Origin of the sequence: Xenorhabdus poinarii G6 (genome assembly GCF_000968175.1) — a bacterium.
GTDB lineage: Bacteria > Pseudomonadota > Gammaproteobacteria > Enterobacterales > Enterobacteriaceae > Xenorhabdus > Xenorhabdus poinarii.
In genome coordinates, this window is record NZ_FO704551.1 from 3,056,019 (window position 1) to 3,171,361 (window position 115,343).

Genomic DNA, 115,343 nt, shown 5'->3' on the forward strand with positions numbered 1-115,343 from the left:
GGAGGAATGGGCGCCTACTCTCCAGCACCGGTCGTCACGGATGAGATCCACCAACGTGTGATGGCGGAAATTATTTATCCCACGGTGGAAGGGATGGCAGCCGAAGGCCATTCCTATGTTGGTTTCCTCTATGCCGGGTTGATGATTGATCAACAGGGAAAACCGAAAGTGATCGAATTTAACTGTCGATTTGGGGATCCTGAAACACAACCTATCATGATGCGTCTACGTTCTGATTTAATCGAATTGTGTCTCGCCGGAGCCAAAGGACAGTTAAGCGGGAAAACATCGGCATGGGACGAACGTCCCGCTTTAGGTGTCGTACTGGCAGCGGGAGGTTATCCTGCCAATTATACCAAAGGTGACATTATCCGTGGATTAGAACAAAACACCGGGAACGATGAGTCAGATATCAATGAAAAAGTCTTTCATGCGGGAACCGCATTGAAAGATCAAAATGTGGTTACTGCGGGCGGGCGCGTTTTATGTGTAACGGCTTTAGGCTGCGATATTGCGGACGCTCAGCAAAAAGCGTATCTCAGAGCCGGGAACATTCACTGGAAAGGTTGTTTTTATCGTAAGGATATTGGATACCGGGCAATTGCTCGTTTGAAATAAATCCATTCAAGCCGACGGAAGTCACAGCATCACAGCTTATCTTGCGTCGGCTCCCAACGACAAAAATCATCATTAGCAACCAACAATAACTGGTTTTCTTTCGGCGAATCCAGCCATGCAATTGTCAGCAAACTTGAGTTGCTACCTTTCCTCTCTTCAAGCCATTTCTGTGAATCAGGCCCAAACGCAACAAATAACGACTTCCCTGAACAGAGCGTCACTTTTCCATCCTGCCAGTGTCCTTGCAATAACCTAACCTTATCTGCAATTAACACGTGACTCATGTTCTCGATTTGACTGGCAGTGGATTTCAGACGAGCCACATCATCACCGGATAGCTGTTCATTATGCCTTTGCAATTGCCGCTGCTTAAAAATGACCGTGCTATTTTGATCGAGACGCAATGTTTCTTCGAGTGGAGGATTACCAAGCACATTGCGACGGATCTGCCACAAATGGCCATGACGATATTCATAGAAAGTGACAGTCGTGTCTTTAGCATGATAAGGGCTGTAAACGCTCATGATAATCTGAGGCTGACTGTTTTGATCATTCAAACGCCACAAGCGGATAACACCGTCAGCGGTAACAAAACCACTGGCGCTGAAAAGCGGGATTTTGGGTTGAATCGAACAGGCGCTGAGCAAAGAGATGATCCCTAGTGCTAACAGCCCCTGTAAAGTCAACAAAAGGGGTTGAATTCCCCCTCTTATTTTTTTTCGCAATGCAATTACTTAACTGCGTCTTTCAGTGCTTTACCCGCGGAGAAAGCAGGTACATTTGCTGCTGCAATTTTGATTTCTTTACCTGTTTGTGGGTTACGACCAGTACGTTCTGCACGATGGTTAACTTTGAAAGTGCCAAAGCCGACCAATTGCACTGCATCGCCATTTTTCAGGGATTCAGTGATTGCATTCAGAGTTGATTCCAGAGCAGCTTTAGCCTGAGTTTTCGTCAGATCTGCGCCTGCTGCAATTGCATCAACTAATTCGGTTTTATTCATAGATTATCCTTACAGTGTGTTTATCGTTTGCAAAGCATCGAGTGCGACGGATATGCCGATTTGACAGCACCCCTGCATACACGCACCGATAGCCACTTCTTTTCGCCCTCCCAATGTAGAACAGAGTGAGGGCAAATGTGAAGCCTTTATTTAAATACGGCAATCCAAGTACAAGACCCTATTTTATGGGTTATTGCTGCAAAGCTATGCCGATATTACTGACCCCTGTTTCACAGAGATCAGCCTTTAATCCTTTAATTAATTCTATATCCCGTTCTTCGCAATTTGCCAATAAACGGTAAATCTCCCATTGAATATCCCACTCTTCCTCAATGGCAGGTAATACTTTCAGCTCATCTTCTGTCATTTCCCTGCCGGCCTGTGTCATTTCTAACATGGCAACAGTACGAATGGAGATTTCACTGACGGCTATCGCATGTTCTAACGTCGAGCCACTCAGACGAGAATGAATGACTTCACCCAGTGCAATGCACGCGTCAATCGCTGGATACACACCATAAATATCATAATGTTCTGATGATGGAATAATAGCTTCCAATTTTTCCAGCTGATTATCAAAATTCACTTTTGCATCTTTAACGACCAATATTTCCCACACTAGATCTAAAATGCGGCGATATTGTACCGGATCGGCAAATTCGCTTTGAAGACAAAATACCTGATAATTTGGGTACATCCGCTCACATAGACTAGCCATAAAAGTCAAATGTTGCCAACTTTCAAGTTTCTCCAACCTCAGGTGGATCGGGTTTCTTAACATTGGTCGTTACTCATCATGCCTATTTGCGTCGAAGTTTACCTGAAAATCAAGAAGATCCACAATTTTCTGTAATAATTATGGGATTGAACGAATTTTTCGACTAAAAAACAACCTATTTGAGGCAATCCCATCCGCCCAACGGGTTGGTTCAGGCAGCTTATATCCCCTTATACACTGTTCAACCCAAAACACGGCACGATCAATACTGATCTTATGGCCGGGGGAAATGTAGAGCGGATTACATCTTCTTTTGCTCCTCAATACGACACCAATCTGTTCACCCTGATCCATTAATGGTTGTCGGCTTCCCTGAACGTCACCGATCGGTTCATGTTCCCCACACAACCGGCTTTTCGCTACCCCGATGGTTGGCACATCCACCAATACCCCGAAATGGCTGGCGATGCCAAAACGCCGGGGATGGGCAATACCCTGACCATCCACCATAACCAAATCAGGCTGCAAGCTTAATTTTTGCCATGCAGCCATCAGTGCAGGGTATTCACGAAAGGAGAGTAAACCGGGAATATAGGGAAGGACAGTATCAATACAGGCAATTTGGTATTCGACCAACGCCAGTGACGGATATTGTAAGATGGCAATGGCGGCACGCGTCACCGTACCGTTTTTTTCAAATCCAACGTCAGCCCCTGCGATAAACTTTGGCGTAAAAGAGGCAGAAAAAACTTCATGGCGGATAACCTGCCGTGATTTTTCTATCTGTTCCTGACGTAATGCTTTCGTATCAATCATAACATTATTGATGGTATTTTACTGAAAGCCTATGCACTGCTTCGACGAACGCCCCTGCATGCTCCGGTGGAACATCCTGATGAATGCCATGCCCCAAATTGAAAACATGCCCGCTGCCTACGCCAAAATCTTGTAAAATTGTCGACACTTCTTCTTCAATACGTGCTGGCGGCGCATACAGCATGGACGGATCCATATTGCCCTGCAAGGCCACTTTATCACCAACCCGCCGCCGAGCATCCGCAATACTCGTCGTCCAGTCTAAGCCAAGCGCATCACAGCCCGTTGCTGCCATCGCTTCAAGCCATTGTCCTCCCCCTTTCGTAAACAGGGTAACTGGCACACGACGTCCTTCATGTTCACGGACCAACCCATCGACAATTTTATGCATATATTGCAGAGAGAATTCCAGATAATCAGCCTGGGACAAAACGCCACCCCAGGTATCGAAAATCATGACAGATTGAGCGCCCGCTTTTATTTGTGCATTCAGGTATAAGATAACGCTGTTTGCCAATTTATCCAGTAAACTATGCAAGGTGGCCGGCGTCACATACATCATGGACTTGATCTTAGTGAACGCTTTGCTGCTTCCACCCTCAACCATATACGTTGCCAATGTCCACGGACTCCCCGAAAAACCAATCAGCGGGATCTGTCCCGCCAACGCTTTGCGAATAGCACGTACAGCATCCATCACGTAGCCTAACTCCAACTCTGGATCAGGCACCGGTAATTTTGCGACATCGGCATGATTCAGGATAGGAGAGTGAAAACGTGGCCCTTCGCCCGCTTCAAAATAAAGCCCCAGCCCCATAGCATCGGGGATCGTTAAAATATCCGAAAACAAGATAGCCGCATCCAGAGGAAAACGACGCAACGGTTGGAGAGTGACTTCACAAGCTAATTCCGTGTTTTTGCATAACGAGATGAAATCTCCCGCTGCCTGACGCGTTGCTTTATATTCGGGTAAATACCGGCCGGCCTGACGCATCATCCATACCGGTGTAATATCGACGGGCTGACGCAGTAAGGCACGCAGATAGCGATCGTTTTTCAACTCATTCATGACAGGCTCCCTTGATTAACTGGTCACAGCACTTTATCTACAGCACCGTTACGCTGCAATATGCACTATAAATCGGCATAGCAACCTAAAATTGGCACACGAAAAAATGGACGCAGTTTAACATGCTTGAAACTGAACTTCCGACCTAACCTCCAATAACGTGATTTGCTTACCGATTACTCAATGACTGATGGCGGCATAACGCAACCGTCTCTTCAATTAAACGACGAGCAATGGTATCAGGGGGCGGGATAAGCGGAAGATTATCATAGCGATGCCACGCTGCACTGATCAGTTCGACAGGGTCAATATTGATTTCGCCACTTTCATAATCGGCCAGAAAACCGACCATTAATGAATTTGGGAAAGGCCAAGGTTGGGAATCGACATAACGTAAATTACGGATCTTAATTCCACTCTCTTCCATCACTTCACGATGAACCGCCTCTTCCAACGTTTCGCCTACTTCAACAAAACCAGCAAGTACGGTATGAATGCCATGACGGTGACGCTGATGTTGTGCCAAAAGAAGATGATCATCACGCCGAATACCGACAATAATGCTGGGCGCAATTTGTGGGTAATAACGTTCATGGCAGTGATGACACAAACAGGCCCACTCATGCAGACTGGGCCGCATCTTATGACCACAGTAACCACAATAGCGATGTGAACGATAAAACTCAGCCAATTGGACACCACGTCCGACCAATTGAAATAATTTGTCATCCCGGTCAGAAATTAACCGGGGAGAAGACATATCTGAAACCATTTTCCGGCGGATTAACCAAACCTTCTCTCCCTGCCACTCGCCGATGGGGATCGCCATTTGATCTTGCAATGTCCATTGTTCAGCCGTCCCCAAAGGTAATTCCCCCTGTGGCAACCAGACCCGATTCTCAAGACTCACAATCCACCAACCCCGTTCTCTACCTGTCAGTTTTTGTTGCATCATCTGTCTCTATTCCATCATTGATTATGTGACCACGTCCAACACAGTTTGCTGCAAATCAACACAAACCAAGCATACTCCTTTTTATTGTCTTTCGCCTCGACGCTGGCAAGTACTCACAAGCCTAGTTAGCAACTGATTGAAGAAAGTGTGATGTTTTAAGTTGTAGTTTTTATCATCCCCTTTATACTCTGGAGTGTTTTTTCTTGTCGGAGTGCCTAACGTTCACCGTCTTATCACGATGAACACAGGCTGAGACCGTTAATTCGGGATCCGCAGAACCTGATCGGGCTAGTACCCGCGAAGGGAACAAGAGTAATCACCCCGCTGCCCGTATTGTGTACACCCTCGGTCAATATCGTGTACACCTACTGTTTGGCATCAACTATTACTCCCTGCGAGCTCCAGACAAGCAATTTTCTCAACGTAAGCCCGCTCAGCAATGAGACAGGCAACAACACAGTCAGGAATTTGCTATGTCTAAGTCCAATGAGACCGTTATTTCAAATAACATGGTTTCCAATACCATTATTCCAACGGCTGATCTTTCGCCAGAAGTTCATCCAACAAGACCGCGTAAGGCGCAACGCGATGCAGCACAAGCGTTTATCAATTCCGTTCAAGGCGTAACCTTCCCCAATTCAACGCGTATTTACCTTGCAGGCTCGCGCCACGATATTCAAGTTCCGATGCGAGAAATCCAACTCTCACCCACCCTTATCGGGGGCACGAAAGAGGAACCTCAATTTGAAGAAAACGAGTCTGTTCCCGTTTATGATACTTCTGGCGCTTATGGTGATCCTGATACCGTCCTGAATGTACAGATTGGTCTATGTAAAATCCGCCAGCCGTGGATTGATGAACGTCATGATACCGAACCCGTTCCCGTCCTCAGTTCCGATTTTACCCAACAACGCCTCGCCGATGCGGGATTGGATCATTTACGCTTTCACCATCGACCACATCCCCTGAAAGCGAAACCGGGTAAACGTGTCACCCAATTGCACTATGCACGCCGCGGCATTATCACACCAGAAATGGAGTTTATCGCCCTGCGCGAAAACATGGGACGCGAGCGTATTCGCAGCGAAGTCTTACGCCAGCAACATCCAGGACAGCGTTTCGGTGCTAACTTACCGGAAAACATTACGCCGGAATTTGTCCTACAGGAAGTCGCGGCGGGTCGTGCGATTATCCCCGCCAATATTAACCACCCGGAATCCGAACCCATGATTATTGGTCGCAATTTCCTGGTAAAAATCAATGCGAATATCGGCAACTCCTCCGTCACATCATCCATTGAAGAAGAGGTGGAAAAACTGATTTGGTCTACCCGTTGGGGAGCCGATACGGTGATGGATCTCTCTACCGGACGCTACATTCACGAAACCCGTGAATGGATACTGCGAAATAGTCCGGTTCCCATCGGGACAGTACCGATTTACCAGGCACTGGAAAAAGTCAACGGTATAGCAGAAAACCTGACATGGGAAATGTTCCGCGATACCTTGCTGGAACAGGCGGAACAAGGGGTGGATTATTTCACGATTCACGCCGGCGTATTACTGCGTTACGTACCAATGACCGCCAAACGCCTGACAGGCATTGTTTCCCGTGGCGGCTCCATTATGGCGAAGTGGTGCCTTTCTCATCACCAGGAAAATTTTCTTTACACCCATTTCCGCGAAATCTGTGAAATTTGTGCTGCCTATGATGTCTCTCTCTCTTTGGGAGATGGCTTGCGTCCCGGTTCAATTCAGGATGCTAATGATGAAGCCCAATTTTCCGAACTGCATACACTCGGTGAACTGACCAAAATCGCATGGGAGTACGATGTTCAAGTGATGATCGAAGGGCCGGGGCATATCCCAATGCAACTTATCCGCCGCAATATGACGGAAGAACTGGAACATTGCCACGAGGCACCCTTTTATACATTAGGGCCATTAACGACCGATATCGCGCCAGGTTATGACCATTTCACCTCAGGCATCGGCGCTGCCATGATTGGCTGGTTTGGCTGTGCCATGCTGTGTTATGTCACCCCCAAAGAGCATCTCGGCTTGCCCAACAAGGACGATGTCAAACAGGGGCTGATTACTTACAAAATTGCCGCCCATGCCGCGGATCTTGCCAAAGGTCATCCGGGTGCTCAAATCCGTGACAATGCCATGTCAAAAGCACGTTTTGAATTCCGTTGGGAAGATCAATTTAATCTGGCCATTGATCCCGATACCGCCCGTGCCTATCACGATGAAACGCTGCCACAAGCATCAGGCAAAGTTGCCCATTTCTGTTCCATGTGCGGGCCGAAGTTCTGCTCAATGAAAATCACGCAGGACGTGCGCGACTATGCCGCAAAACTGGAACAGGAAGCCGGAATGGAACAGATGTCCGCAGAATTTCATGCCCGTGGCAGCGAGCTCTATCACAGCGCAGAAAGAGGTAGCTCATGAAAAACCAGCTCATAATAAAAGAACAGCCTGAGATGCCCGCGATCAATACAAATCCAACCGGCACGCTGCCACAAGCCCCTTTTGTCCCAACCGTGCACCGATTAGGGCTGTATCCTGTTGTGGATTCTCTGATCTGGATTGAGCGATTACTGGAAACGGGGGTCAAAACCCTGCAATTGCGCATCAAAGATCAACCCGAAGAACAGGTGGAAAAAGAGATTCAAACCGCCATTGCACTGGGTCATCACTATCACGCCCGTCTATTTATCAATGATTATTGGCGTCTGGCGATCAAACACCAGGCCTATGGCGTTCATTTGGGACAGGAAGATCTTGAAATTGCCGATCTTAATGCCATCCAGCAAGCCGGATTGCGGCTGGGTATTTCTACCCACAATGAACAAGAACTGACGCGGGCGAAATCCCTGCGTCCCTCTTATATTGCCCTCGGACACATTTTTCCCACTGCCACGAAAGCGATGCCTTCGCTACCACAGGGGCTTGAAGCGCTTAAATATCAAGTTGATATAACGCCAGAGTACCCCACCGTTGCCATTGGCGGGATCTCATTAGCGCGAGTACCGGATGTCGTGGCAACCGGAGTCGGTGGGGTGGCACTGGTCAGTGCGATCACGCAAACAAAAGATTGGCAACAAGCAACAGCCAGATTACTTCATTTAATTGAAGGCAAAACGGCTGGGGGACAAAACGGGAGGCTTTTATGTTAAGCGATCAAGAATTCATGCGTTACAGTCGCCAATTGCTGCTGGAAGACATTGGCCCGGAAGGACAAGCGAAGTTAAAAATCAGCAAGGTGCTGATTGTCGGCCTTGGTGGCTTAGGCGCCCCGGCGGCGCTCTATCTCGCTGCGGCAGGCGTGGGACACCTTTATCTGGCAGATGATGACCAGTTAGAGATTTCAAATTTACAACGCCAGATTCTCTACCGTACAGCAGATATTCCGGCCAATAAAGCCCAATTAGCGGCAAAACAGCTGGCTGAGCTAAATCCCTTGATCACCATCACTGATCTCACCGAGCGCCAAAAGGGTAACTCATTGATGAATGCGGTCAGACAGGTTGATCTGGTACTGGATTGTTGTGATAACATGGCAACCCGTCATGCCATCAATGCAGCCTGCATGGCAGAAAACAAGTCTCTCATCAGTGGCAGCGCTGTCGGTTTTAGTGGACAATTGCTGGTATTGACCCCGCCTTACCTGCACGGCTGCTATGCCTGCCTTTATCCTGATCAAGAAGAGCCTCACAGAAATTGCCGAACAGCGGGTGTCTTAGGTCCCATTGTTGGTGTGATCGGCACATTGCAATCGTTAGAAGCCATCAAAATGCTGGCAGGGCTTCCTTCTCCTCTAAACGGAAAACTCCGGCTGTTTGATGGCAAACAACAAAGCTGGAGCACACTACAGCTTACGCGCTCATCACAATGCCCCATTTGCAACACAGTCAGTAAAAAAACGCTGACGCTCGAAACCAATCGTGATGAAACACAGCCAGGAAAAGCAGTCGCATGAATATTATCGTCAATGATCAAACCATCACATTAAATGCACCCATGACAGTGCAACAATTACTGGAACATATCAAGCGCACTCAAACCGGTACAGCGTTGGCTATCAACCAAGCGATTATTCCACGTTCAGAATGGCGTACCCATCAGATTAATGACGGCGACAATATCTTGCTGTTTCAGGCTATTGCGGGTGGCTAAAATTGCTGGAGGCTAACTTTATGTTAAAAATTGCAGATACAACCTTTCACTCCCGCTTATTGACGGGAACGGGCAAGTTTTCCCATGCTGAAGTGATGATCGAGGCGATCCGTGCCTCGGGTAGCCAATTGGTCACGATGGCAATGAAACGCATTGATCTCCACGGTAATGATGATGGCATACTCGCGCCCCTGCAACAGTTGGGCGTCAAACTGCTGCCAAATACCTCCGGGGCAAAAACGGCCGAAGAAGCCGTATTTGCCGCTCGTCTTGCACGAGAAGCATTAGGAACTCACTGGATTAAATTAGAAATCCACCCCGATGTAAAATATTTGCTGCCCGATCCCATTGAAACGCTGAAAGGGGCAGAACAACTGGTAAAAGAGGGATTTATCGTCCTGCCTTACTGTGGTGCAGATCCTGTCCTGTGTCGTCGGCTGGAAGACGTCGGCTGTGCGGCGGTTATGCCATTGGGTGCCCCCATCGGATCAAATAAGGGATTACTGACTCGTGATTTTCTACAGATCATCATCGAACAGGCCAATGTGCCTGTTATCGTGGATGCGGGGATCGGCGCACCAAGCCATGCATTGGCCGCGATCGAAATGGGCGCGGATGCCGTGCTGGTCAATACCGCTATTGCTGTTGCCCGCGATCCAGTCAAAATGGCGCAAGCCTTTAAAACGGCCATTGAAGCCGGCGAACTATCACATCAGGCCGGTGTTGCGAGTCAGAAATCCCATGCTGAGGCTTCCAGTCCGCTGACCGATTTTCTGGGGGTATTATGACAGCACACACTTTCAGCCAATATTGGCAACGACTGGACTGGGATGACATTACGCTACACATTAACAGCAAAACATCAGAGGATGTTGAACATGCGCTAAGCTGCGAACGTTTGACGTTGGATGATTTTATGGCGTTGCTCTCCCCTGCGGCACAACCTTATCTTGAACCGCTCGCTCAACGTGCCCAACAACTCACTCGGCAGCGTTTTGGAAACACCGTGGGATTTTTTATCCCACTCTATCTTTCCAATCTGTGCGCCAACGACTGTACTTATTGTGGTTTTTCCATGAGTAATCACATTAAGCGTAAGACGCTCAATGAACAGGAGATTGAAGCGGAATGCCTCGCACTGAAAAAGCGGGGATTTGAACATATCCTGCTGGTCACCGGGGAACACCAGAACAAAGTTGGCATGGATTATTTTCGTCGCTACCTTCCCGTGATCCACCGCCATTTTAGTGCTGTTTCAATGGAAGTACAGCCTCTAGCGCAGGAGGAATATGCGGAACTGAAAGCACTGGGATTAGACGGTGTTATGGTCTATCAGGAAACCTACCATCAACCCAGTTACCAATTGCACCATTTGAAAGGCAAAAAGCAGGATTTCCACTGGCGTCTGGAAACGCCCGAACGCCTTGGACGCGCGGGCATAGACAAGATTGGGTTAGGTGCCCTCATCGGGCTGTCCCCCAATTGGCGGACAGACTGTTATATGGTGGCGGAACACCTGCTTTTCCTGCAAAAACAGTATTGGAAAAGTCGTTACTCCATCTCTTTTCCACGCTTGCGCCCCTGTGCGGGCGGCATGAAACCGGCCTCTTCAATGAGTGAAGCCGAACTCGTACAACTGATTTGTGCATTCCGCCTGCTGGCACCAGAGGTGGAGCTATCCCTTTCTACCCGTGAATCCCCGTTCTTCCGTGATCACGTTGTCCCTCTTGCTATCAACAATATTAGTGCGGGTTCAAAAACACAGCCGGGCGGCTATGCTGACGGGCATCATGAGCTGGAACAATTCGCTCCTCACGATAATCGTCCTGTTTTTCAAGTAGCCGAAGCCTTGATCAAATCAGGTTTACAACCTGTTTGGAAGGATTGGGATAATTATTTAGGTCGATAGTTTTAGAACGATAGTTTTGATCCTTCATTTAGGGTGTTAGATAAGCGTTTAACTTAAATCATGCAGGTGTTTTTTCAACGATGAGGTTAGCCTGAAATCGGAAAACTTCACCTGTAATCCTTCACGCTCTGGCGAGCAGCACATCGCACCGATAAAAATACGCTGATTATTGCCAATCGTAAAAGGAGACAGCCTCAGTAACGGCCATGTCTCGCCATCAGTGGAGTACTGCAACCTGATCGCCCCATCACTGTAAGTGATGCGCAACCAGAACTTATCGGGATTACCGGGAAAAATTCCCATCGCCCAGTCAGAACACCCATTCGTCAATACACTGCCAATGGTTGCCTGACCATCAGAATGCTCAATACCTGCTTTTAACCAATGTTGCTCATCCGCCAGCAACATAACGCCCGCCTGATCATATAATTGTTCAAACTGACCTTCGATGCAAAATTGGAAAGTAAACCCACCTTCAAGTTTAAAATCATTCACATAGCCACCAAATACATGGCCACTATGACGCTGAAAGCCATACCAGGTATCACGCCAGAAATCGGTTTTATTGTCTGTCGTAACATGAAGCTCATCATCCTGGCACCGCCACAAAGCAGGTTCATTCAACCAATGACATTGCTGCAAATTCATCACTATTTACCCTGTTATCTTTTGGTAGGATTAATCAAACCATATCCCGCTAACAATGAAAGGGAAAGTACTGCAATACAGGCAAAGGCACCATGCAACGTGACCTGTTGCGCCAAACCACCAATAATGGCAGGCCCAAGCAAAATCCCGGAATACCCCATCGTCGAAACAGCAGATACAGCCAATGCATCAGGCATCACTTTTTGCTGACCTGAAGCCGTAAAAAACATCGGTGCCAAATTGGATAACCCCGCCCCTATCATCAGGAAAGAAATACCCAGCAGAATGATGCTGGATGCCAGATAGATCAACACAAAACCTAACGTCGCCAACATTGCGCTGCCTAAAAACATACGCCGATATCCACACACCGCAATGATCTTATCACCCAAAAAGCGCCCCGCAGTCATGGTAATGGCAAAAAGTGTATAGCCAAAACCCGCCTGATGACTGCTCATATTATGCACGCTACTCAATAAAATTCCGCTCCAATCCAGCATAGAACCTTCCATCAAGTAAACGACAAAACAGAGCGTGCCAATCAGAATAACAATACCACGAGGTAAGGCAAAAAATTGGGTTTCCTCCATTTCAGTATGATCCAACATGCCATTCCACGTGGGTAACAATAGCAAGATAACAAATATGGCGACAGCCAGGGTGACCAGAAAAGACGGTACGTTCAGGAACAACAATAGACTGACAGTACCTGCCCCTGCAATTCCGCCTAAGCTGAACAAGGCATGAAAGCCCGACATAACCGGTTGATGCTCTCTTTTCTCAATATTAACCGCATGGATATTGATAACGACATCTGTCGCGCCAATGCCCATACCGAACACGAATAAAGCACAAGCCATTGTTAATGGCGTCGAAAATACACTTAAACCCGGTAATATCAAAACAGCCAACAAGGCAAAAAAGGTAAAAACCTTGCGACAACCAAAGCGGGTCGCCAACATGCCTGCAACAGGCATCATCACGAAAGATCCAATACCAAACACCAGAATCAAAAACCCCATAGAGCCATCACTCAACCCCAATCTTTCTTTTACTAACGGGATCAATGGCGCCCAACTTGCAATACTGAATCCCGCAATAAAAAACGAAATTCGCGTTGCCATGATCGGCTGTTTTCTTGAAGAGACTGCATATTCTTCAGACAATGTCATTCCTCCAGACACTATTTTTTTAACCATATCTTCCAAACAATATTTTCCAAACAATATCCTCTCAACAACACCTTCCGCCAAAATTGGTGGAAGGTGTCCTATATTGGTGCTGAATAAGCATGACGCAGATATTATTCGTGTCGATTTATTACTCTTATCGCTGAAAACTGGGGAATTTCCGTTAGTGTCTCAATCACACAGGAAGCCTGTTCATATTGCTCGGTTCCCGACAAAGCATGAGGCCAAGCATATATCCACGGAATACCCGCCTGTTTCGCAGCCGAAATGCCCAAATCCGTATCTTCAATTACCAACGTTTGTCGCACATCCATCTCTTTCAATTTCAGCATAGCCAAATAAGGATCAGGAAAAGGCTTTGTTCTTTCCACATCGTCACCAGAAATCAAAGCGGGCGGATCTTTCAATGCCAACAAACCAAGATTGGCCAGACACACATGGCGCGGCGCAGTGGAAACAAACCCAAAGTTCGTGCCATTGCGTTGCAAGGCAGCAATCACATCAGTGACGCCCGGACGCAAGTAATGCACGGACAATTTTTCCTGATAATGCGAAATAATTTTTTCTGTCATGCTTTGATGCATTGATAAAGGAACACCAACCTTATTCAACGTTTCCGTTAAACTTAATCCAATCAATTGCTGAGGCTGGATTGCACTGATTTGAGTCACATCCTGTTTTGCTAATGCATCAGTAACGACATCAATCAATACATCAAAATGTAGCTGCTCACTATCGACTATGACGCCATCGATATCAAAAATGACATTGCATTTATTCATCGAATTACATCCTGTTATCGAAAATAGCCCTTCAAAAGGATCAATGATGCAGAAAATCGATCACGTTAAGTCAGATATGCGAATCAACACCTTACAGTTTGGCGTACTGAGAGGGACTTGAGATTTCGACGCAATATCACAGCCAACAGTAAGAAAAGCTTGCTGGTAATCCTTGAAATCAACGATCTGGCTAATAAAACGTTTCACAGGGATGATGCCATCCCGGATCATGGCGTAAGCACGCGCAAAACTGTTATTTAGGGAATCAATGGAACCTATCACTGAAAGACTTTTATCCGCGATTTTCATCATATCCAGATTGGCATGTTTGTCTTTCAAGGCCACATTCAGCAATTTCCCCCCCGGAGCCAAGTGATCAAAAATATATTCGGTCAACTGCCCCGTCGTATCCACACATAAATCAATCAGTGCCGATGTCTCGCCATATTCCTGCGCCAGTGCTTCATCAAAGCCAGAATACACCTGGCACTCGGGAGGTACATGTGATCTTGCATACTGAATTCGGTGCTCATTTTTTTCGACCATAAAGGCCCTTACACCCCGCTCATACAGCGCCCAAATGTACAACATCCCCATAGGGCCAGCGCCTGCGACAGCGGCACGAATATCGGTATGCGTGATCGCCAGTTTATCCACGCCGGTTAAGGTACAGCTCAGAGGTTCAGTCAGTGAAGCTTCTTCCATGCTGACATGATCATCCAGCTTGATAAGTAGGTTTTCTTTTGCCAAATATTGTTCAGCAAATGCGCCATCATAGGAAACACCGGCTTCTGTTCCTTGTTTTCTCTCACAATGATTGGGACTGCCGATCCGACACAGCCGACAATGCCCACAACTGTAAGTCGGGTTGATGACAACGCGGTCTCCCACCTGAAACTGAGTCACACCACTGCCAATTTGGGATACGACTCCCGTCGTTTCATGACCTAATGTTGTTCCCGGTATTGCGACAGGGTAATCATCAGTGATAATCCCCACATCCGTGCCACAAATACCACACACTGCAATATCAACAACAACATCATCGGGTTCAATACAAGACAAAGATGCAACCTGCTGAATTTCAACATCCCAAGCTTGATGATATTTAAGCGCTAGCATGGGAAACCTCCTTACGGCTCTGTGCCATAGCCGTTAATTCTGCAAAAGTGAGATCCAATTTATGCAGGATTTCCGCCAAATGCGCCTGTGTACAAATTAGCGGCGGACGAACTTTGATTGTTCTACCCTTACCATAACGGGAACCCCGCAAGATCAGGTGATGACGGCTGGCTGTTGCTATCACCTGTGCTGCAAAACTTGGGCTTGGCGTGTCAAAACCATACATATACCCCACACCTCTCACCCCCGTGATCGCTGGGTATTGCTGTTGTAATGTCAACAAACCATCACGCAAATAAGCTTCATTTTGTTGCACATTTTCCAGAATGTTCTCATCTTCAATAATGTCGATAATTTCGTTGAGGGCAACCAAAGAGAGCGGGTTAGCACCTGAAGTGCTGGAGTGTTCGAATGTTTCCAATACATCCAGTGAATGACGCATTAATACGCCCCCGGTTGGAATACCAATACCACCAGCGCCTTTGGCAAAAACAATAATATCCGGCTCTAACGCCTTGGCATAACCCGTCGAAGCAAAGAATGTCCCTGTGCGACCAAAACCAGTCTGGACTTCATCCGCGATAATGATGATGCCATGTTGATGACAAATTTCCCTGATTTTCCGGTAGAAAGCCACAGGAAAAACCGTATTTCCACCGTTCCCCTGAATCGGTTCAATAATCAGACATGCGATATTGTCGTTAGAACCTAATTGAATAAATTGCTCTAAATCGACAAATTGTGCTTCATTTGGCTGTAATTGTGTTCCTGCAAGAACACTCTCTGGTGCCGGAATTTTAATCGAACCATCGATATTGATATGGAAGTCTTTAATTCTGAATGCATTACCAGAAATCTGTGCGGTTGCAAGAGATTGGCCGTGGTGAGCCAGAAAAAATGAAATAACGCCTGAACGCCCCGTTGCTTTCTGCGCAATACGGATAGCGCATTCAACTGCACCCGATCCAGAAACATCTCGCAGCCAAATCCGATCGACGCCCTCAGGCGTATATTTCAGTAATTTACTTAAAATATATTGTGACATTTCATGTGTATAAGCCGAACTCAAATGCGTACATCGATCAATCTGCTGTTTGAGTTTTTCTGCTATGCGCTTATTTGTATAACCCAGCGGCAAATTAAAAGTACCTGATGCTGCGTCAATCTGTTTTTCACCATCAATGATCAAATAAGGGCCCTGACCAACAAAGCGAGAAAGCATACTCTCAAGATGGTTTGTGTTTTCCATAATTACTCACCACGACTAGTTTGTATTAAACAATTACCTGAATAAAACAATTAACCGAATAAAATAATTAAATGTATTAAACAGAGACAAAACATACTTACTGCGATGAGATTAGATTAAGCGCATTTAAATTTTATTTCGATCACAAAAAGGCCACAAAAAATATTAAATAAATTTTAAAATTCAATTTAAATTTGAAAAATCATATAATTACTCATTAACAATAATTAATTATATTAAAATTAATAGAAATGATATTGAGGGCTAATTGCTAAACGCCTAACCCTATCATTCGCATCAATTTCTGCGCCTGCTGAATAGCTTCCTGTCGGTGAGTAATCCCCATTTTCTGATATAAATTACGTATATGCGTTTTTATCGTAGTTGCTGCTACATCCAGCTCTGCGGCGATCTGCTCGTTACTGTAACCAGAATAAATCAACCCCAATACCTGCCATTCACGCTGAGTCAGTGGACTATTGCGAATAAGCTCAGGGACGTCAGGATGGGTGAGTAACTGTTCTACAAATGTTTCATCAAAATGAGCAAATTTATGTCGGTGCTGTCGGTTAATTTCTCGAAGAATACGCTGAGCCCTATGTTGTTCCATCTCAGGCAATATATTCAATTGAATAAGCTGGCGTAATTGTAAAGCCATCAGCTCACCTTCAATCACAAAATGGCTGATAAACCCCGTGCGATTGGCCAAATTCAGGGCTTCCATTAAAACATCCTGAGCTTCAGCCTTGCGGCCAAGTTGCCAGTAAAGCAAATTACACAGTAGAAGATTACGATTTAAATCACTGACTAATTGTAACTTTCTTGCATGGGCATTCAGCTTCCCTAAAATAGAACCCGCTTCCTCATACTGGCCCAGTAAAATTTTAGCTCGCGCAATATTCCGCCATTGATTTTGATTGAAATGGTTACAAAAACTGTCGGGGCGTTCTGCCTGCGCCAGCCATTGGGTCAACGAATGGCTATCTTCCAAATTCTGCCAAATAATGACACGTAATTTATCGGTATTTGTCCGCCAATCTTGGTGGTATCGCCCATTACTCAGTAAATTTTCACAACGCGTCAAGTAGCGGCGGGCGTTATCAATATCTCCTCGAACCAAAGAGCACTTTGCCAATTGGGTAAAGCATTGCAATTGCTGTTGTGGCTGGTAATTCGCCAACACGTCCAACCCCTGACGAGCGGCCGCTTCTGATTCATCAATACGAGCCCAACACCACAAAAGTTGTGAGCGGATCCTGAGCAAAAACTCATGCATGGGCAATTGCTCCAGATGCTGCTCACGGATTAAATCAAAAGCATGAGTCTGAGTATCATAAGCCGCCTGCAAATAACCTTGTGCCAGTAAAATTTCGCTTTGTTGTAACAGCGCCCATAAAGCGTAGTGATAAACATGACAAAAACGCGCAAGTTGTTCTGTTTGCTTCATTAATGCCAGGGCATCCACCAGGTGACCATTGCAGTGCAATACTTCCCCTTTCACTGACATCGCCACAATACGACCATACTGATTATCCGGCCGTAACGTTGCCAGTGCCTTTTCCGCCAAAACATCAGCCTCATCCGGCCGCCCATCGTTAATCGCTACCTGGGCTCTCAGAGCATCAAACTCTGCCAGTAATTCCGGCTCAATCGTGATTTGTTTCTGCTTTAGTGATTGTTCTGCCTGATTCAATAACGCATTGACCTGATAATGACGATGCTGACTCTGTGCCAACCACGCCTGTAACAAGACCAGACGAGGGCTTTCCAACCGCTGTTCATATGGCAGTGCATTCATACACTCTTCTAATAGGGAAAGTTTACTGTGGTTAAATAATTCCCAGGCATGTTCCAGCAAAATATCCCGCAGCAAAATCATATCTCCTGCGGCCAAAGCATGATGAATGGCTTCCCCCGGATATCCCTGCATCAACCATCCTTTCACAGCAACTCGGTGTAATTCAGGTAATTTTGCCGCCATTTCCCATTGACAGCGCTGACGCAAAAATGAGGCAAACAAGGGATGAAAACAGAACCACTCACCAGAATCATCCATTCGTTGAATAAACAAGCCCTGACGTTCAATATCTTCCAAACGTTGCTGACCATTTTCCTCTCCCGTCAGACAAACAATCAGGCCATCATTCATAGAACGTAAGATAGAGCTATACAACAAGAAATCCCGCGTCGTCTGATCCACTCGATTTAGCACCTCGTCCACCAAATAATCGGCAAGATGGCTGGCATTAATTCCTGAAAGTCGCTTTACTGATAATTCGGCTACGCGACCTGATTGACGGGCAGAAAGTGCAATCAATTGCAAGGCTGTTGCCCACCCTGCAACATCATTGCATAACTGTTTACACTGTTCGTGTTCCAATGGATAGCCTAACCGCTTAGCGAAAAATTGCTGTGTTTCCTGATAATCAAAAGCCAGCTGCTGACTATCAATCTCCAATAACTGCTCCCGGACACGTAAGTTAGCAATGCCCAAAGAAGGCAAATGGCGTGATAAAACCACTAACGTGAGGTTTTCTGGCTGGTGACGAAGAAAAAAACGCATTGCATCATGAATAACCTCATTCACGATCAGATGATAGTCATCGATCACCAGAAAAATCGAGTGCTGCCATTCGCTAAGATCAATAAATAATTGTGCAAACAATGCAGGCAAATTGGCATATTGATGTTTCTGGGCCAGTATTTCACTTTTTACACAGTGCCCCTGTGTTGCCTGTTGAATCGCAGCGATTAAATAGCTAGCGAAACGCTCCGGTTGATTATCTCTGTCATCAAGAGAATACCAGCCAAGATATTCCTGTCCCGCAGCCCATTGTGACATTAGGGTGGTTTTACCATACCCAGCAGGACTGGTTATCAATACCAACCGATTATTCTGAATTTCATTAAACTTTTCTAACAGGCGCTCCCGCATAACCATATTATTAAGCCGAAGAGGGCGACTGAGTTTCGATGGGATAAGCATTAATTTCTCCCCTCACACGCAATGTACAAAACGGATACCTGAATTCTGTCTGATACGATTAAGTCAATGACAACATTAACACCACCAACGCCCAACAAATGTAGAGAAACCCACATCTTTTGCAAACAAGTTGATTAATTTCATTGTGTTAAATTGCACCTTGTCACATTCTTTGATGATAACCTTGCTATTTCCCGATCAAATTGCGGAAAAGTTCGCAAAAAATAGCTACGCCCTTGCACTCCTCCCTGCGAATATTTTTACGGGATGATGTTTCCCGTGCCACTAACCTTCAGCATATCACCTAAATAATTTCTCAAATTTTCTTCATTCAGTGACAGGATGACGACACCATGCAACTATCGACATTAAATGAAAAAACCGCCTTGGCATCCGGTAAAGGCCCGAAGCTCGATAAAACCGTCTTTCAGGCAGCACTCGCGCGCAAATGGCAAGGTTTCGGCCTCAATTCAGCCCAGGAAATGACACCACATCAGTGGTGGCAAGCTATTAGTGCAGCGGTTTCTGAACTACTTCCTCTTTCCAGTCAACCGTCCTCTGTCAATCCATCTTCTGACAGTCAACGTCATGTGAACTACATCTCGATGGAGTTTCTGATAGGCCGGCTGACTGCCAATAATTTATTAAACCTTGATTGGTATGACGATATTCAGTCTTATCTGGCAGAAGATGGCGTCATGTTGAGTGACATACTGGAAGAAGAAACCGATCCGGCCTTAGGCAATGGTGGATTGGGGAGACTGGCAGCCTGTTTTCTCGATGCCATGGCGACGCTTAATCAACCTGCTACAGGCTATGGCCTCAATTATCAATATGGTCTCTTCCGCCAATCGTTTAAAAATGGCCAACAAATTGAAACCCCCGATGATTGGGAGCGCGAGTCCTATCCCTGGTTTCACCATAACACACAGTTAAAAGTTGACGTCAGCTTTGGCGGTGAAATGGTGACAACTGCCGATGGCCACGAAAATTGGCTCCCCGCATTTACCTTGATCGGTGAAGCATGGGATTTACCCGTCATTGGGTATCACAACGGGGTCATACAACCTCTTCGCCTGTGGCAAGCAACATGCGACAACCCGTTTGACTTATCCCTTTTCAATGATGGGCAGTTCCTGCAAGCTGAGCAACAGGGCATTGATGCCGCCAGCCTGACCAAAGTGCTCTACCCGAATGATAATCACCATACCGGTAAGCGGTTGCGCCTGATGCAACAATATTTTCAGTGTGCTTGTGCCGTAGCCGATATCCTGCACCGTCATCAACAGGCAGGACGAAAAATAGAAGAATTGTCGCGATACGAAGTGATTCAGCTTAACGATACACATCCAACAATTGCCATTCCTGAAATGATGCGTCTGTTGCTTGATGAGTATCAATTAAGTTGGGAAGCCGCATGGGAAATCACAGGGAAAACGTTCGCCTATACTAACCATACCTTGCTGCCAGAGGGCTTGGAGCGCTGGGATGAGCAACTGATGAGTGAACTCCTGCCACGCCATCACCGTATCATCCACGAAATTAACCGGCACTTTAAAAAAAGAGTGGAGCAAATCTGGCCTGGTAATCAGCAAGTCTGGGAAAAGTTAGCGGTTATCCACGACAATCAAGTCAGGATGGCTAACCTTTGTGTTGTCGCCTGCTTTGCTATCAATGGTGTCGCAGCGCTGCACTCATCCTTGATTGTGACCGATCTGTTTCCCGAATATCATCAATTGTGGCCAACTAAATTCCACAACGTCACTAATGGTGTCACACCACGCCGTTGGTTAAAACAGTGTAACCCCGCACTCTCTTCACTGATTAACCAAACATTAGGTCATGAATGGAGTGATGATCTTACCGCTTTGAAGCAGCTCGAACCTTATGCTGACGATGCAAATTTCCGTGAAAATTATCGAAACATTAAGCAAAACAACAAAATTCGCCTGTCTAACTATGTCAATAAGGTTATGGGACTCAAAATTGATCCCCAGGCTATTTTCGATATACAGATCAAACGTCTGCATGAATACAAACGTCAACATCTGAACTTGCTCCATATCTTGTCCCTGTACCGGCAGATTCAGGAAAATCCTGCTCTGGATATCCATCCCCGTGTTTTCTTATTCGGTGCCAAAGCCGCTCCCGGCTACTATCTGGCAAAAAACATTATTTCGGCCATCAATCATGCCGCCGACATCATCAATCATGATCCGATCGTCCGAGATCGCATCAAAATTGCCTTTATTCCTGATTACAATGTTTCTGTAGCAGAACTGATGATCCCAGCAGCCGATGTATCAGAACAAATTTCCACCGCTGGTAAAGAAGCGTCTGGGACAGGCAATATGAAATTAGCGTTAAACGGTGCACTCACTATCGGAACGCTGGATGGTGCGAATGTCGAAATCGCCGAACAGGTAGGAAATGAGCATATTTTTATTTTCGGAAACACCGTGGAAGAAGCAAAAGCCTTACTGAACAGCCATTACAACCCTCAAATGATACTCCTGCAAGATCAACATCTGAAAGATATTCTTGATTCCCTCGCCAAGGGTGAATTCAGCCACGGAGATACTCATGCATTTGATCTCATGTTACATAGCTTGACTGATGGCGGTGACCCATATTTAGTACTGGCTGATTTTGCCTCTTACTGCCGCGCTCATCAGCAAATTGATATTCGCTACCGTGATACTCAAGGTTGGACACACAGTACTGTGCTCAATACCGCTCGCATGGGTAAATTTAGTTCTGACCGTGCTATCCAGGATTATCAACAACGTATCTGGAAAATCAAATAGGGATTTAGTATGGAAAACAAACGCCTCAATGAATTGGCAACTGAGGCAGGCATTGCCAGAGAATATATTAATGCCTATGGAAAACCCCAGGCAATCCCTGCTGAAACCAGGTATCGAATACTGGAAGCCATGAATACAAATATACCGGTCGAGAGACCGGTTTTTCCGTTACACACGTCTTCCTTTCCAGAAGTTAAGGTGATTATCCAGGGACAGACAACGCTTTCTCTGGAAGAAGCTCACCATTACCAGTGGCAGATCCATACGGAACAAGGGGAAATATTTCATGGGCACTGCCAGTTTCAACTGACATTGCCGATTGAACTCGCCTTGGGGTATCACACACTGAACCTAATACCGAAGGCGGGATCAGAAACGCATGCTCAGCAACGTGCTATACAACTGATTGTTGCGCCCGAGCGTTGTTACGAACCCGATGCCATAACGCAAGGTAAAAAATTATGGGGAGCTTGTGTCCAGCTTTATACCCTGCGTTCAGAAAATAACTGGGGTATCGGCGATTTTGGTGATCTGAAACAGATGCTGCAAGAACTGGCATTGCGGGGTGGTGCTTTTATTGGCCTAAATCCCCTTCATGCTATCTATCCTGCAATGCCTGAAAATGCCAGCCCTTATAGCCCATCTTCCCGTCACTGGCTGAATATCATTTATATTGCCGTAGATCAGGTGGAAGATTTTAATCTCAGCGCCTCAGCACAAAAGTGGTGGCACTCAACGGAAACACAGCTCAAACTCCAGCAAGCTCGTCAAGTGGAGTGGGTCGATTACACTACTGTCATGACACTAAAAATGGCTGCGTTGCGTCTGGCTTATCCGCAATTTAAGTTACGCTCTGATGATGATCCCCAACAAATCGCTTTCCAACAGTTTGTGACAAAAGGTGGCAAAAATCTTTATTTTCAAGCAGCTTATGATGCTCTGCATCATCAACTATATGAGGAAAATAATATTTATTGGGGTTGGCCGGTATGGCCGGAAGAATACCGTGAACCGGAGAGCGATGCGGTAAAGGCATTTTGTCATTCACACCCACAAGAAATAGCGTTTTTTCTTTGGCTACAATGGCTAGCGGATATCCAGCTTGCCGAATGTTTCACTCTCAGCCAGGCCACTCACATGCCGATAGGTATTTATCGTGATCTCGCCGTCGGTGTAGCTCAAGGTGGTTCCGAAACCTGGTGTAACCGAAACATCTATTGCACTAAAGCATCGGTGGGTGCTCCGCCCGATATTCTAGGGCCATTGGGGCAAAATTGGGGGCTTCCACCAATGAATCCCCATGTATTAAAAGCTCAAGCCTATCAACCTTTCATCGAATTGTTACGTAGCAACATGCGTCATTGCGGGGCATTGCGTATTGATCATGTCATGTCTCTACTCAGACTCTGGTGGATACCACAGGGAGAAACCGCCGATAAAGGCGTCTATGTCCACTATCCGGTTGATGATTTATTAGCCATATTAGCATTGGAAAGTCAGCGTAATCATTGCCTGGTAATAGGCGAAGATTTGGGGATTGTGCCGGAAGAAATTGTCGATAAGCTACGGGATAGAGGCGTTTACTCCTACAAGGTATTTTATTTTGAACGCAACGAGCAAGGTGAATACCGTTCTCCCAATGAATATCCCACACAAGCAATGGCAACCATTACTACCCATGACTTGCCAACCTTGCGCGGGTTCTGGCAAAACGGTGATTTAACCTTAGGAGAAGCTATCGGCTTATACCCTGACAAAACCCTTCTGGCCGATTTATATTCTGAACGTAAACGCAGCAAACAGGCACTGTTGAGCGGCCTAAATCGTCACGGTTATTTATCAGACACCCGATCTTCATTGCAGGGATCATCATCTCTAACACACACTGAGTATCCAATGTCAGACGCGATAAATCACAGCATACATCGCTATATCGCTCATAGTGCTTGCGCCTTATTGGGATTACAACCGGAAGACTGGCTGGATATGGAACGTCCGGTGAATATTCCCGGCACAACAGAGGAATATCCTAACTGGCGACGTAAGCTCACCACCACTTTGGAAGCCATGTTTGCAGATGCGCATATCAACCAGTTGTTACAAGCAATCGAAGAGTGCCGAAAACAGGATTCACCATTCGTTGCATCCTCTGTTACATAACCAATAAATTTTAGGTCATAGTACGGCGGCAGCAAAGAAAAATCCCCAATCACATATAAATCAATGTGATTGGGGGAAAAGCAAAACCAAAAACAAAGAACCAAACCGAAAAAACAAAAAACGTTGACTGACAGCAAGTAAACCGAGTATCAACCTTTCACACTTCCCGATGTTAATCCACCAACCAACCAACGTTGAGCCAGTAAGAAAACCGTCGTGATAGGAATAGCAGACAGCACAGCAGCAGCGGCAAAATCGCCCCAAAGGTAGTTCTGTGGATGCAGATATTGCTGCATTCCCACTGCTAACGTGTAATTGTCTACATCACGTAATAACAGGGAGGCTACGGGTACTTCGGTAATGACGCCAATAAACGACAAAATAAATACCACCGCCAATATAGGTACAGACAACGGCAGCAATATCAAACGGAAAATTTGCCATGATGTTGCGCCATCCAACATAGCGGCTTCTTCTAAAGAGCGATCTATCGTTTCGAAATAGCCTTTAATTGTCCAAACATGCAAAGCAATGCCACCCATATAGGCAAAAATCACACCACCATGGGTATTGAGTCCAAGGAAAGGAATATATTCTCCTAGTCGATCAAACAAGGCATAAAGTGCCACCAAAGAAAGTACCGGAGGGAACATTTGAAAAATCAGCATTCCTTTGAGTAAGGGACTTTTTCCCCGAAAACGCATGCGGGCAAAAGCATAAGCACATGTCGTTGATAATGCCACAATACCAGTGGCAGTAATGAATGCGACTTTTACCGAATTCCAAAGCCACTGTATAACCGGGAATGGGGGTCGTATGACATGTCCATCAGAAGACTCTGCACTGTAACCAAATACCAATTTCCAATGTTCCCATGAGATAGTGTCTGGGATCAGGTTTCCCGTAGCAAAATTACCCGGTCGTAAAGAAATGGCAATTACCATTAACAAAGGGAACAAAATAAGGGCAATAAAAGCCAGCATAATAATCTGTGTTCCCCATACCCGCCATCGTTGCGTTTTGGGTTGTACCATCGCCATCTTCTCTCCTCCTTAATCAAATTTAATGCGGGTGGTTTTCAAATTGATGATGGCTAATGCGCCGACTAATAAAAAGATTAATGTTGCAATGGCTGCTGCCAAACCAAAATCCTGCCCACCCCCACCTTCAAAAGCGATACGGTAGGTATAGTTCACCAAAAGATCGGTATGACCCGCAGGTGTCGTTGTTCCAATATGGTCCGGTTTCCCATTGGTTAACAATTGAACTAGCACAAAGTTATTAAAGTTAAAAGCAAAGCTGGCAATCATCAACGGTGTTAATGGCTTAATTAATAATGGAAACGTAATTTTAGTAAAATTTCGCCATGGCCCGGCACCATCAAGTGCCGACGCTTCATAAAGATCATCAGGGATAGATTTCAGCAATCCCATGCAAAGAATCATCATATAGGGATAACCCAACCATGTATTGACGATAATCAACATTGTTCGGGCTAATGCTGGATCTGTAAACCAGTCCGGTTTCAGACCAAACAACCCATTCAAAACTAAATTAATTTCACCAAAACTCTGGTTAAACAACCCCTTGAAAATCAGAATGGAAATAAACGAGGGAACCGCATAAGGCAAAATAAGCAGTACACGATAAATTGCCCGCCCCTTAATCGCCTCCCATTGCACAATGCAGGCGAGAACCATACCCAGGGCAACTGTCAGCACAACCGTCAGTAGGGAGAAAACCATTGTCCAGATAAAAATGGATAAAAAAGGCTTTTGGATACCTTCATCCTGTACCACTCTTAGAAAATTTTTCCAACCAATAGAAACGGTGAACCCAGGGCTTAAGGTTTCCTTAGCCCATTCTCCCTCGGCATTAATGGATTGGTAGAACCCTGTATCCATATTTGGTCGGTATGTTGTGCCCGTTTGCTTATCTGTCAGCGTCATTCCCTCTTTATCAAGGGAGTAAAGAGGGTTGATCGCAGAAAACTGGCGCAGAGAACTCATTCTCAGCGTCCTGCCATCAGGAAGAATGGCGGCCAATTGCCCCAATGCCTGCCGATACTGAGTAATGGTACGTAATGTCGCTGCATCACCAGTGAATTCGCTCTTCTGTTCATGAAGAGGTAGGGTAATTTCTTCCGATCCGGTCAGAACAAAAGGTTCAGATATTAATGAATTTTCGCTATCCGCTGCGTTCAGTGCTAATACCCACTGTCCCGACACAGGATAAAGTTTGAAATTAAATGGCTCCCCCGTCTGATAGTGGCGACTCATTAATACAGCCTGAGCACGTTCAAAGGTCAATTGATTGGTACTGCTATAGTTAGTAAACGCGATGGCAATCGTGCAGATAAGTGGAAACAGTATAAACAGCCCTATTCCAGCAATTCCGGGGTAAGTATAGCGCCATACATAAGTCTTCCGATTGGAGAAAACATAGATACCACTTCCCAGTAATACCAGTGTTAACATTGCAAACAGGTACTCTCCCTGCGCATACATCAATACAACCAGATACCCTGTAAAAAGCAGGCATAGCCCTACAGAAAACCATTTTAAGGCAGAATGCTTCCACCATACCGTTTTTTCTAATGTCTCCGACATTTTGCACTTCCTGTTACCAATAATTGTGATGGCTCAGATCCCATCACAATAGGATGCTAAAGCTCCTCAAAATCAGGAGCCTGTTATTCGTTTTATTTTGTTATTCTCGCTTTAGCATCATCAAGAGCAGCATCTACCGCCTGACGTCCGCTGATCGCGTTAAGAACGGCGCTACGCATTGCGTACCAGAAACTGCTCATTTGGGAGATATTCGGCATAATTTCGCCTTTTCGAGCATTTTCCATCGTTGCAGCAATACGCGGATCTTTTTCAAGGATCGTCTGATAAGATTTCAAAGCCACCGCTCCCAACGGCTTATCTTTGTCCATCATTGCCAACCCTTCATTAGTCAGCAGGTAATTTTCCAGAAATTCCTGTGCTAACTCTTTATTCGGACTGGCCGCATTAATTCCCGCCGTTAAAATGCCAACAAAAGGTTTAGAGGCGTTTCCTTTAAACGTGGGTAATAAGGCGACTCCATAATTGATCTTGCTTTTATCGATATTGGACCAGGCCCAAGGGCCGTTAATCGTCATTGCTGTTTTGCCTTGATTGAAGGTAGCTTCGGCAATGGAATAATCAATATCCGCATTGATATGTTTATTTTTGACTAAATCGATCAGAAATTGCATTCCCGCTTTAGAACCTGCATTATTTACGCCACTGTCTTTTACATTGTAACGGCCATTTTCGGCTTTAAAGGCATAACCACCATCAGCAGCAATTAGCGGCCAAGTGAAATACGGTTCCTGTAAATTGAACATGATTGCACTTTTATTTTGCTTTTTCAGTTCATTATCCAAGGCGGGGATTTCTTCCCAAGTTTGGGGAGGCGATTGAATTAAATCTTTATTATAGATAAGAGAAAGCGCTTCAACAGCAATAGGGTATCCTACCAATTTTCCATCATATCGAACGGCATCCCATGTAAAGGGGTATAACTTATCGATAAACGATTTATCAGGGTTAATTTCAGCGACAACCCCTGATTGGGCATAACCCCCAAAGCGATCGTGCGCCCAGAAAATAATATCAGGTCCATCTCCATTGGCCGCAATCTGGGTATATTTTTCTTCCAGTTTATCGGGGTGTTCAACCGTAACAGGAATGCCTGTTTCTTTGGCAAATTTTTCGCCGACCTGTGCCAGCCCGTCATAACCTTTATCACCATTGATCCAAATTACCAACTTGCCTTCTTCCGGCTTCGCGAAAGCTGAAGCTGTCAATACACATGTTGTTAAAACGGAAAGCATCAGGGTACGAGTTCCCATCTTTACCATTTTCTTAGTCATCATTCCGCCTTTTTCATTTGTTAGTTCAAGATGAAGATCTTTATTACATCGCGATAAAACTGACGTCAGTGTGCGATCAATGTAAAAAAGACTCATCCTCCTCAGTTCTACGCCTTATGCTGCACGAATGTGAACCAGCCTACAAAAACAATTAAAATCAGAACGTTAACACCAAAATAACCTCGTTTTTTGAGACTTAAATCACATCTTATCTGACAATTTTCTTCTTCCTTTATTAATCACATTAAGCTCGTCCTCCTGGCTTCTCCACCAGCAAAAATTCTGAGATGGAGGATTCTTGTACCTGTTATTTTATACACAATTCAATCATCAGTTTTTCATTCAGTTTCTCACGATGGCAAAGAAGCGAAGACGAATAAGAAACGAACAAAAAACTGAGGTGGCAAATCCGAGGGAGAGAACAAATGTCTAGCATCACATTCTGCAATGTATCTAAATCATATGGTGACACTGTCATCTCTAAAGATCTTAATCTTGAGATTCAGGAAGGGGAATTCGTCGTATTTGTCGGCCCATCAGGATGTGGAAAATCGACGTTATTGAGAATGATAGCAGGATTGGAAGATATCACTTCCGGTGACTTGTTAATAGACGGAAAGCGAATGAATGATGTGCCACCAGCCAAACGCAGCGTCGGCATGGTTTTTCAATCTTATGCGCTATATCCCCATTTCTCCGTTGCAGACAATATGTCATTTGGCATGAAGTTAGCTGGTGTCAATAAAAACGATACCCAAAAACGAGTGCAACAAGTGGCAGAAACACTCCAGCTAGCTCATCTACTGGATCGCCGTCCTAAGGCACTGTCCGGTGGTCAACGTCAGAGAGTTGCTATTGGTCGGACTCTCGTGACTGAACCGAATATCTTCCTGCTAGATGAACCCCTTTCCAATCTGGATGCTGCTTTACGTGTTCAGATGAGAATTGAGATTTCACGTTTACATAAACGGCTGCAACGTACAATGGTCTATGTCACCCATGATCAAACTGAAGCCATGACGCTGGCAGATAAAATTGTTGTTCTGGATGGCGGTAATATTGCTCAGGTTGGTAAGCCCCTTGAAATTTATCACTATCCAGCCAACCGATTTGTCGCGGGTTTTATTGGTTCACCGAAAATGAACTTCCTACCAGTCAAAGTTTCAGCGATCGCAGTCGATCAGGTGCAAATCATTTTGCCTAACGGTCAGTCTGTTTGGTTGCCCGTTGACAGTAAAGGATTAGCTGTCGGTAGTAATGTCTCTTTGGGAATTCGCCCTGAACACCTTTTACCGAACGATGTCGCCGATGTTACGCTCGAGGGGACAGTACAGATCGCAGAACAGCTGGGGAATGAAACCCAGATTCACATTCGCATACCTGCCATTCATCAAAATCTGGTGTACCGCCAGCCTGATATTGTTCTCGTGAAAGAAGGCGCTGATTTCACGATCGGATTAGCCCCTCACCGATGTCATCTTTTCCGCGAAGATGGAACCGCATGTCAACGTTTACATAAAGAACCCGGAGTTTAGATCCGCGGCATTCAAAAATAACAGGAGAATCATGATGCGTATATTGTCTCTCTCATTGGCTATGCTAACTGGTTTATTATCCATGCAAGCTATTGCTGTCGACTTCCACGGTTATGCCCGCTCAGGTATTGGCTGGACAGGAAGTGGTGGTGATCAAAAATGCGCGACCGCCACTGGTGCACCAAGTAAATACCGTCTCGGTAATGAATGTGAAACCTACGCCGAACTTAAGCTAGGACAAGAATTATGGAAAGAAGGTAACAAGCGTTTCTATTTTGATACTAATTTAGCCTATTCAGTCAGCCAGGAAAAAGACTGGGAAGCCACCAACCCCGCGTTACGGGAAGCAAATGTAAAAGCAACCAACATCATTGACTGGCTACCGAACTCAACACTGTGGGTCGGTAAACGCTTCTACCAACGCCATGACATACATATGATCGATTTCTATTATTGGGATATTTCCGGCCCCGGTGCAGGCTTAGAAGATATTGATCTCGGTTTTGGCAAACTGTCTCTCGCTGTGAGCCGCAATACTGAATCCGGGGGTTCTCAGGGTTGGGTCGCCGGCAAAGATGGTGAAATCTCAACCTCTAATGATGTTTTCGATATCCGGCTGGCCAACTTACCTGTCAATGCTGGCGGTACATTGGAATTGGGTATTGATTATGGACGTGCCAATGCACGCAAGGGATATAAGCTTGATAACAAGGCACCCAAAGATGGTGTGATGTTGACCGCTGAGCATACTCAAAGCTTGTTAGGCGGTTTTAACAAATTTGCCGTGCAGTACGCCACTGACGCAATGACCTCTAACAACAATGGGCGTGCCGAAGGTGCCAATGTGAACAACAATGGGCATATGGTGCGGGTGATGGATCATGGTGCAATCAGTCTCTCACAAAAATGGGATTTGATGTATGTCGCGATGTACCAAGATATTGACCGCGATAATCACAACGGCAACACATGGTACACCGTGGGTATTCGCCCAATGTACAAATGGACACCGATAATGAGTACCCTGATGGAAGTGGGTTATGACAATGTCAAATCTCAACACACTAAGCAAAGCAACAATCAGTACAAAATCACCCTGGCTCAACAATGGCAAGCGGGTGACAGCATTTGGTCACGGCCTGCTATACGGTTATTCACGACTTACACCAAATGGAATGAGAAATGGGGCTATGCGGATGTCAAGCCCGATGAAAACTCACCTTATATTAATGGCGTAGCTTATCGTGATACCCCTGCCCATCGATTCAGTCGTGGGAACAGCGATGAATTTACGTTTGGTGTCCAGTTTGAGGCTTGGTGGTAATGAAAAAGAAATTACTTTCATTGTGTCTCTGTGCCGTGCTCTGCAATGTGACTCCTGCTGTGAGTCACGCCGCCTCAGGTATCGTATTGTCTGATACAACAGCATCCGATACCGTCATGACGGGAGAAGCAAATCCTGACATAGCAACAAGCAATGCTCTCGTGCCAACGTTACCTCTGCCAATTTTGCAAAAATTACATTGGCAGCCGATTAATATTCATAGCACACAGACCATCATTCTTAATGATTCGTCACAACAGCTAAATGATGGAGATATTCGTGGAGCAATAGCTGCTTTTGCTTTACCTGCTAATCAAGGTTCATTGGAAATTACCCTGAATAGCTTGATAAAAGATAAACAAGCCTATTCCCCGAATGTTTTAGTGCTTGATGAACAACTTCGCCCCGCGGCCTTTTATCCAAGCCACTATTTTCGTTATCAACAACCGGGCATGATGTCCACGGATAGGCTTGAGGGCACGTTAAAGCTGACACCAACGTTAGGTCAACAGCAAATTTATTTACTGATTTATACCACTCTGGCTGATTTGAAAAACGCGACACACATGGTCGCTCCTGCGAAGGCGTATGCAAAAGGCGTTGGTAATTCAGTACCGGACATTCCAGATCCAATTGCTCGTCATACAGAGACAGGCACATTGACGCTCAAAGTGAAAACAGAGCGTGATGCAGGCAATATTATGGTTGGTCAGATATTTTCGACATCAACCGCTACACCAAAACCTGTCACCGTTGGTTCTACGCAGGCAACATCGACACATTCTAAGCCCGTCCTGAACGATACTGAACAGTATTTCAATGAGGCCATCAAGAGCGCTATTAGCCATGGAAATATCGATAAGGCATTGAAATTATTGAATGAAGCAGAGCATCTTGGCTCACCAACTGCACGGGAAACGTTTATCAACACGATAAAAAGTGGGAAATAATACTGGTTCTATACATGAAATACACAAACTAATACATTGTTATTTAAACAAAAAATAATTTTTCAGATTTATATTATCCTCATCAACAAAAAGATTTTCCTTCCCATAAAAAAATGCCCTCTACAAGAGAGGGCATTTCACAATTAGCGATACATATGCAGTACGCTATTACTCGTTATCGCTGTTGCCAAAACCTGCATTCAACAACTCTGCCAGGTTTGCAGTCGCTTCATCAACGCTAACTTGTGGTGCTTCAACCACTTCGTTTTCGTGGCGACGACGCATACGATCCTGATGGTAAGCATAACCTGTACCCGCAGGGATCAAACGACCAACGATGACGTTCTCTTTCAGACCACGCAGTTCATCACGTTTACCTGCAACGGCAGCTTCGGTCAATACGCGAGTTGTTTCCTGGAACGACGCCGCAGAGATGAAGGATTCTGTTGCCAGTGATGCTTTGGTGATACCCAACAAGTCACGATGGAAGGATGCCGCGACTTTACCATCCTGTTCCAGTTTACGGTTCGCCACTTTAACGCGTGCGTATTCCACCTGCTCGCCTTCAAGGAATTCAGAGCTACCTGAGTTCGCAATCGTCGCTTTACGCAGCATCTGACGAACGATAACTTCAATGTGTTTATCGTTAATCTTAACGCCTTGCAGACGGTAAACTTCCTGCACTTCGTTGGTAATGTAACGCGCAACTGCGTGAACACCACGCAAACGCAAGATGTCATGTGGCGATTCTGGACCATCGGAGATCACATCACCACGTTCAACCACCTCACCTTCGAACACGTTGAGCTGACGCCATTTAGGGATCATCTCTTCGTAAGCATCGCTACCATCTAATGGACTGATGACCAGACGGCGCTTACCTTTGGTTTCTTTACCAAAGGAAACGATACCGCTGATTTCTGCCAGGATAGCCGGTTCTTTTGGACGACGAGCTTCGAACAGATCCGCAACGCGTGGCAGACCACCGGTGATATCTTTAGTACCGCCAGATTCCTGAGGAATACGCGCTAATGTATCACCCGCAGAGATGGACGCGCCATCTTCTAACTGAACAATCGCTTTACCCGGCAGGAAGTACTGAGCCGGCATATCGGTACCCGGGATCAGCACATCATTACCCTGAGCATCTACGATTTTCAGCGCTGGACGCAGGTCTTTACCGCTACCGGTACGCTCCGCACTGTCCAGAACCACCAGTGAAGACAGGCCGGTCAGTTCATCCGTCTGACGGGTAATGGTTTGACCATCAACCATATCGTAGAACTGGATAATACCGGAGACTTCACTCACGACTGGCATGGTATGTGGATCCCAGTTTGCGACGGTTTCGCCACCGGTAACTGTTTCACCATCACCTTTTGCCAATACGGAACCGTAAGGCACTTTATAGCTTTCTTTGGTACGACCGAAATCGTCAATCAGGCGCAATTCGGTATTACGAGAAGTAATAACCAATTTACCTGATGAATTTGTCACGAATTTCGCATTGGTCAGTTTCAGATGACCTTTGTTACGCACCTGAATGCTGGATTCTGCTGCCGCACGAGATGCCGCACCACCGATGTGGAAGGTACGCATCGTCAACTGTGTACCTGGTTCACCGATTGACTGTGCCGCAATAACACCAACCGCTTCACCTTTGTTGATCAGGTGGCCACGTGCAAGGTCACGACCGTAACAATTAGCACAAACACCAAAGTCAGTTTCACAGCTAACTACGGAACGTACTTTCACGCTGTCAACGGAGTTTTCTTCTAACAGATCACACCATTTTTCGTTCAGCAAGGTGTTACGTTGAACCAAAATGTCTGCTGTACCTGGTTTCAGAACGTCTTCAGCCGTTACACGACCCAATACACGTTCACGCAGTGGTTCTTTAACATCACCACCTTCGATAACCGGGGTCATCAGAATACCGTCGTGAGTACCACAGTCATCTTCAGTCACCACCAGATCCTGAGCAACGTCAACCAGACGACGGGTCAGATAACCGGAGTTCGCGGTTTTCAATGCGGTATCCGCAAGACCTTTACGCGCACCGTGGGTTGAGATGAAGTACTGGAGTACGTTCAAACCTTCACGGAAGTTCGCGGTAATTGGGGTTTCGATGATGGAGCCATCTGGTGTTGCCATCAGGCCACGCATCCCCGCCAACTGACGGATCTGAGCAGCAGAACCACGCGCACCGGAGTCGGCCATCATAAAGATGTTGTTGAAAGAAACCTGTTGCTCTTCTTCACCATCACGGTTAATCACCGTTTCAGTAGACAGGTTTTCCATCATCGCTTTAGCAACACGTTCGTTGGCCGCAGCCCAGATATCGATAACCTTGTTATAGCGTTCGCCAGCCGTTACCAGACCTGACTGGAACTGTTCCTGAATTTCGGCCACTTCTGCTTCTGCTTCCGCGATAATACCTTCTTTCTTCTCAGGAATAACCATGTCGTCGATACCGACGGAGACCCCGGAACGCGCAGCGTAAGCAAAACCGGTATACATGGTCTGGTCAGCTAAGATAACCGTTGGTTTCAAGCCCAGGATGCGGTAACAGGTGTTCAGCATTCTGGAGATAGCTTTTTTACCCAATGGCTGGTTAATCAGTGAGTATGGCAGACCTCTCGGTACGATCATCCACAGGATGGCACGGCCGATGGTGGTATCAACCAGACCCGTGTTGACGGTCACATTGCCTTCGCCATCTCTCACTTCTTCAGTGATGCGAACTTTGACACGTGCGTGCAAAGAAGCCAGACCTGCGCGATAAACACGCTCTGCTTCTTTAGAACCGCTCAGCACCATGCCTTCGCCTTTCGCGTTAACACAGTCACGGGTCATGTAGTACAGACCCAATACAACGTCCTGAGATGGAACGATGATGGGTTCACCACTCGCTGGTGACAGGATGTTGTTGGTAGACATCATCAACGCACGCGCTTCCAACTGAGCTTCCAGTGTCAACGGTACGTGAACAGCCATCTGGTCACCATCGAAGTCGGCGTTATACGCAGCACACACCAATGGGTGCAGCTGGATCGCTTTACCTTCGATCAGAACGGGTTCAAATGCCTGAATACCCAAACGGTGAAGAGTTGGTGCACGGTTCAGCAGCACTGGGTGCTCACGGATGACTTCATCCAGGATATCCCAGACAACGGCCTCTTCACGCTCAACCATTTTCTTGGCTGCTTTGATGGTCGTTGCCAGACCACGCAATTCCAGCTTGCCGTAAATGAATGGCTTGAACAGTTCCAAAGCCATCTTCTTAGGCAGACCACACTGATGCAGACGCAAGTATGGACCAACGGTAATAACAGAACGGCCTGAGTAATCAACACGTTTACCCAACAGGTTCTGACGGAAACGACCCTGTTTACCCTTGATCATATCTGCCAAGGATTTCAGAGGACGTTTATTGGAACCGGTAATCGCACGACCGCGACGGCCGTTGTCCAGCAATGCATCAACCGCTTCCTGCAACATCCGTTTTTCGTTACGTACGATGATATCTGGCGCAGCCAAATCCAGCAGGCGCTTCAAACGGTTGTTACGGTTGATGACGCGACGATACAGATCATTCAGGTCTGACGTTGCAAAACGGCCACCATCCAGTGGAACCAGCGGACGCAGATCCGGTGGCAGAACTGGCAGTACAGTCAACACCATCCACTCTGGTTTGTTACCAGACTGAATGAAAGCTTCCAGCAATTTAATACGTTTGGTCAGCTTCTTACGCTTGGTTTCAGAGTTCGTTTCATTTAACTCTTCGCGCAAGACTTCACATTCGTTTTCCAAGTCGAGGTTTTTCAGCAAAGCCTGGATCGCTTCTGCGCCCATTTTTGCATCAAATTCATCCCCAAACTCTTCCAGTGCATCCAGATACTGTTCTTCAGTCAGGATTTGACTACGCTCGAGGCTCGTCATCCCGCCTTCGACAACAACATAGGATTCGAAGTACAGTACACGCTCGATGTCACGCAGAGGCATGTCCAACAACAAGCCGATGCGGGATGGCAGCGATTTCAGGAACCAGATGTGAGCAGTCGGAGATGCCAGTTCGATGTGCCCCATACGTTCACGACGAACTTTGGTTTGGGTCACTTCAACACCACATTTCTCACAAATCACACCACGGTGCTTTAATCGCTTGTATTTACCACACAAACATTCGTAATCTTTTACTGGCCCGAAAATACGCGCACAGAAAAGGCCGTCACGCTCAGGCTTGAACGTACGGTAGTTAATCGTTTCTGGCTTTTTTACTTCGCCGAATGACCACGAACGGATCATATCTGGAGAGGCCAGAGCAATTTTGATCGCATCAAACTCTTCGGTCTTAGTTTGCGCTTTCAGAAACTTCAATAAGTCTTTCACGAAATGGCTCCTGTCGGAGTTAGACCTGTTAGGTGAGTGGCCCATGCCACTCCCCTCTATAACCAGTATAACCACTGGGACCAGTGCAACCACTGGCTGGTAAACTGTCCGACATTTTCATGCCGGAGAGTTTACCAGCAGAAAAACGATTTATTCGTCTTCCAGCTCGATGTTGATACCCAACGAACGGATTTCTTTCAGCAATACGTTGAAAGATTCCGGCATGCCAGGTTCCATCTGGTGGCTACCATCCACGATGTTTTTATACATCTTGGTTCGACCGTTAACATCGTCGGATTTAACGGTGAGCATTTCTTGCAGGGTGTACGCAGCACCATATGCTTCCAATGCCCACACTTCCATCTCACCGAAGCGCTGTCCACCGAACTGTGCCTTACCACCCAACGGCTGCTGAGTAACCAGACTATAAGAGCCGGTAGAACGGGCGTGCATCTTGTCATCAACCAAGTGGTTCAATTTCAGCATGTACATGTAACCAACGGTTACCTGACGCTCGAATTGTTCACCTGTACGGCCGTCGAACAGTGTGATCTGGCCGGAAGTTGGCAAGCCACCCAGTTTCAACAACTCTTTGATTTCGGTTTCTTTTGCACCATCAAAGACAGGCGTTGCGATAGGCATCCCTTTTCTCAGGTTTTCTGCCAGACGCATAACTTCTTCATCGCTGAAGGTGTTCAGGTCAACTTTCTGACTCGTATCGTCACCCAGATCATAAGCTTTCTGGATAAATTCACGCAGCTTGGCAACTTCTTGCTGCTGTTTCAGCATAGCATTAATCTTGTCACCAATGCCTTTCGCTGCCATACCTAAGTGCGTTTCCAGAATCTGACCGATGTTCATACGTGATGGTACGCCCAGCGGGTTCAGTACGATGTCAACAGGTGTACCGTTTTCATCGTAAGGCATGTCTTCGATCGGGTTGATTTTAGAGATAACCCCTTTGTTACCGTGACGACCTGCCATCTTGTCACCAGGCTGGATCTGACGTTTCACAGCCAGATACACTTTGACAATTTTCAGCACGCCTGGTGCCAGATCGTCACCCTGGGTAATCTTACGGCGTTTAGCATCCAGTTTTTTCTCGAACTCAGCCTTCAGTTCGTCATACTGTTCTGCCAACTGTTCTAACTGATTTTGTTTTTCTTCATCAGCCAGACCCAGTTCCAACCAACGTCCACGAGGAAGTTTGCTGAGTTTTTCCGCTTCAACACCACCGGCAACCAGTACAGAGTGAATACGAGCAAACAAGCCAGCTTCGAAAATTTGCAGTTCTTCTGTCAGGTCTTTCTTAGCCTCACGCAACTGCATCTCTTCAATTTCCAACGCACGTTTGTCTTTTTCCACGCCATCACGGGTAAAGACTTGTACGTCGATAACTGTACCAGAAACACCATTCGGTACGCGCAGTGAGGAATCTTTCACATCAGACGCTTTCTCACCGAAGATCGCACGCAGCAGTTTTTCTTCTGGCGTCAGCTGAGTTTCCCCTTTCGGGGTCACTTTACCAACCAGAATATCGCCGCCTTTCACTTCAGCACCGATATAAACGATCCCGGATTCATCCAGCTTAGACAGCGCCGCTTCACCCACGTTAGGGATGTCAGCCGTTATCTCTTCCGGCCCCAGTTTCGTATCACGAGAGACACAAGCCAGTTCTTGAATGTGAATCGTGGTGAAACGGTCTTCCTGAACAACACGCTCAGAGACGAGGATGGAGTCTTCGAAGTTATAACCATTCCATGGCATAAATGCCACGCGCATATTCTGACCCAGAGCCAGTTCACCCAAATCGGTGGATGGACCATCAGCCAGAACGTCACCACGCTCTACCAGCTCACCCAAAGAAACACATGGCATCTGGTTGATACACGTATTTTGGTTTGAACGGGTATATTTAGTCAGGTTATAGATATCAATGCCCGCTTCACCCGCGTACATTTCATCTTCGTTGACCTTGATGACGATACGAGATGCGTCAACGTACTGAACCACACCGCCACGTTTAGCAACGGAAGTGACACCGGAGTCAACTGCAACTGCACGCTCCATGCCTGTTCCGACCAACGGCTTATCAGCACGCAGTGTTGGTACCGCCTGACGTTGCATGTTCGCACCCATCAATGCACGGTTGGCGTCATCGTGTTCAAGGAATGGGATCAGAGAAGCACCGACGGACACGATCTGTTGTGTCGAAACGTCCATGTACTGAACCTGATCACGGTTGAACAAGCTGGATTCATCGTAATGACGGCAAGTGACCAATTCTTCAACAAAGTGGCCTTCTTCATCCAATACGGTGTTCGCCTGAGCAATAACGTAGTTACCTTCTTCGATCGCAGACAGGTAATGAATTTCATCAGTGACTACGCCATCACGCACTAAGCGGTAAGGTGTCTCCAGGAAACCATACTCATTGGTACGCGCATAGACGGATAATGAGTTAATCAGACCGATGTTTGGCCCTTCAGGCGTTTCGATTGGACATACACGACCGTAATGAGTTGGGTGTACGTCTCGAACTTCAAAGCCTGCACGCTCACGAGTCAGACCACCTGGGCCTAACGCAGAAATACGACGTTTATGCGTAATTTCAGACAGTGGGTTGTTCTGGTCCATGAATTGGGACAACTGGCTGGAACCAAAGAACTCTTTCACCGCCGCAGAAATTGGTTTAGCGTTAATCATGTCCTGAGGCATCAGAGTATCCAGATCACCCAGCGACAAACGCTCTTTCACTGCACGTTCTACACGAACCAGACCAACGCGGAACTGGTTTTCAGCCATTTCACCAACGGAACGGATACGACGGTTGCCCAAGTGGTCAATATCATCGACTTCACCTTTACCGTTACGGATATCAATGAGCTTTTTCATCACATCAATGATGTCTTCTTTGCTCAGGATACCGGAACCTTCAACCGCTTCACGATCCAGCGAACGGTTGAACTTCATACGGCCAACCGCAGACAGATCATAGCGATCTTCAGAGAAGAACAGGTTCTCAAATAGATTTTCTGCGGCTTCACGCGTTGGTGGTTCACCCGGACGCATCATGCGGTAGATTTCAACCAACGCGCTCAGACGATCGTTAGTTGGGTCAACACGCAAGGTTTCGGAAATATAAGCACCATGATCCAGATCATTGGTAAACAGAGTCTCAATAGATTTATGACCAGACTGACTCAAACGTGCCAGCAGATCTAAAGAGAGTTCCATGTTAGCAGCACAGATGATTTCACCGGTGTTCTGGTCGATGTAATCTTTTGCGACAACTTTACCCGCGATATATTCGACAGGTACCTCAATACGGTCTACCTGATCTTTTTCCAATTGGCGAATATGACGAGCGGTGATACGGCGGCCTTTCTCAACATAGACTTTGCCGTTAGCTTCAATATCAAATGAAGCCGTCTCGCCACGCAGACGTTCTGGAACCAGCGTCATCCGCAATTTATTATCGCGAATTTCGAAAACGGTTTTGTTGAAGAACAGATTCAGAATGTCTTCAGTAGAATAATTCATCGCGCGCAGAATAATCGAAGCCGGCAGTTTACGGCGGCGGTCGATACGCACAAACAGGTTATCTTTTGGATCAAATTCGAAATCTAACCATGAACCACGGTAAGGGATGATACGTGCATTATACAGTACCTTACCGGATGAATGGGTTTTACCCTTATCGCTGTCAAAGAAAACGCCTGGGCTACGATGCAACTGAGATACGATAACACGCTCAGTACCGTTAATAACGAAAGTTCCGTTATCGGTCATGCGTGGAATTTCACCCATGTAGACTTCTTGCTCTTTGATGTCTTTAACTGTGCCTTCTGGCGCTTCGCGCTCATAGATCACCAAACGCAGTTTAACGCGCAGTGGTGAAGAATAAGTCACGCCACGGATCTGACACTCTTTAACATCAAAGACAGGTTCACCAAGACGGTAGCTTACATATTGCAGCTCTGCATTGCCACTGTAGCTCTGAATTGGAAACACTGAACGGAAGGCCGCTTCCAGTCCATTTTGGCCTTCAGGATCTTGCTCGATAAATTTCTGGAACGAGTCAAGTTGGATAGAAAGAAGATATGGAACATCCAAAACTTGTGGACGTTTACCAAAATCCTTACGAATACGTTTTTTCTCGGTATAGGAGTAAACCATAGGGTTCCTCAGCTCGCTGATAAGTGACCCACTCTGTCCGCCCTTAAGGACAGCACTCTGCAACACTATTTCTTTCGAACAGAAAACAGAATATTTTCCGTAATACTCATTACTATTACTCTTAAATCATTTCATTGCGTTACCTTACTACCGAGCTACCCGAGTGGATCGTAGCTGAGAACGCAGTATATTAAGTCGTCAATAGGAAGAAGTATTCTGGGTTTATTAGCAGCCAAACAGTGTGAAATGCTACTAACTCCCTACATAATGCCTTTCCGGCAATATGGCTGTCGGGTAATACCCCTACAGCGCAAAAAGGCTGGCGATTAAAAAATCGCCAGCCGCCAGCCTTAAAAAATCAGGCTGCGAACTTCAAACAGATCTTACTTGATCTCAACAGAAGCACCTGCTTCTTCCAGAGATTTTTTCAGCGCTTCAGCGTCGTCTTTGCTGATAGCTTCTTTCAGAGCTGCTGGTGCGCTTTCAACCAGATCTTTAGCTTCTTTCAGACCCAGGCCAGTTGCGCCACGTACTGCTTTGATAACTGCAACTTTGTTAGCGCCAACGCCAGTCAGGATAACGTCGAATTCAGTTTTTTCTTCAACTGCTTCAGCAGCACCACCAACTACAGCAACAGCTGCAGCAGCAGAAACGCCGAATTTCTCTTCCATCATGCTGATCAGTTCAACAACGTCCATTACAGACATTTCTGCAACTGCGTCCAGAATTTGTTCTTTAGTGATAGACATAACAAGTGTTCCTAAAATTCAGAAAAAATTTATACGTTAAAAAGCAACGAAGGAAATAGGCAATTAAGCTGCTTCTTTCTGATCGCGTAGCGCAGCCAGAGTGCGAACCAGTTTGCCTGCTGAGGCTTCTTTCATGGTTGACATCAGGCGTGCGATTGCTTCTTCGTAAGTTGGGAGTGTTGCCAGGCGATCGATATTCTCACCTGAAATAAACTCACCTTCAAAGGCTGCTGCTTTAATCTCGAATGCTGGGTTCGCTTTCGCGAATTCTTTGAACAGACGAGCTGCTGCGCCCGGATGTTCGTTAGAGAAAGCAATCAAGGTTGGACCAACAAACGCTTCTTTCAGGCACTCATAAGAAGTACCCTCAACAGCACGGCGCATCAGCGTGTTACGTACAACACGCATGTAAACGCCCGCTTCGCGACCTGCTTTACGCAGTTCAGTCATTTTATCTACGGTAACGCCGCGAGAATCCGCAATAACCGCAGACAGCGCGCCTTTGGCTACTTCGCTGACTTCAGCAACAATCGCTTGTTTGTCTTGAAGATTTAGTGCCATTAGCTTCTTGCTCCTGGATTAACCGGGAAGACCCGGAACTCACTTCACTCAAAGCACCGAATGTGCCTGAGCGCTAAAACACGGTGAGCAGAATCCAGAAAATAAATTTCATTTGGCTCTGTCACCGTCTACGCAGGATATTAAGTAATTACTTACGCCTGCGGTCTTGGACGGGGCTTGGATTTGGCCAAGCTCCAACCGAAAACTTGTTATTTGCCAATATTGCCTTATTTTTCAAAGGTTGTGTGTCATAAAACACACAATGAGGCAAATTTTAAGCGTCAGATTTTAGACAAATCTGACGCTAAGGTAAAGCGTTATCTCAGCTTAAATCATTAAACTGATGCGTTCAGACCAGACTGGTCGATCGCAACACCTGCACCCATGGTAGTAGACAAGCTAACTTTCTTGATGAAAACACCTTTAGCAGAAGATGGCTTCGCTTTTTTCAGCGCAACCAGCAGAGCTTCCAGGTTTTCTTTCAGTTTGTCAGCATCAAAGTCAACTTTACCGATAGTCGTGTGGATGATGCCATTTTTGTCGTTACGGTAACGAATCTGACCTGCTTTCGCGTTTTGTACCGCTTCAGCAACGTTAGGGGTTACAGTACCCACTTTCGGGTTTGGCATCAGACCACGTGGGCCCAGGATTTGACCCAGTTGGCCAACAACACGCATTGCATCTGGAGATGCGATAACGACGTCGAAGTCCATCTCGCCTTTCTTAACCAGGTCAGCCAGATCTTCCATACCTACCAGCTCAGCGCCAGCAGCTTTAGCCGCTTCAGCGTTTGCACCCTGAGTAAATACAGCAACACGAACTGAACGACCTGTGCCGTGTGGCAATACTGTTGCACCACGAACGTTCTGGTCAGATTTACGAGCGTCAATGCCAAGATTAACAGCTACGTCAACGCTTTCTACAAACTTAGCAGTAGCCAGTTCTTTCAGCAGAACAACCGCTTCGTCGATGTTATATTGTTTAGTTGCATCAACTTTTTCACGAATAGTGCGCATGCGCTTGGTCAGTTTAGCCATTGATTAACCCTCCACTACCAGGCCCATGGAACGAGCAGTACCTTCGATTGAACGCATCATCGCGTCAACATCAGCACCAGTCATGTCAGCAGCTTTAGTTTCGGCAATTTCACGAATCTGAGCGCTGGTTACTTTACCAACTTTTTCTTTATTCGGTTTGCCGGAACCCGATTTGATGCCTGCTGCTTTTTTCAACAGAACGGCTGCTGGTGGGGTTTTGGTAACGAAAGTGAAAGAACGGTCTGCATAAACAGTAATTACAACTGGAATTGGCAAGCCTTTCTCAATGCTTTCAGTTTTCGCATTGAACGCTTTACAGAATTCCATGATGTTAACACCTTGCTGACCCAGCGCTGGACCAACTGGTGGGCTTGGGTTAGCCATACCAGCTGCAACTTGCAGCTTAACGTAGGCTTGGACTTTCTTAGCCATTGCTATTTTCCTCTGTGTGGGTGTTATCGCCTCAAAAAATGAGGCTCCCCTGACAATTCAGCCCCGTCTATAAAATATAAGACCAGACCACTAAAATATGACCTAAATTACCTAGAGGACATCATCTAAATGATGCCTAGATAAAAACAAAAGGCGCGAAATTGTATGCTAATTTCACACCCTTTGCAAGCAGATCTGCTTACTTAAACACCAGTTCAGACTTTCTCTACCTGACTGAAATCCAGCTCAACAGGGGTAGCACGACCAAAGATAGACACCGACACTTTCAAACGGCTCTTCTCATAATCGACTTCTTCTACCACACCATTAAAGTCTGCAAACGGACCATCGCTGACTCGAACCATTTCTCCTGGCTCGAACAGGGTTTTTGGCCGTGGCTTATCACCAACCTGTTGAAGACGATTCATAATCGCATCAACTTCTTTATCACTGATTGGTGCTGGGCGGTCAGAAGTGCCACCGATAAAACCCATTACGCGAGGTACACTACGAACCAAATGCCATGTCGCATCGTTCATGACCATCTGTACCAAGACATAACCGGGGAAAAATTTACGCTCGCTTTTACGGCGCTGGCCACTGCGGATCTCGACGACTTCTTCTGTCGGCACCATCACTTCGCCAAACGAATCTTCCATCTCTTGTAATTTAATATGTTCACGCAGAGATTGAGCGACGCGACCTTCAAACCCAGAAAATGCCTGGATGACGTACCAACGCTTTTTTGGGGATTCAGACATTTTTTAAAACCTCAGGCCTGTAATAAATGAAACTAAACGCACCAGAATACCATCAAGCCCCCACAAAATAAGAGACATGATAGCCGTCACCGCTGCAACAATCAGTGTTGTATGCAGTGCTTCCTGGCGAGTTGGCCAAATGACTTTACGCATTTCAATGCGGGCTTCACGGGCAAAGGCTAATGCAGCTTTACCTTTTACAGTCCACAATGCAACTGCTCCTGCAAGGGCAGCAATAGCAACCACGGCTATCGCGCGCAGAGGCAGGTTATACTCTCGGTAATAGTAATTACCCACAATAGCAACCACCAGCAGCACTGCTACCAATAGCCATTTTGCTATATCAAGACCACGCCCGCTTTCTTGAGCATCGCTATTCGCACTCATAAACCAACCTGTAACTATATGTAAGTAACTATGATGTAAATAGATAGCCAGCTTGCCTCGCAAGAGCAAAACAAATCAGACCGAACCCAAAGATAATTGTAATTGTATCTGACTCGGCGCCATAATTCAGTAGGACTTTTATATCTTAATGATACTGAAGCCCATCCGTTGTATCAGAGCCTATCTCACCAATAATTAAGAATAGCAATCAAACAGCAATTTACCTGCCATTTATCAACTAATTATAAACAACCATTGATGAGATAGGTTCTTCTTAAGACAACGTATCAAATAATGCCCTGATACTATGCCTTAAAGCAATGTCCTAAGACATACTCTAAGGCAAAGTATAAAAAGGGCATCGATAGATGCCCTTCTAAAATGAACACATAAAAAAAATTATGCGATCACTTTAGCAACAACACCTGCACCAACAGTACGGCCACCTTCACGGATAGCGAAACGCAGACCGTCGTCCATGGCGATTGGCGCAATCAGGGTCACTTTCATGTTGATGTTGTCACCTGGCATTACCATCTCTACGCCTTCTGGCAGTTCGATAGTACCGGTTACGTCCGTTGTACGGAAGTAGAACTGTGGACGGTAACCTTTGAAGAATGGGGTATGACGACCACCTTCATCTTTGCTCAGGATGTACACTTCAGATTCGAACTGAGTGTGTGGGTGGATAGACGCTGGCTTCGCCAGAACCTGACCACGCTCAACATCATCACGCTTAGTACCACGCAGCAGAACACCAACGTTCTCACCAGCACGGCCTTCGTCCAGCAATTTGCGGAACATTTCAACACCTGTACAGGTCGTTTTCGTGGTTTCTTTGATACCGACGATTTCAACTTCGTCACCCACTTTAACGATACCGCGCTCTACACGACCGGTGACTACGGTACCACGACCGGAGATAGAGAAAACGTCTTCGATTGGCAGCAGGAATGGCTTATCAATGTCACGCTCTGGCTCTGGGATGTAAGTATCCAGGGCTTCTGCCAGTTCGATGATTTTTGCTTCCCACTCGGCTTCGCCTTCCAGCGCTTTCAGTGCAGAACCACGGATGATTGGCGTGTCGTCGCCTGGGAAATCGTATTGAGACAGCAGCTCACGAACTTCCATTTCAACCAGTTCCAGCAGCTCTTCATCATCAACCATGTCACATTTGTTCAGGAACACGATGATGTATGGAACGCCTACCTGACGACCCAGCAGGATGTGCTCACGCGTCTGTGGCATTGGGCCATCAGTCGCCGCAACAACCAGGATCGCGCCGTCCATCTGAGCAGCACCGGTGATCATGTTTTTCACGTAGTCGGCGTGGCCTGGGCAGTCAACGTGTGCGTAGTGACGAGTTGGGGTATCGTATTCTACGTGAGAAGTAGAGATGGTGATACCACGCGCTTTTTCTTCTGGTGCGTTATCGATCTGATCGAATGCACGAGCGCTACCGCCGTAGGTTTTTGCCAAAACGGTGGTGATTGCAGCAGTCAAGGTAGTTTTACCGTGGTCAACGTGGCCGATAGTACCAACGTTAACGTGCGGTTTTGAACGTTCAAACTTTTCTTTAGACACGACTCTATTCCTTAATACCGCTCCCTCGTCACAGAGATGAGGGAGCCAAAAAGATAGTAAACTCGAAAATTATCTAGATTTACGAGCTTCGATAATAGCCTGAGCGACGTTGCTCGGCGCTTCGTTGTACTTCAAGAACTCCATGGAGTAAGAAGCACGACCTTGGGTCTGAGAACGCAGGTCAGTAGCATAACCAAACATTTCAGACAATGGTACCTGAGCACGAACAATTTTGCCCGTAGCTACATCATCCATACCATCGATCATACCACGGCGACGGTTCAAGTCACCGATGACGTCACCCATGTAGTCTTCTGGTGTTTCCACCTCAACTTTCATGATAGGTTCCAGCAGAACTGGTTTCGCTTTCATGAAGCCTTCTTTAAATGCCATGGATGCAGCAATTTTAAAGGCGATTTCCGAGGAGTCAACGTCATGGTAAGAACCATCGAACAAGGCAACTTTAACGTCAACGATTGGATAACCAGCCAGAACACCGCCCTTCAGCTGTTCCTGAACGCCTTTGTCAACGCCTGGGATGTATTCTTTAGGAACCACACCACCAACGATTTCGTTCGCGAATTCGTAACCAGCGCCACCCGCTTCCAGTGGCTCGATACGTAGCCAAACGTGACCGTACTGACCGCGACCACCGGACTGTTTAGCGTGTTTACCTTCCTGCTCAACAGAAGCACGGATAGTTTCACGGTAAGCAACCTGAGGTTTACCTACGTTCGCTTCAACGTTGAACTCACGACGCATACGGTCAACCAGTACATCGAGGTGCAGTTCACCCATACCTGCGATGATAGTCTGACCAGATTCTTCATCACTGCTCACGCGGAATGATGGGTCTTCTTGTGCCAGGCGGCCTAAAGCGATACCCATTTTTTCTTGGTCAGCTTTCGTTTTTGGCTCGATCGCAACAGAGATAACTGGCTCTGGGAACTCCATGCGCTCCAGAATGATTGGGGCACTCATGTCACAGAGAGTATCACCGGTGGTGACATCTTTCAGGCCAATCGCAGCAGCGATATCGCCTGCGCGGACTTCTTTGATTTCTTCACGTTTGTTAGCGTGCATCTGAACGATACGGCCAAAACGCTCTTTGCGGTCTTTTACTGGGTTCAGTACCGTGTCACCGGAGTTAACAACACCCGAGTAAACACGGAAGAACGTCAGGTTACCCACGAATGGGTCAGTTGCGATTTTGAACGCCAGCGCAGAGAATGGCTCGTCATCGCTAGAGTGGCGTTCTGCTGGCGTGTCTTTACCGTCTGGCAGCATACCTTTGATAGACTCAACGTCTGTTGGTGCTGGCAGGTATTCGATGACTGCATCCAGCATCGCCTGAACACCTTTGTTCTTAAATGCAGAACCACAGGTAACCAGGATAATTTCGCCCGCCAGAACACGCTTACGCAGAGCTGCTTTGATTTCGTCTTCAGTCAGCTCTTCACCGCCCAGATATTTATCCATCAGCTCTTCTGATGCTTCTGCCGCGGATTCGATCAGGTTCTGATGCCATTCCTGCGCCAGCTCAACCATGTCAGCTGGGATCTCTTCATAAGTGAAGGTTGTTCCCTGATCTGCGTCGTTCCAGTTGATTGCTTTCATTTTCAGCAAGTCAACAACACCGGTGAAGGAGTCTTCCGCACCGATTGCCAATTGCAGAGGAACTGGGTTAGCAGCCAGACGAGTTTTGATCTGCTCAACCACGCGCAGGAAGTTAGCCCCCATACGGTCCATTTTGTTAACGAACGCGATACGTGGAACATTGTATTTGTTAGCCTGGCGCCATACGGTCTCAGACTGAGGCTGAACACCACCTACTGCACAGTAAACCATTACTGCACCGTCAAGAACACGCATGGAACGTTCTACTTCGATAGTGAAGTCAACGTGGCCCGGGGTGTCGATAATGTTGATACGGTGTGGCTCATACTGTTTAGCCATACCAGACCAGAATGCAGTCGTCGCTGCGGACGTGATAGTAATACCACGCTCCTGCTCCTGCTCCATCCAGTCCATTGTTGCTGAACCTTCGTGAGTTTCACCAATCTTATGGTTTACACCTGTGTAAAACAGAATACGTTCAGTTGTTGTGGTTTTACCGGCGTCGATGTGGGCGCTGATACCGATATTGCGGTAACGCGCTATAGGTGTTTTACGAGCCATTTTTTCCTCTCTCGTGGGCGTTCAATTTAGAGAACGGGCAGCTAAGCAGCTACCCGGAACATATTCACTGCCGATGGATGACCAACAAAGGGATTACCAACGGTAGTGTGCGAACGCCTTGTTAGCTTCTGCCATACGGTGAACGTCTTCACGTTTCTTCACAGCAGCGCCTTTGTTTTCAGCCGCATCAGATAATTCATTCGCCAGGCGCAGAGCCATCGACTTATCACCGCGTTTACGAGCAGCATCAACGATCCAACGCATTGCCAGAGCATTACGACGAACCGGACGAACTTCAACTGGAACCTGATAAGTAGAACCACCTACACGGCGGGACTTAACTTCTACAGTCGGGCGCACGTTATCCAGTGCCAGCTCGAATGCTTCCAGATGATCTTTACCAGAACGCTGAGCCAGGGTCTCAAGCGCTCCATATACGATTGCTTCTGCGACAGACTTTTTACCGTCTACCATCAGGATATTAACAAATTTGGCCAGCAGTTCAGATCCGAACTTTGGATCTGGCAGAATTTTACGTTGACCAATTACACGACGACGTGGCATGGAAATACTCCGTTTCGAATTTCAGGGTTGTCCAAAACTCTACGAGTTTATTTTGACATTAAAGTGAAAAATGTTTGGCCTTACTTAACGGAGAACCATTAAGCCTTTGGCTTCTTCACACCGTACTTAGAACGACCTTGTTTGCGGTCTTTAACACCAGCACAGTCCAGTGCACCGCGAACGGTGTGGTAACGCACACCTGGCAAGTCTTTAACACGACCGCCACGGATCAGAATTACGGAGTGTTCCTGCAAGTTGTGGCCTTCACCACCGATGTAGGAAGAAACTTCGTAGCCGTTAGTCAAACGCACACGACATACTTTACGCAGTGCGGAGTTTGGTTTTTTAGGAGTGGTGGTATATACACGAGTACATACGCCACGTTTTTGCGGGCAAGCTTCCAGAGCAGGAACGTTGCTTTTCACAACTTTCGAGCTACGAGATTTGCGCACCAGCTGGTTAATAGTTGCCATTATAAAAAAAGCTCCTGGTTTTTTTGCTTCGTAAACACGGATTTTACCCTCTGTCAGCCATAATGACAAAACAAGAGGACGCGGAATTTTATTGCTGACTTGACGAGGTGTCAAGAAATATACAGTTTTTCGCTGGCAAAATACGGGCTGACAAGGGGTCGATAAGATAACTGAAAAATACGATGCAGATCTGCCCGTTAATCTACCAGGAAAAATGTTGTTGATGTTTTACCGTTAAGCTAACAAAGCCGTTGTAATCAATCACCTTTACACGATCTGAAATTTGTTCAATCAGTCCCCGTGCTGCGAGATCTTCCTGTAAAACATAAACGCTTGCCCCTGAACGGAGCAACGCCGTCAAATAGCGGTTGTCCTTGATGCCCAGTAATACGCCATTCTGAATCAACAAAACATCATCGACATCAGAGACAAGGCCAAGCATGGCATTGAAGTCATCGTGATAAGGTGAGCGACTGACAGTATATAACATGTTACCCGCCTGAAATAGATCAAAATTTCAACACAACATCATAACCCGCCAGCAATTTTCGCATTGCTTCAGCGGGAAGAAACTCAGCATCCAGCACAAACTGACTTGCCGGGTTGCCGCCTCGAATGAGCAAATCATCCAGACACACGTAACATTTATCAATGTCATAAAGAGACAAGAGCTTAAAAGTAGAGATATAGTCACGGGCTAGCGCTTTGTCCGGCTGCTGGTTAGCCAGTAATTGGAATACACCATCAGAAAGAAAGAATACACCGATTTGCTCAGTCAACGCAGATGTCGCAAGCAGTGCATCCAGCCCTTCCCGACCGGCAGAAGAACCATGTGGCGCTTCAGTAAAAACAAAGGCGATTTTTTTCATCAATACCCACGAAGGTCAATTATTGCCATCAACTAAAATTGCATGACACGATCACACAACATCATGGCTTCTGCCAACGATCCTAATCCGCTAAGCTCAAACCCTTCAGCGAGGTTAGCGGCAGGAAGATTTAATTCACGGGCTTGCTGTTCATCCACAACGCCACGCCGTAATGCTGCTGCAACACAGATAAACAGATTAAACTGATACTGCGCCGCCAATGCCTGCCAGGCTCTGACCAAGTCAAACTCATCATTAGCAGGGGCAACCAATTGGTTGCCGTTTTGAACACCTTCACGATAAAAAAATACGCTATGCAGTTTATGACCAGACGCAATCAATGCCTGGGCAAATTGATAAGCACTACTGGCTTGTTGAGTACCATAGGCTGGCCCCGTGATCAGCAGGCAGTAAGACAGTGATGACATTACTTCTCCGAACTTGCGCACTCACCATTTTTAAACTGGCGAATATAGAGATATACCGTATGCTTGGAGATATTCAAACGATCAGCGACCTGATTAATCGCATCTTTAATATCAAAAATACCTTTTTCATACAGGTTTAATACCACCTGTCTATTTTTCGCGTTGTTGGAAACATGACGATCAGAATTGACTTCTTCAATCGTGAATTCCAGTGTTTGTGCCACTAAATCATCGACGGAAGACGCAAAGTTGACGTTTGAAGCAACTTCATGTGTTTTTTCAGGGATAAAAGTCTGAATAATTTCTGAAAAAGACACATCAAGATTCATATTGATGCATAGAAGCCCAATCACCCGACGCTGGCGATTACGGATAGCAATGGTGATTGATTTCATCAACGAACCACTTTTGGCCCGCGTAAAATAGGCCTTAGAAACGCTACAGTCTTCGTCCGTAATATCATGCAGCATTCTCAACGCCAGGTCAGTAATGGGAGAACCAATTTTTCGACCTGTATGCTCTCCATTAGCTATTCTGACGGCTGAACATTTAAGATCTTCCAATGAATGAAGAACTATTTCACAATGCCCACCAATCAACATAGCCAGGCCATCAACAGCAGCTTCGTAAGATTTTAAAATGTCATGATCAATTTCACTAAATGGCTGATTTTCCATTAGTTCAACATCACTGTTATCACTCGATATATTATCAATAGTTAATAGCGGGGTAGACATGTAATACACCATCCTTCAAGTTCAGACTTTGCCTCATTAAACACTCAGGGCAAGATTTATTATAAAAGCACATGGCTGTAAATTCAGAGCCCATTTTCGTCAACGCTGACTGTCACAGACCGTTTGAATCAGGGGCTATACGCAAAAATCAGGAGGACATGAAATCCGTAAAAATGCCAGGCACAATCCAAGTAAATGAATAGCCGTCAAGGCCTTGCTGAGTATACTGCGGGTATTTATCACAGCGTCCTACCTGAAATACGAAAAATATCTTACCTAATACAATACATCAGCAAATAATAAGCAAACAAATTCATTTTTCTTTTATCTATACCCACCGCACTTCAACATGCATTTATTCTCCCTCGCACAATGCAAGCCGATGTTTATTCGTTATAAGCTTATTACCCATCAAATAAAGGTAAATATTTATCAACAAATCGAAGATGGAAAGAAATACATAACAAAGCAGGGGTGTTGAACCCCTGACAATGTTGTTTCTACGTCATGATGAGCGTTATTTTGCCTTAACGGCTGGCTTAATATCCAGTAATTCAACATCAAAGACCAGCGTGGAGTTGGCAGGAATACCAGGCATACTTGCCTGACCATAAGCGAGCTTAGGTGGGATAACCAATGTGATTTTTCCACCCTTCTTCACATGCAGCAAACCTTCTTTCCAACCAGGGATAAGGCTATCCAAACTAATGGTCAGAGGCTCTTTACGCTCATAAGAACTATCAAAAACCTGACCATCAATCAAAGCCCCTTTATAATTAACAACCACAGTGTCAGTCACTGTAGGTGCCTTACCTGTACCTTCTTTTTCAATTTTGTAAAGCAGTCCAGTTTTGCTCTCTACGACACCGGGTTTTTTAGCAAATTCTTTGCGATATTTATCACCTTTCTCACCATTTTCACTGGTTTCTTTTTCCACCTTGGCTTGTATTACACTTTTCACCTTAGCTTCCAAAGCGGATAACGTTGCCTGAATTTCTTTATCCGTCAATTTGGTTTTATTATTTAACGCATCTTCAACACCAGCCAGTAACTGCGCCTTTTCTATACTAACACCGAGTAACTCATGCTCTTTCAAAGACTTACTCATATAACCACCCAGAGAAGCCCCCAACGCATAAGCATTTTGCTGATCGACAGTTTTAAAAGCACTATTCAGTTTTACTTCGCTTTTTGTTTCTGTGTTATCAGCCAAAGCTTGAGGTACACTAAACGCTACTGATAACGCCGTAGCCAGAAATGCCGTTTTAAATAATGATTTCATCCTATTCTCCAGTTAAGTTTGGGTAGGTTTGCCATTAGCATGGGTTACACATCACATTGACTATAACCGCATAAAGAAGCTAATGATAATATTTGCAATATCCTGCAATAAAAACCATTGGGACAATACAAAAGTAAAGAAGTTTCGCAATATTCTATTTCGATCCTATTACACTGTGTTCTTTGAGTATCATAGTGTCAATTTGATTGACCCATCGCGCCATCATTAATTAATCAGAAGTAGGAGGAAAGATAATGGAATTATCTGAATTTGAGCAAAAATTTGAGCAACTGGAAACCAAACTGGCCTATCAAGAAGCCACGATTGAAGAACTCAATCAGGAAGTAAGAAAACAACAGATAGAAACTGACCGGCTGAAAGAACAGCTAAAATTAATAGCTGAACGCCTGAAAACACATCAGACATCCATCATTGCGCCACTTTCTGAAGAAACACCGCCCCCCCATTACTGATATCAATCAGAAAAAGCATTGCCGGGGGAGGCAAAAGAGAAGCTGATAATACACTTCCCTTTTTCTGTTGCTTTACTGATCCCTCAGATAACCAACGTCTTCAGTCAGCCCTGATTTAGTGGCAGCTACCACCACAACATCCATGATCATGATCGTCATGATCATGGCTACCACAGCCATCTTGGCCATGCACATGGCCGTGTGCCAATTCTTCCTCGGTCGCTTCACGAATTGCAACAATTTCAACATTGAATTTCAGATTCTGACCCGCCAGCATGTGGTTCGCATCAACCACCACTTCATCATCTTCTATCGCCGTGATTTCTACCGGAATAGGTCCTTGGTCCGTATCAGCCAGGAAACGCATACCAACCTGAATATCATCCACACCAACAAACACATCTTTTGGTGCACGCTGAACCAGATTATCATCATACTGGCCGTATGCATCTTCTGCTTCTACGCCAACATCAAAGCGTTCACCCGCTTCACGACCTTCCAGCGCTTTCTCCAATCCACTGATCAAAGCACCACGGCCATGCAGATAGTCTAACGGTGCACTTACCGGGGACTCATCAACTAAAACACCATCTTCTGTTCTTACTTGATAAGCCAGGCTGACCACCAAGTCTTTTGCTACTTTCATGACTACTCCTACATACCCAAGGGAAAACCCATAAGGGAAGATTGCTACAGCTTAAAAAAATGCTGCCAATTGTAACGGAATTCTACGTTGCTGTACCTAGTAACGGCAAAATTTATCCACAATTTATTGTATATCTATTGACGTTACGAGCACTCATTTTACTGTGGCGTAAAGATACCAATAACCTGTTCCTGCTCTCTGACGTGAGATGTCACCGCGTCATCCGTTTGTCTCTGTAGATGACCACAATGGACACACTCCACAACATCCACCTTGTTTTCCTGCCACATTGCCAGCGTATCCTGTGATTGGCATTTTGGACAAACAGCTCCGGCGATAAAACGCTTACGACTGACTGACATAATTCCCCCCAAGACGATTCATAATTTCTCGTGCAACAACCGTTGTTCGCAAGAGATAGCAATGGCATCGAAATAAACGCCAAACACAATCAACAACGCCAGAACGTGTCAGGACACCCATTTTCCGCTACCATGCATATCAGGCTAAAACCACATTGAATATATATCCAGAACATTTCAAGTTGCAGCATAGGGAAATGAAGATAAAAACTCAGCCGACACCGTAGCAATTTGAAAAACAAAGTATATAAACCTAATTATTAACCCAACATACTATATAGACAATATCTATGATTGTTTTCTCTTCTCTGCAAATCCGTCGTGGCATTCGAGTCTTGCTGGACAATGCTAGTGCAACCATCAATCCCGGACAAAAAGTCGGATTAGTGGGCAAAAATGGCTGTGGTAAATCGACCCTACTGGCATTATTAAAAAATGAACTTCAAGCCGAAAATGGTTCCGTCACCTTTCCTAACAACTGGGCTTTGGCCTGGGTAAATCAGGAAACACCGGCTCTGGAGACATCCGCACTGGAGTACGTCATTGATGGTGATCGTGAATTCCGGCAACTGGAACAAAAACTCAACATCGCCAACGAACAAAATGATGGCCATGCTATTGCCCACCTTCACGGCTTACTTGATACCATTCAGGCATGGACAATCCGCGCCAGGGCGGCCAGCTTATTGCACGGATTAGGTTTTTCTCAGGTGCAGTTAACACAACCGGTGCGTGCATTTTCTGGTGGCTGGCGCATGCGCCTCAACCTGGCACAAGCGCTAATTTGCCGTTCTGACCTGCTATTGCTCGACGAACCCACCAACCACCTTGATTTAGATGCCGTTATCTGGCTCGAAAAGTGGCTAAGGAATTATACCGGCACCTTGATCCTCATTTCCCATGATCGTGATTTTCTCGATCCGATCATTGATAAAATTTTACATATTGAGCAGCAAAATCTATACGAATATACCGGTAATTACTCCTCCTTCGAACACCAACGCGCGGCTAAACTTGCTCAGCAACAGTCGTTATACCAAAGCCAACAGCAAAAAGTCGCCCATTTACAGAGCTACATTGATCGCTTCCGCGCCAAAGCCTCAAAGGCAAAACAAGCACAAAGCCGCATCAAGATGCTGGAGCGCATGGAACTCATCGCCCCCGCTCATGTTGATAATCCTTTTCATTTCAGTTTCCGCCAACCGAATAGCTTACCCAATCCTCTGCTGAACATGGAAAAAGTCAGTGCCGGTTATAGTGAAAAAACGGTACTGGACTCGATAAAACTTAACCTGGTGCCAGGTTCAAGAATCGGCTTATTGGGACGCAATGGCGCAGGTAAATCCACCCTGATCAAATTGCTGGCCGGAGAGCTGAGCGCTCAACAAGGAGAAATATCCTTATCAAAAGGCATTAAGTTGGGTTACTTCGCACAGCATCAACTGGAATACCTGCGGGCAGATGAATCGCCATTACAGCATTTAGCCCGGATAGCGCCACAAGAGCTGGAACAACAATTACGGGATTATCTGGGGGGATTTGGGTTTAAAGGTGATCAAGTCACTGACCCAAGCGGACGTTTTTCGGGTGGCGAAAAAGCCCGGTTAGTGCTGGCTTTGATTGTTTGGCAGCGCCCTAACCTGCTTCTGCTCGACGAACCAACCAACCACCTTGATTTGGACATGAGACAAGCACTCACTGAAGCGCTTATTGATTTTGAAGGTGCTCTGGTTGTTGTCTCGCATGACAGGCATTTACTACGTTCTACCACAGATGAACTTTATCTGGTACACGATGGTAAAGTCGGTGCTTTTCAAGGTGACCTGGAAGATTATCAACAATGGCTGACAGAACTCCAACGCCAGCAAGCACGCGACAGCCAGGAAAAAGCCAATATTGATACACCAAACACGTTAAATAATAGTGCACCAAATTACAGTGCCCAAGAGCGTAAAGATCAAAAACGGCGTGAAGCTGAATTTCGTAACCAAATTCAACCGTTACGTAAGCAACTCACCGCTATTGAAAAACAGATGGAAAAATTGGGCACTGAATTGGCTGAATTAGAAGAAAAACTCTCAGACAACACACTTTACGAACATGAGCGTAAAGCGGAATTAACCCAATGCCTGCATCAGCAAACACAAACAAAATCCAGGCTCGAAGATACCGAAATGGCATGGTTAGATATTCAGACGCAAATCGAGCAGATGACAGAAGCATTTAATGCTAGCCAATAAACGGTATTAGTCGTGGCTTGATCTGATAATAAAACCTTGCAAAGTTGAGAGTTACCGGTTTTGATATGAGTGTCTAAATTGCATACAAAACACAAGGTAACTCTCATACTTTATACTTACAACCCGATTATCAAACAACCAAAATCGTCTTCCCTTTTTACAGCAAAAAAATAAAAACTTGCAGACAGAAAGTGATATTACTCGTCATAAAATCCATAAAAATTGATCATTCACTTATGCCAGCAAATTATTTATCATTGAAAAATACTGAATATATACGTTCTCATTTTTCACTCCTTACTGAACGCGTTTTTATGATTTATACATTAGCAACCAATGTAGAAAAAATTTCCGCATCCTCACGCAGATGATCGTCGATTGATTTTCCCCAAACCACACCAAGATCAATTTTTTTATCTGTTTCAACAATTTCCAACAAGTTCATATAATAATCAGGAATCGAACTAATGATTCGCTTAGGCACAAAGGTGTAAAAATTATTTTTTGTAATCATCTCAATAATCAACATAATATCATTTGTTTTTAATAACAAATGCATATTATCACCAGTATAAATAGGAAAAACATTAAGATAGTCTGTTAACTCAACAGCTTCATTTTTCCCTGATGAATTAGCCGGTTTAATCTCATTCCCGAATTTACTGAACGCTATCTTAAATTTAGATATCAAGTTGCTTTTTTTCCTAAAAATAAACACTAACCTCTCTGTAAACGTCTTTTTCGGCTCTAACGAGGCAATAGAGGCCATAGGTATGACCGCAACATGCAACATCCCTGCATTCAATAAACTTAACTGCTGCTCAACAGATAACCCCGTCACTAATGCTAAAACAACATTCCCTTTATTCTCCACAAGTTGTTTCTCTATTTGAGTATAGTTGTGAATAGGGAAACATGAGCCGACATATAAATGCCTGACAACATCTTCTTTCGAATCAAAATGAACCTGACTTTTAAAGTGTTCATAGTGAGTTAAGAGCTTTCTGGCATTTTCCAACGTTTTCTGTCCGAAATCTGTCAATCTTGTTCCATTTGGCCCCCTTGTGAATAGTGAAGCACCAAGAATATCTTCCAACCCATGTATTTTCTTCGTCAAGGCCGGCTGAGAAAGATAAAGCCTTTCTGAAGCCTTATGATAATTAAGCGTCTCAGCCAAAACGATAAAAGCTTCAAGATTGCGTATATCCATGTTCTTTCGCCCAATGATTGTTAAATCGCTACAAAACATACAGATTCATGGTGATAGCATTTTCACTTAACGTTTTGCCAAAATTTCCTCTCGTCAACTGTAAAAATGTTAGTTAATAAGGTTTCAATAAGCAAAATATTTATTATTATGGCGCACTAATCACATTAAAAAATAATAACAAATGTAATTAATACAGCGTTTACATCTTACAATACTCATTAATATGACCTCTTGTTTTATGGTAACCGCTAAGAAAAAATGAAAAATCAGTTATCAGTTGATAACTTTTATTTATCAGCAATCCCCAACGAAAAAATCAAAAACCATAAAATAAAAAATATCATACTAAGAAACTATGGCGTAAATAATTTAATTATCAAACATAAAGAAAAAATATATAGCTGACCTACTCGTACAATGCAACCAATCACAGACAATTCCTGCTTATTTTATTATTTTCCTTTAGCTAATCTTTTATTTTTATCACCACATTTCAATTTACTCTTATTACGTGTTAATCAGAAATTAGGTTAATTAAAAACATGTCATTAAATATGAGTAATCACGATATTCACATCATAAAACGAGTATAATACAGACTAAAAATAGCACATTAGTAAATCATAGTACGCGTGATGGCTGGTTTTTCGTGTTGTTGTCACTGATAAAAATCCATTCCACATTATTCCAAGTTACGGCTATTTTTTATATCGGAATCGTCTGTATTAGGGATGATTTTGTGAAACCATTATGTTGAAACCTATGATCTAATCACAACACCGCATTAACATGCTTAACATTAGTCAATTTCATTTTAATGTTGCACTCAGAATTAATATCCATCATAAATAATCCTAAGATTTTTTTGATTGTCTATTTAATAAATTAAACTTGGTCATTCCAATATTATCTACGCTCAAGATCATCAGATGAGTTTTCGTGTTATCAACAGCAATGGGCGAAACATCATAAAACTCACAATCCCCATATTGAATACGTGACCCGATAAATATATTGGGGATCATCCCAATAATCTGTACGATAATCAGTTATTGATGTTCTCTTCCCGATCCCTAACCGGAAAAATGTCGCCAAAAACATAGCTGGAAAAAAATAATGAAAATCGATCTCAATCAGATGGTCACTGAAAGTCGCAATCCCGCCAGTACCAATATTGATACGTTATCCACGCTCGATATGTTACGTGTTATTAACGATGAAGATAAAAAAGTGGCTATCGCGGTCGAAAAAAATCTGCCAAAAATTGCCGAGTTAGTTGACACCATCGCCGAAAAATTTCGTCAGGGCGGCCGCTTGATCTACATTGGCGCCGGAACTTCCGGGCGTCTGGGCATTTTGGATGCCAGTGAATGCCCACCGACCTACGGTACAAAACCGGAGCAAGTCATCGGCCTCATTGCCGGAGGGCATCAGGCTATTTTGAACGCGGTCGAAAATGCAGAAGATAATAAGCAATTAGGCGTAAAGGATCTTCAAGAACACCACGTTAATCAAAAAGATATTGTGGTCGGGATCGCGGCCAGTGGTCGAACACCTTATGTCTTGGGCGCGATGGAATATGCCAAGTCAGTTGGTGCTACCGTCGCCGGTATCTGCTGCAATCCAGACAGCCCGATGGCACAATTGGCCGAGATTGCCATTATCCCCATAGTCGGCCCGGAAGTGGTAACAGGCTCTTCCCGTATGAAAGCAGGTACCGCACAAAAACTCATCTTAAATATGATCACAACAGGTGCCATGATCCGCACGGGAAAGGTGTATGGCAATTTGATGGTGGATGTGGAAGCCACTAATGCCAAATTGATCGAACGACAGAAAAATATTGTCATGACTGCCACCGAATGCAGCAAAGAGACCGCTGAGCAAGCTCTCAAAGACGGTAACGGTCATTGCAAGACTGCCATCGTTATGATTTTAGCGGGCGTCAGTGCCGAAGAAGCCGGCGCTTTATTGGCAAAACATCACGGGTTTATCCGGCCTGCCATCCCGCTAAACCGATGATCGCCACCCTTTTTAAAGGAGTTAAATCCCGATCACCCAAACCAGATTAAAGGCACACAAGCCGCCGTCAGGATACCCATTGTGATATTGAACATAAACCACGCACGGCGGCTTCCCAATAACTGCCCAATCAATGAACCGAGAACCAGCCAGATTGCACCAGCAAGTGCATTGGAGATTAACATCACAACGCTAATTGCTAAAATAGAGTAGCCATATAATGACCCCGGCAGGCTGTAACTACTGACGGCTCCCAATCCCATCAGCCATGCTTTCGGGTTCAGAAACTGTAACAACCAGCCCTGATAGATTTGGGTTGGTTTCCCTGTCAATTCTATGGTGTCCAATCGCTTGTAATGCGACATGGCTGTTTTCCAGGCCAGCCATAATAAATATAAGCATCCGAGCACCTTCAACCCCGTATGTATGGCCGGATAAAGCAGTAAAAGCGCAGCAACACCAAACGCAGACAGCAACAACATGGTCTGCATCCCCAGCATAATCCCCAGATAAAGTGGAATAGAACGACGAAGACCAAAATTCGCGCCTGATGATGTCAGCAACAAATTATTGGGGCCAGGCGTGACAGCAGAAATAAACATAAATGTACTGAGTGAAAAAAGCAGACTTGCGGTCATTGTTAGATTTCCCTAACCCAGAGTTGACATTTCCTGTCGAGAAAATAACAGTATGGCTTTCAGCACACAAGATGACTAAATCATGAAATCAATTCACGATGAATACGCATTTTTATCCTGTAAGGGGGTGAGCAATCCTCATCTGCAACCATTTTTGTCCCTTCCCGAATAGTTAGTGCCTCATTTTCAACACCATAACAACCTCATCAGGAGCAATAACAATGATTATCCCGTGGCAACAATTGGAAGCTGATACACTCCTCAATCTCATTGAAAGTTTTGTCTTACGGGAAGGTACTGACTACGGTGAACAGGAAAAAACACTTGAACAAAAAGTACAGGACATCAAACGTCAACTTGAACGAGGTGACGTTCTGCTGGTATGGTCTGAGTTACATGAAACCGTCAATATCATGCCCAAAGACATGCTCCGCCATGACATCTGACTTGTTCGGTTCACGCTAATAGACTGATTAAAATAATATAATCCATCAATTTGATTGATAAGGAGTTTTCATGTCTGTCAAACATCCTATCATTGCAATTACTGGCTCCAGTGGTGCGGGAACAACAACGACCAGTGTTGCCTTCCGCAAAATCTTCCAACAGCTTGGCGTCACCGCCGCACTGATAGAAGGGGATAGTTTTCACCGTTATACGCGCCCTGAAATGGACGCCGAGATCCGAAAAGCGAAAGAACAAGGCAGGCATATCAGCTATTTTGGGCCAGAAGCTAATGATTTCAGCACATTGGAAAAGACGTTCTTTGACTACGGGCAAACAGGAGAAGGCCGCTGGCGAAAATACCTTCATACCTATGATGAAGCTGTCCCTTATAACCAACTGCCGGGAACGTTTACACCGTGGGAATCCTTATCAACCAATACGGATATTCTGTTTTATGAGGGCCTACATGGCGGCGTTGTGACGCCGCAACACAGTGTCGCCAGCCATGTTGATTTACTGATTGGTGTTGTGCCTATCGTCAACCTGGAATGGATACAGAAACTGATCCGCGATACCACTGAACGTGGGCACTCCAGAGAAGCCGTTATGGATTCCGTGGTGCGCTCAATGGATGACTACATTCGTTATATCACACCGCAGTTTTCACGTACCCATATCAATTTCCAACGAGTTCCTACCGTTGACACTTCCAACCCTTTCTCTGCCAAGGCCATTCCTTCACTGGACGAAAGTTTTATCGTGATCCGTTTTCGTGGCTTAACCCAAATTGACTTTCCTTACTTACTGGCAATGCTTCAGGGTTCATTTATCTCCCGTATAGATACGCTGGTCGTTCCGGGTGGAAAACTGGGACTGGCCATGGAACTCATTATGGCACCACTGGTTAAACAGTTACTGGAAGGCAAAAAAATCGCATAGCCTGAGCAATATTCTATTTAAATAAAACAGGTAACAAAAATAACGTTACCCGTTTTATTTAAATAAATTAGTCATTTTTATAACAGTCAATCAGACGATAATAATCAAATTTCCGAAGATGAAAAAATTGATAAACAAAGTAACCTAAAGCATTATTGCTCAGTCAGTATCCATTTTTTGTTCTTAAATGAACGTATCTCTTTACCACCTTTTATAAACTTGCAAGCAATTTCACAAGCTGAATCGATACAAGAGAGACATAAATATTTTATTATGTAAAAATGGCACGACATACCCAGGCTGGCAAGATACATGATGAATTAAAAACAATATGTTAGCATTCTGACATTTTTTTAAATCATATAAAATTCTCGCTTGTCAGTTTTTCATCACATTAATATGTTAATCTACTGACTTTATAAGAAACAGCCTGAAGAGAAGCTACAGTTTCTCACATCATACAGGCAGGAATAACAACAGAGGATAAAGCGAATGGTTCTCGGCAAGCCACAAACAGACCCTACTCTTGAATGGTTTTTGTCACACTGCCATATTCACAAATATCCATCCAAGAGCACGCTCATTCATCAAGGTGAGAAAGCCGAAACACTTTACTATATTGTTAAAGGTTCGGTTGCGGTCCTAATAAAAGATGAAGAAGGCAAGGAAATGATCCTCTCCTATTTAAATCAAGGGGATTTCATTGGTGAACTTGGATTGTTTGAAGAGGGGCAAGAACGTACAGCATGGGTACGAGCCAAAAGTGCCTGTGAGGTAGCTGAAATTTCTTATAAGAAATTCCGCCAGTTAATTCAGGTTAACCCTGATATTCTGATGCGTTTATCTGCTCAAATGGCAAATCGCCTGCAAACAACTTCCGAAAAAGTGGGTAACCTGGCATTTCTGGACGTCACCGGCCGTATTGCCCAAACGTTGCTCAATTTGGCTAAACAGCCTGATGCAATGACCCACCCTGATGGTATGCAGATCAAAATCACACGTCAGGAAATTGGACAGATTGTGGGTTGCTCTCGTGAAACAGTTGGCCGTATCCTGAAAATGCTCGAGAATCAAAATCTGATCTCCGCACATGGTAAAACCATCGTTGTTTATGGAACACGTTAACTATTAGTTAACCTGAAACTCAGCCAGTGCAATCGGTGACATTCGCACTGGCTTTTTTGACTTATTGCTATTCACCCAACGGGATATCACCCTATTCAGCCGCATCGTACCTACCAAATCTCCGTTCCACGAAAATAAGGGTGGATAATGATATCTTATTAATATTTTAGGAAATTATTTAATAGCTCATGCCCTTGCTCACTCAGAATGCTTTCTGGGTGAAATTGCACGCCTTCCAGCGGTAAAGTGCGGTGACGTATTCCCATAATTTCATCCACATCACCATTACGCTGACTCCATGCCGTCACCTCAAATGAAGCAGGTAGCGTTTCTGCGGCAATCACCAGAGAGTGATAACGTGTGACAGTCAATGGATGATCTAATCCTTTAAATACCCCTTGTTGGCTATGGTGGAGCAGGCTGGTTTTTCCATGCATGACTTCACGAGCTTTAACCACACGGGCACCAAAAGCCTGGCCGATTGCCTGATGCCCCAGGCATACACCGAGGATGGGCAATTTACCTGCAAAATGTGAAATTGCTTGTAGCGAAATCCCTGCTTCATTTGGGGTACACGGCCCCGGAGAAATGACTAAATGTGTAGGTGCCAAATTTTCAATATCTTCAAGCTGTAACTCATCATTACGTTTAACCAGAACTTCTGTCCCTAACTCGCAAAAATATTGATATAAATTGAATGTAAAAGAATCGTAGTTATCTATTATGAGTAACATAGGAGTATATCCTACTGATTTTATAGTTTTATAAGTTGCCCTACCTCATCCGAGGCATTACATATTTTGTATTACGGTAAAATCAGGTAAAACAATATCACCGGCAACGGGGGGCTAATCATACCACAGAAGCATTTTTAAAATAGTGGTATGGAGAAACTACGGAGAACAGGGGGAGAGAAGAATAGACGATACCCAGATTATCTGGCTACCGTCTTCTGCCTGATCAGTTAAGGCTCAATGTTAGCAGACAAAATCACAATAGGCTTCACTGGCACATTTTGGTAAGGGCCAACATTTTCTGTTTTCGCTTGTGCAATTTTATCAACCACATCCATCCCTTTTACGACTTTCCCAAAAACGGCATAACCGAAATCACGCTGCCCGTGGTCAAGAAAAGCATTATCAGTCACATTAATAAAAAACTGACTGGTAGCACTGTCCTTATCTGCGGTACGCGCCATCGCAATCGTGCCACGCAGGTTACGCAAACCATTATCTGCTTCATTTTTGATTGGCGCTCTGGTGGGCTTTTGCTTCATTTCTTTTGTGAAGCCCCCTCCCTGAATCATAAAACCCGGGATAACACGATGAAAGATGGTGTTGTTATAAAATCCCTCATTGACATACTCAACGAAATTCTTGGTAGTCATTGGTGCCTTATTGCTATCTAACTCAAGCTCGATTTCACCCGCTGATGTCACCAGCTTTACGTGAGTTTCAGCAGCCCATGCCGGGACAGTTATTGCACTGATAGCACATGCCGTCACAAGCGACACAAAAATACGTTTAAACATTGATGATTCCTTTATTTTTGAGGTCAACAATACACTCATAACAACAAAACTGTTTAAGTTTAATTCCCAACGGAAGTAAGTTCCAAAGATTTACCTACATTTACGCGTATTTTAGATGAATAAAGGGAAAATCCACCTATTAATTTGTATATTCTCATATTTTCGTCAGCGTTATTTTGCGAATAATCCCCAGTTTCGGCGTTTTCTGCACCAAAATACAAAAATTGGAAGTTAATGAATCCTTGATAGTATGATGAGAACAATTCAGCAGCACTTCACCCCGTAGCAATACCACCTTTGAAGGCTGGCTATGACAGACTGAACGGAAGGATGTGAATGCACAAAAAAAAGTTACGCCTGTCCACAGACGGCGACTATCGGTATAATCAACGCGCAATTTTTGTGTATTCCCCAGGGAGATAACCATTTTGACCATCAAGAACTACAACTATCATATGACCCGCTTTATCACGAGTGCACCTGACATTCGCCACCTGCCTCAAGATGTGGGCATTGAGGTCGCGTTTGCCGGTAGGTCAAATGCGGGTAAATCCAGCGCCCTGAATGCACTGACCCGTCAAAAAAGTCTGGCACGTACCAGTAAAACGCCTGGCCGTACCCAGTTGATTAACCTGTTCGAAGTCGAAGAAGGTATTCGTTTGGTCGACTTGCCGGGCTATGGCTATGCTGAAGTCCCAGAAGAGATGAAACGTAAATGGCAGAAAGCGTTAGGGGAATATCTCCAAAAACGTGAATGTTTGCTAGGTCTGGTGGTTTTGATGGATATTCGCCATCCACTCAAAGATCTGGATATGCAGATGATCGAGTGGGCTGTCACGATGCAGGTTCCTGTCATGGTTTTGCTGACGAAAGCCGATAAACTGGCATCCGGTGCCCGTAAAAGCCAACTGGCAAAAGTTCGTCAGGAATTGGCCACGTTGGGTGGTGATGTTCAGATCGAGTATTTCTCCACCTTGAAAAAAATCGGCATCGATCAACTAGAGCAAAAGCTTAACCTCTGGTTCAATCAACCTGCTGTTGAGATGGAATAATATTCATCCCCGATCTCACTACTTTCCCATAAAACAGACATAAAAAAACGCCCCAGTCAAAAAAGATGACTGGGGCAGCTAATATTCAGCTAAATCCGATTACGTGAAGTAAAAGGTCTGAAAGATAGAACATCTTACCTCTGTACCCTACGCTGACAACTTTAACCTATTCTCTTAATCAAAAAAAGTTTTTTTTGTAATTAATTTTCACTAATTACCGCGATTTAGCCGACTTAACTCATTAAAAATGGAGATTAGCTCATTTTATGTAGTTTTATTACACAATTTAGAGATCCAGATCTAATCTTAAACTTAACCTGACTAATCTAAATCCTTGTTATCAATCCCTTAATGGCATGATCGGGTTATTTGCGTTTCATTAAATAAACCCAAATTTCATCAAGATCATTCAATAAAAGTGCTAAAGCGAAGACTTATCAGTGTGCCTGATCCCAATTATCTCCCATCCCGACATCCACTTTTAGCGGTACATCAAGTTGCAAACTTTGTTCCATCAACGCTCTGATTTTTTGCTCAGCAGCAACCTGCTCTGATTCATGCACTTCAAATACCAATTCATCATGGACCTGCATAATCATACGTACATTGGGCTGTTCACTGACGATCCAGTTATCGACCGCAATCATCGCTAATTTGATAATATCCGCTGCCGTTCCCTGCATCGGTGCGTTGATCGCTTCACGTTCTGAGGCTTTACGACGCATGGCATTACGCGATTTAATATCCGGCAGGTATAATCGACGGCCTTCCAGTGTTTCGACAAACCCTTGCTCAGCGGCTTGTTGGCGGGTACGTTCCATATACGCCAATACGCCCGGATAACGTTCAAAATAGAGATCCATATAGCGCTGAGCTTCACCGCGCGGAATACCTAACTGGCGGGATAAGCCAAACGAACTCATACCATAAATCAGGCCAAAGTTAATCGCCTTAGCACTACGACGCTGCTCGCTGGTGACTTGCGCCAATGGCACACCAAATACTTCCGCCGCTGTCGCACGGTGGATGTCCTTACCTTGTGAAAAGGCCTCTAGCAGCCCTTTGTCCTGTGACAAATGCGCCATAATGCGCAATTCAATCTGTGAATAGTCCGCCGCCATAATTCGGTAGCCTGCCGGCGCAATAAACGCTTGACGAATACGCCGCCCTTCCTCATTACGAACCGGAATATTCTGCAAATTGGGATCACGAGAAGAGAGACGCCCCGTCGCGGTAACTGCCTGATGATACGAGGTATGAACGCGATTTGTTAGCGGATTGACCATCTGAGGCAATTTATCCGTATAGGTGGATTTCAACTTTGCCAGACCACGATGTTCCAGAATCACTTTTGGCAGCTCATGATGTTCCGCCAACTCTTCCAGCACTTCTTCATTCGTTGATGGCGCACCATTCGGTGTCTTTTTCAATACAGGTAAATTCATCTTTTCAAAGAGAACAACTTGCAACTGTTTTGGTGAAGCCAGATTAAACTCTTCTCCTGCCAACTCATAAGCAGATTTTTCCAGCTCCCCCAAGCGTCCCGTGATTTCCTGTGAATGTGCTGCCAACGTTTGAGCATTAATCAATACCCCGGTTCTTTCCATACGGGATAGCACCGGTACCAACGGTATTTCGATCTGCTGGAAAACTTTTTTCAGAGCAGGTGCATTTTCTAACTGAGGATACATCGCCTGATGTAATCTCAGCGTCACATCCGCATCTTCTGCTGCATACTTCGATGCCTCTTCCAACCGAATTTGATTGAAGGTCAGTTGTTTTTTACCCTTACCTGCGATGTCTTCAAATGTCGTGGTCTTATAGCTCAGGTGACGTTCGGCAAGGCTATCCATGTCATGACGTCCTGCCGTCGTGTTTAAAATATACGACTCCAGCATGGTATCAAAAACAATCCCATTCAAAGCAATGTCATAACGCGCCAGAACACCCCGATCAAACTTCAGGTTCTGGCCAATCTTAGGCAAGTTAGCATCCTCCAGCAGTGGCTTTAATGCGGTAAGTACTTCCTGTAGATCCAATTGCTGTGGCGCATCCAGATAATCGTGTCCCAATGGCAGGTAAGCAGCTTCTACTTCAGATCCCTCCGCCCCAATGGCGAAAGACATGCCCACCAAATGGGCGGTCAGTGTGTCCAAACCGTCAGTTTCAGTATCAAAAGAGAATGCCGGCGCTTGTTTCAGCTTTTCAATCCATTCATCAAGGGATTGACGTTCAAGAATGGTTTGGTAATGTTCCGATGAAATTCTGGCTGCGCTTGGCACAGCCGCCATCGATTCCGATCTGGCACTGGCTGTGGCGGCTTTTTGTCCATTGCCTTCCAGCCAATGACCGTTCTCCACGTCACTGATCCAACGTTTAAATTCATAATGTCTGAACAATGCTATCAATTCATCGGCTGCCGGTGGGATAACGGCAAGATCCGAACAGCACTTATCCAACTCAACGTCGGTTTTTATGGTTGCCAATTGATAAGAGAGAAAAGCCACCTCTTTATGCTGTTCCATTTTGCTGCCCAGTGTCTTGGCTCCCCGGAAACCAAGGGAAGCGATTTCATCAAGCCGAGCATAAATCTCATTCAGTCCACCAATCCCCTGCAATAATCCCAACGCGGTCTTTTCACCCACGCCTGGTACCCCAGGAATATTATCGGATGAGTCTCCCATCAGGGCGAGGAAATCAATAATCAGTTCAGGCGGGATCCCATATTTTTCCTCAACTTCATCCGGCCCCAAAATGGTGTTGTTCATGGTGTTAATTAATGTGATGTTTGGCGTCACCAACTGCGCCATATCTTTATCACCGGTACTGATCAGAACTGAACGGCCTTCTTTTTCGGCCTGCAACGCCAATGTACCGATGACATCATCCGCTTCAACGCCCGGAACCACCAGAATTGGCAGCCCCATCGCCTTAACCATCTTATGCAATGGTTCAATCTGCGAACATAAGTCATCCGGCATTGGGGGACGATGGGATTTATATTCGGCAAACAATTCATCGCGGAACGTTTTGCCTTTGGCATCAAACACGACCGCCACATGACTGGGTTTGTACTGCATAATTAAGCTCCGCAGCATGTTCAGCACGCCATACATGGCACCCGTCGGTTCTCCTAAGCTGTTTGTCAGTGGAGGAAACGCATGATAAGCACGATAAAGGTATGAAGAACCATCAACCAAAATCAGGGGATTGTCTGCTATCTGTACCATAAAATTTTCTTCGTCGTTCAGTGGAATGAATAAAGAATAGAATGCCATACTGCGTCGTGATAGACGAATTTTGCGGAAATTTCCTCGCACTAACGTGCATTTTATGACAAATATTCTGATGAGTACGCTGTGGATAACTTTGTGCACAAAAAAATGGCACATAAAACAGATTTATGTTTATAGCCGTAAAGAGCGAATAACAGGGGGTAAAAATCAATGAATTACGTGGAATATTATAGAAATATTACAACCACTTTAAAATCACTGACTTGTGGATATTACCGGCGTTTATGTTATGAAAGGTGTTTTTTGGCAAGTATTGTGCCAGTTTTATCATGGCTGGCACAATACCTAGGTTATTTTATATTAATACTCGCGTTTTTGTTTTATCACGTCACGCGTCACGCTCTTATGACTTATTTTTTGTTGACCAGATAGTTCACAACCTCAGAAAATTTCTGAGCATAATCCAGCTCTGAATTGGTATCGATTCCACTGTTATTAACCAAATAATTACCACCCACAAAGACCGCCGGAACCCCGCGCAAGTTCAAATTTTTGGCCGCCTGGCGCTCTTTAGCTGCGATAGATTTGACGATAAAGCTGTTCAATGCTGCATCATACTCTTCCCCGGATACCCCTGCTTTGATAAAGGCGTCACGGATGTCTTTCTCGCTATTAATCGTTTGGCTTTTTTGAATACCCTCAAACAGAATTGGGGTGACTTTATCCTCAATCTTCATAACAATGGCAACTGCCCAGGAATTCGTCAACGCCTCACCTAAATTACCGAGAAAATCAACATGATAACGTTCAATTTTCACGCCTTCCGGCAAGTTTTTCCTAATCGTTGAAGGAACATGATAAACATTTTCAAACTGATAGCAGTGAGGACAATAAAAAGAGAAAAACTCCAACACTTGAGGCATATCCGCAACCGGTTTACTCAACTCGGTATATTGTTTGCCTTCAGAAAAACCAGCTGCGCATACATTAAATGCCATCAACGCGCCCATCAGTGCTAGCCAAAATTTCTTCATAATAGTCTCCAAAAATTAATACATCGGATTGAGCTGTAAGGGAGGCTCCTGTAACAGCTTCACTTGTTCAGTAAAAACATTGAGTTGCTTATACCAGAAATCACTATCAGCCATCCATGGAAACGCTTTTGGAAAAGCGGGATCTTGCCAGCGACGCGCGACCCAAGCTAAATAATAAACCATTCGCATCGCACGCAGGGGTTCTATTAACGCCAACGTCTTAGGCTCAAATGTCATAAACTGATGATATGACTCGAGTAAGATATCCAACTGAATCAACCGTTCCTGTCGTGATCCATTGAGTAACATCCATAAATCCTGAACGGCCGGGCCATTACGGGCATCGTCGAGATCCACAAACCAAGCTTTATCACGCCACAAGATATTACCGGCATGGCAATCCCCATGCAGCCGCAACACTGGCCAGTTTTCATGCCATTGACCCGCTACTGCCTGATTTAACTCATCCAGTGCCGCCAAAAAGCCAGGTTTATGCTTGGCAGGGATCAATTCGCATTCAGCCAGATATTGATACGGTTGATATAAATATTCATTCAGATTAAGGGTAGGACGAGCCGAAAATGGCTTTTTTGCACCAATCTGATGCATTCTTCCGAGCAGTCGCCCAACATCGTCCAATTGGTCAACATTATCTGATTCGTACTGACGCCCGCCTATACTGGGGAAAACGGCAAAAAGGAAACCGCCATAACTCAACACAGTTTGCCCATCAAACTTCAACGGTGCCGCCACCGGTAAATCGGCTTGTTGCAATTCATGCGCAAAATCATGTTCCTCTTGAATTTGCGGCTGGTGCCAACGCAAGGGGCGATAAAATTTCACAACATAGCGTTGGCGATTTTCATCCATGAACTGATACACCCGATTCTCGTAGCTATTCAGTTCGGTCAGACCCGAATCGAGGTGCAAGCCCGTTTGCATCAACGCATCCATAATTAAATCTGGTGTAATATTCTGAAAATTAAAAGCCTTCGGTTCCGTCACAACACAGTTCTCTCTTTATTAATCTTTAAGAATGCCTCGGGCGCGCAATAGCGCAGTCTTAAAATCGTCTTCATAATCTTTTTTCAGCCCGGGGATTTCTGCATGGCTCTCTGTACCGCGCATTTTCAAGTGATAAATCAGAATATCATCCGTTAATTCAGGCAACGATCCGGTGAATCCCGCTTCATCAGCTAATTTCTGCAAAAGCGCCACCAAATTTAAATCCGGCTCATTCTTCCATACTGGCAGCAAAAGTTCGATAACTTCGTTGAGGCGGTGACATTTCATTTTTCATTCCTTATAAAATCTATACAAATTAACAAAGTTAATGACGTTGAGAAAGCATTGGTCTGTCAATCAGCGTAAAGTTATACTGCCCGCTCAAAGCAGCATGATGAGATATTTATTCACAATGGTTATATACCCAAACATGAAATATTTCATTGCCCAATATCAGGTGATTTCACATGACGCATCCCAAAATCAGTGGTGCCATTCTGGCCGGAGGGTTATCCACCCGCATGGGTGGAAATGACAAAGGATTGTTACCATTCAATGGCGTCCGATTATATCAACACATTGCGACCCAGTTGCAGCCACAAGTTCATGAGCTATTGATTAACGCCAACCGTAATCTGGCTATTTATCAACAGGGAGGCTATCCCATCATACCGGACATTATTGCCGATTTTTCTGGGCCGCTGGCGGGCATGTTGGCCGTTTTAAAAAGAGCCCTGAATGAGTGGGTAATATTTGTTCCGTGCGATGTCCCCCATTTTCCAAAAGACCTCGTGGAAAAACTGTGGCGTTACAAACAAAACGCCTGGGCAGCTTATGCACATGACTGCGAGCGGGCTCATCCTACCCTGGTATTAATGCACCGCAGCTTGATCCCTCGTCTGGAAAGCTATCTCGCACTGGGAGACAGGAAGGTGATGTTTTTTATGCAGATGATTAAGGCAAAAGCAGTCTATTTCCCTCACCCTGACGCTTTCACCAACTTAAATACGCCTGAAGCATACCATCACCTGGAATCCCCACACTGGGAACCCCTTCAGGAGTCAGCATGACCAATACCCACGACACCATCCTGCCCATTCTGGGTATTACCGCTGACAGTGGAACCGGAAAAACGACGCTCTTAAAACAAGTCATCCCATTATTACGCCAACAGCAGATCCGGGTCGGGTTGATTAAACACACTCATCATCATATGGATGTCGATCAACCGGGCAAAGATAGCTATGAACTACGTAAGGCGGGTGCAACTCAAACATTGGTCGCCAACCAGCACCGTTGGGCATTAATGACGGAAACTCCGGCGCTACCGGAACCGGATCTTGACTATCTTGCCAGTCGGTTTGATGCAAATTTACTGGATTTAATTCTGGTTGAAGGGTTCAAACAAAACCCCATTCCGAAAATCGTCCTGTATCGAAACGCTCTGGGCTGCCCCTTCGATGAGCGCCTTGACGCTAATGTCATCGCCATTGCCAGTGATATCGTACTGACTAGCTCACTGCCACGACTTGATATCAATCAGCCCGCTCAGGTAGCAACATTTATCGCTGATTGGTTACACTCACTAAAAAAATCATCTCGATAAGTCAGTCAGACGTTACCCTCTGCCATCCCGATTACCCAAGATCAACAGAGGGTTTAAAGCCGCTTTATTTTCCTTCCAGCATCAAACCAACAAACGTCGTTTTTTTCCGAGGTTCGCTCATCAATTAGCATCGGCAAAAAAGTGGCTTTACAAAATCACATTAAAATAGGGTTAAATGACTCTATCTGAAATAACGGAATATAATTTATATCATCAAAGTTAAAAATATTTAATAATGGAAAACATTCGTTCACTAACATAGTGATTCATTTATTTAATATTACCCCTTCTTGCTCACCAAATTTATCCAGAGGATATATCATCACGTATCTCTAAACGAGTGATTAAAAAACATATTAATTCTGACATAGAGTATTCAGATATTTTTCGAAAATTAAAACACTCATAAAAACACAAATACCGTCTCTACTTTCAGCTTATCAGATATAATATAAATATCCGATTTTGGAAAAATCATACCACAAGCAACGATTGCCTAGATATCCACTTAAACTTTTACATATTTATTGGATTCCTAAAAGGTTATCTCTATTTAAAGATACCACATCGGATAAAAAATCAGCTACTTTTCGTATTCGAGGAGAGTGTGCTAAATCCGCTTGAATGACAAGCCAAATGGGTTGGTCTATACCTAATTGACTGGAAACACTAATGAGGTTTGCCTCATTAGCCACAAAGTGCGGAAGTACTGCGAGTCCTAAACCTGCTTTTACAGCAGAAAGTTGGGCAGCAAGAGACGTTGTTGCGATAGATAATGAACGCCCCTTCAGTGTCTGCTCAATCCATTTGAATGCAGGGAGTTGAGATTGTTCATCCGTCCATCCAATAAAGCGATAATTTTCATATTCATCTCCAGAAGCGCCTAATGCAGTGGTTGCTAAATAATCTACACTGCCATAAAGGCCAAACCCTAATACCCCTAATTGACGAACAGTGACATGCCCTCTCTGTGGTCTTATTATGCGGAGCGCTAAATCCGCATCATGACGATGTAAGTTAACAGTATTAATATCCGTTATTAATTCTAATGTTAAATCTGGATAACTTTTATGGAAGCTTGTCAAGTTAGGAACTATTAAATTAGTTGCAAGAATCTCAGTAGTCGCAATACGAACTTTGCCAGAAATTTCCGAATGGACATCAGCTTTAAACAACAATGAGTTTGCCGCATCTTCCATACATTTCGCCTTTTCCAGAAGTTCAGCCCCATCCACTGTCAACCGATAACCTGCTTGATGACGTAAAAACAAGGGGATCCCAAAAAAAGCTTCAATTCTTTCAATTTTTCTAGCGATAGTCGCAACACCGACACCAAGAAACTCAGCGGCTTTGGTTATAGTACCAACTCGAGCAACCGTCAAAAATACGCGTATATCATCCCAAATAAGAGATTGCTCAACACGATTTCCATTTTTGGAAAATAGACTTCCAATATTATCTACATCTTTCATGTTTAATATATGCCACAATAATTTTAACAAAAGCAATTGAGTTCAATTAATGAGCAACACTTTATCAATGTTCAGTATAACAACAATCATCTTCATCTTTATTGAAGGTAAAATTGCTCGCGCTTAAACTGTTATTTTCTTTTAATAGAAATTGACAGTCAAAAGGACCTATTGCTTATCTGAAAACCAGTTGTAATGAGTTAATTGATAATAAGTTACTATACATCAAATAGCCATTCTGAATAAACTTTTTTATACAATATAAGGCTTCATTATGATGAACAAGAAAAAGATATTCACCACCGGTTGTCTACATAAGTGGGAACTTACCAAAAATATACGAGTCGCATCACTATAAGTAGACAAACTCAATACAAATTCAACAGCGCATATATCACCGATGCGCTTAGTGCTCCATTATAATATCAATCATAAAGATAAGGCAGATTTGTTATGCGCGTAACATCACCACTCGCTGTTATTTTGACTCTATTTGCAACTTTTTTTTGGGGTTCTAATTTCCAAGCCACAAAAATAGCCCTTAATAGCTTACCCCCATGGACTGCGTCTGTTGAACGTTTTGTCTGTGCTGTTCTAGCCATTTTTATTCTCATGTCTCTTAAAGACGGTATTCGTCGTCAGGTATTCAAGCAGAATCTTCTTGCATTCATTATTCTTGGAACTATTGGTGTTGCTGGATTTAATGGTGCTTTGTTTGTTGGTTTGCAAAGTTCCAGTCCCATCACTGCTGCATTGATCATGGCAACAACGCCAATTTCTGCCAATATATTAGAAGCGATAATAAATCGTCGTTTCCCAAATTTTAGCCGCCTATTGGGGATGATCATTAGCTTATTTGGCGTGGCATTAGTGATTACCAATGGGAAGTTATTTTCTGAAGGTACACTTCATACGGCATCGGGCGATTTTGTTATTTTTGCCGGTAGTCTTGGCTGGGCAATTTACACCGTTGGCACCCGTATTTTCATTACAGATGCGACACCATTAGAAACAACCAGCTGGACTATGTTTTTTGGTACAGTAGTATTAGCGATTACTGCCATTTGTATTGAATCCCCCATTTCTTCCGTATTAGCAGGGAAATTTGAAAGTCACCTAGCGAGTATTTATATGGGAATTGCGGGTTCGGTCTTTGCCTATTTATTCTGGAACATAGGCATTGCAACTAGGGGAGCAGGAAAAACAGCGATATTCTTCAACTTTGTACCAATTTTTGCCCTTGGTATACAAATGGCTATGGGAGCTATACCAAGTTTTGCCCAACTTACGGGAATTACAATAACTATCGTAGGCGTTCTGTTGGGACAAGGATTAATTACTGCACAACTCAAATCCAAGAAATTGTTCGTTAGAGAATAACTCAGTAACAGCCAGAATGACCTTGGTCACCAATATTCGCCATAATATACAAGTCAAAGTGTTATCGCTTTGGGATAGGCGGAAGTTAACGACTTTATGACAACCATTAAAATAAAGAAACAAAAATACGGGCTATACACGCAACGTATATCGCCCGTATCACATCGTTTTCCAAAATTAATCGTGCAGGGTCTGTTGTTACACTTTCCCTATCACCTCATGGTCACAAACTCTTCCGCCGCAGTTGGATGGATAGCCACTGTATTATCAAAGTCCTTCTTTGTTGCCCCCATTTTCAGTGCAACGGAAAAACCTTGCAGCATTTCATCCATACCAAAACCGATACCGTGGATACCAACAATCTTTTCCTCTTTACCCACACAAACCAATTTCATACGGCATGGCTGACGTTTTTGCGTCACGGCAGTATACATTGCCGTAAATGACGAGGTATAAACCTTAACCTGATCTTCACCATACTGTGCCTTCGCCTCTGGCTCCGTCAAACCGACAACACCGATTGGCGGGTGGCTGAATACCACTGTTGGCACATTGCTGTAATCCAAATGTTCTTCAGGTTTGTTATTAAACAAACGTTCTGACAGACGACGCCCTGCCGCAACCGCGACTGGTGTCAATTCCACGGCACCCGTATTATCACCCACCGCATAAATACCATTAACATTCGTATTCTGATACTTATCAACTTGGATATAGCCTTTGTCATCCAGCTCAACCCCCGTTACCGCCAGATTCAGCTTGTCCGTCATCGGTTCACGCCCAATCGCCCAGATTAACACGTCAACCGTCTGTTCCCGGCCATCTTGCAATTTAATCGTCAGGCTGCCATCACTATTTTTAATCACAGCCTGTAATATTGCTTCCGTATGTAATACCGGTCCTTCATTTTTGATGATTTCCAGCAGCGTTTCCACAATCATAGGATCAAAAGAACGCAAAGGCGCATGTTGACGGACAAACAGATGAGTCTCACTCCCCAATGCATTCAAAACACCAGCAATCTCAACCGCAATATAGCCAGCCCCCACGACAGCGACACGCTGCGGCATCTCATTCAGCTCGAAGAAACCATCTGAATCAATGCCATATTCCGCACCGGGAATCTCTGGACGAGCCGGACGCCCCCCTGTTGCAATCAGAATATGCTCAGCCGTGATCCTTTCGCCATTAACTTCAACCGTATGCGCATCGACAAAACGAGCAAACCCTCGAATGACATCCACCTGATTATTTCCCAATACGCGTTCATACGATTGATGGATGCGATCAATATAGGCCGTACGACTGGCGATCAGTTTTTTCCAGTCAAAACGATTGACGGTCGTATCAAAACCATAGTCGGGGCCATATTGATGAATAGATTCAGCCAATTGCGCAGCGTGCCACATGACTTTTTTCGGGACACAACCCACATTAACGCATGTTCCACCTAATGCCTTTGCTTCAATCAGGGCACATTTTTGCCCATACATTGCTGCACGGTTAATAGAGGCAATGCCGCCACTGCCAGCACCAATGGCAATATAATCGTAATGTTTACTCATCTTAGGTCACTTCCGTCTAATCAATTAAGTTACTGCTAACGTTCAAACTGACGTCTATTATTACAAAAAGTTATCACTAACCGTGGACGATTCCAGCTCTCATTATTATAGGCTATAGCTATTGAGTGACATCACGACATCACACACTCAAAGATCATCGTTTGAATAGCAATGCATTTCATGGCAACGTCGGCGATTCCCGTATCTTACTCAGGGACAACCCATTTGACTGATACATGTCCGGTACCTTCTGGAACCAGTACTTGATGCAGCCACGGTAATACCGCCTTCATTTGCTGCGCTAATTTCCAGGGAGGATTAATAACGATCATACCTGAGGCCGTCATACCACGTTGATCGCTGTCAGGACGCACGCCAAGTTCGATTTGTAAGATGTTGCGAATACCTGTTGCTTCCAGATCTTTCACTAAGCGTTTAATCTGTTGACGCAGAACGACGGGATACCACAACGCATAAGTGCCTGTCGCAAAGCGCTTATATCCTTCCTGAATACCTTTAACGACATTTTGATAATCCGATTTCAATTCATAAGACGGGTCAATCAACACAAATCCACGACGGCTTCTTGGTGGTAATTTTGATTTCAGTTGCTGAAAACCATCTTCCCGCAGAACACGGGCGCGCTTGTCGCGGGAGAATTCCGTACGCAACAAAGGATAATCACTGGAATGTAATTCACTCAGATTAAGCTCATCATGCTCCCGCAATAAGCGACGGGCAATCAGCGGAGAACCTGGATAATAACGTAGAGAACCGTGGGGATTCAGCGCTTTCACAACCTCAATGTAAGCTGACAATGCTTCCGGGATATCATCACGTTGCCAAATACGGGCGATACCTTCCTGATACTCCCCCGTACGCTCGGCATGTGCCCCACTCAATTGATAACGACCCGCACCAGAGTGGGTATCCAGATACAAGAAAGGTTTTTCTTTGACTTTAAATGATTCAATAATCAGACTTTGCACTACGTGTTTTAACACATCAGCATGGTTGCCGGCATGAAAGCTGTGACGATAACTTAACATTAATTTATTTCCTGTTGATTTTTAACTTCTTTTTATACGTTATAAGGTGGAAAATGCACTTCATCACCCCACAATCCATTGCATGAGTACGAAAACATGATAAAGCATAGTAACAAAGTCAATGCCGTTATAGCATCTTAAAAAGAGTCAATGTCAGTGAAGGTGTGAGGAAACAGACTAACCCACAGAAGCAAAATGAGGTCGATACCTTACCGTTCATCGATAGGATTTGATAAAACGGGCGATTTTATAGAACACTTTTCGAATCCCATGCAAACTATCGTGCTAATAAACCGATAAATGAAAAAAGAAAAAGTTATAACGCTTTTCTCCTCACTTGCTGCGCATTAGAAGGGGATATCTTGTAGTAAACTTTATCGTTTATAGATGGTTTATGCTCAATTTCTACCGAGAGAATAGCGTTATTCTTTGAAATCGCGTAATGGCTAAAATAATTTTCTTTATTTTCAGGTGGATAATAGAAGTTTGGTTTGATGAATTTTTTCTTATAAGATTCATGGGGAGGATGATACTCATCTGAATAAACAATTTTTTTGTCTTTGACAAAAATAATTTTATAAAAAAGACTGGCTTTTTCATTAAATTTTGCCCCGATAATATCCTCGATATCCTTGGGTTTCATGCCTTTATCAAGAATAAACATTTTATCCCAGTCAAAAGGCGTGATTTCGTTCATGTCAATCAAACAAGTGGTATTCTTCTGACAATACTTATCCGCATAATCCACAATCCCCAATTGTTTGTTATTAAACGATAAAAATAAAATGACAATCCCAAAGATTAAACCAAACATAATCATATTGTTTTTGTTAACGACATGGAAAAACATCATTCCCCCTTCATAATCAAATCGGATATGAGAAAACGGCTATTGGAATTTCAATCATGAAAATCAATTAATTAATGCTAAATTTATCACTTCATCTTGATGACTTATGCCTATGTCATGATATTAATAAACACAATCAGAAAAAAAGCCGCCCTGCTCTTCAACAGAGCCCTGATATTTTCTGGGGTTTACAATATGCCACGAAGGTATATCTTGAATTGTGGAGACAAAACCACATCACTCATTACTTACAAGCGATTGATAAAAATGCCGTTTGATATTGCAAGAGCGGTTTACAAGATAAAAATTGACACTTATTCTCTGTTTTTCAGCCCCAAGTGTGCTATGAACAGAGATTCTGGGTAGCGAAAAAGTATAATAAGTGTACTAACCTTTTTTTTGATTTCAAATAGAAAAATATGGTCAAGAAATAATAAATAAAGAAAATAGTTGCTAACGTGATTTAGTGATAGTTCGTAATGACTTCATGATCCCGTGCAGTTTGCTCATCACGATCCCGATTTTTCAGGCACTCTGGAACTGCCCGAAAGCCGGAATAAAAGTCAATGGACTGATATCGCTGCCGCCCTCTGATTAATTATCATTATGCCTCTCAGAACGGCCTAACTCTCACTGATTGGGACAGATATTGAGTGCCCTGTTTCCATGGCTGACAGAGAATGCCGGTGTATTGTGTATTGATTACTCTGCCAGTTGAACAAATGAATTCAACCAGAGAATAACTTCATGATTATCTGTATGAACGCCTCCCCGTTTGCAAGGCTTCCGTTGTTCTGACATTGACGAGTAGTTGCAGCTCTGTATCCGGCCTTATTGCAGCCAGAGCTGCGGGCCACTATGAGATTCGCTGACTCACGCCTTATTCTCCTGGCGGGCTTTATGCCCGATAAATCATTCAGGTTTAGTGAGTCCCGGTCTTACCGTCTTTGTCATCACTCTGGCTGCCATAGCAACTTTTCAGCATTTACCCTTTTATAAAGAGTTAATATTTATCAGTATCAACGATTAATAGGGTCTGATACTGACATGATTTTTGTCGTATTGACGGGCATGAGCCGCTATTGCCCATACTGTTCGCGCCAGTTTATTTGCCATCGCCACGATAGCGACACTGGTCGGACGCCGTTTTTTCAGTTCCGTTATCCATGGACCGGGTTCTTTAGCCAGTAAGGCGGCAGCCCTAGCCCCATGGATAAACAGGGTCCGCAGATAGGTGTCGCCGCGTTTGCTTATTCCCAACAAACGGACTTTCCCGCCTGAACCTGTCTGTTTTGGCACCAGACCGATATAGGCTGCAAACTCACGCCCAGATTTAAACACGGATGCTTCCCCCATAGTGGCAACCGCCGCCGTAGCGATTAATGGCCCCACACCGGGGATTTCCATCAGTCGCCTACAGGTTTCACTCTGTTTCGCCACACTGATAAGCTGTTTTTCAAGACCCTCTATCAGGGAGTCCAATTCGCTCAGCCTGTTGTATTGGTCTTCCAGTACTGTGATGAGATAAGGCGGCAGCTTCGTTTTCATTCGCTCCAAAGCTGCCGGTAGTTCCCTGTCCATCGCTGCCCGGCCTTTGTGGATAGTTTCACTAAATTCCAGCAGCGTCCCGTGTAGGGCATTAATCTGCGCAGTTCGGAACTTCACCCGTTGTCTACGTGAACGGTGCAGGACCAGTATTGACTGCTGTTCTTCCGTTTTGACGGCGATTGCTTTACCGAGTTGCTGTACCGCCATCCAAATAGCACGGGCATCCATCACGTCATTTTTATTGCCCATGACGAATGCTTTGACGAAGCGACCCTGCATCAATTTGACTTTATGCCCCTGCTTTTCGAGTTCGCGTGCCCAGTGCTGAGCGCCTCCACAGGCTTCCATACCAATCAAGCAGGGCTCTCTGTTACTGAAAAACGTCAGAAAATCCTGACTACGCAACTGCTTATCAACCACTTCACCTGTGTGTTCATTAATGAAGTGAATCTGGATCAGATGTTTTGCAATATCAACACCAACCGGTATATATTTCATGTTGTGGAGTCTCCAGTCTGAGGGAGCTTTATGCATCCCGTATTGGGCACTATGATGCCGGGAATCTGTGAGGCTCCACACCTGCATGTATTTTTCCTTCATCCATCAATGTGCTCCCTATTTTATGAATGGGGGAGCATTCATCTCATTCTCTTTTTTATTATTTTCCGTAAATAGGCAGTCACCAATACAAAAGAGGTTGGGGAGAGGATAGAAAGATGTCCGATATTTCTTGACCGCTACACCAAATAAATTCTTTCTTTCGGCAAAAAAGCATAAGCCATGTCCAATTTATTCATTTTCACCAATTCATGAATATAATGTGCTCTACTCGTCATATCCTCTATATTTATAATCCATTGATTTACATGATTTTCCACCTTTTTATTACGCAGGCCAATCTGTACAGTTGTGTGTAAAATGCGCATATTGAGCTGTTTTTTATATGTGAACATCGTCACTCTATTTCCTCACTTTATTGTCATTGATGCTGGTGTCCGAGGATATCGATTATGGTAGAAAGCAGAAAGATCGCGGGGACCTTTCCGGCTTTATCTCATGGCTTATTGAATTGACTACCTTGGGCTAAATTCAAAATAATTACCCATAAAAACAATAACGTTAGATAAACTGAAGCCTAAAAGTCCTAGGCCGTGTCCCTTAATGTAAATTGGTAGTATTATCATCTAAACGGTTTTCAATATAGGAAAAGATGATGGCACGCTACGACATTCCTGATGACGCATGGATATTGATAGAATCTTGTTTGCCCCTGGTTCATTCAGAACGGGCAGGACGTCCCTATGTTGAACACCGTCGTGTGATGAATGGGATGTTCTGGGTATTGTGCTCTGGAGCACCGTGGCGCGACTTACCGGAACGCTATGGGCCTTGGAAAACGGTCTATAACCGATTTAATCGTTGGTCAAAATCGGGCATTATCAACAAGATATTTAATCGGTTACTGTCCGTTCTGGATGAAAAAGGTTTGATTGACTGGACTGAAATTTGCCTAGATGGCAGCCATATTCGCGCCAGTAAAGAGGCCGCCGGCGCGAAAAAAAACAGCCCGATATCGCTGACGATCATGCGCTGGGTCGCTCACGCGGTGGTTATGGCACCAAAATCCACCTGGCAACAGACCGAAAGGGTTTTCCCCTCAACCTAATATTGACCGCAGGGCAAGCCCATGAAAGTCAATCCGCCATTCCGTTGCTCGATGGCATTGGCGTCCAACGCAAAAATGGTTTCATGAAACGACGTGGCAAAGCCGTGCTGGCCGATAAAGGTTATTCGGGCGGAAAACTGCGCGGTTATCTGCGTAAATTGAGGGTCAAGAGCATTATTCCGTATAAAATCAATGAAAAAGGCAGTACTGATGGCCGCACAAAATTTGATAAACAGGCTTATCGTGACCGGAATGTGGTCGAACGCTGTTTCGGTTTTCTGAAAGGGAATCGGCGTATCGCAACCCGTTACGAAAAAACCGCCCGGAACTATTTATCGATGGTGAAATTAGGCTGTATTCGACTCTTTTACAAGCGGTTATATAATTAAGGGACACAACCTAGAACCTCAATAAACCATGACAAATGTTCACCTATTTCTGGAATATCTTTTTCTTTTATTGATAAAAAACAGATTGCTAGGCGCGCCATTAAAAGTGGTTTATCTTTAAAATTTCTAATTCCATCATTGCTATCAACATAATTCCACCAAAATGATAAAGCAGCCTCTCTATCATCATCGGCTTTACTATCCTTTAAGTATTTGTAATTTGAATAGGATCATTCTCACAACCCTCAAATGTTATATTTAACATATCCGTTACTTTTAGCAAAAAATTCAAATATAACTGAATACAAGACTTACGATTTCCGGGCCATTTAATCAAATCAATATTCACAGTCATTCAAATTTCACTCCAAAATTTTCAGCACATAACTACAGTTTGCACACGCAGGTTTAGGCGATTTATATGCTACTTCTGAAATACCTATATTTAAGGACTTAAATGTGGCATTTGTTAGATTTTCAAGACCAATATTTAACGCTTGATCAAGATAGGATATTTCAGTACATCTACCATGTTCAGTGAGCAGAAAACAAGCCACTCTTAACAGAATAAATCTGGCAGACCATAGGATCTACCGACTATTTTATATGTAACTTTTTTAAGTATTGCATAGCGGCTCTATACGCCCCTATTGAGCTAGGATTCAAGTCTTCCATCCACTCAAAAAATCTTTTTGCGTGTTCACTCATAGCAATTAAAAATTCTTCCTTTTCAATAGAAGTCTTAACTTCTGAATAGCAATTTACACTAACGAGTACTCTATTTCCCTTTGATGGGGTGAATTTAACTTCTATCGGTTGATCTGGAAAATAACACTTAAACTCTCGATTATCATATAATGCCGATAATCCCTCTGCCAAATAACACCAAAAATCATCAATATAATCATACATTGACTTATCAATCAGGCTAATACCATTTATAGTTAACTCTAAGGCACCATCAATGCAATCAGCATTTTTAAACCTCCCATTATATTGAAAAACATCAATATATTCATCTTTTATTTTAATATATGTGTTTATGCTTATCATAGTTTACCTGGATAAAATTAGCTTCTTCTTACATTTTTAAAACCAACTCCATAATCTTAGCTTTTATATTGAACAGTAATTTATAATTTACCGACACTTCCTTAACTATTACGGTATCTCTATTTTTCTTCATCACATTCCCGATAGCATCGGTAATATCATTTATTGACATTATAGGAAAAAAACTCTGCTTGTCCTTTATTGAACCATCCCAATAATCAGGGTTATGCCATTCAAGAAAAGAAAGCCGCTTTTTCGGCATGATCTGAGAAGTGGCCACAATCCAGGCGACTCAAACCCAAGACAATGGATTATACAGAATTAGTTCCCCCCACAAACCCTATGGGTCGGGCTAAATGTACCGAGCCATCTACGGATTATAGTAACAAAAACAGTTATAATACAACCCACTCTCACCGTTCTCATATTAACTACAGAAAGAATAAGTTCGGAAGATCACAGGAATCTTTTCGGCTATAAAATCTAATCCATTATAATTTTTGCATTGCTAGTTGAATTTTCTCTTCTAATTCAAATAAATTACTTGCTGAGTCTAGATAAACAGGATTTTCCCAGTTAAATTCTTTAATTAATACCAACTTAAACTTCCCATCAATTTCGAATGAAGGTTTCCAGCCTATATCTAAAAGATACCCATTAGGAAATTCTACCTGCAACATATCTTCTTTTAATTCATCAAGTTGATTCTTAAGTGGGATATCATCACTAATAGAAAAATCATTGAAAATGATCACTCCACTTTTTTCTAAAAAATCAATATTCATTATCTTGTAAACTTCCTAAATTCGTTCAGAGAGATTGGATATCTGTGATATAGTACCACAGCTATATTCAACTCTGATCCATTGACTTGGTGTACCTTCATTAGCCTCGATAATTTCCCCTATACCTTGAACTTTTCAATGCTTACCATTCGTAACTGGTTGGCCCGTTTTATAAACATAACGTTCTAACTCTTCAATATTAATCTCTGTAAGATAAGATTGCGTCTGGCGTTAACTGTAGTGATGTGATGGACGTCCCCCTCTTCAGTTGTAAACAGTGTCATCGTTAACTTGATACTGAATACATTGCATTTCGGGAGTATTTCTCATGAACATAATCAAAGTGGTGGGTATTGATCTCGCTAAAAATGTTTTCCAGGTCTGTGTCTGGTTAACGGATAACTCTATCGCCTGGAACAAAAAAGTCTCACGGCAAAAATTGCTGGATACACTCCGGGCGTTTCCGCCCAATACCCTTATTGCGATGGAGGCTTGCCAGGGAGCTCATTATTGGGGAAGAACGCTCCAGGCTATGGGCTATGCCGTCCGGCTTATTCCGACTCAGTATGTCAAGGCACTCTGTAAAAATCAGAAAAACGATGCCAATGATGCGCTGGCTATCTGTGAAACCTCCTGCCGTCCCGGGATTCATTTTGTTCCGGTCAAAACGGTTGAGCAGCAGGATATCAAAGCCCTGCGCAGTGCCCGGCAACTCGTGGTAGAACAGCGTACCACCCTGGTTAATCAAATCCGGGCATTGCTTGTCGAACAGGGGATCGTTATCCCAGCAGGCATTCAGCAACTCCGGCACGCCCTGCCTGATATTCTGGAAGAGGGAAACAATGCCTTATCCTTTGTTCTGCGCCGCCTTCTCCATTCGTTGCAGGAAGATATGCAGCGATTTGATGTCCGTATTTACGACATGGATAAAGAAATTCAGGCCGTTTCAAGCCAGCAATCGGGTTATGCCCATTTACTGACCATTCCCGGTGTGGGGCCACTGATTGCCGCCGCTTTTGTCAGTGAAGTCAATGCAGAACAATTCCAAAATGGTCGTCAGCTTTCAGCCTGGTGTGGGCTGGTTCCACGCCAATACAGTTCTGGGGGAAAAAACCGTCTGTCTGGTATGACCAAACAGGGCAACCGTCACTTGCGAACGTTAATCATTCACGGTGCCCGTGCGGTGATGCGCTGTTGTCAAAAACGTGAGGATGTTCTGGGCGGATGGTTAAGAAAATTAATTGCCCGATGTGGCTTCATGAAGGCAACGGTCGCCTTGGCCAACAAACTGGTGCGTATTATCTGGCGAATTTTAAAGGATGATGTTGATTTTATGATGAAGAAAGCCGTGAATTAACCGTAAGCGTACGGGGAACCCCACCTAGCCAGGATAAATCCATTGATTAAACTAGTTTCACCTATTATGATGATGGAAAAAACTCACATGAGCCAATCCAGGTTTACTCAAGCCGAGTGGCGGGACCTGTTTGAACAGCAGAAAAAATCCGAACTGACTGTCCCGCAGTTTTGCCAAAAAATCGGTGTGTCGACAACCCGGTTCTATCACCACCGCCAACGCACCTCCCATCCACCAGACAAGCCGTCTGGGCTGGCTTCACCGTCTGCTTTTATTAAAGTCAGCACCGCTCAGAAAAAATCCGCCTCATCCAGCACACTCCCCATCTTATTTGAGACACCACATGGCACACTGCGTTTTCCTGCCGGCACGGATAAGCATGTTATCATTGCGATTATTCGGGGGCTCGCCGCATGAAAATGTTTGTGGATGTGCCGGAGGTGTATTTGTGCCGCTCATTTATCGACTTCCGAAAATCCATCAACGGGCTGGCGGTCTGGGTGGAGCTGGAAATGCAACTGTCTCCGACGCAAACCGCGTTATTCCTCTTTTGCAACAAGAAGCGGGATAAACTCAAAATCCTCTACTGGGATAAAACCGGGTTTGCGCTCTGGTACAAACGGCTGGAGAACGCGAAATTCAAATGGCCCACCGCCGTCAACAGCGCCTCCCTGACCCTGACAGAGCAGCAACTGCACGGGTTGTTATCGGGTTATGATGTCATCGGGCACCAGCCCTTCTCCGTACAGGATTGCCATGTCGCCTGATCCCTTGATGATCATCAAACCAACGGGCATTAATTACGCTTTTTCGCCGGGGATGGCATAAAATGTCCCCATGAAAATTGATATTGATGCCCTGCCCAATGACCCCGCTGAACTGAAACGGCTGCTGATTAAGCAGTCGCAGCGGCTGGCCTTTTTGGAAGAGCAGTTCCGTTTAGCCCAACAAAAACGGTTTGGGGCTTCCTCGGAAGCGTTCCCCGGCCAGGGGGAGTTGTTTAACGAAGCGGAAGAAATTGCGCTGCCGGCTGAAACGGCCGCCGCACAGGAAACCCTCACACTTCCCCGCCGTAAGCCGACACGCAACCCCCTGCCCAAAGATTTACCGCGCGAAACCGTGTTCCATGATATCGCCGAGGAAGAAAAACAGTGTGCGTGCTGTGGCGGCAGGTTGCATCAGATGGGGGCAGATCGCAGTGAAAAACTGTTGTTCATTCCCGCTCAAATCAGGGTGGTTGAGCATGTCCGCCCCAAATACGCCTGCCGTGAATGTGAAAAATCCGGCATTCAGACGCCTGTCAAACAAGCCTCCCTGCCAGCGATGCCCATCAGGAAAGGTATGGCGACCAGCAGCCTGCTCAGCCAGCTTATCACCAGTAAATATCAGTATGGGTTACCGCTGTACCGTCAGGAAAGTGTGTTCAAACAGTATGGCATTGACCTCAGCCGCCAGACCCAGAGTGACTGGATATTAAAATCCGCGCAGTTGTTTACGCCGTTGGTGGCCAGGTTCAGGGAAATGCTGTTGCAACAACCGGTTCTCCATGCGGATGAAACCCCGGTGAAGGGGGTGACGTCTGAAAAAACGACCCATTACATGTGGGTCTATTGTGTGGGCACTGATACCCCCGAACCGGCGGCGCTCACACCGAATATTGTGCTGTATGACCACCAGGCCAGCCGTTCAGGCACCTGCGCTGCTGACTATCTCGCCGGTTTCCAAGGTTATCTGCAGGTGGATGGCTATCAAGGCTATGAGCAGACCGGTGCCCGGCTGGTCGGTTGCATGGCCCATGCCCGTCGTAAATTTATGGAAGCGAAGCAGGCGCAGGGAAAAAACAAAACGGGCAAAGCCGATATCGCGCTGAGCCTGATCCAGTCACTGTACCGGGTCGAGCATCAGATCAAGGAGTTAAGCCCGGCAGAAAAATACCGGATCCGCCAGGAAAAAGCGCTTCCTATCTGGGATAAGTTATCGGCCTGGCTGGTTAAAACCCAATCCCAGGTGATCCCCAAAAGCAAGCTGGGTGAGGCCGTCACTTATCTGAGCAATCAATGGGCAAAACTGATCCGCTATCGTGAGGATGGCCGCTTGTCAATCGACAATAACCGGGCCGAAAGGGCGATCAAACCGTTTGTCATCGGGCGAAAGGCGTGGCTGTTCAGCCATACCTCGCGCGGTGCACAAGCCAGTGCGATCCTCTACAGCGTCATTGAAACGGCCAAAGCCAATGGATTGATCCCTTTCGATTATGTCATGACTTGCCTGGATGAGTTATGCCAACCCACCCCGGATCTGGAAAAACTACTGCCCTGGAAAAAAGTGATAAGCAAGGTGTAGTTTAGTTGACGCTTACAATTAAAAGGCCTAACTCCGATAGCATATCGAAATCAGGCCTTACACGCCGTTTAACTAAAATGTCCAACTTTCTGGGGTCAGTTCACTTTCCGGCTTTAATTACTATTTATAAATATCTATATTCATATTTAGATGCAATTATTTCTACATGACTGTCATTGCCATTAATTAAATAATGCTTTAAATCGAATCTATTTCTCGGATCATATAATGATCTTTTATTGTTCAATATATCTGAATTCATTACTTGATAAAAACCTGAGTCAGGGTGATATCCATTTCTTTCCCAAAAATCAATCCTATTTACTGTAAAATCCTGCCCCTCTATTGAATAGTTTTGATGATTAAGATCGAAGAAATTCATAGTAACGCACCTAAATTCAGCCACAATCAAAAAGTGAATTTCTATATTGCTATATGTATTAATTTTAAAGTTATTAATACGTTGTACATCAAGTCTAAGTTTAACTCCATCTGATTCTGTATAAACAGTTTCAAGGTCTGTAGTTGATATTTTAAACTCTATTTTTTCTGGCATTAACTGTATTGTCATATCATTTCCTAACTATTTTTGCAGCCAATTGTCTTAACAAGGCCAGAGCCATCTTTATTTTGTGTAACGTCTATAGACCTAGAAGGTGGCCTATCCAAAATATCCGCTACTAAATGTTTTGGAACATGTTCATAAGGAACATATATTGCACTTTGAGGGAATTTCCCAGATTCAACTATAGCGGCTAAACCACGATTATTAAGTGTTACAGGTTTACCTGTCGCAGGATCAATTGTATATGAAATAACAAAAGTGTCAGGACTAATTTTCCCAGTCTTTATGTCATTTGCTACATCTAAAATAGGTCTTCCAGTTATCAAAGGATCTGCCTGACTTCCAATACTACTAAAGTTTGGAGCTATTCTATTTTGACCGAAATGAAGATCTTTAGGGAAATCTGTGATGTCACCGTGAATAAATGGATCAAAGCTACTAAGTCCATAAGGATCGATGAAATTAGTGGGATTATCGACATACCCATACGGATTCACCCCGCCCAGCAACCCTATGGGGTCCGGCGAAATATACTGCCCCGTTTGCGGATTATAGTAACGAAAACGGTTATAATACAACCCGCTCTCTTCATCCTCATATTGCCCGCAGAAGGGGCATCATCCCCGATGCCATCATACCCGTAAGACGATGCCAGCCCGTGCAGGGCAAGGCTTTCAGAATAGCAGGTTACGCCGATTTAGCCCGGCCATTTTTTTGACCCCGACGTGCACTTTTGGATTGTTTTTCATCGGCAACGGGCGAACGGGGGCCGGCTGGCCGGACGCCGGGCGACCGTTCTGCGGGTGCGGGCGGCATAGAGCCTGCAAGCGGCGCCCCTGCGACGCTCTGGTGCGCGACAGCTTAAGAAGGGGCACGACTTTGCATGACCGCGTCAGGTCAGGGAAGCCCCCTGCGGGGGCTGCACGGGGCGGCGATGGCGAGCACGGCAACGAGCAACGCAGCGCAGCGCAGTGCGAGCCGCGCGCAGCCAGTCGCCGCGGGGTCGGGGCGGGGGGAGGTAAAAGCGGAGGCCGTCAGGCCGACCGGCCTTCAGGGGTGTTGGCCTGACGTGGCAAGGCCGCTAAAGAAGAACACGGGTTTTTGGCCGGGATTGACGGAGCCGGTCAGAGCAGAAGGCGCAGCCTTGTGCGGCGGCACCCTGACGAGGCCAGCCAGCGGGGGCGCCAGACATAATGTGTATTATACGCTGCGAACCGCGCTTCGGAGAGGGGGATCAACGACGTGGCCACCCGGTGAGTGGCGTATAATTCCCGCACATTATGTTGAATAGGCTTTGGGCGGCCACGCCAGACTGAACGGGGACACCACAGCTCAGGCCGCGCATTGCCTATTCACCCCCGCTATCACCGGGGCTGCCGGGCAGGCCGGCCACGGTCTGCCCCCGCACCGCACCCGGCGAACTCAACGGGGATTATCGGGCTGTCCGGTGCGTCAGGGTTTCGGTTCGGTGTCTGGCTCGGCCGGATGCTCACGCTCGGCCGGATGGGTCTGCTGATGCACTGCTTTTAAATGACCAATCGCCACCCGGGTATATATCTGGGTCGATTCCAGACTGGCATGGCCTAATATCGCCTGGATATGCCGGGTATCCGCGCCGTTCTCCAGCATCTGCGTGGCCATGCCATGCCGGAACAGATGGCAGCCGCCGGGTTTGTCGATGCCGGCGCGATGGAGCGCATTGCGTACTATCTGGGTCAGGCTGTTGTCGGTCAGACCCCTTCCGTGTTGTGACACAAACAGGTAATCTGGGTCTTTTCCCCACACCAGACGCGGACGGACATCGTTAAGATAGTGCTGTAACCAGTGCCGTGCTGACTCACCCAGCGGAACGACCCGGTCCTGACGGCCTTTGCCCTGCCGGACAAACAGCATGCCGCCCGCTAAATCCACCTCACTGAGCTGCAACCGCGCGAGTTCTGAACGCCGGATACCACTGCTCCACAGCGTTTCCAGTATCGCCCGGTCCCGGACACTGAGCGGATTGTCACTGCCGGTCATGGCCAGCACCTGCCGGGTTTCCTGCTCGCTCAGCAGTCCCCACGGCAACCGGCGCTCCCGCCGGGGCAGCTCCAGCTCCCGCGCCGGGTTATACCGCAGGTGCTGTCGCTTCACCAGCCAGCGGAACAGGTGGCGCACGCTGGTCAGTTTTTTGATGACCGTGCTGGCCGTTATCGGGCGGCCATGCCGGTTTTTCTGGGCCACCATGTATTGCTGCCAGCTTTCCAGCTGCGGGAAGCTGACTTGCTGCGCCGTCGTGATACCCCGTTCGTCACACCACTGGACAAATTCCCGCAGGTAACTGCGGTAGTGTGCCCGGGTTTCCCGTGTGTAGCGCAGCGCGTCGAGGTGGTCAAGGAAGTGCTGGATGTGTTGCCTGAGTGTCAGTGATGCCATGGTAAACCTCCTGTCTGTGTGAGTAAGAAAAGGTCAAAGGTCAGTGACGATGTGTTACGATGTGATTCAGTCAGTCCCTCTGGAACTGTGTTTTTTGCGGTTACCCGACCGCTTTGCCGTCATGCCTTGCTGTCTCTGCCCTGGCGATGATTTCACGCACCCGACCGCCTGCCGACTGCACCCCGACTGAGGGGCGACCGCTTAGCCTTTGACCCCGACCGGAACACGTCATACTTTCCCGTTCACGGCACAATGAGGCCGCACAAGTGCGCCGTGTCACCGTCTTCGCCGTCAAACAGCAGTTCATAGGCGAACGTCAGCCCGCGCCGGTGCAACAGCAGGTATTCCATTTCGACCAGCCGCGACAGGTGTACTTTCAGTTGCGTATCACCCCACTGCACCGCATCCCGCAGTTGTTTGCGGGTAAAAATCATCTCATGGCGGGGCTGGCCGCTGTCCCTGACCCACGCCTGTATCAGCCTCAGGAGCTTGCGCGTCTGCGGCGGCATCTCGTCGAGCGTCCGGCCTAAGATTTCGTGGGCGAGCTGGTTCGCCAGCCGGATATCGTCTTTCGTGACTTCGATATATTCAAGCCGCCTGCCGCGATGCCCGGCGGTCTTGATTTCCCGCTGGTACTGGTGCAACAGGGCGATGCTCTGAATCAGCGTCAGGTATTTCATGTGGTCACGGCGGGTGCGGGTTTTGTCGGACATAAAGGTCAGTTGCGCTGCGTAAGGGTTGACCACATTGAGCGGCCTTAACAGCCGCTGGGCGTTCTGGTGCAACGTGGTGAGATAGTCCCGCTCGTTCTCGGCCAGTAAGCCCTCAAGGGTTTGCTTCTGGCGCTGCGCCGCATGGATAGCTTCGGTCTGTTCGCGGGATTCATTCACCGTCAGCACCAGACAGCGATTCAATAACTCTTCATCCACATCAATGGCGGTCGTGGTCAGCATCAGCATCACCGGGCCTTTCACGGTGTAGCTTTTGGTGACGAGGTTCCCGGTCGCTTCATCCTTGCCAGTGCTCGCCATGGTCAGCTCACCATCACTTTGCAACAGCTTCAACGCATAGGCCGCCTGCCGTACCCCTTCTTCTTCGGCGATAGCCAGTATCTTGTGCTGGAGATTGGTTTCACCCAGATAAAACAGGCTCTGGCCGGTCATGGCGCTGTATTGCACCCGCTCTTCTTCCGGTATCAGGTTCAGCACCGCCTCCATTAATGACGATTTCCCGGCGGCGCTGCTGCTCTGTATCAGGACAGCTAAGGGTTTGGGCAGTTTGCGGCTCACCGCCGCCAGATAGCCCGCCAACAGGTTGGTTGATTCGCCGACAACCCCACAGGCGCTCAGGTCAGCGGTGATACGGCGGATAAGTTCGGGGTCTTTCAGCAAGGCTTCGGCGGCGTGTTGTTCATCAGCACTCAGGGCGTTAGCGGCCTGCGCCGTGTCCGCATCTGCCCATGCCCGTTGTTCCAGCACCAGTAACACCCGCCCCAGCTCACGCTTAATCAGCGTTTCCGGCAAGGCCAGTTCGGTACTGGCCTGACGCACGAAGGCCGACCGGGCACGGGCGCTCAGGATATCGAGGCTGTCCACGAACAGCGCCCCGCTGGGTTTGTCGGTTAACTGCACATTCACTTTCATCACCGTGGCACCGGCTTTCTGTTGCGCCCCGCGTATCCGCCATTCCTGCCCGTCCTGCCGGACAACGATATCCCCGTTGTCGGCAAGCTGCGTCACCACACCCGGCTCAGGCACCAAAGCCGCCGCCGGGACTGACACCGTGGCGGCGGCATTTTGGTTTGCCCGCGGCGTTTTGGTGGGTTCACCGAGCCACTGTGCCGCATCCAGTAACTGGCCGAAGGCGTTTTCCGGGTTCGCCACCTCGCAGCTAAACCGGTTGGCATCACAGCCTTCGGGGAATACGACCCGCCAGACAGCCAGCCCGGCCAGTTGCAGCTCGGCCGCCAGTCGCGCCGCCGCTTCATTGCCGGCTTTGTCATTGTCATAGGCAATATGCACCTGCCGGATGTCATGCTGCCGGAAGGCCGCCCGGTGCGCATCGGTAAACCCGTGTACCCCGTACGCGCAGGTTACATGGCGATACCCCGCACACCAGAACGACATCGCATCAATCAGCGATTCGCATAAGATAACCGAGGCCGAACCGGCCAGCCCGGCTTCATTCCAGACCCCGCCATGCGCGCCCGGCAGATACAGATGCAGCGGTGTACCTGCCCGCAGGCGGTCCGTGATTTTGCGGCCATACATTTCCTGTACCTCGCCCTTCAGGCCGATCACCGGAATGACCAGCGAACCGCTGAAGTGTTCATGGCCGCTCTCACGCAACACCCCGACCGCCTGAAGCCGGGCACGGATCCCGGCGCCGGCCTTCCGTTTTTTCTCCGGCAAGCGGTAACCGAGGGTGCGATTGGCAAAGCCGAGTTTAAAATGGCTGACCAGTTCGGGATGATCAAGACGGCGTTTTTTCAGGTACTGATGGGCTTCCGGCGCATTGAGCAAAGTCTGGTGATAAAACTCAACCACCCGTAACAGCAGTGCCTGTTGTCCGACCGTCTCCCGGATCAGTTCCGAGGCATCAAGGAGCGGTTCAACGGCCGGATTGCTGCCGAGCATCGCCCGCAGACGCTCCACGGCATGGCGCAGGCTTAAGCCTTCGGTTTTCATCACCCAGTCCAGCACCGAACCGCCGGCATCGCAGCCAAAGCAGTGATAAAGGTTCTTCGCCGGCGTGATCACCATCGACGGGGTTTTCTCCTGATGGAACGGGCACAGCACGATCATGTCTTTACCGCGCTTAACCAGCGGCCGCCCTTGTTGCTCAATCACCGCCACTAACGAGACGGCGGCTTTCAGGTGCTGTAATTCTGCTTCGGGTATCCGTGCCATGCTTTGTACTCCTAAATCCTGTCAAGATTTAAATTGACTCCTAATTGGATTCATTTATAATCCTTTAAAGAGCAATGTGCAAGTCCTATTTCAGACAACCCCTTACACTAACGGAGTCACTATGCAAACAGAGTTTTTGATTATGCAAAATGCTGTACTTCGTAAAGAGTTTGGAGTACGTCTCAAGGGACTACGTAAACAGAAGGGCTGGCCTCAGAAAGAACTGGCGGCTAAGGTAGAAGTCCGTTTTCAGCAACTGAATAAATACGAAAGCGGACTTAATATACCGCCTGCTGAGATGATGGTTAAACTGGCTGATGTACTGGGCGTAACGGTAGATTATCTGTTAACAGGGAACCCTGTTGAAGATTCACCGTTGGCTAGCTCTCGATTATTTCGACGCTTTCAGGTTCTGGAACAACTAGAGCCGGAAGATCAGGAAACGGTTATCAAGATCATTGATGCCATGATCGCCAAGCAGCGCATGGAATCTGCATTGCTGCCGGTTGATGAACCGGAGGGATAAAAATAACGCGGCGCTGATGTGTTGAGACCACAACAACGCCGCTCACCACAACCAACTGACTAGGAGTTGAATAATGGCTAAGGCGCATTCTAAGCAAAACCGTGCTCAAAATAAAGCAGCTAAAACAGAACGTTATTACACCGTGGGATACGTGCCGCAAAATGGCAGGCCGAACCCCAGACCCGCGATAAATTTAACGGGAAGATGGCTTAAAACCGCCGGCTTTGAGATTGGCGGCTCGCTCACGGTAAAAATTATGGCGGGCTGTTTGGTATTGATCCCCGCGAGTTCCGAGACCAACAGCCTCAAACAGCAATACCAGCGTCAGCGGGCGCAACTCAGTGAGATTAAGCTGCGGATGCGGGAGTTGATTGGGGACGATAAAAGCCGCTAAGGGCAGGGACTGAGCGGCTCTTAAAAAAGAGAAAGCCGGAAGATCACGGGGATCTTTCCGGCTTTTGCTATTCATGGGGCTAAAAATAATTCAAATATCTAATCCCATCTTTCGTCTATATATGGAGTAATACCATCGATTGTCAAAAAATCCGCATTACACAATAAATAGAAATCCTTATTAATTATTTCAATAGAAGAATCATGATGGGTACTATTTATTTTAGGAGAGCAAATAAAACCTACTCTACTTCCTTTGCTTTCAAATGAATTTATATTAGACATACTTAAAACTAAATTCATCGCATTAAATCCGTTATTATCCCACTTCTTAGGATATGTGGCCGGGATTTTTTTACAAATAAAACAAAGCTGTAAAGAAGAATAATGATGAAAAATATAGCTAGTGAATTCGAGTTCACCTATATCAAACTCATTATTAAACATATGTCTTATTTGCTCATTTTTTATTGCATTACTAAACCACATAATTACTTCCCTACAGGAAAATTATAATGCCCATGAGTACCCGGAACACTTCCCGTATCTAATATTTGCCCTGATATTTTATCAACTGGCCTAACATTAAAATGGGGTTCTGCTCCATGTAAAGGCGTTGCCTTCGCGTGCCCTAAGCTGTGTTCTTGAATAACTATTACCGAACCTTGCTTATCTCTATAGTGATATTGTCGAGTTTGAACTGGAACACCGTTAGCATTACGGACAGAACCACCAAACCCATCTCCCAAATCTACTCTTGATATTTCAAAAGGTCGCTGGCTATTAGGGATGCCTGCATCTCTTTTAGCCTGCCTGAACGCATCATGGCGGCTTGGTCCTTCATAAGTCGTTTTCTTGTTCTTAAGCAGTTTGTCACAATCTGCACCCGCCAACCCGAACGGATCTACATATCCTGTGGGATTATGCACATACCCATACGGATTAAACCCGCCCAGCAGCCCGATCGGGTCTGACGAGATGTACTGCGCCGTGTCCGGGGAGTAATAACGATGAAAATTATAGAATAACCCGCTCTCTTCATCCTCATATTGGCCTAAAAACCTGAAAGGGCACCCCACATGATAATCCGGGTCATTCGAGGCAATCACCGGCGACTTTTCCGCTTTTCCCCACGTCGTCAGCCGCTGCGCCCAGACCAGCGTGCCGTTTTCGTTGAACATTTCGCGCACCGTGCCCTGATGGTCGCTGACCACATAATGCAGTTTGCCTTTTTCAAAGCGGGCTGACGGGGTTAATGCGCCGGGTTCGTACAGCCAGCGGACACGCTGATCTGCCACCGGTGTGCCATCGGCGTCAATCGGCACTTCTTCGATAAGCTGATCGCCGCTCCACAGGTAATCCTGCCCCATGATGGCATCGGCTCTCGGTGTTAAATCCGGTTTACCTGCCAACCAGCGTTGCAGGTTCGCCGCGGTCAGTTTTCCATCGTGCACCTTGAGCTTGCGGATCCGCCGGCCAAACGCATCGTAGAAATATTGCCAGCGTGAGCCATCCGGTGTCTCGACGTGAGTGAGCTGGTTTTGCGTATCCCAGCGGTAGCGCCAGATTTGCGGCCGAAAACCATCCCGCTGCTCGGTTTTTTCGACCAGCCGGCCGTTATCATCATAGCGATAGCGGCTATCGCCTTGTTGCACGACCCGTCCGGCTTGCTGACGTTGGGCAATATGATCCAGTGCGCCCCGTGCATCCACCGGCAGATGTTGGTTTAGATTGCCGTTGGCATCATAGCTAAATTGCTCTTCATGCGGACGCGCCCCCGCGAACAGGCTATGCAGTATCTGGTCATTGGCATTGTAACGGTAACGGGTCTGTCCCCAGCGACTGTCATCAATCACCCGCACATTATGCGCCCGGTCGTATTGCCAGCTCCGGTTGACTGCGGTGCCCTGCGGCGGGAAGTGCGGATCCTGTTGAGCCTGCGTTTCCCGGAAAAAGGTGGTCGCCTGCCCGGCGGCCTGATGAGCCAGTAAGCCGGTCGCGGTGTAGCGGCTGGCAAGAATAAAGCCGTTGGCGCTTTCGCGCACCGTTTCCCGTCCCAGGACATCATGCTGTAACGTCAGCGGGGCATGCTGATTGAGCCGAAAATGGTTCAGGGCACCTGTGGCGTTATAACCAAAGTGCAGGGTGTGGCCATCCAGGTTTTCACTGACCGGATGCCCGCTCAGACTGTCCCATTCGCGCGTGATTGCCCGTCCGTTGATGCGCTCACAGGTGGGCAGCCCCGTGCTCTTGTCATATTCGTATTCCACAACGGCATCGGCATTTGTCGCTTTCACCAGCTGATGCCGCGGGTTGTATTCGTAACGGGTCGTGGCGGTGAGTGTCAGTTCACCCTCTGTCAGCTGCCAGCTTTCTTCGCGGATAAGCTGGCCGTGCGCATTATAATGCCAGCGCAGCTGCTGACCATCGGGGTATTGAGTCTGTGTCCGCCGCCCCAGCTTATCGTACTGATAGTCGAGGGTACGGCCGGTAAAATCGGTTTCCCGGATGATTTGCCCTGCCGCATCCCGCTCATAGCGGTAAGTTTCACCCGTGGAGGCCGTGACTGAATTCAGCCGGGTCAGCCGGTCATAGCCAAAATGCAGGGTGGTGCCATCCGGTCGGGTAACCTGATGGAGCAGGTCAAACGCGCCGTAGGTGTAACGAGTGGTACGGCCTTCGCCATCGGTGACGGCCACCACCCGCCGTTCACTGTCATAGGCCAGCTGCTGCGTGGTGCCATCCGGCAGCGCAACCGACGTCAGGCTGCCATTGAGGCTGGCGTGCTCGTCACTGTAACGGTACTGGGTTGACTGTTTAAGGGGGTCGGTAATTTGACGCAGGCGCCCCAGTTCATCCAGCTGCAACCCGGTCGTTTGCCCATCCGGGGTCATCACGGCGGCCAGCCGTTGTTTCTCGTCATAGGCGTAGTGCCACGCCCGGCCATCCGGTAGCAGGCGCTGGCGCAATTCCCCGTGGCTGCCGTATTGGTAGGCTTCTTCGTGACCCTGCGGATTGGTCAGCGTCGTCAGGTTACCCTGCTCATCATAGTGAAACTGCCAACGTTCGCCGGTCGGCAGGACACTGTCGATAAGCTGTCCATGCTCGTCATAACCGTAAGCAAAGGTGTCGCCGGTCGGCAATTTCACTGCGGTCAATGCACCGTCAGGGTTGTAATCGAAAGTGGTGATCCCGCCGGCCGGATCGGCTTCCCAGACGATTTGACTGTGACGCCACTGGCGGCGGGTAATGCGCCCCAGCGGATCCACTTCCCGGATCACCAGCCCGTTCGGATCGTAATGGTAGTGGCTTTCACCGCCTTCCCCGTCCAGATAAGTGGTGATGCGGGCATGGTCATCGTAGCGGAAGCGGTCATGCCAGTAACCACTGGGGGAGTCGGTGCTGATGACCCGCCCCCGTTCATCGTAGGTGAGGTAAACATCCGTCTGGTCAGTATCGTGCCAGCGGGTCATCCGTCCCTGAGCATCATATTCATGCCACAGGTGGTTATGCTGGAAAACGTCACATTCATGCAGGTAACCCTGTGGATCATAGTGGCAGGTCACCAGCCGCTGCTGTTTTTGCTGTTCCAGATAATCCACGCTCTGGAGTTGCTGCCCCTGATAGCCCAACACCAGCCGGAAGCCATCGGTACGGGTGACTTCAATCAGTTGCGACTGTTTATCGTAAATAAACCGGATCGCGTTCTGACGGCGATCGGTGATGGCAGACAGCCTGCGGAGATTGCCGACAGCATGACTGAAATGGTAGCTAAGCTGGGCGCGACGATCGGTCAGTTGTAATTCACCTTTCAGTTCGCCGGTCAGCAGGAAATGGGGAATATGCTGGTTACGGGCGAGTACCGTGTTATCCGGCGTATTAAAATCGTAAATGACGCCGTCGGCATCGGTGAAATTCACCTTACCGTCGCTCAACACTAACTGACGTGACCAGTCATCCGCCCATTTCGCGCCAAACAGACCGTTTAATTTGGCGGTGGAACGATAGGTTCGGGTCAGGGTGATGGGCAACAGGCCGGGAATGGCAATAACCGGCCAGACTTGCAGGAAGTCGCCGGTAGCCATATCGACCGGTTCACTTTCTATTTTACAGGTACCGGTACAGCTACCGTCTTTGTTATTTGACGGGGTGGCCTCATCCCTGGGCGCGTCTTTTTGGGGTTTGGCGGCCGGGGTCTCTTTGGGTTGAGCTTTGACTTTGCCGCCAGCGGGCGGTTTGGCTTTTTTAACCACCGTTTTCGCACCTTGTTTGGCCGCCCCTCCAAACACGCTTACCCAGCTAAGACCTTCAGAGATCAATTCCCCCCCTTGTTCCGCCTTATCCGTGATGTCAAACCGGATATCATCCACATGACTCAACTCGACAGCCTTGTCGACAACGTCCTTATCCCATTGTTCGGCGGCAGCCAGCGCCGTATCACCTGTCTGATCAAAGCCAATGGCTTTCAATACCGTACCGTTGCTGGACATTATCGCTGAAGGGATACCCGTCACCCCCCGGATGGCCAATTCACCGATATCCGGTACGGTATTCCACGCCCCTTTGGCGGCACCGAGGGCGGCCTTACCCGGATTATCCCAGGCCGCTGCCAGTTTCTCCTTAGCTTCTTCCCACCATTCGCCGGCCTGATCCAAAAATCCTTTTTCCTGCTCAGTTTCCGGGGTGACGGCCGCATTGGCCTCCTGCGGTGGATTCGTTCCCTGTGGTGCCTGACCGACGATTTTACCCAGCGTGTTGCCCTCCCCCGTCGGACTGTCATCCCGCGCTTTGGCCGGCAGAGCCGCATTGGGTTGAGGATGATCGTCTTCTTCCTCCTCTTCCCATTCTTGCTTTGGAAACTCCCCGCTTTTAAATTTTTCAACGGTATGTTGCGCGGTTTCCTTAAACTCCTGCGCAGTGAAATCCGCATCGAGCTGATTATAGTCAACGTCTAATTCCGGATCGGCGCCGTAATCACCGTAAAAGCGGGAACTTTGCCGGTATAACGTCTCCACATTGTTGAGCGCCTGCTCAGCCTCAGCCTGTGTGCGGATATTAAACTCTTTACAATACTTTTCGGCGCGAACATCGGCGCTATCCGGTGTGACGATCATGCTGTCTGACATCGGTGTCCCTCCTTATGCCCCGTTCATCCAAAATTTATCCCCGTGGCGCAGCACCAGCTTATTGCCGGCTCGTACCGTCCTGGTATGTTCCTGTGGGTGGCATTTGCCGCCGACCGTGCCACTTTTAACGCCATTCGCCACGCCCGGCTCGTCACCGAGGGTTTGCGGCACAAAACTCCGGGCAAACACCACCACCGGCTGGCCATTGGCGCGCACGGTTTTCTCCGGGGCCGAACTGTCGGCCAGTTTCGCTACTACCGGATAGGGGATCGGTGGTGTGGAAGATCCCATTGGGGTTTTGCATACGTCCGGCAACATGCCGACTATCAGCCATTCGCCTGCCGTCCGGGCGATATAGTTATCAGCCATCCTGTTTCTCCTCTGCCCGTGGCGCCATTTTGAGTAAAGGCGCATCCGGGTTGATTTCAAAGCGCGCTTCCGCCACCCGAATGGGCAGCGCGGTTTTCACATTCAGCCGACAGGTCAGATGCAGCGTCAGCGCCTCGCTGTCGAGCATTAACGTATCGAGGCGCATCGGCACGGGCAACATCCTCCCGTCATGCAGCCGCAGCAAAATAAACGGGCGATGCCCCGGCAGGGTGACATGCAGGTGCCCGCCGGGCGTCATGCCTTGCAGGTGCAGCGAGATATCAGGGTCAGGCCAGTCAATTTGCTGGTCGGCGGGCGCGCCGTTCCAGTAACCAAAGTCAAAATCTTTCGGCAGATAGGGGTGGCGGTGTGCCAGCCAGTCGGCATCGTAAGTCCCGGCAAGCGGTCGGCGGGGCAGCCACGGCCGGCCGAGAAAGCCCAGCCCCTGCGGCTGGCAGGCCGGCGTATCGGCAGATAATGTTCCCGCCAGTTGTTTCGCAAAATGCGGCGCGGTGAACGGCGCCTCCGGCGCGCTAATGCGGGGGGCAGGGCAACGGGTAAGTTGTTTGGCGTTGGCATACCACGGCGTGATAAATCCCATTCCCAGCGGATTGGTTTCGCAGGTGGCATGCGCAACCGGCGCTTTTTCGCCGTCCGGGTGTTGCCGGCGCTGTTCTGATGTCAGCCGATCGCTTTCCTTAAGCTGTGCAACTGCTTTATCATCCGCCTGAATTCTGCATTCGCCCCCAAAGGCGTAGCGATAATCCAGCGGCAGTGTTGAAAACGGTTTCGGGTCGGTCAGTTGCCACTGACCGCCAGCATCACGAATAAATTCCCGTTCACCGGTCACGGTCAGGGTTTTGTCGAGCAGGGTCTGATCCTGTTTGCTTTGCACATGCAGCCGGACCGGAAACGCCGTGCAGGGGCGGTTATCCGGTGCATACGCGGTACCGTTAACAATCACGTCACAACGCGGTTTAAACGGCGCCAGGTCACTCTCCTGCAACACCGGTGAGGCATTCATCTGCCCGCGGTATTCATCCTGTAAACACAGCGGCGGTGCCGGCAACAGTTCGGCCAGACAATGGCCGCGACGGTCAGGCAACAACTGGTAGCCGATTTTCATCACCATCACATGGTGCTCTGTATCCGCCACATCCAGCATGGAGTAGTTCATCACCGCAAAGGGGGTCAGGTTACGAAATTCCATCTCAGTTTGTTCTCCTTAGTTCAGGTCGATGTCTTTGCCGGTGATTTGTACCGGGCCACTCGCCTCGAACTTAAACTCGGTGCCAATAAGGGTAATTTTGCCGCTGCTGTCCATGCGCAGGGTACTGGCACCGCATTGCAACTCAATCACATCCCCGGCCTTGATGGACAGGGTGTTGCCGACGATAACCGACTTATGGACGCCCACCTGTTCGCTCTGGCTTAAGGCGACGGCCGTATTCATGGCACCGCCGACGGTCAGGGTGTGGGCCAGGCCGACCGCTTCATTACGGGTCAGTGTCACCGACTCCATTTTGTGGCCGTGCACCGTGAGAGTCTGGTTTTTCTCCACGGTTTCGGTGTGGTTGGCCAGCACCCGGGTATCCCGGTTATTGAGCACTTTGGTGTGCATGTCCTTCTGCGCGTGCAGGGACACCAATTGGCTGCCTTTCGCATCCTCAAACAGCAACTCGTTATAGCCTTCGCCCTTGTGGGTTTTGGAGCGGAACGCCATCTGGGTTTTGCTGCCCGGCAGCGACCCCGGCGGGATATTGCTGGCATGGTAAGTCCGGCCGGTGACGATGGGCTGGTCAGGGTCACCGTGCAGAAAATCCACCACCACTTCCTGACCGATACGCGGGATGGCCAACATCCCCCAGCCCTGACCCGCCCACGGCTGGGTTACCCGTATCCAGCAAGAGCTTTGGTCGTCGCTCTTGCCGTATCGGTCCCACGGGAACTGGAGGCGGACACGGCCGTACTGGTCACAGAAGATTTCCTCGCCAGCCGGCCCTACCACTTTGGCAATCTGTGGGCCATCAATCACCGGTTTGGGTAACGGTGTCGGCCGCCAGTGCTGGTTCTGGCGGATAAAACTGAACTGGCTGTGCAACGTAGTGCCGCTGTCTCCAGTGGCGGTTTCAAGCGCCCCCGGCTGGCGGCCACTGTGACTGGCGGAAACGGTCTGCCATGACTGATTCAGATCTTCCCGTGGATGGTTATCGAGAATGAACAATTTGCCCGGTTGCAGGGCGATAGCATGGCCGCTGCCCTGTCCGGTCACGGCGTCGCTACGTAGCGCTTCCAGTCGGTAACGGGTAAAATCCTTGCCATGTGCTTCGTCTTTGAAGCGACCGGGGTAGTCATAGTGCTCGTAGTACAGCTGTTGCAGATTTTCATCCCGCATTTGCTGGTGAAATTCTGCCGGCCACGCCGGATTCTTGAAGGTGTAATCCTTAAGCTGAACCTGTGCCGGCCGCACCTGAGCGCTGCATGTCAGGCTGCTGATGGCAGGTTCACCCACGGTACTGACGTCACCGGGCTGATACGGGATCATTATGCCCGGCGGAACTGAACCGCAATCGTCGGCAAACACCAGTGTGTTGCGCCCGTTACTGCATTCGAAGAAGTAGAAAATACCCTCTTCCGCCGTTAACCGTTGCAGGAAGGCGAAGTCGCTTTCCTGATACTGAACGCAAAATTCGCGCGCCGGGTGAGGATGGCGCAGGCTGAAAATCACATCGCGGATGTTGTGTTCTTTCAGGAGAGTGGTGAGGATGGTAGCGATATCCTGCTGCTGGAAAATGCGCGAGTTCTGGCGCAACGTGGTGCGCCACAGGTCAGGGCGGATAGTCATGTGGTAGGTAGTCTGGTGCAACCCGGTATTACCCTGCTCAAAGCGGGACACGATCCCCGTGATGCTGCGTTGTTCGAGACCATTTTGTAAAATCGTCAGCGTGGCGGTGCGATCCAGTACAGCCGGAAAATCGATAGCCGGGTCGGCACTCGCCAGTCCCACACTCAGGCTAAACGGCTGAGAAAAACTTTCATTCAGCGTGAAATCGGTCACCACAAACGTCTGCGGGGGTAAGCCGCCAGCGGTCAGGGTAAATTGCAGGCCACTCGGATCACGTTCGCCCATCAACATTTGACCAACTTTTACCAGCGCTTTGGTGGCCGCATTCTGTCCACCGGCTGCACGTTCTGCCAGTCCCTTTCCACCGGTAAAACCGCCACCCGGAATTAAGCCCGCTGAGCCTGTCATGCCACTGCCTGAACTGCCGCCAATTCCGCCGGCAAAACCACCGCCTGGGATTAAGCCCGCCGTTCCTGCAACGCTGCTACCTGAAATGCCTCCGCCTAATTTGCCTGCCACCTGTTTTGCTTTCTGAACAGCCCCTTTCCCCTGTTGAACAAGGGATTGCCCTTTCTTTAATTTATCGATGTTCTTCTTTATTGACATAGTGTGTCTCCCTAAGATGATGGAACGTTATGCAATAGGCATCCCACCTGATAACAACGCAGGCCATAACATTCGGGCACAAGATTTAAATTTAACTCACATTGTCTCCGACAAATTTGTTAATTAAGGATGTAATATGTTGTTTTTCGATAATTTGAAGGGACTCTGTTGTCCGAATATCTCGGCTGATACGTGATAAATAAAATGGGGGCAATAATAAATAACGAAGGAGTAAAGACCAAATTAAATCAAGTGAAATAAAAAAGGGCATCCAACAATCACAGTGTAAAAAGTTAAAATGATTGCCGTTGAAGAATAATATTCTGAGGTAAGGCATATGATTAGCTCACCAAACCGTATAATATTCAACCAATAAAATATTTCTAACGTAACATAATGAGATAAAAGCAAAATATAGATGACAACTTTGGCGAGGTCATGATCATTTTCATTTAATGATCTGGATCACAAAAAATCTCTTGAGCGTTTTAGAGATAAAAGGGGCTATTTTCCGTAATAACAATATCCCCATCATGATATTTTAATATATCGGTCAACGGCCAACCCACTTACTGATTAAAAAAACACCAAGCGCTCTGTGAGATGAATTTCCTGGGTAAAAGATGATGATCCGGTTTTTTCCATCTATTATTTAAATTGAGATAAAAAGCAACAATAAAACAGGATTTTTCTGTTTATGCATGTTTATTTTTAATGATCAAGGAAACGTTTTACTTCATGGAATAAAAAGAGTAGAGATTATAATCTACCCTTTTACAGTTACGTTTAGATTAATGAATATGAAGAAGCATTTTTCACAGAATAATTTAAACGATAAAACGTGTATTAATGATTCTGGACTCCTCAAGAATATCTGAATTTGCCTGTTTAATATTGGTTAACACACAAGTTCGTAATAACCACCTATCATAACCATCATAACGAGGTGTAAACTCAGAACGCCCATGTATGCATCGATTATTCTCAATAACAAGTAAATCCCCTGCTTCAAGCGCTACCCAATATTTATGCTTATTAGCAATCGTTTTGAGTTTATCAAGAACAAGTTCTGCCTCCGTATTAAGCCCTTTCATTAAATCTAAATCATAGATCATATAAGGATCATTCGGATTTCCATAAAGAACGGAAGTCAAAGAACCATTACCTTTTACACCATTGGGGCTACCATAAGAGTAATCTATCCCCGTTATAAAGAGTGGCTCAGACAATATTTTAATTTCTTTAAGAGATAAATCACGGAGCATCATCTTAGTACTTGATATAAAAGTTTTGGCATTTTTTTCATGATCTTGACGTAAGCAATACAGTAAAACGTAATCACACATGAATGGATGAAAAGCGATTTCTGTATGAAAATCAAGCTCTTTTTTCGAGCTTTCCGATGATAACAGAAACTCTTTTTTTATATTAGGAACCAGATTTTGGAATACATTACCGTTTTTCTCTTGGGAATACCCAACAGCATAACCAAGGAATTCTGAAATCATGGCTAACCACAGTTCACCATAAAAATTTCCTCTATCAGGATAATATAATGCCTGTGACGGAGTGGGAGGTAAAACACTATCAAAATTCAATCCTTTTAAAAGCAATATACCATAGTCATTACCATAATGTTTAAAATTGTATAAATCTTCGATAATCTCTTGATTAAGATAAGTGATTTTTTTAAAACTTTCGGAAAGAAATTCATTCAGATTATCATAAGGGCTGTGTCGCTGATCATCATAAAATCCTTTTTTAAATAACTCATCATTATCTATATAAATAATATGATTCCCTTTAATTTTAGATAAATCACGGGTAACGTCCGAACTTTCATATTCTATTAATTTATTAGAAAAACTTATTCCTGGCTGGAAATTGAATTCTTTATGTTTTTCACCAAAAATATCCCCAATAATTTTTTTAAAAAACAACTCATTATCGCATTTTGCAAAATAAAATGAAGAATAAGTGTTCAATAAACCAAGATAATAGAATTTTTTATTATTTTTATTTTTTTTCAACCCAATAACAAATTCATCGTAATTGATAAAATTCTGCCATCCTGTATAATCTATAAACTGTTTCACATAATTACCATGCAAATGGAAAATTTCGCCTCCGTAACTTACCCTCATTTCTCCATTAAGCTGACTTAAATAACGATGTGTTTTATGTTTAAATTCTATATTTTTTGTCACAATATCTTTGTTCACAGAATGACTTGCCGCATGAGAGTCAATTTCAGACAAAGAAAAGATGATAGATGTATTTGGCTGCTCATCTATATTATTTTTTGAAACATCATCAGTTGTGATCAGGATATCAATATCTTTTATTTTATTTCCTTCTGAGATATAATCATCTATATGATACACATAGAAATGATAATGTTTTAAAAAGTCTATTATATTACCAAATGAATTTATAGCGATATTATCCTTCCATAGTTTTTTATAAAAAGAATCATCGTATACAACAAGTGAATTTCTATCTTTCATTATCTAACCTCATCTATTTAAAATAATAATAGTATCAATAAACTTTATATTGATGCTCCATGACACTATAGATAAGGTCGGAAAAAATTTACATATTAAAATAACAAATCATTTATATAAAAAAAGCACTAACTAACATAACAATCCCAAATAACAATAAAAAAACATTAGTAATAGACTCAATGATAACTTGGGCGTTACCTTTTAAAAATACATTCTGGATATAATATAGCGCGTAAACAAATAAAATCCACCAAAAAACACCAATAATAATATCAATCATACCAAGTATGATAACTTGCCTTAGCGGTGGTAATGATGGATTAATAAATTGAGGTAAGATACTGATAAAAAATATAGCAACTTTTGGGTTAAATATATTAGCCAAAAGCCCAATTAAAAAAGGATTTCTTTTCTGTTTGCTTTGTTTGATTACGTTTTGTGGGGCAACAATCAATTGTTGCTGATTTCTATTGAGATAAATTTCTCTTAATCCAGATCCTCCCAGATAAACAAGATAAAAAGCGCCAATTATTTGCAATATACTGAACGCTGTTTTCGATGTTGTTAGAATCACTGTTGCACCCAGTGATCCCAAAACAAGATGGAAAAACAGCCCTGATTGCACACCAAATGCAGTGAGCATTCCTTCTTTCTTACTCCTAAATACGCCTTTGCTGATAACCGCCCAATCAGGGCCTGGTGTCAGGTAGGAGAGCAATGCTAGCAGCATAAATATGGACATCAATTCAAAACTGATCATATCTTATTATCTCAACTGACAATGTGTCGTAATGACAATATATTCATCACTTTCTCCTGGAGTTATCTCAACCTTAGCATCCTTTATTTCTTCTGTATTGCTGATATGAGTACCACCACAAGGAATAATAATAGGATGGTTTTCTATCGTGCTTTTCCATAATCGCAAATCTGAAATATTTTTTGATGTGTATTCAACCTGTATTTCACACCCAATGGACAACCAGTGATTCAAAGTTAGATTAATTTCCTCACTGACACCATTAAGATTCTGCAAAAACACAGTTTTATCAAAACCTTTTTTCTTTATCGATTTACCCAGTCGATATATATCTACAGATTGTAACTCAGAAATTGATGATTTAAATATTGATGCCTTATCAAAATTAAAGTTACCCAGACTATCCGTATCATAGTCTTTATTCCAATATTTATTCGCTGCCTTATTTAGAGCCAAAGACATAAAATGTGCCATACTGTGCGCTGCACTGATTTTATGCCTGGCATCTGCATCAACAGATAATTTAACGTTGTTACCGATAATCGTTTTCTCTTCCACACCATTTAACGATACTAAATAGTGTGCAGGAATAAGTTTATCCGCTGAATCTAATTTATTAGGTATATTCTGGTCGATATAAATCTGACCATCAATGATGGCAGCAGTATAAGTTTTGACAACATTGAGCCTATGATGATTAACGGCTATAATGCCAACATCACTTTTTTGATCACCCCATTTATAGTTTTTGGGATAAAAGGGGCTATTTTCCGTAATAACAATATACCCATCATGATATTTTAATATATCGATGACTGTCGTATTCAGGCTTAATTGCCCGGTCATAAATGAGGATTCAATGACTAAATTATTTAGCATGTCAATTTCGCCTATTGCTGATATTATCAACAATCAATCTACTGACTGATTAAAAAATGTCAAGTTTTCTATGCGATGAATTTCCTGGGAAAAAGATAATGAATAGAATGAATAATTGATGAGGTTAAATATATTTTCCATCCTCAATATCCAATATCGAGGATGGAAAAATAACGGTTATTCTTTACTTATTGACGCCATGCAAAATTAAATGGCTACCGGTGCTTTAATGCCCGGATGCGGATCATAATCCACAATTTCAAAATCTTCGAATCGATAGTCAAACAGGGAATCTGGCTTACGCTTAATCACTAACTTAGGCAACGCACGTGGCTCACGACTTAATTGAAGTGCCGTCTGTTCCAGATGGTTACGGTAAAGGTGAGTATCACCGCCAGTCCAGACAAAATCACCGACGGCAAGATCACACTGTTGAGCCACCATATGCACCAACAACGCATAGCTGGCAATGTTGAAGGGGAGTCCTAAAAACACATCACAAGAACGCTGGTAAAGCTGGCAGGAAAGTTTTCCATCTGCGACGTAGAACTGGAAAAAAGCATGGCATGGGGCTAATGCCATTTTATCCAACTCACCGACATTCCATGCCGAGACGATAATACGCCGTGAATCCGGATCGCGTTTCAATTGCTCAATCACCTGAGCCAACTGGTCGATTTGGCGACCATCCGCAGCACCCCAGGAACGCCACTGTTTACCATAAACCGGTCCCAAATCTCCCTTTTCGTCAGCCCATTCGTCCCAGATAGACACACCATTATCGTGCAAATATTTGGTGTTAGTATCACCATTCAAAAACCAAAGCAATTCATGGATAATCGAACGAATATGACAGCGCTTAGTGGTGACCAGTGGGAAACCTTCCTGCAAATTGAAACGCATCTGATGACCAAAGATAGAGCGAGTTCCCGTCCCCGTGCGGTCATCTTTTGCTGTGCCCTCTTCCAGCACTTTTTTCATTAAATCCAGATACTGCTTCATTTTGCCTCTTGTACCTTGTTATTACGAGTTTTGTTGCCAGGGCATTGATATGCCCATACCATCAGGGCGATTCCAGCTAAGATCATCGGGACAGAAAGAATTTGCCCCATACTGATCCCGTCGAATAACCCAAGCTGTGCGTCAGGCTGGCGGAAAAATTCAACGATGATGCGGAATGCACCGTAACCAATCAGGAATAAGCCTGAAACACTTCCTGTCGGGCGCGATTTCCGAATAAATATATTGAGGATGATAAATAACACTATACCTTCAAGCACCATCTCATATAACTGTGATGGATGGCGAGGCAGGACACCGAATTTTTCCAGAATCGGCCATAACGAAGGATCGGATGTGGCCAAGGCAATATCTTCGCTACGGGAACCCGGGAATAGTATCGCCCACGGTGTATCCAGCGTCACACGCCCCCACAATTCACCATTGATAAAGTTACCGATACGCCCCATCCCCAAACCAAAAGGCACTAATGGCGCCACGAAATCCGCAACCTGTAAGAAATGGCGCTTGGTACGGCGTGAAAACCACCACATCGCGCAGATAACCCCGACCAGCCCGCCGTGGAAAGACATACCCCCATCCCAAACTTTAAACAGATAAAGAGGATTATCCAGGAACATGGGCAGATTATAGAACAGAACATAACCCAGACGTCCACCAACGAAAACCCCGGCAAACCCGGCATACAGTAAGTTTTCAACTTCGTTTTTGTGCCAACCACTGTTTGGTTTTGCTGCTCGACGATTTGCCAGCCATAGGGCAAAAACAAAACCGACCAGATACATAAGACCATACCAATGGAGGGAGACAGGCCCGATAGAAAATATCACCGGGTCAATATTAGGAAATGCCAGATAGCTCGTGCTCATCGTTCCCCACTAAAATAAGGTTGTGTGAATGACATTGTGAATCAATGCGTTTGCGTGAATGAATTATATGACCGAAGTCACTTAAGACAAATGATTGCAGATAATAGCACACACCATAAAGGGGATTTTACTAAATCCCCCCTCGGATCAGGCCACCTAACCCCTGTGATGCCATAAATTCGGCTAACCGTTTTTTGACTTCATGGCGGGTTTCGGCTTGCAATACCAACCCGATAAGATTCTTCAATTCCCCGGCGTCCAGCTGTCTCAGCAGATATTTGGTGCGCGGAATACTGCGGCCACTCATGCTCAGGCAACGATAGCCCAAACCAAGTAATATTAATGTTCCCATGGGCAAGCCTGCCATTTCGCCGCAGACACTAACGGGGATAGCCAAGCGTTGGCATTCATCAAAGGCCAGTTTCAAGGCGCTTATTACCGCAGGATGTAAATTATCATAGAGTGACGCGACATGTGTGTTATTGCGATCCACCGCCAGCAAATATTGGGTCAAATCGTTTGTGCCAATAGAAACAAAATCAATCCGTTTTTTTAATTGTGGCAATAAAAACAGGGCCGAGGGAACTTCAATCATGATACCAATCGGCGGCATTGCCATCGCCGTCGCCAGCGTTTGCTCTACTTCACGTTTTGCTCTCTCAATCAGTTTTCGGGTTTCATCAATCTCCTCAATGCTTGTCACCATCGGCAAAAGGATCTTTAAATTGCCCGTTTGTGTATTGGCTTTTAGCATCGCCCGAAGCTGGATCAGAAATATCTCTGGTTGATCCAATGTGATACGAATTCCCCGCCACCCCAAACACGGGTTTTCTTCATTAATGGGCATGTAGGGCAGTTGTTTATCCGCTCCAATATCCAGTGTCCGTAACACCACGGGCTTATCAGGGAAAAGTTCCAGCATTTCCTGGTAACGGTGTTTCTGTTCATCTTCGGATGGAAAACCGCTACTTAGCATAAAGGGAATTTCAGTGCGGTACAGCCCAATACCATCTATACACCCTTCTGTCTTTTGTTCGTTTTTTAAGCTCAGGCCAGCATTGAGTTGTACCAGAACCCGTTCGCCGCTTTTAAGCTGTGCCCGCTGCTGCTGTTCACCTTCAGCCAATTTACTGAGAACCTGTTCTTCTTCGATGATGTGTTGGTATTCTTTGGCAACCAGCGGTTCTGGCTCAATAAGAACCTCTCCGCGGTAACCATCAAGGATGAGTGTCCGGTTATGTAATAACTCAGGCTGAATATCCGCACCCATCATCGCAGGAAGCCCCATTGCGCGAACCAGAATGGCAGAATGGGAGTGAGTCGCGCCGTCCCGCACAACCACGCCGACCAACTGATCTTGCGGCAACTCAGCCAACAAGTGAGCACTGAGTTCATCAGCAACCAGAATAAAGCGTGCCGGCCATTGCCCTTTTTCCGTAAAAGAATCATTCAGATGGAACAACACTCGTTGACCAAGTGCCCGCAGATCTGATGCCCTTTCCCGCATGTAAGGATCCTGCAATTTGGCAAACTGTTCCGCATATTTCTCAATGACGGTTTTCACCGCCCATTCCGCGACAAAACCATTATCAACGGAATGAAACAGATCTTGTTTGAGTTTGGGATCATGTAAGAGGTGAGAATAGAGATCAAAAATGGCGGCACTTTCTTTTTGTGAACTGGCGGTGAAACGCTTGCTGATACGACGGCATTCAGCCGTGGTTTTTTCAAGCGCACCATTTAGCCTTGAGCGTTCAGCCGGGCAATCCAGTGTTAATGCTTCTGTCACCTGTTCTAACAAAGGTTGGGAGCGATCTTGCCAGCCCTGCGCCATCACAATGCCGTTCGAAATGGCAAGGGCTTTAATGCGGGTTTGACGATACTGACCAAACACCCCCTTTGTTTGCGACTGAGCGAAAACCACCGCCAGTTGCATCGCCAACGTCACCATGAAAGATTCTTCACTTTCATTGAATAACCGTCGTTCATGTTGTTGAACAACCAATATTCCCTGCAATTGACGACGATAAATCATCGGGGCACCTAAAAAAGCCCGCAGGTTTTCTTCTTTCACCTGAGGAATATATTTAAAACTGGGATGTTCGCGGATATCAGCGAGATTGATTAATTCGGACAAGTGCCCGACTTGCCCCACAACGCCTTCATTAAAGGCCAAACTGATGGCTCGTCCTTTGGGTTTTCGTAACCCTTTGGTCGCCATCAGGTAATAACATTGCCGCTGATGATCAGCCAGATAGATAGAACAGACATCCGTGTTCATTGCCAGACACGTTTCATTGACCAGTAGTTCAAGCGCTTCAGATAAATTAGCTGCCATCGCAACCTTTTCGACAATTTCCCTTAAGCGCATCAGCATAACTATGACCTAATTTCTTCTACGACGATGTAAATAAGGTGAGTATAGCAATGAAGCAGGTTCCTGCACTGGCATCACAATCGCGGCGAATTCTTTCATTACACGGCGATAGACTTCTCGCTTAAAAGACACGACCTGCCGGACAGGATACCAATAACTGACCCACCGCCAGCCATCAAATTCCGGTGTCTTACTGCGCTGCACATTAATCTCTGCTTCGTCACATAACAATTGCAATAAAAACCAACGTTGTTTCTGCCCGATACAAACAGGCTTTGTATCCCAACGCACCAAACGCTTGGGTAATTTGTAACGCAACCAACCCCGGGTCGAAGCGAGAACCCGAACATCTTTGCGATTTAAACCAACTTCTTCGAATAACTCGCGGTACATCGCCTGTTCTGATGATTCCCCTGGATTGATACCCCCCTGAGGAAACTGCCAGGAATGCTGCCCATAACGGCGGGCCCATAGAACCTGCCCTTGGCGATTACAAATTACAATTCCTACATTCGGGCGGTAGCCATCCTCATCGATCACCGGACTACCTCTTGATTGAATAAATTTAAAAATATCGCTAATTGTTTCACACTCACCTCAAGCGGTAAACCTCTATGATTGGACTTTGCAGACGTAGCCGAAGTCTCTACAATACCCCCATCTCAACGGGGTGCTGTTGTGACAACACAACACTGCTGAGAATAAACCCGTCGAACCTGAACCGGCTAGTACCGTCGTAGGGATTTGAGATGCTAATCATTAGTGTGATCAATGTAATTTTTATTTAGCACCTTCTCAGATCCTTTGCCACTGCTAATAACGGTTGATATTCATCACGATGATCAATCATCACTACAGGAGAGCAAAGTGTTTAAGAAACTCTTTTCTGGCTTTATTGCGGCTGTCAGTATGCTGTCTATTTCTGCCTGTGTTTTTGCTCAGGAGAAGCCGACACTGACGGTGTATACTTATGATTCCTTTGCCTCTGAATGGGGGGCAGGGCCTGCCATCAAAACAGCCTTTGAAGCAGAATGCGGCTGTGAGCTGAAATTCGTTGCGCTGGAAGATGGCGTCTCCTTGCTGAACCGTTTGCGCCTCGAAGGTAAAAAAACCCCCGCCGATATTATATTGGGGTTAGATAACAATCTGATTCAGGCCGCGCAGAAAACCGGGTTATTCACCCCAAGTCACGTCGATACCTCAAAACTGAAATTACCGATTACATGGAACAATACGACATTTATTCCTTATGATTACGGCTATTTTGCCTTTATTTACAACAAAAACACCTTACCGCATCCGCCCAAAAGTATGGATGAATTAATCAATAATCCGCAAAATTGGAAGATTATTTATCAGGACCCGCGCACCAGTACCCCCGGTTTGGGGTTGCTGCTCTGGATGCAAAATCTCTATGGTGACAACACCGCACAAGCATGGCAGAAAATTGCCAGAAAAACACTCACGGTCACTAAAGGCTGGAGTGAAGCCTACGGCCTGTTTCTGAAAGGTGAGGGAGATATGGTTTTGAGTTATACCACGTCACCGGCTTACCACATCATGTCAGAGAAAAAAGATAACTATGCCGCCGCTATCTTTGAAGAAGGGCACTATTTACAGATTGAAGTGGCCGCCCAAATCACCACCAGCAAACAGCCGGAACTGGCACAAAAGTTTATGAATTTTATGATCTCGCCTGCATTTCAGCGCGTTTTGCCAACCACGCAATGGATGTATCCGGTGATTGATATTCCTCTACCGGACGTTTTCAAACACCTTCCTGTTCCTGAAAAATCGCTGCAATTCAATGCTGATGATGTAGCAAAACACCGTACCAAATGGATCCGTACATGGCAAAGCGCTGTCAGCCGTTAATCGCGGGTTGGTTATTGCCGGGGGTTATTGCCTCCGGCTTATTGATACTTGTTGCCTTGTCAGCCTTCGGGACGCTGTGGTTTTATGCCCCTGAAAGCGATTGGCAGGCACTTCTGGATGACCGTTATCTTTGGCATGTCATTCGGTTTACCTTCTGGCAGGCATTGCTCTCTGCCCTCTGCTCGGTATTTCCGGCGCTTTTTCTTGCCCGGGCACTTTATCGCCGCCATTTTCCGGGAAAAAGGCTATTTCTGCGCTTATGTGCCATGACCTTGATCCTGCCTGTTTTGGTGGCTTTGTTTGGCATCCTTACCGTTTATGGTCAAACTGGCTGGCTGGCAAAGCTCGCCCAATGGATCGGTGTTGAATATCGTTTCACGCCTTACGGGTTGCAGGGCATTCTGCTGGCACATATTTTCTTCAATATGCCAATGGCGACCCGATTATTGCTGCAATCTCTGGAGAGTATTGCCATTGAGCAACGTCAACTCGCCGCTCAACTGGGCATGAATGAATGGCAGCATTTTCGTTTTATCGAGTGGCCTTATCTGCGCCGCCAGATCCTGCCGACTGGCGCCCTGATTTTCATGCTGTGCTTTGCCAGTTTCGCCACGGTTCTCACCCTGGGGGGTGGCCCGGCAGCCACCACCATTGAACTGGCCATTTATCAGACGCTCAGTTACGACTATGATCTGAATCAGGCTGCCTTGCTTGCCTTGATCCAGCTTGTATGTTGCCTCGGTTTGGTTCTCCTGAGCCAAAAACTCAAAGGCGCACTTTCTGTAGGCTATGGACATCAACAACAATGGCGCAATCCACAAGATTCCTGGCGGCAAAAATGCTTGGATGGCTTATTGATTGGCCTCGCGTTACTGCTGTTACTTCCGCCTTTATTGGCGGTTATCATTGATGGTCTGAACCGGGGGATGATGGGTGTCCTCAGCCAACCCGCTTTATGGCAAGCTCTGACAACCTCGATCATCATTGCTGTGGGGGCAGGATTGCTGTGCGTCATGCTAACCCTGATGTTGCTATGGAGCAGCCGCGAATTACGTTTACGTCACGCCCCTCGCTGGGGACAGGCGATGGAAACCAGTGGATTGTTGATCCTTGCCATGCCGGGCATTGTGCTGGCGACCGGTTTCTTTCTCCTGTTGAACACCACCATTGGTCTCCCCCAATCACCTTATGGCTTAGTTATCCTGACCAACGCCCTGATGGCGATCCCTTACGCCTTCAAGGTATTGGAAAATCCCATGCACGATCTGGCGGAACGTTACAATCCCCTGTGTCGTTCTCTCAATATCCGAGGGCTTCACCGCCTGCGCTGGATAGAACTGAAAGCATTAAAAATGCCTTTGGCACAAGCATTAGCGTTTGCCTGTGTATTATCCATCGGGGATTTTGGTGTGGTCGCTTTATTTGGCAATGACGATTTCCGTACCTTGCCGTATTACCTTTATCAACAAATTGGGGCATATCGTAGTCAGGATGGGGCAGTCACGGCGTTTCTGCTGCTTTTGCTGTGCTTTATTTTATTCACTGTCATTGAACACTTACCGAGCCGACGTCATGATCACACTTGAAAACATTATTTATCGTTATGAACACCTTGCCATGCATTTTCATGTGAGTATAAAAGCCGGAGAGCGCGTTGCGATCTTTGGCCCAAGTGGTGCGGGTAAAAGTACATTGTTAAGTTTAATGGCGGGGTTTCAGTCTCCCAAGCAGGGGAATATT

Annotated in this window: 100 protein-coding genes, 1 pseudogene and 2 riboswitches (2 of these 103 cut by a window edge); of the genes and pseudogenes, 32 read left to right on the forward strand and 69 right to left on the reverse strand. The window is 45.9% G+C overall.

Annotated elements, in window-relative coordinates; translation table 11 throughout:
- Window positions 1-618: the 3' portion of a phosphoribosylamine--glycine ligase gene (gene purD, locus XPG1_RS14130; protein WP_045959613.1), read on the forward strand. It extends 681 nt beyond the left edge of the window; 618 of the gene's 1,299 nt are visible here — the last part of the coding sequence; the start codon falls outside the window, past its left edge; it ends in the stop codon at window positions 616-618.
- Window positions 619-647: 29 nt separating this feature from the next.
- Here purD and XPG1_RS14135 read toward each other — a convergent pair whose 3' ends face one another.
- The 6 genes from XPG1_RS14135 to nudC all read right to left on the reverse strand — a co-directional run bounded on the left by XPG1_RS14135 (window position 648) and on the right by nudC (window position 5,179).
- Entirely contained in the window at window positions 648-1,307 is a 660-nt protein-coding gene (locus XPG1_RS14135; protein ID WP_231853026.1) for a DUF1481 domain-containing protein, read from the reverse strand.
- A 41-nt stretch (window positions 1,308-1,348) separates the two neighbouring features.
- The gene (gene hupA / locus XPG1_RS14140) at window positions 1,349-1,621 is read right to left on the reverse strand and encodes a nucleoid-associated protein HU-alpha (protein WP_010848914.1); all 273 of its coding nucleotides are present in this window, start codon (window positions 1,619-1,621) and stop codon (window positions 1,349-1,351) included.
- A gap of 190 nt (window positions 1,622-1,811) precedes the next feature.
- Window positions 1,812-2,402, reverse strand: coding sequence for a YjaG family protein (locus XPG1_RS14145; RefSeq protein WP_045959614.1), 591 nt, complete (start codon window positions 2,400-2,402; stop codon window positions 1,812-1,814).
- A gap of 75 nt (window positions 2,403-2,477) precedes the next feature.
- Window positions 2,478-3,155, reverse strand: coding sequence for a deoxyribonuclease V (gene nfi, locus XPG1_RS14150; protein ID WP_045959615.1), 678 nt, complete (start codon window positions 3,153-3,155; stop codon window positions 2,478-2,480).
- 4 nt (window positions 3,156-3,159) lie between these two features.
- Entirely contained in the window at window positions 3,160-4,224 is a 1,065-nt protein-coding gene (gene hemE, locus XPG1_RS14155; protein WP_045959616.1) for a uroporphyrinogen decarboxylase, read from the reverse strand.
- Window positions 4,225-4,393: 169 nt separating this feature from the next.
- Window positions 4,394-5,179: an NAD(+) diphosphatase gene (gene nudC / locus XPG1_RS14160; protein ID WP_045959617.1), complete on the reverse strand. Its 786-nt coding sequence runs from the start codon at window positions 5,177-5,179 to the stop codon at window positions 4,394-4,396.
- A gap of 197 nt (window positions 5,180-5,376) precedes the next feature.
- Window positions 5,377-5,502, forward strand: a riboswitch (TPP riboswitch).
- 186 nt (window positions 5,503-5,688) lie between these two features.
- Here nudC and thiC point away from each other — a divergent pair.
- From thiC to thiH, 6 genes are read left to right on the forward strand one after another with little or no spacing between them, the layout of a single operon-like run.
- Window positions 5,689-7,632, forward strand: a complete 1,944-nt coding sequence (gene thiC / locus XPG1_RS14165) for a phosphomethylpyrimidine synthase ThiC (RefSeq protein ID WP_045960793.1) — start codon at window positions 5,689-5,691, stop codon at window positions 7,630-7,632.
- 32 nt (window positions 7,633-7,664) lie between these two features.
- On the forward strand, window positions 7,665-8,360 hold the full coding sequence (gene thiE / locus XPG1_RS14170; RefSeq protein ID WP_045960795.1) for a thiamine phosphate synthase: 696 nt from the start codon (window positions 7,665-7,667) through the stop codon (window positions 8,358-8,360).
- A complete protein-coding gene (locus XPG1_RS14175) occupies window positions 8,354-9,163 on the forward strand; it encodes a HesA/MoeB/ThiF family protein (protein WP_045959618.1) in 810 nt (269 codons plus the stop codon). Before thiE ends, XPG1_RS14175 begins: the two co-directional genes overlap by 7 nt.
- Window positions 9,160-9,360 (forward strand): sulfur carrier protein ThiS, encoded by a 201-nt coding sequence (gene thiS, locus XPG1_RS14180; protein WP_045959619.1) that lies wholly within the window; start codon window positions 9,160-9,162, stop codon window positions 9,358-9,360. Before XPG1_RS14175 ends, thiS begins: the two co-directional genes overlap by 4 nt.
- A gap of 20 nt (window positions 9,361-9,380) precedes the next feature.
- Entirely contained in the window at window positions 9,381-10,148 is a 768-nt protein-coding gene (locus XPG1_RS14185; protein ID WP_045959620.1) for a thiazole synthase, read from the forward strand.
- On the forward strand, window positions 10,145-11,269 hold the full coding sequence (thiH, locus tag XPG1_RS14190; protein WP_045959621.1) for a 2-iminoacetate synthase ThiH: 1,125 nt from the start codon (window positions 10,145-10,147) through the stop codon (window positions 11,267-11,269). Before XPG1_RS14185 ends, thiH begins: the two co-directional genes overlap by 4 nt.
- A gap of 48 nt (window positions 11,270-11,317) precedes the next feature.
- On the opposite strand, the gene XPG1_RS14195 is transcribed toward thiH, so the two are convergent.
- From XPG1_RS14195 to malT, 6 genes are all read right to left on the reverse strand, one after another.
- Complete coding sequence (locus XPG1_RS14195; RefSeq protein WP_045959622.1) at window positions 11,318-11,917, reverse strand: DUF1349 domain-containing protein; 600 nt, start codon at window positions 11,915-11,917, stop codon at window positions 11,318-11,320.
- 14 nt (window positions 11,918-11,931) lie between these two features.
- The gene (locus XPG1_RS14200; RefSeq protein ID WP_173425907.1) at window positions 11,932-13,089 is read right to left on the reverse strand and encodes an MFS transporter; all 1,158 of its coding nucleotides are present in this window, start codon (window positions 13,087-13,089) and stop codon (window positions 11,932-11,934) included.
- A gap of 131 nt (window positions 13,090-13,220) precedes the next feature.
- Window positions 13,221-13,889, reverse strand: coding sequence for an HAD family hydrolase (locus XPG1_RS14205; protein ID WP_045959623.1), 669 nt, complete (start codon window positions 13,887-13,889; stop codon window positions 13,221-13,223).
- A 60-nt stretch (window positions 13,890-13,949) separates the two neighbouring features.
- A complete protein-coding gene (locus XPG1_RS14210; protein ID WP_045959624.1) occupies window positions 13,950-15,011 on the reverse strand; it encodes a zinc-dependent alcohol dehydrogenase in 1,062 nt (353 codons plus the stop codon).
- The gene (locus XPG1_RS14215; RefSeq protein WP_045959625.1) at window positions 14,998-16,260 is read right to left on the reverse strand and encodes a class-III pyridoxal-phosphate-dependent aminotransferase; all 1,263 of its coding nucleotides are present in this window, start codon (window positions 16,258-16,260) and stop codon (window positions 14,998-15,000) included. The genes XPG1_RS14210 and XPG1_RS14215 overlap by 14 nt, the downstream gene beginning before the upstream one ends.
- A 271-nt stretch (window positions 16,261-16,531) precedes the next feature.
- Complete coding sequence (malT, locus tag XPG1_RS14220; RefSeq protein ID WP_045959626.1) at window positions 16,532-19,246, reverse strand: HTH-type transcriptional regulator MalT; 2,715 nt, start codon at window positions 19,244-19,246, stop codon at window positions 16,532-16,534.
- Window positions 19,247-19,599: 353 nt separating this feature from the next.
- Here malT and malP point away from each other — a divergent pair, with 353 nt between their 5' ends.
- Together malP and malQ are read left to right on the forward strand one after the other, a co-directional pair.
- Window positions 19,600-22,053, forward strand: a complete 2,454-nt coding sequence (gene malP / locus XPG1_RS14225; RefSeq protein ID WP_045959628.1) for a maltodextrin phosphorylase — start codon at window positions 19,600-19,602, stop codon at window positions 22,051-22,053.
- A 9-nt stretch (window positions 22,054-22,062) separates the two neighbouring features.
- Window positions 22,063-24,213 carry a 4-alpha-glucanotransferase gene (gene malQ / locus XPG1_RS14230; protein ID WP_045959629.1) on the forward strand — a complete coding sequence of 717 codons (2,151 nt, stop codon included), beginning with the start codon at window positions 22,063-22,065 and terminating at the stop codon, window positions 24,211-24,213.
- A gap of 149 nt (window positions 24,214-24,362) precedes the next feature.
- Here malQ and malG read toward each other — a convergent pair whose 3' ends face one another.
- From malG to malE, 3 genes are all read right to left on the reverse strand, one after another.
- Window positions 24,363-25,253, reverse strand: a complete 891-nt coding sequence (malG, locus tag XPG1_RS18555; protein ID WP_045959630.1) for a maltose ABC transporter permease MalG — start codon at window positions 25,251-25,253, stop codon at window positions 24,363-24,365.
- Between the two features lie 12 nt (window positions 25,254-25,265).
- Window positions 25,266-26,822 carry a maltose ABC transporter permease MalF gene (gene malF, locus XPG1_RS18560; RefSeq protein ID WP_045959631.1) on the reverse strand — a complete coding sequence of 519 codons (1,557 nt, stop codon included), beginning with the start codon at window positions 26,820-26,822 and terminating at the stop codon, window positions 25,266-25,268.
- Window positions 26,823-26,914: 92 nt separating this feature from the next.
- Entirely contained in the window at window positions 26,915-28,102 is a 1,188-nt protein-coding gene (malE, locus tag XPG1_RS14245; protein WP_157879570.1) for a maltose/maltodextrin ABC transporter substrate-binding protein MalE, read from the reverse strand.
- A 437-nt stretch (window positions 28,103-28,539) separates the two neighbouring features.
- On the opposite strand from malE, the gene malK reads away from it, so the two are divergent.
- The 3 genes from malK to malM are packed head-to-tail and all read left to right on the forward strand — an operon-like array spanning window position 28,540 to window position 31,923.
- The gene (gene malK, locus XPG1_RS14250; RefSeq protein WP_045959633.1) at window positions 28,540-29,649 is read left to right on the forward strand and encodes a maltose/maltodextrin ABC transporter ATP-binding protein MalK; all 1,110 of its coding nucleotides are present in this window, start codon (window positions 28,540-28,542) and stop codon (window positions 29,647-29,649) included.
- A gap of 34 nt (window positions 29,650-29,683) precedes the next feature.
- Complete coding sequence (locus XPG1_RS14255) at window positions 29,684-30,973, forward strand: maltoporin (RefSeq protein ID WP_045959634.1); 1,290 nt, start codon at window positions 29,684-29,686, stop codon at window positions 30,971-30,973.
- Window positions 30,973-31,923, forward strand: a complete 951-nt coding sequence (malM, locus tag XPG1_RS14260; RefSeq protein WP_045959636.1) for a maltose operon protein MalM — start codon at window positions 30,973-30,975, stop codon at window positions 31,921-31,923. Before XPG1_RS14255 ends, malM begins: the two co-directional genes overlap by 1 nt.
- Window positions 31,924-32,091: 168 nt before the next feature.
- Here malM and rpoC read toward each other — a convergent pair whose 3' ends face one another.
- The 17 genes from rpoC to fkpA form a co-directional block, all read right to left on the reverse strand.
- Complete coding sequence (gene rpoC, locus XPG1_RS14265; RefSeq protein ID WP_045959637.1) at window positions 32,092-36,315, reverse strand: DNA-directed RNA polymerase subunit beta'; 4,224 nt, start codon at window positions 36,313-36,315, stop codon at window positions 32,092-32,094.
- Window positions 36,316-36,465: 150 nt separating this feature from the next.
- A complete protein-coding gene (gene rpoB / locus XPG1_RS14270) occupies window positions 36,466-40,494 on the reverse strand; it encodes a DNA-directed RNA polymerase subunit beta (RefSeq protein ID WP_045959639.1) in 4,029 nt (1,342 codons plus the stop codon).
- 383 nt (window positions 40,495-40,877) lie between these two features.
- On the reverse strand, window positions 40,878-41,243 hold the full coding sequence (gene rplL / locus XPG1_RS14275) for a 50S ribosomal protein L7/L12 (protein WP_045959641.1): 366 nt from the start codon (window positions 41,241-41,243) through the stop codon (window positions 40,878-40,880).
- Window positions 41,244-41,306: 63 nt separating this feature from the next.
- Entirely contained in the window at window positions 41,307-41,804 is a 498-nt protein-coding gene (gene rplJ, locus XPG1_RS14280; RefSeq protein ID WP_045959643.1) for a 50S ribosomal protein L10, read from the reverse strand.
- A 335-nt stretch (window positions 41,805-42,139) separates the two neighbouring features.
- The gene (gene rplA / locus XPG1_RS14285) at window positions 42,140-42,841 is read right to left on the reverse strand and encodes a 50S ribosomal protein L1 (protein WP_045959646.1); all 702 of its coding nucleotides are present in this window, start codon (window positions 42,839-42,841) and stop codon (window positions 42,140-42,142) included.
- A 3-nt stretch (window positions 42,842-42,844) separates the two neighbouring features.
- On the reverse strand, window positions 42,845-43,273 hold the full coding sequence (gene rplK / locus XPG1_RS14290; protein WP_038260747.1) for a 50S ribosomal protein L11: 429 nt from the start codon (window positions 43,271-43,273) through the stop codon (window positions 42,845-42,847).
- 215 nt (window positions 43,274-43,488) lie between these two features.
- Window positions 43,489-44,034 carry a transcription termination/antitermination protein NusG gene (nusG, locus tag XPG1_RS14295; protein WP_045959649.1) on the reverse strand — a complete coding sequence of 182 codons (546 nt, stop codon included), beginning with the start codon at window positions 44,032-44,034 and terminating at the stop codon, window positions 43,489-43,491.
- 3 nt (window positions 44,035-44,037) lie between these two features.
- Entirely contained in the window at window positions 44,038-44,421 is a 384-nt protein-coding gene (secE, locus tag XPG1_RS14300; protein ID WP_045959651.1) for a preprotein translocase subunit SecE, read from the reverse strand.
- 399 nt (window positions 44,422-44,820) lie between these two features.
- Window positions 44,821-46,005 carry an elongation factor Tu gene (gene tuf, locus XPG1_RS14305; protein WP_045959653.1) on the reverse strand — a complete coding sequence of 395 codons (1,185 nt, stop codon included), beginning with the start codon at window positions 46,003-46,005 and terminating at the stop codon, window positions 44,821-44,823.
- Between the two features lie 69 nt (window positions 46,006-46,074).
- Window positions 46,075-48,183, reverse strand: coding sequence for an elongation factor G (fusA, locus tag XPG1_RS14310; protein ID WP_045959654.1), 2,109 nt, complete (start codon window positions 48,181-48,183; stop codon window positions 46,075-46,077).
- Window positions 48,184-48,276: 93 nt separating this feature from the next.
- Window positions 48,277-48,747: a 30S ribosomal protein S7 gene (gene rpsG, locus XPG1_RS14315; RefSeq protein WP_038269448.1), complete on the reverse strand. Its 471-nt coding sequence runs from the start codon at window positions 48,745-48,747 to the stop codon at window positions 48,277-48,279.
- Between the two features lie 98 nt (window positions 48,748-48,845).
- Window positions 48,846-49,220: a 30S ribosomal protein S12 gene (rpsL, locus tag XPG1_RS14320; RefSeq protein WP_010848548.1), complete on the reverse strand. Its 375-nt coding sequence runs from the start codon at window positions 49,218-49,220 to the stop codon at window positions 48,846-48,848.
- Between the two features lie 202 nt (window positions 49,221-49,422).
- Window positions 49,423-49,710, reverse strand: a complete 288-nt coding sequence (gene tusB, locus XPG1_RS14325) for a sulfurtransferase complex subunit TusB (protein WP_045959656.1) — start codon at window positions 49,708-49,710, stop codon at window positions 49,423-49,425.
- 19 nt (window positions 49,711-49,729) lie between these two features.
- Entirely contained in the window at window positions 49,730-50,089 is a 360-nt protein-coding gene (tusC, locus tag XPG1_RS14330) for a sulfurtransferase complex subunit TusC (protein ID WP_045959657.1), read from the reverse strand.
- A gap of 32 nt (window positions 50,090-50,121) precedes the next feature.
- Complete coding sequence (gene tusD, locus XPG1_RS14335; protein WP_045959658.1) at window positions 50,122-50,517, reverse strand: sulfurtransferase complex subunit TusD; 396 nt, start codon at window positions 50,515-50,517, stop codon at window positions 50,122-50,124.
- Window positions 50,517-51,254: a helix-turn-helix transcriptional regulator gene (locus XPG1_RS14340; RefSeq protein WP_045959660.1), complete on the reverse strand. Its 738-nt coding sequence runs from the start codon at window positions 51,252-51,254 to the stop codon at window positions 50,517-50,519. Before XPG1_RS14340 ends, tusD begins: the two co-directional genes overlap by 1 nt.
- A gap of 517 nt (window positions 51,255-51,771) precedes the next feature.
- The gene (fkpA, locus tag XPG1_RS14345; protein ID WP_045959661.1) at window positions 51,772-52,536 is read right to left on the reverse strand and encodes an FKBP-type peptidyl-prolyl cis-trans isomerase; all 765 of its coding nucleotides are present in this window, start codon (window positions 52,534-52,536) and stop codon (window positions 51,772-51,774) included.
- A 254-nt stretch (window positions 52,537-52,790) separates the two neighbouring features.
- Between fkpA and XPG1_RS14350 the strand changes: the two genes are divergently transcribed.
- Window positions 52,791-53,009, forward strand: a complete 219-nt coding sequence (locus XPG1_RS14350) for a SlyX family protein (RefSeq protein WP_045959663.1) — start codon at window positions 52,791-52,793, stop codon at window positions 53,007-53,009.
- Between the two features lie 115 nt (window positions 53,010-53,124).
- On the opposite strand, the gene slyD is transcribed toward XPG1_RS14350, so the two are convergent.
- Window positions 53,125-53,655, reverse strand: coding sequence for a peptidylprolyl isomerase (gene slyD / locus XPG1_RS14355; RefSeq protein ID WP_045959664.1), 531 nt, complete (start codon window positions 53,653-53,655; stop codon window positions 53,125-53,127).
- A 158-nt stretch (window positions 53,656-53,813) separates the two neighbouring features.
- Entirely contained in the window at window positions 53,814-54,017 is a 204-nt protein-coding gene (locus XPG1_RS14360; protein WP_045959667.1) for a YheV family putative zinc ribbon protein, read from the reverse strand.
- Window positions 54,018-54,307: 290 nt separating this feature from the next.
- Here XPG1_RS14360 and XPG1_RS14365 point away from each other — a divergent pair, with 290 nt between their 5' ends.
- A complete protein-coding gene (locus XPG1_RS14365; RefSeq protein ID WP_045959669.1) occupies window positions 54,308-56,257 on the forward strand; it encodes an ABC transporter ATP-binding protein in 1,950 nt (649 codons plus the stop codon).
- A 319-nt stretch (window positions 56,258-56,576) separates the two neighbouring features.
- Here the strand turns inward: XPG1_RS14365 and XPG1_RS14370 are convergent, their stop codons facing one another.
- A complete protein-coding gene (locus tag XPG1_RS14370) occupies window positions 56,577-57,467 on the reverse strand; it encodes a LysR family transcriptional regulator (RefSeq protein WP_045960799.1) in 891 nt (296 codons plus the stop codon).
- Between the two features lie 1,116 nt (window positions 57,468-58,583).
- Here XPG1_RS14370 and murQ point away from each other — a divergent pair.
- On the forward strand, window positions 58,584-59,489 hold the full coding sequence (gene murQ / locus XPG1_RS14375) for an N-acetylmuramic acid 6-phosphate etherase (protein WP_173425879.1): 906 nt from the start codon (window positions 58,584-58,586) through the stop codon (window positions 59,487-59,489).
- Between the two features lie 32 nt (window positions 59,490-59,521).
- On the opposite strand, the gene XPG1_RS14380 is transcribed toward murQ, so the two are convergent.
- Window positions 59,522-60,127, reverse strand: coding sequence for a LysE family translocator (locus XPG1_RS14380; protein ID WP_045959672.1), 606 nt, complete (start codon window positions 60,125-60,127; stop codon window positions 59,522-59,524).
- A 221-nt stretch (window positions 60,128-60,348) separates the two neighbouring features.
- Here XPG1_RS14380 and XPG1_RS14385 point away from each other — a divergent pair, with 221 nt between their 5' ends.
- The 3 genes from XPG1_RS14385 to crp all read left to right on the forward strand — a co-directional run bounded on the left by XPG1_RS14385 (window position 60,349) and on the right by crp (window position 62,638).
- Window positions 60,349-60,573, forward strand: a complete 225-nt coding sequence (locus tag XPG1_RS14385) for a YheU family protein (protein WP_045959673.1) — start codon at window positions 60,349-60,351, stop codon at window positions 60,571-60,573.
- A gap of 70 nt (window positions 60,574-60,643) precedes the next feature.
- The gene (locus tag XPG1_RS14390; protein ID WP_045959675.1) at window positions 60,644-61,513 is read left to right on the forward strand and encodes a phosphoribulokinase; all 870 of its coding nucleotides are present in this window, start codon (window positions 60,644-60,646) and stop codon (window positions 61,511-61,513) included.
- A gap of 492 nt (window positions 61,514-62,005) precedes the next feature.
- Window positions 62,006-62,638: a cAMP-activated global transcriptional regulator CRP gene (gene crp, locus XPG1_RS14395; RefSeq protein WP_045959677.1), complete on the forward strand. Its 633-nt coding sequence runs from the start codon at window positions 62,006-62,008 to the stop codon at window positions 62,636-62,638.
- Window positions 62,639-62,796: 158 nt separating this feature from the next.
- Here crp and XPG1_RS14400 read toward each other — a convergent pair whose 3' ends face one another.
- Both XPG1_RS14400 and ppiA read right to left on the reverse strand, forming a co-directional pair.
- On the reverse strand, window positions 62,797-63,372 hold the full coding sequence (locus XPG1_RS14400; RefSeq protein WP_045959679.1) for an aminodeoxychorismate synthase component II: 576 nt from the start codon (window positions 63,370-63,372) through the stop codon (window positions 62,797-62,799).
- A 230-nt stretch (window positions 63,373-63,602) separates the two neighbouring features.
- Window positions 63,603-64,169, reverse strand: coding sequence for a peptidylprolyl isomerase A (gene ppiA, locus XPG1_RS14405; RefSeq protein WP_045959681.1), 567 nt, complete (start codon window positions 64,167-64,169; stop codon window positions 63,603-63,605).
- Between the two features lie 428 nt (window positions 64,170-64,597).
- On the opposite strand from ppiA, the gene yihA reads away from it, so the two are divergent.
- On the forward strand, window positions 64,598-65,221 hold the full coding sequence (yihA, locus tag XPG1_RS14415) for a ribosome biogenesis GTP-binding protein YihA/YsxC (RefSeq protein WP_045959683.1): 624 nt from the start codon (window positions 64,598-64,600) through the stop codon (window positions 65,219-65,221).
- Between the two features lie 85 nt (window positions 65,222-65,306).
- On the opposite strand, the gene spfP is transcribed toward yihA, so the two are convergent.
- The 5 genes from spfP to XPG1_RS14435 form a co-directional block, all read right to left on the reverse strand.
- Window positions 65,307-65,354, reverse strand: coding sequence for a small protein SpfP (spfP, locus tag XPG1_RS19350; protein ID WP_438361642.1), 48 nt, complete (start codon window positions 65,352-65,354; stop codon window positions 65,307-65,309).
- A 304-nt stretch (window positions 65,355-65,658) separates the two neighbouring features.
- Complete coding sequence (gene polA, locus XPG1_RS14420; RefSeq protein WP_045960800.1) at window positions 65,659-68,451, reverse strand: DNA polymerase I; 2,793 nt, start codon at window positions 68,449-68,451, stop codon at window positions 65,659-65,661.
- Window positions 68,452-68,867: 416 nt separating this feature from the next.
- Window positions 68,868-69,491, reverse strand: a complete 624-nt coding sequence (gene dsbA / locus XPG1_RS14425) for a thiol:disulfide interchange protein DsbA (protein ID WP_045959684.1) — start codon at window positions 69,489-69,491, stop codon at window positions 68,868-68,870.
- A gap of 15 nt (window positions 69,492-69,506) precedes the next feature.
- Window positions 69,507-70,496 (reverse strand): serine/threonine protein kinase, encoded by a 990-nt coding sequence (locus XPG1_RS14430; RefSeq protein WP_071825391.1) that lies wholly within the window; start codon window positions 70,494-70,496, stop codon window positions 69,507-69,509.
- 18 nt (window positions 70,497-70,514) lie between these two features.
- The gene (locus tag XPG1_RS14435; protein WP_045959685.1) at window positions 70,515-70,784 is read right to left on the reverse strand and encodes a YihD family protein; all 270 of its coding nucleotides are present in this window, start codon (window positions 70,782-70,784) and stop codon (window positions 70,515-70,517) included.
- Between the two features lie 179 nt (window positions 70,785-70,963).
- Here XPG1_RS14435 and mobA point away from each other — a divergent pair, with 179 nt between their 5' ends.
- Complete coding sequence (gene mobA, locus XPG1_RS14440; RefSeq protein WP_045959686.1) at window positions 70,964-71,566, forward strand: molybdenum cofactor guanylyltransferase MobA; 603 nt, start codon at window positions 70,964-70,966, stop codon at window positions 71,564-71,566.
- Window positions 71,563-72,102: a molybdopterin-guanine dinucleotide biosynthesis protein MobB gene (mobB, locus tag XPG1_RS14445; RefSeq protein ID WP_045959687.1), complete on the forward strand. Its 540-nt coding sequence runs from the start codon at window positions 71,563-71,565 to the stop codon at window positions 72,100-72,102. Before mobA ends, mobB begins: the two co-directional genes overlap by 4 nt.
- 524 nt (window positions 72,103-72,626) lie before the next feature.
- Here the strand turns inward: mobB and XPG1_RS14450 are convergent.
- On the reverse strand, window positions 72,627-73,574 hold the full coding sequence (locus XPG1_RS14450) for a LysR family transcriptional regulator (RefSeq protein WP_045959688.1): 948 nt from the start codon (window positions 73,572-73,574) through the stop codon (window positions 72,627-72,629).
- A gap of 453 nt (window positions 73,575-74,027) precedes the next feature.
- On the opposite strand from XPG1_RS14450, the gene XPG1_RS14455 reads away from it, so the two are divergent.
- Window positions 74,028-74,954 carry a DMT family transporter gene (locus tag XPG1_RS14455; protein ID WP_045959690.1) on the forward strand — a complete coding sequence of 309 codons (927 nt, stop codon included), beginning with the start codon at window positions 74,028-74,030 and terminating at the stop codon, window positions 74,952-74,954.
- A 212-nt stretch (window positions 74,955-75,166) separates the two neighbouring features.
- Here the strand turns inward: XPG1_RS14455 and gorA are convergent, their stop codons facing one another.
- The 5 genes from gorA to XPG1_RS14485 form a co-directional block, all read right to left on the reverse strand.
- Window positions 75,167-76,519 carry a glutathione-disulfide reductase gene (gorA, locus tag XPG1_RS14460; protein ID WP_045959692.1) on the reverse strand — a complete coding sequence of 451 codons (1,353 nt, stop codon included), beginning with the start codon at window positions 76,517-76,519 and terminating at the stop codon, window positions 75,167-75,169.
- Between the two features lie 206 nt (window positions 76,520-76,725).
- The gene (locus XPG1_RS14465; RefSeq protein ID WP_045959693.1) at window positions 76,726-77,568 is read right to left on the reverse strand and encodes a 23S rRNA (adenine(2030)-N(6))-methyltransferase RlmJ; all 843 of its coding nucleotides are present in this window, start codon (window positions 77,566-77,568) and stop codon (window positions 76,726-76,728) included.
- A 316-nt stretch (window positions 77,569-77,884) separates the two neighbouring features.
- Window positions 77,885-78,421, reverse strand: a complete 537-nt coding sequence (locus XPG1_RS14470) for a hypothetical protein (RefSeq protein ID WP_231853027.1) — start codon at window positions 78,419-78,421, stop codon at window positions 77,885-77,887.
- 1,023 nt (window positions 78,422-79,444) lie between these two features.
- Entirely contained in the window at window positions 79,445-80,464 is a 1,020-nt protein-coding gene (locus tag XPG1_RS14480; protein ID WP_045959698.1) for an IS110 family RNA-guided transposase, read from the reverse strand.
- Between the two features lie 239 nt (window positions 80,465-80,703).
- Entirely contained in the window at window positions 80,704-80,919 is a 216-nt protein-coding gene (locus tag XPG1_RS14485) for a DUF4291 family protein (protein WP_045959699.1), read from the reverse strand.
- A gap of 260 nt (window positions 80,920-81,179) precedes the next feature.
- On the opposite strand from XPG1_RS14485, the gene XPG1_RS18105 reads away from it, so the two are divergent.
- Window positions 81,180-82,021 (forward strand): IS5 family transposase gene (locus XPG1_RS18105; RefSeq protein ID WP_157879552.1). Its coding sequence is split into 2 segments (ribosomal slippage): window positions 81,180-81,522 and window positions 81,522-82,021, totalling 843 coding nucleotides; the frame shifts between segments, so codons are not numbered across the junction.
- Window positions 82,022-82,618: 597 nt separating this feature from the next.
- On the opposite strand, the gene XPG1_RS14505 is transcribed toward XPG1_RS18105, so the two are convergent.
- The 3 genes from XPG1_RS14505 to XPG1_RS14515 form a co-directional block, all read right to left on the reverse strand.
- Window positions 82,619-83,074, reverse strand: coding sequence for a hypothetical protein (locus tag XPG1_RS14505; RefSeq protein ID WP_045959700.1), 456 nt, complete (start codon window positions 83,072-83,074; stop codon window positions 82,619-82,621).
- Window positions 83,075-83,102: 28 nt separating this feature from the next.
- Complete coding sequence (locus tag XPG1_RS14510; RefSeq protein WP_157879508.1) at window positions 83,103-83,354, reverse strand: hypothetical protein; 252 nt, start codon at window positions 83,352-83,354, stop codon at window positions 83,103-83,105.
- 211 nt (window positions 83,355-83,565) lie between these two features.
- Window positions 83,566-83,859, reverse strand: coding sequence for a hypothetical protein (locus XPG1_RS14515; RefSeq protein WP_045959705.1), 294 nt, complete (start codon window positions 83,857-83,859; stop codon window positions 83,566-83,568).
- 328 nt (window positions 83,860-84,187) lie between these two features.
- Between XPG1_RS14515 and XPG1_RS14520 the strand changes: the two genes are divergently transcribed.
- The 4 genes from XPG1_RS14520 to tnpC all read left to right on the forward strand — a co-directional run bounded on the left by XPG1_RS14520 (window position 84,188) and on the right by tnpC (window position 87,559).
- The gene (locus XPG1_RS14520) at window positions 84,188-85,216 is read left to right on the forward strand and encodes an IS110 family RNA-guided transposase (protein WP_045959707.1); all 1,029 of its coding nucleotides are present in this window, start codon (window positions 84,188-84,190) and stop codon (window positions 85,214-85,216) included.
- Between the two features lie 87 nt (window positions 85,217-85,303).
- Window positions 85,304-85,633, forward strand: coding sequence for an IS66 family insertion sequence element accessory protein TnpA (gene tnpA / locus XPG1_RS14525; RefSeq protein ID WP_231853008.1), 330 nt, complete (start codon window positions 85,304-85,306; stop codon window positions 85,631-85,633).
- Entirely contained in the window at window positions 85,630-85,983 is a 354-nt protein-coding gene (gene tnpB / locus XPG1_RS14530) for an IS66 family insertion sequence element accessory protein TnpB (protein ID WP_012986901.1), read from the forward strand. Before tnpA ends, tnpB begins: the two co-directional genes overlap by 4 nt.
- 70 nt (window positions 85,984-86,053) lie before the next feature.
- Window positions 86,054-87,559, forward strand: a complete 1,506-nt coding sequence (gene tnpC / locus XPG1_RS14535; RefSeq protein WP_045957449.1) for an IS66 family transposase — start codon at window positions 86,054-86,056, stop codon at window positions 87,557-87,559.
- Between the two features lie 124 nt (window positions 87,560-87,683).
- Here the strand turns inward: tnpC and XPG1_RS14540 are convergent, their stop codons facing one another.
- The 5 genes and pseudogenes from XPG1_RS14540 to XPG1_RS14560 form a co-directional block, all read right to left on the reverse strand.
- A complete protein-coding gene (locus tag XPG1_RS14540; RefSeq protein ID WP_045959708.1) occupies window positions 87,684-88,130 on the reverse strand; it encodes a hypothetical protein in 447 nt (148 codons plus the stop codon).
- A gap of 431 nt (window positions 88,131-88,561) precedes the next feature.
- Window positions 88,562-88,735 (reverse strand): annotated as a pseudogene (locus tag XPG1_RS19335) (RHS repeat-associated core domain-containing protein); the annotation flags it as partial.
- Between the two features lie 841 nt (window positions 88,736-89,576).
- On the reverse strand, window positions 89,577-90,539 hold the full coding sequence (xerC, locus tag XPG1_RS14555) for a site-specific tyrosine recombinase XerC (protein ID WP_045957446.1): 963 nt from the start codon (window positions 90,537-90,539) through the stop codon (window positions 89,577-89,579).
- Window positions 90,540-90,639: 100 nt separating this feature from the next.
- Window positions 90,640-90,771 (reverse strand): hypothetical protein, encoded by a 132-nt coding sequence (locus XPG1_RS19095; protein ID WP_269450575.1) that lies wholly within the window; start codon window positions 90,769-90,771, stop codon window positions 90,640-90,642.
- Window positions 90,772-90,781: 10 nt separating this feature from the next.
- A complete protein-coding gene (locus tag XPG1_RS14560) occupies window positions 90,782-93,448 on the reverse strand; it encodes a CHC2 zinc finger domain-containing protein (RefSeq protein WP_045957445.1) in 2,667 nt (888 codons plus the stop codon).
- A 121-nt stretch (window positions 93,449-93,569) separates the two neighbouring features.
- On the opposite strand from XPG1_RS14560, the gene XPG1_RS14565 reads away from it, so the two are divergent.
- The gene (locus XPG1_RS14565; protein WP_045957444.1) at window positions 93,570-93,974 is read left to right on the forward strand and encodes a helix-turn-helix domain-containing protein; all 405 of its coding nucleotides are present in this window, start codon (window positions 93,570-93,572) and stop codon (window positions 93,972-93,974) included.
- 73 nt (window positions 93,975-94,047) lie between these two features.
- The gene (locus XPG1_RS14570) at window positions 94,048-94,368 is read left to right on the forward strand and encodes a SymE family type I addiction module toxin (protein ID WP_045959712.1); all 321 of its coding nucleotides are present in this window, start codon (window positions 94,048-94,050) and stop codon (window positions 94,366-94,368) included.
- Window positions 94,369-94,466: 98 nt separating this feature from the next.
- Here the strand turns inward: XPG1_RS14570 and XPG1_RS14575 are convergent, their stop codons facing one another.
- The 12 genes from XPG1_RS14575 to rppH form a co-directional block, all read right to left on the reverse strand.
- Window positions 94,467-94,856: an Imm50 family immunity protein gene (locus XPG1_RS14575; RefSeq protein WP_041977864.1), complete on the reverse strand. Its 390-nt coding sequence runs from the start codon at window positions 94,854-94,856 to the stop codon at window positions 94,467-94,469.
- A gap of 2 nt (window positions 94,857-94,858) precedes the next feature.
- Window positions 94,859-99,493, reverse strand: coding sequence for an HNH/endonuclease VII fold putative polymorphic toxin (locus XPG1_RS14580; protein ID WP_231853028.1), 4,635 nt, complete (start codon window positions 99,491-99,493; stop codon window positions 94,859-94,861).
- Between the two features lie 12 nt (window positions 99,494-99,505).
- Window positions 99,506-99,862 (reverse strand): DUF4150 domain-containing protein, encoded by a 357-nt coding sequence (locus tag XPG1_RS14585; RefSeq protein ID WP_045959713.1) that lies wholly within the window; start codon window positions 99,860-99,862, stop codon window positions 99,506-99,508.
- A complete protein-coding gene (locus tag XPG1_RS14590; protein WP_045959714.1) occupies window positions 99,855-101,072 on the reverse strand; it encodes a DUF2169 family type VI secretion system accessory protein in 1,218 nt (405 codons plus the stop codon). Before XPG1_RS14590 ends, XPG1_RS14585 begins: the two co-directional genes overlap by 8 nt.
- A 15-nt stretch (window positions 101,073-101,087) precedes the next feature.
- Window positions 101,088-103,313, reverse strand: a complete 2,226-nt coding sequence (locus XPG1_RS14595) for a type VI secretion system Vgr family protein (protein WP_045959717.1) — start codon at window positions 103,311-103,313, stop codon at window positions 101,088-101,090.
- A gap of 827 nt (window positions 103,314-104,140) precedes the next feature.
- Complete coding sequence (locus tag XPG1_RS14600) at window positions 104,141-105,820, reverse strand: TauD/TfdA family dioxygenase (RefSeq protein WP_045959718.1); 1,680 nt, start codon at window positions 105,818-105,820, stop codon at window positions 104,141-104,143.
- 112 nt (window positions 105,821-105,932) lie between these two features.
- Entirely contained in the window at window positions 105,933-106,583 is a 651-nt protein-coding gene (locus XPG1_RS14605) for a LysE family translocator (RefSeq protein WP_045959721.1), read from the reverse strand.
- Between the two features lie 6 nt (window positions 106,584-106,589).
- Window positions 106,590-107,462 (reverse strand): hypothetical protein, encoded by an 873-nt coding sequence (locus tag XPG1_RS14610; protein ID WP_045959723.1) that lies wholly within the window; start codon window positions 107,460-107,462, stop codon window positions 106,590-106,592.
- 207 nt (window positions 107,463-107,669) lie between these two features.
- Window positions 107,670-108,464, reverse strand: a complete 795-nt coding sequence (gene thyA / locus XPG1_RS14615) for a thymidylate synthase (RefSeq protein WP_045959725.1) — start codon at window positions 108,462-108,464, stop codon at window positions 107,670-107,672.
- The gene (gene lgt, locus XPG1_RS14620; RefSeq protein WP_045959726.1) at window positions 108,461-109,351 is read right to left on the reverse strand and encodes a prolipoprotein diacylglyceryl transferase; all 891 of its coding nucleotides are present in this window, start codon (window positions 109,349-109,351) and stop codon (window positions 108,461-108,463) included. Before lgt ends, thyA begins: the two co-directional genes overlap by 4 nt.
- A 130-nt stretch (window positions 109,352-109,481) precedes the next feature.
- Window positions 109,482-111,728 carry a phosphoenolpyruvate--protein phosphotransferase gene (ptsP, locus tag XPG1_RS14625; protein WP_045959727.1) on the reverse strand — a complete coding sequence of 749 codons (2,247 nt, stop codon included), beginning with the start codon at window positions 111,726-111,728 and terminating at the stop codon, window positions 109,482-109,484.
- Between the two features lie 9 nt (window positions 111,729-111,737).
- Window positions 111,738-112,268, reverse strand: coding sequence for an RNA pyrophosphohydrolase (gene rppH, locus XPG1_RS14630; protein ID WP_045959729.1), 531 nt, complete (start codon window positions 112,266-112,268; stop codon window positions 111,738-111,740).
- A 116-nt stretch (window positions 112,269-112,384) separates the two neighbouring features.
- A riboswitch (TPP riboswitch) is annotated at window positions 112,385-112,489 on the forward strand.
- A 148-nt stretch (window positions 112,490-112,637) separates the two neighbouring features.
- Here rppH and thiB point away from each other — a divergent pair.
- The 3 genes in view from thiB to thiQ are tightly spaced (each overlapping or abutting the next) and all read left to right on the forward strand, a layout consistent with a single transcriptional unit that may run on beyond the window.
- Entirely contained in the window at window positions 112,638-113,603 is a 966-nt protein-coding gene (thiB, locus tag XPG1_RS14635) for a thiamine ABC transporter substrate binding subunit (RefSeq protein WP_173425909.1), read from the forward strand.
- A complete protein-coding gene (gene thiP, locus XPG1_RS14640; RefSeq protein ID WP_045959732.1) occupies window positions 113,579-115,189 on the forward strand; it encodes a thiamine/thiamine pyrophosphate ABC transporter permease ThiP in 1,611 nt (536 codons plus the stop codon). Before thiB ends, thiP begins: the two co-directional genes overlap by 25 nt.
- A protein-coding gene (gene thiQ / locus XPG1_RS14645; protein ID WP_045959734.1) for a thiamine ABC transporter ATP-binding protein ThiQ crosses the window boundary here: on the forward strand, window positions 115,176-115,343 show its beginning. Its footprint extends 528 nt past the window's final position; the window shows 168 of its 696 coding nt (coding positions 1-168); the start codon lies at window positions 115,176-115,178; its stop codon lies beyond the right edge, outside the window. Before thiP ends, thiQ begins: the two co-directional genes overlap by 14 nt.

Excerpts from the sequence above, each read along its gene's own strand:
- tnpC (WP_045957449.1), top strand. The coding sequence starts at position 86,054 with ATGAAAATTGATATTGATGCCCTGCCCAATGACCCCGCTGAACTGAAA.
- ppiA (WP_045959681.1), bottom strand. The coding sequence starts at position 64,169 with ATGTTTAAACGTATTTTTGTGTCGCTTGTGACGGCATGTGCTATCAGT.
- XPG1_RS14600 (WP_045959718.1), bottom strand. The coding sequence starts at position 105,820 with ATGAAAGATAGAAATTCACTTGTTGTATACGATGATTCTTTTTATAAA.
- XPG1_RS14610 (WP_045959723.1), bottom strand. The coding sequence starts at position 107,462 with ATGCTAAATAATTTAGTCATTGAATCCTCATTTATGACCGGGCAATTA.
- hemE (WP_045959616.1), bottom strand. The coding sequence starts at position 4,224 with ATGAATGAGTTGAAAAACGATCGCTATCTGCGTGCCTTACTGCGTCAG.
- malQ (WP_045959629.1), top strand. The coding sequence starts at position 22,063 with ATGGAAAACAAACGCCTCAATGAATTGGCAACTGAGGCAGGCATTGCC.
- rpoB (WP_045959639.1), bottom strand. The coding sequence starts at position 40,494 with ATGGTTTACTCCTATACCGAGAAAAAACGTATTCGTAAGGATTTTGGT.
- XPG1_RS14350 (WP_045959663.1), top strand. The coding sequence starts at position 52,791 with ATGGAATTATCTGAATTTGAGCAAAAATTTGAGCAACTGGAAACCAAA.
- XPG1_RS14470 (WP_231853027.1), bottom strand. The coding sequence starts at position 78,421 with ATGATGTTTTTCCATGTCGTTAACAAAAACAATATGATTATGTTTGGT.
- XPG1_RS14520 (WP_045959707.1), top strand. The coding sequence starts at position 84,188 with ATGAACATAATCAAAGTGGTGGGTATTGATCTCGCTAAAAATGTTTTC.
- thiH (WP_045959621.1), top strand. The coding sequence starts at position 10,145 with ATGACAGCACACACTTTCAGCCAATATTGGCAACGACTGGACTGGGAT.
- XPG1_RS14595 (WP_045959717.1), bottom strand. The coding sequence starts at position 103,313 with ATGTCAATAAAGAAGAACATCGATAAATTAAAGAAAGGGCAATCCCTT.
- thyA (WP_045959725.1), bottom strand. The coding sequence starts at position 108,464 with ATGAAGCAGTATCTGGATTTAATGAAAAAAGTGCTGGAAGAGGGCACA.
- nudC (WP_045959617.1), bottom strand. The coding sequence starts at position 5,179 with ATGATGCAACAAAAACTGACAGGTAGAGAACGGGGTTGGTGGATTGTG.
- ptsP (WP_045959727.1), bottom strand. The coding sequence starts at position 111,728 with ATGCTGATGCGCTTAAGGGAAATTGTCGAAAAGGTTGCGATGGCAGCT.
- XPG1_RS14480 (WP_045959698.1), bottom strand. The coding sequence starts at position 80,464 with ATGAAATATATACCGGTTGGTGTTGATATTGCAAAACATCTGATCCAG.
- nusG (WP_045959649.1), bottom strand. The coding sequence starts at position 44,034 with ATGTCTGAATCCCCAAAAAAGCGTTGGTACGTCATCCAGGCATTTTCT.
- thiB (WP_173425909.1), top strand. The coding sequence starts at position 112,638 with ATGCTGTCTATTTCTGCCTGTGTTTTTGCTCAGGAGAAGCCGACACTG.
- XPG1_RS14585 (WP_045959713.1), bottom strand. The coding sequence starts at position 99,862 with ATGGCTGATAACTATATCGCCCGGACGGCAGGCGAATGGCTGATAGTC.
- XPG1_RS14175 (WP_045959618.1), top strand. The coding sequence starts at position 8,354 with ATGTTAAGCGATCAAGAATTCATGCGTTACAGTCGCCAATTGCTGCTG.
- XPG1_RS14340 (WP_045959660.1), bottom strand. The coding sequence starts at position 51,254 with ATGTCTACCCCGCTATTAACTATTGATAATATATCGAGTGATAACAGT.
- malT (WP_045959626.1), bottom strand. The coding sequence starts at position 19,246 with ATGCTTATCCCATCGAAACTCAGTCGCCCTCTTCGGCTTAATAATATG.
- XPG1_RS14385 (WP_045959673.1), top strand. The coding sequence starts at position 60,349 with ATGATTATCCCGTGGCAACAATTGGAAGCTGATACACTCCTCAATCTC.
- gorA (WP_045959692.1), bottom strand. The coding sequence starts at position 76,519 with ATGAGTAAACATTACGATTATATTGCCATTGGTGCTGGCAGTGGCGGC.
- XPG1_RS14465 (WP_045959693.1), bottom strand. The coding sequence starts at position 77,568 with ATGTTAAGTTATCGTCACAGCTTTCATGCCGGCAACCATGCTGATGTG.
- dsbA (WP_045959684.1), bottom strand. The coding sequence starts at position 69,491 with ATGAAGAAATTTTGGCTAGCACTGATGGGCGCGTTGATGGCATTTAAT.
- rpsG (WP_038269448.1), bottom strand. The coding sequence starts at position 48,747 with ATGCCACGTCGTCGTGTAATTGGTCAACGTAAAATTCTGCCAGATCCA.
- XPG1_RS14205 (WP_045959623.1), bottom strand. The coding sequence starts at position 13,889 with ATGAATAAATGCAATGTCATTTTTGATATCGATGGCGTCATAGTCGAT.
- XPG1_RS14380 (WP_045959672.1), bottom strand. The coding sequence starts at position 60,127 with ATGACCGCAAGTCTGCTTTTTTCACTCAGTACATTTATGTTTATTTCT.
- malE (WP_157879570.1), bottom strand. The coding sequence starts at position 28,102 with ATGGTAAAGATGGGAACTCGTACCCTGATGCTTTCCGTTTTAACAACA.
- XPG1_RS14570 (WP_045959712.1), top strand. The coding sequence starts at position 94,048 with ATGGCTAAGGCGCATTCTAAGCAAAACCGTGCTCAAAATAAAGCAGCT.
- mobB (WP_045959687.1), top strand. The coding sequence starts at position 71,563 with ATGACCAATACCCACGACACCATCCTGCCCATTCTGGGTATTACCGCT.
- tusB (WP_045959656.1), bottom strand. The coding sequence starts at position 49,710 with ATGTTATATACTGTCAGTCGCTCACCTTATCACGATGACTTCAATGCC.
- XPG1_RS14485 (WP_045959699.1), bottom strand. The coding sequence starts at position 80,919 with ATGTTCACATATAAAAAACAGCTCAATATGCGCATTTTACACACAACT.
- malM (WP_045959636.1), top strand. The coding sequence starts at position 30,973 with ATGAAAAAGAAATTACTTTCATTGTGTCTCTGTGCCGTGCTCTGCAAT.
- XPG1_RS14590 (WP_045959714.1), bottom strand. The coding sequence starts at position 101,072 with ATGGAATTTCGTAACCTGACCCCCTTTGCGGTGATGAACTACTCCATG.
- polA (WP_045960800.1), bottom strand. The coding sequence starts at position 68,451 with ATGGTACAGATAGCAGACAATCCCCTGATTTTGGTTGATGGTTCTTCA.
- XPG1_RS14195 (WP_045959622.1), bottom strand. The coding sequence starts at position 11,917 with ATGAATTTGCAGCAATGTCATTGGTTGAATGAACCTGCTTTGTGGCGG.
- thiC (WP_045960793.1), top strand. The coding sequence starts at position 5,689 with ATGGTTTCCAATACCATTATTCCAACGGCTGATCTTTCGCCAGAAGTT.
- XPG1_RS14540 (WP_045959708.1), bottom strand. The coding sequence starts at position 88,130 with ATGACAATACAGTTAATGCCAGAAAAAATAGAGTTTAAAATATCAACT.
- tusD (WP_045959658.1), bottom strand. The coding sequence starts at position 50,517 with ATGTCATCACTGTCTTACTGCCTGCTGATCACGGGGCCAGCCTATGGT.
- XPG1_RS14515 (WP_045959705.1), bottom strand. The coding sequence starts at position 83,859 with ATGAATATTGATTTTTTAGAAAAAAGTGGAGTGATCATTTTCAATGAT.
- XPG1_RS14200 (WP_173425907.1), bottom strand. The coding sequence starts at position 13,089 with ATGACATTGTCTGAAGAATATGCAGTCTCTTCAAGAAAACAGCCGATC.
- nfi (WP_045959615.1), bottom strand. The coding sequence starts at position 3,155 with ATGATTGATACGAAAGCATTACGTCAGGAACAGATAGAAAAATCACGG.
- lgt (WP_045959726.1), bottom strand. The coding sequence starts at position 109,351 with ATGAGCACGAGCTATCTGGCATTTCCTAATATTGACCCGGTGATATTT.
- XPG1_RS14450 (WP_045959688.1), bottom strand. The coding sequence starts at position 73,574 with ATGAAAGATGTAGATAATATTGGAAGTCTATTTTCCAAAAATGGAAAT.
- XPG1_RS14565 (WP_045957444.1), top strand. The coding sequence starts at position 93,570 with ATGCAAACAGAGTTTTTGATTATGCAAAATGCTGTACTTCGTAAAGAG.
- tusC (WP_045959657.1), bottom strand. The coding sequence starts at position 50,089 with ATGAAAAAAATCGCCTTTGTTTTTACTGAAGCGCCACATGGTTCTTCT.
- thiS (WP_045959619.1), top strand. The coding sequence starts at position 9,160 with ATGAATATTATCGTCAATGATCAAACCATCACATTAAATGCACCCATG.
- xerC (WP_045957446.1), bottom strand. The coding sequence starts at position 90,539 with ATGGCATCACTGACACTCAGGCAACACATCCAGCACTTCCTTGACCAC.
- XPG1_RS14455 (WP_045959690.1), top strand. The coding sequence starts at position 74,028 with ATGCGCGTAACATCACCACTCGCTGTTATTTTGACTCTATTTGCAACT.
- XPG1_RS14575 (WP_041977864.1), bottom strand. The coding sequence starts at position 94,856 with ATGTGGTTTAGTAATGCAATAAAAAATGAGCAAATAAGACATATGTTT.
- XPG1_RS14560 (WP_045957445.1), bottom strand. The coding sequence starts at position 93,448 with ATGGCACGGATACCCGAAGCAGAATTACAGCACCTGAAAGCCGCCGTC.
- XPG1_RS14390 (WP_045959675.1), top strand. The coding sequence starts at position 60,644 with ATGTCTGTCAAACATCCTATCATTGCAATTACTGGCTCCAGTGGTGCG.
- XPG1_RS14215 (WP_045959625.1), bottom strand. The coding sequence starts at position 16,260 with ATGGAAAACACAAACCATCTTGAGAGTATGCTTTCTCGCTTTGTTGGT.
- rplA (WP_045959646.1), bottom strand. The coding sequence starts at position 42,841 with ATGGCTAAACTGACCAAGCGCATGCGCACTATTCGTGAAAAAGTTGAT.
- mobA (WP_045959686.1), top strand. The coding sequence starts at position 70,964 with ATGACGCATCCCAAAATCAGTGGTGCCATTCTGGCCGGAGGGTTATCC.
- XPG1_RS14210 (WP_045959624.1), bottom strand. The coding sequence starts at position 15,011 with ATGCTAGCGCTTAAATATCATCAAGCTTGGGATGTTGAAATTCAGCAG.
- fkpA (WP_045959661.1), bottom strand. The coding sequence starts at position 52,536 with ATGAAATCATTATTTAAAACGGCATTTCTGGCTACGGCGTTATCAGTA.
- rplL (WP_045959641.1), bottom strand. The coding sequence starts at position 41,243 with ATGTCTATCACTAAAGAACAAATTCTGGACGCAGTTGCAGAAATGTCT.
- malK (WP_045959633.1), top strand. The coding sequence starts at position 28,540 with ATGTCTAGCATCACATTCTGCAATGTATCTAAATCATATGGTGACACT.
- XPG1_RS14365 (WP_045959669.1), top strand. The coding sequence starts at position 54,308 with ATGATTGTTTTCTCTTCTCTGCAAATCCGTCGTGGCATTCGAGTCTTG.
- thiP (WP_045959732.1), top strand. The coding sequence starts at position 113,579 with ATGGCAAAGCGCTGTCAGCCGTTAATCGCGGGTTGGTTATTGCCGGGG.
- tnpA (WP_231853008.1), top strand. The coding sequence starts at position 85,304 with ATGAGCCAATCCAGGTTTACTCAAGCCGAGTGGCGGGACCTGTTTGAA.
- XPG1_RS14360 (WP_045959667.1), bottom strand. The coding sequence starts at position 54,017 with ATGTCAGTCAGTCGTAAGCGTTTTATCGCCGGAGCTGTTTGTCCAAAA.
- XPG1_RS14605 (WP_045959721.1), bottom strand. The coding sequence starts at position 106,583 with ATGATCAGTTTTGAATTGATGTCCATATTTATGCTGCTAGCATTGCTC.
- crp (WP_045959677.1), top strand. The coding sequence starts at position 62,006 with ATGGTTCTCGGCAAGCCACAAACAGACCCTACTCTTGAATGGTTTTTG.
- XPG1_RS14580 (WP_231853028.1), bottom strand. The coding sequence starts at position 99,493 with ATGTCAGACAGCATGATCGTCACACCGGATAGCGCCGATGTTCGCGCC.
- thiE (WP_045960795.1), top strand. The coding sequence starts at position 7,665 with ATGCCCGCGATCAATACAAATCCAACCGGCACGCTGCCACAAGCCCCT.
- XPG1_RS14400 (WP_045959679.1), bottom strand. The coding sequence starts at position 63,372 with ATGTTACTCATAATAGATAACTACGATTCTTTTACATTCAATTTATAT.
- hupA (WP_010848914.1), bottom strand. The coding sequence starts at position 1,621 with ATGAATAAAACCGAATTAGTTGATGCAATTGCAGCAGGCGCAGATCTG.
- tnpB (WP_012986901.1), top strand. The coding sequence starts at position 85,630 with ATGAAAATGTTTGTGGATGTGCCGGAGGTGTATTTGTGCCGCTCATTT.
- malG (WP_045959630.1), bottom strand. The coding sequence starts at position 25,253 with ATGGCGATGGTACAACCCAAAACGCAACGATGGCGGGTATGGGGAACA.
- rplK (WP_038260747.1), bottom strand. The coding sequence starts at position 43,273 with ATGGCTAAGAAAGTCCAAGCCTACGTTAAGCTGCAAGTTGCAGCTGGT.
- rpsL (WP_010848548.1), bottom strand. The coding sequence starts at position 49,220 with ATGGCAACTATTAACCAGCTGGTGCGCAAATCTCGTAGCTCGAAAGTT.
- murQ (WP_173425879.1), top strand. The coding sequence starts at position 58,584 with ATGAAAATCGATCTCAATCAGATGGTCACTGAAAGTCGCAATCCCGCC.
- XPG1_RS19095 (WP_269450575.1), bottom strand. The coding sequence starts at position 90,771 with ATGACGTGTTCCGGTCGGGGTCAAAGGCTAAGCGGTCGCCCCTCAGTC.
- fusA (WP_045959654.1), bottom strand. The coding sequence starts at position 48,183 with ATGGCTCGTAAAACACCTATAGCGCGTTACCGCAATATCGGTATCAGC.
- XPG1_RS14435 (WP_045959685.1), bottom strand. The coding sequence starts at position 70,784 with ATGAAATGTCACCGCCTCAACGAAGTTATCGAACTTTTGCTGCCAGTA.
- XPG1_RS14370 (WP_045960799.1), bottom strand. The coding sequence starts at position 57,467 with ATGGATATACGCAATCTTGAAGCTTTTATCGTTTTGGCTGAGACGCTT.
- XPG1_RS14145 (WP_045959614.1), bottom strand. The coding sequence starts at position 2,402 with ATGTTAAGAAACCCGATCCACCTGAGGTTGGAGAAACTTGAAAGTTGG.
- XPG1_RS14255 (WP_045959634.1), top strand. The coding sequence starts at position 29,684 with ATGCGTATATTGTCTCTCTCATTGGCTATGCTAACTGGTTTATTATCC.
- secE (WP_045959651.1), bottom strand. The coding sequence starts at position 44,421 with ATGAGTGCGAATAGCGATGCTCAAGAAAGCGGGCGTGGTCTTGATATA.
- XPG1_RS14505 (WP_045959700.1), bottom strand. The coding sequence starts at position 83,074 with ATGATAAGCATAAACACATATATTAAAATAAAAGATGAATATATTGAT.
- rplJ (WP_045959643.1), bottom strand. The coding sequence starts at position 41,804 with ATGGCACTAAATCTTCAAGACAAACAAGCGATTGTTGCTGAAGTCAGC.
- slyD (WP_045959664.1), bottom strand. The coding sequence starts at position 53,655 with ATGAAAGTAGCAAAAGACTTGGTGGTCAGCCTGGCTTATCAAGTAAGA.
- malF (WP_045959631.1), bottom strand. The coding sequence starts at position 26,822 with ATGTCGGAGACATTAGAAAAAACGGTATGGTGGAAGCATTCTGCCTTA.
- XPG1_RS14185 (WP_045959620.1), top strand. The coding sequence starts at position 9,381 with ATGTTAAAAATTGCAGATACAACCTTTCACTCCCGCTTATTGACGGGA.
- malP (WP_045959628.1), top strand. The coding sequence starts at position 19,600 with ATGCAACTATCGACATTAAATGAAAAAACCGCCTTGGCATCCGGTAAA.